Below are 110,842 nucleotides of genomic sequence, written 5' to 3' on the forward strand. Positions count from 1 at the left end.
ACTGAGCCGGCCCGGGGCCCGCGCCGCACCATCCCCGGCGGCCGGGCCCCGGTGCCCCTTCCCACGCCGGCCCCCACCGGCACGACAGCCCCGACCCCGAACCGCTTCCCCCGAAGCTCCCCCGCCAGCTCCCCGTCCGCCGCCGGGCCCCCACCCGGCAGCGGTGCACCGGACCGCGCCCGCTCCCCGGCCGCGGTACGGCTCCGACCGGCATCTCCCGCCGCCTCCGCGGCACCGCCGGGAGGGGACCCCGAACCCCGCGAACCGCGCACCGAGGCGCTCCCTCCGGTGGCGCGGCAGGTCGTCCAGGAGGATCAGTGACCTCGCCGAACCCGTCCGGTTACCCGCCACCGGCATCCGAGTACCCGACCCAGCAGATGCCATCCGTGGGTGAGACGCAGGCCACAGCCACCCGGGGTCCCGGCTGGTCGATGGAGACCCGCGAGTTCCAGCCCGGCACCGACCCGATCCTGCAGGTGGAGGGGCTGGCGAAGTCCTTCGGGAGCATGCAGATCCTGAAGAACATCAACTTCAACTTCCAGCACAACGCGATCACCACCGTGCTGGGGCCCTCGGGTACCGGCAAGTCCGTGCTGATCAAGCACCTGGTCGGCCTCCTGGCGCCGGACCGCGGCGCGGTGTACGTCGACGGCACCGACATCTGGTCGATGACCGAGAACCAGCGGTACGACATGCGGACCCGGTTCGGCGTCTGCTGGCAGGACGGCGCGCTGTTCGGCTCGATGAACCTCTACGACAACGTCGCCTTCCCGCTGCGCAAGCACACCCGCATGACGGAGAAGGAGGTCGAGCGCACGGTCATGACCGCGCTCGACGAGGTCGGTCTCGCCAAGGCCGCGCACAAGGCCCCCAACGAGGTCTCCGGCGGCATGAAGAAGCGCGCCGGCTTCGCCCGCGCGCTGGTGATGAACCCCGACATCGTGCTCTTCGACGAGCCCGACTCCGGTCTGGACCCGGTCCGCACGAGCCTGCTGTGCGACATCATCATGGACGTCCACAACCAGCACGGCGGGACCTACCTGCTGGTTACGCACGACATCAAGACCGCCCGCAAGGTCAGTGACTACGTCGGCCTGATCTGGAAGGGCGAGGTCGTGCACTACGGCCCGGCGCACGAGGCCTTCGAGCACCAGGACCCCTTCGTCAAGCAGTTCCTCGCCGGCCAGTCCGCGGGTCCCCTGGGGATGGACTGACATGGGCGGAATCGTCGGAAAGCTCGCCGCCGGTCTGGTGGCGCTGCTCGTGGTCGGGGGTGTGTTCGTCGCCGTCGGCGGTACGCAGCCCTACACGGTCAGCGCCGTCCTGCCCGCGGGCAACCCCAACCTGATCCCCGGGGCGCCGGTCTACATCGACGGCTTCCAGGCCGGGAAGATCGAGTCCGTGCGCCCGGAGGAGGGCCACGCCGTCGTCGACTTCTCCATCGACGACGACCTCGCCCCGCTGCACGCCGGCGCCTTCGTCCACGTGCAGTGGAAGGCCGTCGTCGGTGAGCGCCTGCTGTTCGTGCAGGACGGGCACAAGGACTACGCCGAGATCCCCTCCGGCGGCATGGTCCAGGGCGACTTCCCGAAGCCGACCGAGGTCGCCGACGTGCTCGCCGCCCTCGACCAGCCCACCCGGGACCGCCTGACCAGCCTGGTCGGCACCCTGCAGAACACCGTCACCGGCCACGAGCAGGACCTCAACGCCACCGTGCAGACCGCAGGGCCCGCGCTCGCCGCGGTCGGCAACGTGCTGCGCGGCATCGGCACCGACGGCCCGGCCATCTCCACGCTGGTGACCGACCTGAACGGCACCGTCGACACCCTCGCGAAGCGCCAGCAGGACCTCGGCGCCGTGGTCGACGAGCTGGCCACCAGCACCCGGGCCACCGCCGCCCAGCGCGAGCAGCTGCGTGCGGCGCTCGCCAAGCTCCCCCCGACCCTGCGGACCGCCCAGGGCACCCTGGGCAAGGTCCCGGGTGTCACCGACGAGGCGCTGCCGCTGCTGGAGGACCTGCGCCCGGCGACGGAGAAGCTGCCCGGCGTGTCCGAGCAGCTCGCCCCGCTGCTGGCCGACCTGCGGCCGCTGACCGCCGAGCTCAAGCCCACCCTCGAGGCCGCGTCGGCGCTGCTCGACCGGACCCCGGGCCTGCTCGACTCGGCGCACGGGGCGCTGCCGGGACTCGCCGAGACCGCGGGGGGCTACGCCCCGGTGCTCGAGGCGCTGCGGCCGTACACCCCCGAGGCCGCCGGCTTCCTCACCACCTGGGGCTCCGCCGCCCAGAACTTCGACTCGAACGGCCGGTACATGCGGATCTTCGCCCAGGCCGGCCCCGCCACGCCGGTCATCTACCCGCCGGGCGTGACCCCGCCGGGGATCGTGCCCGAGACCGCCCCGGCCCCCGGTGCGGCCGACGACACCGCGGGCAACGGCGACCCCAACCCGGGTGCGCCGGTCCTGCCGCAGCTCGGCGACGCCAGCGGGGAGGGTCCCCGATGAGCCTCGGAGTCTCCCGCTGGCGGATCCTCGCGGTCGGAGTCGTCGCGCTGCTGGCGGGCACCGGTGCCGCCGCCGGCGTCTCGAACGCCGAGTCGGGCCGGATCGTGATCGCCGAGTTCGCCGACGTCAGCCCGATCCTCGCGGGCCAGCAGGTCAAGATCAACGGCGTGACGGTCGGCGAGGTCGGCCAGCTGCAGTTCGACCCGCAGCGCAAGATCGCCGAGGTCCCGCTGCGGGTCGACGCCCGCGCGCTGCCGATCCACAGCGACGCGAAGGCCACCGTGGCCCCGGTCTCGCTGCTCGGCGAGCGGTTCATCAACCTGGACACCGGTACCCCGGGCTCGCCCGAGCTGCCGATGAACCGGCCGATCGCCGCCGCGCAGACGGGCCGGCAGGCCGACCTGCAGAACATCCTGGACACCCTCGACGACCCGACCGCCGGTGCGCTGGCGGCGCTGGTCACCACGCTCGGCCAGGGCGCGGACGGCAACGGCGAGAACATCCAGAAGACGCTCGCCGCGCTCGCCCCCGCGATGCGCGACACCGACCAGCTGGTCGGCGTGCTGTCCGACCAGAACGAGCTGCTCGGCCGGGTCGTGGACCAGGTCGAGCCGGTCACCGGCGCCCTCGCCGTCGACCAGGGCAGGCGCCTCGACGGGCTGGTCGCCTCGACCACCTCGCTGCTCGACACCACGGCCGCCCGGGACGCGCAGCTGCGCGGCACCCTCGCCGAGCTGCCGGGCACGCTCGCGGCGGCCCGCGCCACGCTCGGCGAGCTCGCCGGCACGGCGCAGTCCACGGCGGTGACGCTGGGCAACCTGCGACCGACCACGGACAACCTGGTCGACATCAGCCGCGAGCTCCACCGCTTCGCCGACTCGGCGGACCCGGCGCTGGCCTCGGCCGACCCGGTCCTCGACCGGGCCGGCGAGCTGCTCGACCAGGCCCAGCCGGTCGCCGCCCAGCTCCGGGCCGCCGGCCCGGACCTGCAGCGCACCGTCGACGGCGCCGAGCCGATCGTCCGGGACCTGAACGGGAACCTGGGCAACGTCCTCGGCTTCATCCGCAACTGGGCGCTGACCACGAACCAGAAGGACGGGCTGTCCCACTACTTCCGGGCCAGCTACGTCGCCTCGCCGGACGCCGTCAGCGGCTTCGCGCCGGGCGGCCTGCCGGACATGGCGCCCGCGCCGGGTCCGGACGCGAGCCCGAACCCGCAGGTGAACCAGCCCGCCCCGGCCGAGCCGGGACCGGGGACCGCGGCCCAGCCCGGACAGGACTCCAACACCCTGCTGCAGAGCCAGCCCACCCCCGAGAGCAGCGCCACCGGGCTCACGCCCGAGCAGGAGCAGGGCGCGCTCGGAACCCTGCTGGGAGGCCAGTGATGGCGAACGGCAAGCCCAAGCGGGGCGCCCGCTTCCGGTCCGGCGTGATCGGTCTGCTGATCTTCGTCGCCGCCGGCTTCTTCCTCTACGTCGCGCTGAACGCCCAGAAGGGCCTGCCCTTCGCCCAGCACGAGTTCCGCACCGCGGCGGTGACCGACACCGGTGACCTCGCCGTCGGCAACGACGTGCGGGTCGGCCAGGTCCGGGTCGGGCGCGTCGACGACATCACCCTCGCCGACGGCGTCCCGCAGGTCCGGATGCAGCTCGACGACGCCGCGACCAAGGTCTTCAAGGACGGCTCGGCCGCCGTCACGGGCCGGTCCGGCCTGGGCCAGCAGTACCTGGACCTCGACATCGGCCACGAGCAGTCCGGTGTGCTCGGTGAGGACGAGGTGCTGCCCGTGCAGCGCTCCCGCGGTGCGGTGCAGCTGCTCGACCTCGCCGGGGTCTTCGACCCGGCCACCCAGGACGGCACCCGTTCGGCCCTGCAGCAGCTGGGCGACGGCGCGGCCGGGCACGGCCAGGACCTGCACGACGTGGCCGAGGCCGGTCCGCAGATCCTGCCCTCACTCGGCACGACCGCCCGGTCGCTGTCGGTCGACGGCGGTCGCGACCTGACCAGCATGCTCCAGTCGCTGGAGAGCCTGTCGTCCCGTTTCCAGGGGCGTGAGCAGGAGATCTCCTCGCTGGTCGGCCGGCTCGACACCACCTTCGCCGCGATCAACGCGGACAAGGGCGCGGCGCTGGGTGACACCCTCGACATCGCCCCCGAGGCGCTGCCGGACACCCGCACGGCGCTGGAGGACCTCCAGCAGCCGCTGGCGTCGACGACCTCGGCCATGACGCAGCTGCAGACCGGTGCCCGCTCGCTCGGCGACGCGACCCCGGACCTGCGTGGCGTGCTGGTCGAGGCGCCCCGCCCGCTGGACAAGCTGCCCGGGGTCTCCGACTCGGCCCAGCCCGCGCTCGGCTCGCTCACCGACGCCGTCGCCGACGCGCGCCCGGTGGCACCGAAGCTCACCCAGGGCGTCGGCTTCGCGAACACCCCGCTGCAGGTCCTGGCGCCCTACGCGCCGGAGATCGCGCAGTGGTTCACCAACGCGAGCTCGGGTCTGTCCGACGGCGACGCCGCCGGCCACCACCTGCGGTTCACGCTCATGCTGCGGCCGGAGTCGTTCTCCGGGGCGGCCGGCATCGCCGACCCGCTCCGCGGCACCGACGCCTACCCCGCCCCGGGGCAGGCGCCGAACGACGCCACCCTCGGCCTGGTCCCCGCTCCCGGCGAGTCCAACCGGACCCCGCAGGAGCAGCCGGGCCAGGGCGACAGCGCCGCCGGCGGCGGCCCCGGTGCCCTTCTGGGAGGTAACTGATGAACGCCCCCGCACAGGGCGCCACCGCCACGCCACGGGTGCGGCGTCGCCTCCCGCTGTGGATCGCGGCGCTCGCCGTCATCGGCCTGATGCTGCTGGCGCTGGTCCTGGGCCTGTTCAAGCCCCAGGTCACGACGCTGCTGATGAAGCTGACCGGCTCGCAGACACGCACCATCCACTTCGCCGCGAACCAGTTCCTCTTCGAGGACGCGTCGAAGGCGAAGGTGGCAGGCGTCGACTCCGGGGTCGTCAGCTCGGTCGACCCGGCCGACGACGGCGGCGCGATCGTCACCGTCGTCGTGGACCCGGAGGTCGTGGACACCGTCGGCGACCAGCCGTCGGCGCGGCTGCGGCCCACGACCCTGCTGTCGGGCCTGTTCTACATCGACATCGTCCCGGGCGGTGACCGCTCCGCGGAGTGGACCGAGCAGATCCCGGTGGACCGCACCCGGCTGCCCACCGAGCTCGACGACGTCGCCGAGCGCCTGCAGCCCGACGCACTGGAGGGCGCGAAGACCGCGGTCACCCAGTTCGACGAGACCCTCGGCAACGCCGGCGGCAACGACGCGCTGCACGAGCTCCTCGCCGCCGCGCCCGGGACCCTCGGCCCGGGCGCCGGGGTCATCGAGTCGCTGCGCGGCACCGCGCCCGAGCGGGACCTCACCGAGGTCGTGCGCGGGCTGCAGAAGACCACCGGCACGCTCAACCGCGAGCCGGGCCAGCTCGACGGGATCGCGGCGAACCTGCAGGACACCACGCAGGTGTTCGCCGAGACCTCCGGGCCGGTCGCCGACGCGATCAACAGGCTGCCCGGTGTCCTCGACACCACCGACGCCGGCCTGAAGCGGCTGAACGTGTCGCTGGACAAGCTGCGCGACACCGCGGGTCCGGCCCGCCCGTCGGTGCAGGAGCTCGACGCCTTCCTCGGCCGCGCCGAGCCGGTGCTCGCCGACGCCCGGCCGCTGGTCGCCGACCTGCGCGCCGCGCTCGTCGACACCCGGCCGCTGGTCGAGGGCCTGGTCCCGGCCAGCGAGGGCACGACCCGCGTCCTCGACGACCTGCCCGCGCCGCTCGAGCGCCTCAACGGTCCGGTCCTGGACTCGCTGAACACGCCGTTCGTGGGCGAGGGCCCGTACTCGGCCGTCGACGCCAAGGGCGTGCCGCTCAAGGACGAGATCGGCCACATGTTCAGCGGTCTGAACAAGGCGGGCGCCTACGTCGACCCGAACGGTCACGCGGTGGCCTTCCACCCCGGCCCGGGTCTCGGCTCGGTCCCCGGGCTCGGCTCGGTGAGCCTCGAGAACATGTTCCAGCAGATCTTCCACGGGACGGGTGGCTGACATGAGCGCAACTCCCCAGCCGCAGCCGGAGGCCCCCCGGGGCCTGCGGGCCCGGCTGCGGTCCGGCCTGGACCGCATCCGCAACGAACCCGGCCTCGGCCGCAACGTCGTCGCACTGGCGACGGTCATGGTGCTCGGCCTGGTCTGCGGGGGCTACATCCTGTCCCAGCAGCGGTTCGTCACCCCGTGGGCGGACGAGACGATGGTCTACGCGACCTTCTCCGAGACCCCGGCGCTCGCGCCGGGCCGCGGCCAGGAGGTCCGGATGTCCGGCGTCCCGGTCGGCGACATCCGCTCCTCCGAGCTGACCCCCGAGGGCACCGCCCGGGTGCTGCTCGCGATCGACCGCAACGACTACGACGGCCCCGTCTACGACGACGCCACCGTGGTCCTGCGGCCGAAGAGCCCGCTGAACGAGATGTACATCGAGATGGACCCCGGCACCCCCGCCGGCAGGCCGCTCGACCAGTACGGCGTGCTCCCGGTCGCGAACGCGAAGCCTCCGGTGCAGGTCGACGCGGCCCTGGCCCACCTCGACCAGAACGCGCTGGCCGCGGTCCAGTCGCTGCTGGAGGCGTCCGACGTCGCGCTGGCGACGGCGCCGCAGACCCTGCCCGACGGCGTGCGGGCCACCACCGAGGTCGTCAACCGGCTCAAGCCGGTCGTCGACCAGCTCGACCGGCGGCGCGAGAACCTGGCCCGCCTGGTCACCTCGGTCGGCCGGCTGTCCACCGCCGTCGGCGGCGACGAGAAGCGCCTCACCACCCTGGCGAACTCGCTGTCGACCACGCTGAAGACGGTGTCGGCGCAGAGCCAGGCGCTGCGCGACTCGCTCGACCAGCTGCCCGGCGTGGTGGACAACCTGGGTGCCGCGACGGGCAACGTCCAGCAGCTCTCCGACCAGCTCGACCCGACCCTGGACAACGTCCGGGCCGCCTCCGACGAGCTGCCCGACGCGCTGGACCGCCTGACCGACACCGTCGACACCCTCGACACCACGGTCGACAAGGCGCGCCCGGTCGCGGCGAAGCTCAGGCCGGTCGCCGCCGACCTGCGCCCGTTCGTGAACGACCTGAACGCCACGCTGCCGGACCTCAAGGAGATCAGCGGCCGGCTCGACCCGGTCACCGCCGGCCTGCAGCAGTACCTGCCGGACCTGAACGCCTTCGTCTACCAGACGTCGTCGGTCACCAGCCTGCGCGACGCCAACGGCGGCATCCTGCGCGGTCTGCTCCAGTTCGGCCCCACCAGCATCCCGGCGCCCGGCGCCGACGAGCTCACCCGGACGCCCCGGTAAGGAGGTGACACCCGCATGAAGATCCCCCACTCCGCACTGCCCGCGATCCGGACGACGATCCTGCTCGCCTTCACCGCGGCGTCGGCGTTCGTGTTCCTGTTCTTCTGGACCTCCGTCGGTGGCTACGTCCCCGGCTGGACCCAGGAGCAGTACACCGCCCGCTTCAGCGTGGACAAGGTCAACAACCTGGTCCCGCAGTCCGACGTCACCCTCAACGGCGTGAAGGTCGGCAAGGTCCTCACCATCGCCGCCACCCCCGACGGCCGCGCCGACGTGCTCGTCAACCTGACCGACGACAACGCCATCCCGCTGCACGAGGGCGTCACCGGCCGGATCAACTCGAAGACCCTCGTCGAGGAGACCTACGTGTCCTTCGTCGACGGCTCGGGCCCGGAGCTGCCGCGCGACACCACGCTGCCCGACGGTGCCGTGCAGCCCGCGGTGCTGCTCGACGACCTGATCCGGACCCTCCCGGAGGACCGCCGGGTCGCGCTGGCCTCGACCCTGCAGTCGCTGGGCGCGGCCACCAAGGACACCCGGGCCGGCGTCGACGGGGCGCTGGCCGGCCTCGGCGCGCTGGGCCGTGAGGGCGGCACCGCCCTCGACGCGCTCGCCGCGCAGTCGAAGGACCTCGAGCAGCTGTCGCAGAACACCGCGGCCGTGCTCGCCGCGCTGGACACCCAGCGCGGGCGGATCGCCGACCTCGTGACCGACGCCAACCTGGTCACCGAGGTCACCGCGAACAGCCGTACCGACCTGGAGAACACCATCCGGGAGCTGCCGCCGACGCTGAAGGCCGCCGACGAGGCGAGCGACGACCTGTCGCGCCTCGCCGGCGGGCTCGGCCCGGTGGCCGCGAACCTGGACCGGGCGGCGCCGGCGCTGAACGCGGCGCTCACCGAGCTCCCGGCCACCACCCGTGACCTGCGCGGGCTGCTGCCCTCGCTGGACGCGACGCTGGGCAAGGCCCCGACCACGCTGGACCGGGTGCCGCAGTTCTCCGACGACCTGCAGGAGCTGCTGCCGGAGGCCGACCGGGCGCTGCTGCAGCTCAACCCGATGCTGGAGTACCTGAAGCCCTACGGGTCGGACATCGCCCCGTTCTTCACCAACTTCGGCGAGGCGGTGTCGCGCGGCGACGCGAACGGGACGCTGCTCCGCGTGATGCTGGTGTTCCACGCGCAGTCGTTCAAGGGCAACCCGGTGCCCCTCAACGACGTCCCGCCGCTGGACGACAACAACCCCTATCCCCGGCCGGGGACGCAGCAGGGCGCGCAGGACGACGCCCCGCCGCCGCAGATGGCCGACCCGGGTCCGGCGGACCAGGCGCCGCCGCCCGGACCGGCCCCGACCGCGGGCCCGCAGCCGGAGGGCGACGCCGCCCGCACGGACACTCCCGCGCAGGAGCCGTCCGGTGGTGGACTCCTGGGGCTGGGCGGATGACCCGCCTGTCCCGCACCATCTCCGAAGGGCGCAGGGCCGCACGCGCGGCGCTGCGCCCTTCGGGGCGTTCCGCGCTGGGGCTGGTCGTGGTCCTCGCCCTGGTGGCGCTGACCGTGGCCGGTGTGTCCCGGGTGAGGGTCGAGACCGGGGTCGAGTCGTTCCTGCCGTCGTCGGACCCGTCGGTCGAGCGCTACGACGAGCTCGCCCGCTCCTTCGGCGGTGACCCGATCGTCGTGCTGCTGCGCGCCCCGCAGGCCCCCGGGCTGCTGGAGCGGGACGTGCTCCCGTCGGTGCTCGGCCTGGAGGGCTCGCTGTCGCAGCTGGCCGACGTCGCCTCGGTGTACGGGCCCGCGACCACGCTCAACCAGCTGGCGTCGCAGTCGCAGAAGCTGCTCGCCGAGCTCACCGGGCGCCGCGACGGCCTGCAGCGGGCCGCCGCCATCAGCGCGCAGGAGCGCGGCGAGGACCCGGCGGCCGCGGGCGCCGCCGCCGTCGCGGCGTTCGACGCCCGCTACGGCCCGCTGATCGTGCAGGGCCTGCCCGTCGGGCTGCCGACGCTGCGCAACCAGCGCTTCATCGACCACTCGATCATGGGGTCGGGCGGGCAGCCGCGGCCGCAGTGGCGCTACGTGGTGCCCGACGACCGGTCGCTGGCGATCCTCGTCCGGCCCCGCGAGGGCCTCGACCAGGCCGGGACCGAGCAGCTCGTCGCCGCGGTGAACGACACCGTCGCGCAGGCGGGGCTGCCGGCGCAGGCGACCGTGTCCGGCGTCCCGGCGATCACCGCGTCGCTCGGCACGGCGGTGGACCGCGAGGCGCCGCTGCTCGGCGCCGTCGCCGTCGCGGCGATCGGGCTGTGCCTGTTCCTCGTGCCCTGGACGCGGCGCCGGCGGCGGCTGGTCCCGCTCGCGGTGACCCTGACCGCGACCGCGGCGACGCTGGCGGTGCTCGGCTGGGCCGGACGACCGGTGTCGCTGGGCGTGGTCGCGTTCCTGCCGGTCCTGGTCGGGCTCGGCAGCTACTACCCGACGTACTTCGCCCGCGGGGCGCGCCCGCGCACGGTCGTCGTCGTCGCGGCGGGGACGGCGGCCGGGTTCGGCGCGCTGCTGCTGTCGCCGCTGCCGTTCGTGCGCGACCTGGGCGCGACGCTCGCGATCGGCGTCGCGTTCGCGGTCGCGATCGGCTGGTTCGTGTACCGGCCGGGCGGCTGGGCCGGCCCCGACGCCCCCACCGAGCCCCCTGCCGGCACCGGCACGGACGAGGAGCACGAGCCGGTCGCCCGGCCGGGCCGGGCCCGGTTCGTCGCGGTCGCCCTCGCCGGGCTGGTCGCGCTGGGCGGCTGGGCCGCGCTGCCGTTCCTGCCCCTGCAGACCAGCGTGGACTCCCTCTCGGCCGGGCTGCCCGCCGTCGAGGACGCCACCCGGGTGGAGCAGGTGCTCGGGTCCGGCGGCGAGCTGGCCGTGGTCCTGCGCGCGACCGACCCGGGCGCGGACGTCCTCACCCCGCAGGCATGGGAGTGGATGACGACCGCGCAGCGCGAGATCGTGCGGCGGCACGGCGACGAGGCGCGGCCCGCGCTCTCGGCGCCGACGCTGCTGTCGTTCCTCGGGGCCACACCGGACCGGGAACAGATCCGCGCAGGCGTCCGGCTGCTGCCGCCGTACCTGACCGGGGCCGTGCTGCGGCCCGACGGGCAGGTCGCGGTGCTGTCCTTCGGTGTCCGGCTCGACGACCTCGACCGGCTCCGGGACCTGACCGGCGCGATCACCGCCGAGCTGCCCCCGGCCCCGCCCGGCTTCGTCGCCGAGGTGTCCGGGCTGCCCGCGGTCGCGGTGCAGGGCTACGAGCTCGTCTCGGCCGACCGCTACCTCGCCGGCACCGCCGGGCTCGTCGCCGCGGCGCTGGTGCTGGCGGTCGGTCTGCGGCACCGGCGGGACGCGGCCCGCGCGGCGACGGCCGCGGTGCTGGCCACCGGCACGAACCTGTTCCTGCTGTGGGCACTGGGCATCCCGCTCAACCCGCTCACGGTCGCGCTCGGCTCGCTGACGGCCGCCGTCGGCTGCGAGTTCACCGTCATGACCTGCGACGCCGTCCGCACGCGCGACCCGCGCCTGCGCACGGCGGTGACCCTGGCCGCCCTCACCTCGGGCACCGGGTTCGCCGTGCTGGCCCTGTCCGACCTCGCCCTGATGCGCGAGTTCGGCCTGCTGCTGGCGCTGTCCGTCCTGTTGTCCTACCTGGCCGCGCGCCTCGTGGTGCGGGCGTTCCCGCCCGCACCGGCCGCGGCCGGCGACTCCCGGAGTACCCCCGCCCGGGAGCAGCTCGTTGGAGTGATGTGATGCGAGTCAAGGCCACACTGGCGTGGATCGCCGGCGCCGCCCTGCACCGGGTCCGGACCACCTGGTCCGGCCGGATCGTCGCGGGCGTGCTGGTGCTCGCCCTCGTCGCCGGGATCGGTGGCGGCGTCTGGTGGAAGATGCAGCAGGTCCCCGACGGAGCGGCGCTCGCCGTCGGCGACCGGGTCGTGTCGGTGACCGACCTCGACGACCGCGTGCAGACGCTGCGCGCGCTCTACGGCGTCCAGCCACCGGTCGAGGACCCCGCGAAGATGGACGGCTTCCGCCGGGACGCGGCCAAGGCCGTCGCCCTGAGCATGGTGCTGGAGGACCGGGCGACCGGGATGGGCGTCGGCGTCGCCGACGCGAAGGTCCGCCAGACGCTCGACCAGTACATCACCTCCCAGCTCGGCAACGGCCCCGGAGCGCGCGACGACTTCGTCACGGTGCTCGGCAACGTCGGCACCACCGAGGCGAAGGTCCTCGACGAGGTCCGCCAGCAGATGCTGGTCGGTGAGCTGTTCGACCGCGTCACCAAGGACGTCACCGTCACCGACGACGACCTGCGCGCCGAGTTCCCGCGCTACGCCGAGCGGCTCGGCACCCCCGAGAAGCGGGAGCTGTCCAACATCGTCGTGACCAGCAAGGAGGCGGCCGACAAGGTCGCCGCCGAGCTGCGCGGCGGCGCCGACTTCGCCACCGTCGCCCGGGCGAGCAGCATCGACACCGCCACCCGTGCCGCCGGCGGCGCGCTCGGCCAGGTCAGCGCGGCCCAGCTGCAGCCCGACTACGCGAGGGCCGCCTTCGGCGCGCCCGCCGGGCAGGTCTTCGGCCCGGTGCAGAACCAGTTCGGCTGGAACGTCGGCCGGTCCGGCGCGGTCACCCCCGGTGTCCCGGCGATCTTCGACCAGGTCGAGGACAGGCTGCGCGAGATGGTGCTGTTCGACCGGCGGATCGCGGTCTGGGGACAGTGGATGACCGACTCGCTGTCCGGTGGCGACGTGCGCTACGCCGACGACTACCGGCCGGCCGACCCGGACACCGCGCCGACCGGCGCGAGCCCCGGCCTGCCCTCGGGCACCCCGAACACGGTCCCGCCCGCGCCCGGTGGTGGTGGATGAGTCCGGCCTGGACCGTCCTGACCCTCGCCGGTCTCGGCGTCCTGCTCGCCCTTATGGGGTGGGCGGGGCGCCGGCACGCGGCCGGCCTGGGTGCCGTCCCGGGGATGCCCGCGGAGATGCAGCAGCACCGCGTCGCGGTCCTCCGCCGCGGCGCGACGGCCTGCCTGGTGGTCGGCGTCGTGTTCCTCGCGCTCGGTGTGCTGTCCCCGCTGCTCTGACCCCGCTCAGCGGGTGAGCAGCAGGAACAGGCAGTACGAGGTGACCAGGGCCAGCACCACCAGCGCCGGGACGACGAGCCGGGGGTCCAGCTCGACCGAGCGGGAGCCGCGGCGGGGCCCGTCCAGCTCGGCGCGGGTCGCGTCCGGGTCGGGCGGGCCGAGGAAGTCCGAGATCCGGAACCGGCGGTCGAAGTCGTCGGCGTCCTCGACGCCGCACAGCAGCTCCGCGGGCGGCCCGCAGGCCACGATCCGGCCGTGGCACAGGATCGCCACGGTGTCGGCGAGCGCCCGGGCCAGCGCGATGTCGTGCGTGGTGACCAGCACCGTCGCGCCCGAGCGCTCGTGCTGCTCGCGGACGGCCGCGACCAGGGTCCCCGCGTGGGCGGCGTCCAGACCGGTCTCCAGCTCGTCCAGGACGAGCACGGGGGCGTCCACGGCCAGTGCACGGGCGATCGCCAGCCGCTTGCGCCCGTGCGCGGGCAGCTCGGCGGGCAGCGCGGTCGCCCGGTCCTGCAGGCCCATCTCCCGCAGCCGGTGCATCGCGACCCGCTCGATCCGCTCGGGGGACAGGCCGCGCCCGTCGAGGGCGTAGGTGAGGTTGTCGTAGGCCGACAGCGACCCGAACAGCGACGACTCGAACACCGACGGCCCGCCGAACAGCACGCTCATGCCGCGACGCAGCCGGCGCAGCTCGGTCTCGCCCGCGGCGTGCACGTCGACGGCGCCGACGGTGACGGTGCCCCGGCCGGGGGCCGACAGGCCCGCGAGGTGGCGCACCATCGTGGTCTTGCCGGCGCCCGACGGACCCATCAGGACGGTGACGGTGCCGGGTTCCAGGTGCAGCCCGAGCCGGAACAGCACCGGGGTGTCGTCGATCATCGTCGTCACGTCGGTGAAGTCGATCGCGGGACCGCGGGGCGGCTCGTGCGGCACGGGGCCCGTCATCGCACCAGTGGACGCGCGCGGGACGGGCCGGCTCGTCCCCCGGGGGTGGTGACTGCCTCTCCCGTAGTGGGTGTCCCCGCCGCCGGAGGGGTCCTTCCGGCGGGTGCCGGCCCTAGCCTGCGGCCATGAGCGAGCAGGTGCGGACCCGGACCGGGACGTCGTGGGCGCTGGTCGTCTCGGCCGCGGCGTGGATGCTGACCGCGGTGCTGCTGGCCGTCGCCTGGGCGGGGCTCCGGCCCGAGCCGACCGTGGACGACGCGACGGCGACGGCGCTGTCCGGGCAGGGCGCACCGGTCGTCGAGGTCGGCACGACGGCGCCGTACCCGGCCTGGCTGCTGCTCGTCCTCGCCGTGCTGCTCGTCGCGGCGGGCGCCGCGCTGGCCCTGCGGCGGCGGGCGGGTCGTTACCCGGCGGTCGTCCTGAGCGTTGTGTCGGTGGTGGCGCTCGCCGTCGCGGGCCGCTGGGAGACGATCCCGGCGATGGTGCTGCTGGTGGTCGGGACGCTGCCGCTGCTGACCCCCGCCGCGCTGCGTCACCTGCGCTGACGCCGACCGAAGGAGGCTCCGGTGGCCGTACCGGGATTCGACTGGTTCTCCGACCGCGTGGACTGGGTGAGCCTGGTCCGGGGCGCGTCGCTGGCGTTCAGCGTGCTCGTCGTCGGCGGGCTCGCCGCGCCGCTCGGCGCGCGGATCCCGGTGGTCGGGCCGGCGTGGCTGATCCTCACCGCGGTCGTCGCCTTCGTGCTGGCGGGCTACCGGATCGGTGACGCCGCCGACCCGCGCGTGCACGGCGCCGGGGCCGCGGTCGCCGGCTACGTGCTGGTGCTGCCGCTGGTCGTGCTCGGCACCGGGGGGCTCGACCCGCTGCAGGTGGTGCTCACGCTGCTCACCGCCGTCGTCATGGGCGCGCTGGCGGGGCACCTGGCGGGCGGGAACCGCGACCGTCGCGGGGCGGCCCGCTAGAGGGAGGGAACCACCCCGCAGGAGCGATGCCGCCGCTCGGCGGCCTCGACACGATCGGGAGCACCCGCCTCGAAGGAGAGAGCAGCCGTGTTCCCTGGTACCCACGCGCGCAGCCGGCCCGACCACCCGGCGGTGATCCAGCCCGAGACCGGGCGCACCACCACCTACGCCGAGCTCGACGACCGCTCCCGGCGGCTCGCGCACGTCCTGCGCGACGCCGGTCTGCGCCGCGGCGACCACATCGCGTTCGTGTCCGACAACGCTCCCGAGGTCTTCGAGATCTACTGGGCCGCGCTGCGCTCGGGGCTCTACGTCACCGGGATCAACCACCACCTCGCCCCGGACGAGGCCGCCTACATCGTCACCGACTGCGGCGCGCGGGTCGTGTTCGCCTCCGCCGCGACGGGCGAGCTGGCCGCGGCGCTGGTGGGCCGCACCCCGGGCGTCGAGCGGCGGTTCGCCTTCGGCGGCGCGGTCGAGGGCCACGAGGACATGGCCGCGGCCGTCGACGCCGCCCCGGACGGCCCGCTGCCCGAGCAGCCGCGCGGCGCGGACATGCTCTACTCGTCGGGGACCACGGGGCGGCCCAAGGGGATCAAGCCCGCGCTGCCGACGATCCGGGTGGACGAGCCCGGCGACCTCTACACCGCGGTGTTCGGCCCGATGTACGGCTTCGGCACCGACACCGTCTACTACTCGCCTGCCCCGGTCTACCACGCCGCCCCGCTGCGGTTCGGCGGCATCGTGCACGCGCTCGGCGGCACCGTGGTCATGGCGCAGCGCTTCGACGCCGAGGCGGCCCTGGAGCACATCGCGCGCCACGGCGTCACCCACGGCCAGTTCGTGCCCACGATGTTCGTGCGGATGCTGAAGCTGCCCGAGGAGGTCCGGAACTCCCACGACGTCTCGTCGCTGCGGGTCGCGGTGCACGCGGCCGCGCCGTGCCCGGTCGACGTCAAGCAGGCGATGATCGACTGGTGGGGCCCGGTGCTGCACGAGTACTACTCCTCGACCGAGGGCAACGGCGTCACCTTCATCGACTCCGCGACCTGGGCGACCAAGCCCGGCTCGGTGGGGAAGGCCGGCCTGGGCACCATCCGGATCTGCGACGACGACGGCCGCGAGCTGCCCACCGGTGAGGTCGGCACCGTCTACTTCGAACGCGACGTGCCGCCGTTCGAGTACCACAACGACCCGGAGAAGACCCGCGCCGGACGCCACCCGGAGCACGAGAACTGGTCCACCACCGGCGACGTCGGCTACCTCGACGCCGACGGCTTCCTGTTCCTCACCGACCGCAAGGCCTTCATGATCATCTCGGGCGGGGTGAACATCTACCCGCAGGAGATCGAGGACGTCCTCACCCTGCACCCCGACGTCTACGACGTCGCCGTGATCGGCGTCCCGGACCCGGAGATGGGGGAGCAGGTCAAGGCCGTCGTGCAGACCCCCGACGGCGTCGAGGGCGGCCCCGGGCTCGAGGCCGCGCTGCTGGAGTTCGTGCGCGAGCGGATCGCCCGCTACAAGGCCCCGCGCAGCGTCGACTTCGTCGACCAGCTGCCCCGCAGCGCCACCGGGAAGCTCGTCAAGGGCGAGCTGCGCAGGCGCTACACCGACGCCGCCGTCCCCGCGCGCTGATCACCCTCCGTGCATCCGTAGGGAGCACGGAACCACCCCCCGGGAGCGATGTGACCCCCCTCGCCCCGCGGACAGCATTCCTGCACCACCCACTCTCTCGACGAGGAGACGGACCCATGGGCTTTTTCGCCGACAGCAACGAGGTCGACACCTACATCGGCGGTGTGTTCCGTGCCGCGAACGACCACCCCGAGTCGGGCCCGAAGATGCGTGCCGCGGGCATCAACCTGCGCGTGCTCTACACCGACCCGGACACCGAGATGTGGGTCAAGATGCACGAGCCGGCGATGGACGTGCACACCGGCGCCGACGACGACAAGGCCGACATCACCCTGATGATGCGCGCCGACACCGGCGACAAGTTCTGGCGCGGCGACTACAACCTCGCCGTCGGTCTCGCCAAGGGCGAGGTCAAGGCCAAGGGTCCCGTCAACAAGATCCTGAAGCTGGTCCCGCTGACCAAGCCGCTGTTCCCCATGTACCGCGAGCTGGTGGCCGAGAAGGACGCCTCCGCGAACGCCTGACCGCCCCCACCCCAGAGCAGAGGAAGGACGCCGATCCGATGGCGACCATGAAGGCGGTCGTGCTCCGCGAGCCGCACAAGATCGAGGTCATGGAGGTCCCGAAGCCGGAGATCACCGACCCCGGTGACGTCCTGCTGCGGGTCGACCTCACGGCGATCTGCGGGACCGACCTGCACCCCTACGAGGGGCGCATCGTGATCGAGGACGACGTGATCCTCGGCCACGAGTTCCTCGGCACCGTCGAGGCCGTCGGGTCCGGCGTCAACCTCGTCTCCGAGGGCGACCGCGCCGTCGCCTCCTGCGTCGTGAGCTGCGGCAACTGCTACAACTGCCGGCGCAACCGGCCGGGCCAGTGCTTCGGCACGATGATCTTCGGACTCGGGCTGACCTTCGGCAGCCTCTCCGGCGGCCAGGCCGAGTACGTCATCGTCCCGAACGCCGACCGCACGCTGCGCACGCTCTCCGACGAGGGCAGGGGCAACGACGAGGACAAGCTGTTCGTCGGCGACATCATGGCGACCGGCTACGAGGCCGTCCGCAAGTTCGTCCAGCCCGGCGACACCGTCGCCGTGGTCGGCGCCGGCCCGGTCGGGCTGTGCGCCGCGATGGCGGCGAACGTGCTGGGTGCCGCGCAGACGGTCGTCGTGGACAAGGTCCCGGCCCGCCTCAAGGAGGCCGAGGCGATCGGGGCGATCCCGGTGAACGCGGACGAGACCGACCCGGCCGACGCCGTGCAGGACCTCACCGACTGGCGCGGGGCCGACGTCGTCGTCGACGCGGTCGGGCACCCGTCGGCGCTGCTGTCGGCGTGCACCCTGGTCCGCTCCGGCGGCGCCATCTCGATCCCCGGCGTGTACACCGAGGACACGATCGAGCTGCCGTTCGGCGACCTGTACCTCAAGGGCGTCACCATCGCCCAGGGCGTCGCGAACATCACCAACTACATGGACGAGACGCTGGCGCTCATCGCGGCCGGCAAGCTCGACCCGAGCCGGTTCATCTCGCACCGGATGCCGCTGTCCGAGGCGGCCGAGGCGTACCGGATGTTCGAGGAGCGCGAGGCCACCAAGATCGTCCTGGACCCGCGCGCATGACCGCCGGGACGACCGTCCGCCACTTCCCGATGCGGATCGGTGGCCATGACGTGGACACCGGCGAGGTCCTCGAGATCCGCGACCCGCAGAACGACGAGCTGGTCGCCACCGCCGCCTCCGGCGGCGCCTCGGCGATCGACGCCGCCGTCGACGCCGGCCGCGCCGCCTTCGACGACGGCAGCTGGTCGCGGGCCACCCGCGAGCACCGCGCGTCGGTCCTGCGGGCCATCGCCGACAGGCTCGGCGAGCGGCTCGACGAGATGGTCGAGCTGGAGATCATGGCCAACGGCGCCACCGTGCGCCAGGCCACCGGCTTCCACGTCGGCTACTGCGCACCGCACCTGGAGTACTTCGCCGGGCTGGCGGAGCGCTACGAGTTCGAGACGCCCATGCCGCGGGCCACGTTCCCGGTGCTCGGCCAGTCGACGCTCCGCAAGGAGCCGATCGGCGTGGTCGGCGCGATCGCACCGTGGAACTTCCCGCTGCTGCTCTCGCTGTGGAAGTTCGCCCCGGCCCTGGCCGTCGGCAACTCCGTGGTGCTCAAGCCGGACGAGAAGACGCCGCTGTCCGCGCTGGAGTTCGCCCGCATCGCCGAGGAGTGCGGGCTGCCGCCGGGCGTGTTCAACGTCGTCCCGGGTCCCGGCCCGGACGCCGGTGCGCGCCTGGCGAGCCACCCGGGCGTCGGCAAGATCGGCTTCACCGGGTCCACCGACGTCGGCCGCGAGATCATGCGGCTCGCCTCGGGCACGGTGAAGTCGGTGACCCTGGAGCTCGGCGGGAAGTCGCCGGCCCTGGTCCTCGACGACGCCGACCTCGACGTCGCCGTCGACGGGGTGCTGTACGGCTGCATGCTGTACTCCGGCCAGGTCTGCGAGTCGATGACCCGGCTGCTGCTGCCGGACTCGCTGCACGACGAGTTCGTGGAGCGGATGGTCGCCCGCGCGTCCACGATCCGGCTCGGGGACACCCGGGACTGGGAGACCGACATGGGCCCGGTCGTGTCCCGCAAGCAGAAGGACCGGATCCTCGAGCTGATCGCCTCCGGCAAGGACGAGGGCGCCACCGCCGTCCTGGGCGGCGGCGAGGCCCGCGTCGAGGGCCACGAGAACGGGCACTGGATCCAGCCGACCATCTTCACCGGCGTCCGCAACGACATGCGGATCGCGCGCGAGGAGATCTTCGGCCCGGTCCTGTCGGTGATCCGCTACGGCTCCGAGGCCGAGGGCATCGCCCTGGCCAACGACACCCAGTACGGCCTCGCGTCGTCGGTGTGGAGCGCCGACAACTCCCGCGCCCTGGACGTCGCGGAGAAGATCCAGGCCGGCTCGGTGTGGATCAACGACGCGCACCAGATCAACTGCGAGGTGCCCTTCGGCGGGTACAAGCAGTCCGGTGTCGGCCGCGAGCTCGGCCCGCGCGCGCTGGACCCCTACGTCGAGGAGAAGAACGTCCACCTCGACCTGTCCGGCACCCGCGAGGCCCGGCCCTACGACGTCCTGCTGAGCCACGCCGACGACTAGGCCCCGGTCACGTCTCCCCCGGAGGAGGCATGACGACCCCCTCCGGGGGAGATGTGACCCACCGCTCCCTCTCGCACACTGATCCGTGACCGTGCGTCACCAGCACTCGGCCCGCCGATCCCGGGCGACGCCATCAGGAGGACCGATGACCGCCACCTTCGACGCCACCGACTTCGAGTCGGAGATGTTCGACCCGGACGCCGTGGAGATGATCCCGGCCACCGGTGAGGGCAAGCCGGACCACTACCCGGTCGACATCTCGACGAAGGCGTTCTGGGGCCAGACCTCGGAGCAGCGCGAGGAGACCTTCAAGGTCCTGCGCCACGAGCAGCCGGTGTCCTGGCAGCGGCCGGTCGACGACGCCGTCACCCCCGACCCGGACGACCCGGGCTACTGGGCGGTGGTCAGCCACGCCGACATCGTGAAGGTGTCCCGCGACAACGACACCTACATCTCCGGTCAGGGCGTGCTGTTCGACCTGCTGCCGCCGATCTTCCTCGAGCTGACCCAGTCGTTCCTGGCGATGGACAACCCGAAGCACGACCGGCTGCGCAAGCTGGTCGCCTCGGCGTTCACGCCGAAGCAGGTGAAGCTCATCGACGACCGGATCGCGCTGGCGGCGAAGGAGATCGTCGACGACGTCGTCGCCGAGCCGTCGGGTGAGATCGACTTCGTGCAGAAGGTCGCGAAGGTCCTCCCGACCCGCATCTTCTGCGACGTCATGGGCATCCCGGAGCACCTGCGCGAGGCCACCGAGAAGAACGCGGCGGACATCGTCGCCTGGGCCGACGACGAGGTGCTCGCCGGCCGCGCCGCCGACGAGGTGCAGGTCCAGGCCGCGACCAACCTGCACGACATCGCCACCGAGCTGATCGAGCTCAAGACCGCGGAGCCCTCGGACGACCTGATCACCTCGCTGATCAACGCCGAGGTAGACGGCCGCAAGCTCGACGAGTTCGAGATCGGCTCGTTCTTCGTGCTCATGGCCGTCGCCGGGACCGACACCACCCGGCACACCTCGGCGTTCACCGTCCGCGCCTTCACCCACTTCCCCGAGCAGAAGCAGTGGCTCATGGAGGACTACGACGGGCGCATCAACAACGCCATCGAGGAGTTCGTCCGCTACGCGTGCCCGGTCATGACCTTCCGCCGCACCGCGGTGAAGGAGACCGAGCTGGGCGGGCAGAAGATCGTCCCCGGCGACAAGGTCGTCATGTTCTACCCGTCGGGCTGCATGGACGAGAAGGTCTTCGAGGACCCGGAGCGGTTCGACCTCGCCCGGGCCAACGCCAAGGACCACACCGGCTTCGGCGGCGGCGGCGTCCACTTCTGCCTGGGCAACCAGCTCGCCAAGTCCATGCTGCGCGCGCTGTTCCGTGAGCTGCTGTTCCGCATCCCGGAGTTCGAGGCCGGCGAGCCCGAGCTGCTGGGCACCAACTTCATGCGCGGTGTGAAGCGCATGCCGTTCCGATTCTCGCTGGAGAAGTGATGGGTCTGCGTATCGAGCTGGACGAGAGCAAGTGCAGCGGCCTGGGCCTCTGCGAGGCCGAGGCGCCGGAGCTGTTCGAGGTGCGTGACGACGGCTCGCTCGCCGTCCTCGACGCGACCCCCTCGGACGAGCACCGCGAGGCGTGCGAGGCGGCCATCGCCTCCTGTCCCACCGAGGCGCTGCGCCTCGTGGAGAGCTGACCGCACGCACCCTCACCGTGGGGACGCCGGGGGTCACCCCGGCGTCCCCACCTCCTTTTCCGCATCAGGAGCACACCGTGGACCACCTCGTCGTCGTCGGCGCGTCGCTGGCCGGCATCCGGGCCGTGGAGGCGGCCCGCCGGGCCGGGCACGAGGGCGCCGTGACCCTCGTCGGGGCCGAGCGCCACCTGCCCTACGACCGGCCGCCGCTGTCGAAGGCCTTCCTCGACGACACCGGCTGCGAGCCGGCCGACCCGCGCTTCCGGACCGAGGAGCACCTGCATGACGAACTGGGGGTGGCGCTGCGTCTCGGCGTCCCGGCGACGTCGCTGGACACCGGCGCGAAGCTGATCGGCCTGGACGACGGCGCCGAGCTCGGCTACGACGCGCTCGTCGTCGCGACCGGCGGGGCGGCCCGCACGCTCCCCGGTTCCGAGGGGCTCTCGGGCGTGCACGCCCTGCGGACCTGGGACGACGCGCTCGCCGTGCGCGCGGCGCTCGACGCGGGTGCCCGTACCGTCGTCGTCGGGGCGGGGTTCATCGGCTCCGAGGTCGCCAGCGCCGCCCGCAAGCGCGGCCTGTCCGCGACGGTCGTCGAGGCGCTGCCGGTCCCGCTGGTCCGCTCGGTCGGCGAGGACATGGGCCGGGCCTGCGCCGACCTGCACCGCGACCACGGCACCGACCTGCGCTGCGGCGAGACCGTCGACCGGCTGGAGTCCGCCGGGGGTGCCGTGACCGGCGTGCGGCTCGGGTCGGGCGAGGTGCTCCCGGCCGACCTCGTCGTGGTCGGGATCGGGGTCGCGCCGTGCACCGGCTGGCTGGAGGGCTCGGGGGTGACGCTGCACGAGCGGGACCGCGGTGTCGTCGCCGACGCCACGCTGCGCGCCGCCGACGGCGTGTACGCCGCGGGCGACGTCGTGCACTTCCCGAACCACCTGTTCGACGGCGAGGTCATGCGCCTGGAGCACTGGACCACCGCCGCGGAGCAGGGCGCGCTCGCGGCGAAGAACGCGCTGGACCCGGGCGCCGCCCGCGAGCTCGGCACCGTCCCCTACTTCTGGTCGGACTGGTACGACAGCCGCATCCAGTTCGTCGGACGACCCTCCGCGGACGAGATCCGCGTCGTGTCCGCGGAGCAGGGTGACGACCGCTTCCTCGCGCTCTACCGGCGCGGGGACCGGCTGGTCGGCACGATCACGATCGACCGGCCGACCCAGATCATGAAGTACAAGCGGCTGATCGCGCAGCGCGCGAGCTGGGCCGAGGCGCTGGAGTTCGCCGGGGTCGCCGGCGAGGTCAGCCGGGCGTGAGGTCGAGCATCCGCCGGGCGAGCCGCTGCCAGCTCGCCAGGTGGGGCTCGGTCTCCGGGTCCCGCGGGTTGATCGCGTAGGTGAGCGCGACCCCGCGCATGCTGGTGAACAGCAGGTCCCGGCACTCGTCGAACTGCGGGTGGCTGGACAGGGCCGGGCCGAACATCGTCGCGACGACGTGGGTCAGCGCGGTCCCGAGCCGCCTCTCGGCCGGGAACAGCTCGGCCCGGATGTCGGCGTTGGTGCGGGCCGCGGCCCACAGCTCCATCGACGCCCAGAAGTAGGGCTGCCGGAAGGTCTCCCACAGCAGCTCCACGGCACGGTCGCAGCGCTGCGCACCGGTGCTGCGGCCGTACTCGGACTCGGCGACCCACTGCTCCATGTCGGCGATCTGCTCGACGGCCAGGTGCTGCGCGGCCGCGATGAGCAGGGACTCGCGGCTGGGGAAGTGGTGCAGCAGCCGGCCCCGCGAGACCCCGGCGCGACGCTGGACGGTGACGGTCGTGGCGTGGGCGTAGCCGTGCTCGTACAGCTCCTCCAGTGCGGCGGCGAGGATGATCGCGCGGCTGCTGGCGCGGCGTTCGCCCTGGGTGCGGCGGGCTCGGGGCGGGCGCGGTTCGCCCGCTGCGGAGGGCATGCGGGGCACAGTAGCCCCCGCCGGCGTGGCGGACGTCCGTACACGCTGCTCCACCCGACCGTAGGGTGCGTCACCCGAGGGGGTGACGATGATCCACACGACACGGTCCGCTCCCGCGGTGGGGTTCCGCGACGTCCACCTCGCGTTCGACTCGGAGCCGGTGCTGGAGGGCGTCGACCTGGAGCTCGAACCGGGGCGCACGACCGTGCTGCTCGGACCGTCCGGCGCCGGCAAGACCACCCTGGTCCGCACCCTGCTCGGGCTCTACGCACCCGACTCGGGCGAGACCGTCGTCGACGGGCGCGCCGTCGCGTCGCTGCGTGCGGACGAGCTGGCCGCGCTGCGCCGGCGGACGGGCGTCCTGCTCGGCGGGTCCTCGGTCTACGACGCGTCGCTGTTCGGGTCGCTGTCGCTGTTCGACAACGTCGCCTACCCGCTGCGGGCCGCCCGGCACCCCGCCGCCGACGCCGAGACCTGGCGGATCCTGCACGAGTTCGAGCTCGCCGGGCACGCCACGGCGCTGCCGTCGGAGGTCTCGGCGGGGCAGCGGCGCCGCGCGGCGCTGGCCCGGGCCCTGATCACCGCGCCCGACCTGCTGGTGCTCGACGACCCCGGCCCGGCGCTGGACCTGCACAACCGCGACGCGGTCGTCCGGTCGGTGCGCCGGCGCACCACCCGGTCGGGGGCGACGGCGCTGGTCGTCATGCACGACCTGGAGCTGGCCCGCGCGCTGGGCGACCGGGTGGGCGTCCTGCTCGGCGGCCGGATCGTCGCCGACGGGCCGGTCGACGAGGTGCTCGGCGGGATCGTCACCGCCGCCGACCTGGACGCCCGGTTCGGCGTGCGTGCCGCGCTGCCGGTGGCCACGGCGGCCGAGCGCGCCGCGGTCGCGCGGCGGGCCCGGCGCCAGGGGCTGGGCGAGGCGTGGCTGCTCATGGGCGTGCTGTTCGCGATGCCGGCGAAGCTGTCGCTCGCCCTCGGCTCCGGGATGCTCGCGAACCCCGCACTCTGAGCGGCGGGGTCAGCGGACGGGGCCGGGCTCCCGGCGGCGGACCCGCTCGACGACGGCGGCCGGCGCCGGCTCGGTGACCTCGCGGTTGAACGGCAGCCGCGCGAGTGCGGCGCCCATCGCGCAGGTGTCGGTCAGCGCGGAGAAGGTCAACCCGGTGCCGATGCCGCCGGCGAGCAGGCGCAGCCGCGGCGAGACGAACCGCCCGCCGAGGATCCCGGTCAGGACCAGCGACCCGGCGACGAGGCGGACCTGGCGCTCCAGCGCCCACGCCACGCGGCCGAGCACGACCTCGCCGCCGGCGGCGGCCCAGGCGGGGACGCCGCCGTCGAGGACGTGGGCCCGGTCCAGCCCGGCGGCGGCCAGGTGGCGCCGTCCCTGCTCGGCGCGCACCCCCGACTGGCAGACCAGCACCAGCGGCGACTCCGGGTCGTCGAGGTGCTCGGCCAGCTCGGCCGAGTGCTCGGCCAGGGTGCCCAGCGGGACGTGGTAGGAGCCGCGGATGTGCCGGGCCTCGAACTCGGCGGCGCTGCGCACGTCGATCACGAACGGGCGCGACCACCTGCGCACGGTGGAGGCGGTGACGGTGCGGCCGGCCGGCCCCGTGGTCGGGGTCGTGGTCATGGGGGTGCTCCTCGGGGTTCGGGAGGGGAGGGGAGCCTCAGGCGAGGGACAGGAACAGCTTCTCCAGCTGCGCCACGTCGACCTCGCGCTCGCCGTCGGCGTTCTCGGTCATGCAGTGCCGCAGACCCGTCGAGATGATCTTGAACCCGGCGCGGTCGAGGGCCTTCGACGCGGCGGCGAGCTGGGTGACGACGTCGCGGCACTCCCGGCCGTCCTCGATCATGCGGATGATCCCGGCGATCTGGCCCTCGACCCGGCGCAGCCGGGTCAGGACGTCGCTCAGCTCGGTGGGCCGGACCTGCACGGCGCCCCCTTTCCTCGATGATGTCCCCACTATACCCCAGGGGGTATCGGTCGACCATATCCTGGGACGCCGGTAACACGGCGCCGTGTCCGCTTCGATCTGCAGAGTGACGTCGGAACGTGAGGCGGGTGCATGGACGGGAACGGACCGTACGAGCGGTACTACGCGGAGCGCGAGGCCTCCGGGCAGCGCACCGTGCTGTGGCCGTGGGCGCTGCTCGCGCTCGTCGTGCCGTTGCTGCTGGTCCGGTCGTTCGTGGTGGCCGACGAGCCCGCCGAGGCGACGGCGACCCACCAGGCCGCGCCGGCGCCCGCGCGCGAGGCGGAGCAGGGCGTGCACCGGGCCGGGGTCGACGTCGAGCCCGGCACCTGGACCACCGACGGTCCGGGGTCCGGCGCCGAGTGCGGCTACACGCGCACCGCGGCCGACGGCGTCGAGGTCGCCAGCGCCCGGCTGCACGGCCCGGCCGCCGCCCGGTTCCTCGACGGCGAGTCGGTCGTCCTCACCGGGGGCTGCACCTGGACGGCCGGCTGACCCGGCCGGCGCCCGGATTCGACGACCGGCCCGGGGGAGCCCTTCCCGGGTGTCGTGGGATCGGTGAGGATGCCGGTATGGACCAGTTCGAGGCGGACGCCGTGACCGGGAGCGAGATCGGGGGCGGGGCCGCGTTCTCGCTGGCGGGCGCGCCGCTGCCGCTCTCGGTGCCCGCGCGGGTGTACGTCTGCGGGATCACCCCCTACGACGTGACCCACCTGGGGCACGCGTCGACGTTCGTGTGGGCCGACGTGCTGACCCGGGTCGTGCGGATGACCGGCACCGCGACCCGGGTGACCCGCAACGTGACCGACGTCGACGACGTCCTCAGCCGCACCGCCGCCGAGCGCCGGGTCGACTACGACGAGTTCGGCCTGCGCCAGGAGTTCTGGTTCGACCGCACCATGGCCGACCTCCAGGTCGTCGCACCCGACCACGCCCCGCACGCGCGCCACCACGTGAAGCACGTGATCGCGCTGGCCGCGGCACTGCTGGCGACCGGCGCCGCCTACGAGCGCGAGGGCGCGGTGTACTTCCGCGGCGCCGGCGTCCCGGGGGCGGCGGGCCTGGACCGTGACACCGCGCTGGCCCTGTCCGCCGAGTACGGCGACGACCCCGGCGACCCGCACCGGGACGACCCGTTCGACGTGCCGCTGTGGAAGCCCGCCGACGGCGACCACCCGGCGTGGCCGAGCCCCTGGGGTCCGGGACGCCCGGGCTGGCACGCCGAGTGCGCCGCGATGGCCCTGGCGACCCTCGGCGGTGTCGTCGACGTGCTCGCCGGCGGCGCCGACCTGGCGTTCCCGCACCACGCGTACCAGTCGGCGATGGCCGCGGCCGCGACCGGCGCGGGCCTGTTCGCCCGGCGCGGGTTCCGGGCCGGGATCGTGTCCGTCGACGGCGCCAAGATGGCCAAGTCCACCGGCAACCTCGTGCTGGTGCAGGACCTGCTCGCCGGCACCCCGGGGGCCGCGGTCCGGCTGTTCCTGCTGGACCGGCCGTGGGCACAGCCGTGGGAGTACCGGTCCGAGGACCTCGCGCTCGCGACCGGCCGGCTGGAGGAGCTCTACGTCGCGGCCGGGCGCAAGCCCGGCTCGGCCGCCGCGGTGGACGCGGTGCGCGACGCGCTTCTCGACGACCTCGACGTCCCCCGCGCGGTGGCGACGGCGCTGGAGTCGGGCGGCGAGGCGGCGCGCACGGTCATCCGTACCCTGGCCCTGCAGTAGCGGGAGGTGCGGTGGCCGGTCTGGGTGAGCTCGAGAGCCGTGTGATGGCGGCCCTGTGGGACGCCGACGGTCCCCGGACCGTCCGTGCCGTCCACACGGCACTCGCCGCGGAGCGGCCGCTCGCCTACACGACGGTCATGACCGTGCTGGACAACCTGCACGGCAAGGGCTGGGTGCGCCGCGAGCGCGCGGGGCGGGCCTGGGTCTACACCCCGGCGCGGGCGCGCGAGGAGGCCGGCGCGGAGATGCTGCGCGACATGCTCGACTCGCTCGGCGACCCGCGCGGGGTCCTGCTGCACTTCGCCCGCGGGATGGACGAGGGGGAGTCGGAGTTCCTGCGCCGGGCCCTGTCCCGCGAGCAGGACGGCTCGTGACCGTCGCCCTGGGCCTGCTGCTGGCCGCGGTCGCCCTCGGTGTCACCGGGCCCGCCTACCTGCGGCCGACCGCGGACCCGCGGGTGCATCCGGGCCTCGCCCTGTCCGCCTGGGTGGTCACGTTGCTCGCGGCGGCGGGGTCGGCGGTCACCGCCGCCGCGGTGCTCGTGCTGCCCGACCCGTCCGTGCCCGACGGAGTGCTGGGTGTCGCGGTCGTGTGCTGGCGCGCGCTGGCGCGGGGCACCGACATCCCCTGGCTGCTGCTGGTCCGGCTCCTCGTCGGGTTCACGCTGCTGGCCCTGCTGGCCCGGGTCGCCGGCCTGTTCGCGGCGTCGCTGCGTCGGCAGCGACGGCACCGGACCGAACGGTCCGGAGCGTTGCGTGCCGTCGTCGAGGTCCGCGACGGCGTCTGGTGGATCCCGTGCGACGACCCGGTCGCGTTCTCCCTCGGCGGCGGTCGCCGGGGGATCGTCGTGGCCGCCACCGGTCTGCGCCGCCTCGGCCCCCGGGTCGTCGACGCGGTCCTCGCACACGAGCGTGCCCACGTACGGGGCCGTCACCACCTGGCGGTCGCGCTCGCCGTCGCCGCCGCCGACGCGCTGCCCCGGGTCCCGCTGTGCCGCGCGGCGCCGGGGGCGGTCGGGGTGCTGTGCGAGCTCGCCGCCGATGCGGCGGCGGTCCGCCGGCACGGCCCCGCAGCGGTCCGCGCCGCGCTCGCCGGGACGGCGGGGCGGACCGTGACGCCGCGCGGCGCGGTGGGGTTCGACGCGTTCCCCGAGGTGCGTCGCTCCTGGCTCGACTCGCCCCGGTCGGCCCTCCTGCGCAGCGACGGCGCCGCGGCCCGGCTGCTGACCGGTGCGGTGGCCCTGGTGCCCGCGCTGCTGCCCGCGGCCGGTGCGGTCGCCCTGGTGCTCGCGGCCTGCCTCGCCCCCTGAGGGCCTGCGGAGCCCATTGACCGGACATTCACCTCGATCTACTACCGTGTTCGTAGACAGCTACTACTCGGATAGTAGAAAGGGGGCCGGCATGGGACGCACGACCGGCAATCTGGAGCGCCGGGGCCGGCAGCGGGACGTGACGATCGTCGTCGTCCTCGTCGTGTTGGCCCTGGGGCTGATCGGCTACCTCGTTCTCGGGGCCACCGGTGGCGACGACGCCGCCCCGCCCGCGACGCGGGGTCAGTCGGCCGACGCCGGGCAGCCGGCCGTCGGCCCGCTGGGCGATATCGCCCGTCGCGAGGAGGGGGATCCCGCCGCGCTCGGCCGCACCGACGCCCCGGTGGTGATGGTCGCGTTCTCCGACTACCGCTGCCCGTTCTGCGCGAAGTTCAGCCGGGACACCGAGCAGCAGCTCGTGGACGAGTACGTGCAGGACGGCAGGCTGCGCATCGAGTGGCGCAACTTCCCGATCTTCGGACCGGAGTCCACGCTGGCCGCCCAGGCCGGTCGGGCCGCGGCGATGCAGAGCCGGTTCTGGGAGTTCAACAAGGCGGTCTTCGCCGACAGCCCGGAGCGTGCCCACCCGGACCTGCCCGAGGACACGCTCGTCGCCTACGCCGAGAAGGTCGGTGTCCCCGACATCGCGAAGTTCCGGACCGACATGCACGGGCCCGAGGCGGCGCAGGCGGTGCAGCGCGACCTCGACGAGGGGTCGGCGCTCGGGGTGCCCAGCACCCCGGCCTTCGTCGTGAACGGGAACCCGCTCATGGGGGCCCAGCCCGTCGCCGAGTTCCGGGCGCAGATCGACCAGGCGCTGGCGGCCACGCGGTGAGCGGTATCGGTCTACCGGCGGCCTTCCTGGGTGGGCTGCTCTCCCTGGTCAGCCCGTGCGCGGCGCTGCTGCTGCCGTCGTTCTTCGCCTACGCCTTCGACCGCGTCGGCACCCTGATCGGCCGCACGCTGACCTTTCTGGCAGGCCTGCTCGTGGTGCTCGTGCCGCTCGGCGCCGGGGTGGCCCTGGTCGGGGACCTGCTGACCCGCTACCGCGGCCTCGTCACGACCCTCGGGGGACTGCTCCTGATCGTGTTCGGGGTTCTCGCCGTCCTCGGCATCGGGTTCGCCAGCTCCTCCGCGGCCCGGGCCGCAGGGCGGATCCGGATCTCGGGCCCGTTGTCGACCTTCGCGCTGGGCACGGTCTACGGACTGGCCGGGTTCTGCGCCGGGCCACTGCTCGGCAGCGTCCTGACGGTCGCCGCGATCGGGGCCGAGCCGGGTTACAGCGCGGCGCTGCTCGCCGCCTACGCGGTGGGGATGGCCGCCCCGCTGTTCGTGCTGGCCCTGCTCTGGGACCGCTTCGGGCTGGGGCGCAGACCGTGGCTGCGCGGCCGTGAGATCACCCTCGGCCCGCTGCGCACCCACACGACGAGCCTGGTCTCGGGGCTGCTCTTCATCGGCATCGGGATGCTGTTCCTGCTGACCGACGGGACCGCCGGGATCATCGCGCCCACCACCGTCGACCAGCAGGCCGACGCCCAGGTCGCGATCCGAGACCTGGTCGGCGGGGTGCCGGACGTCGTCGTCCTGCTCGCGATCGTCCTGCTCGCGCTGGTCGTCGCGGTGGTCAGGCTGCTGCGCTCCCGTCGCGGCGCCGGCACCGCCGCCGAGCGGGACCACGAGGAGGTCCGGTGAACGCGCTCGACGCACTGCGCGCCTGGACCGTCCGGCACTGGACCGTCGCCACGGTGTCCGCGGTCGCGACGGCCGTGGTCATGGCGGTCCCGACGGCCGTGCTGCCGAACCCGTGGTTCTGGCGTGAGGTCCCGACCCCGGCCTGGGCCTACCCGGTCCTCGCGCTGGTCGCGATCCTGTCCGGGCTGGTCGCGGCCACCTACGTCCGGAGCCCCGACGGGCCCGGCGGCCGCCGCGCCTCGGCAGGCGCGCTGCTCGGTTTCTTCGCCGTCGGCTGCCCGGTCTGCAACAAGCTCGTCCTGCTGGTGCTCGGCTACGCCGGGGCCATGACGTGGTTCGAACCGGTCCAGCCGTTCCTGGCGGTGCTGGCGGTGGCCGGTATGGCCGCGGCCCTGCGGGCCCGGCTGCGCGGGGCGCTGGCCTGCCCGGTGCCCGTGGCGACACCCCGATCCCCGGAGGAGATCCCGTGAACACCCTGCTGCGCCGTGCCCTGACCGTCGTCGTCACCGGCGGCGTCCTCGTCGGAGGCGCCGGTCTCGCGTCCGCGGCCGGCGACGCGTCCGAGGCGCCGGCGCCCCCGGCGAGCACGGCGACGCCGTCCGGTGCCGCTGTCCCCGGCACGCCGTGCACCGCGTCGGCCGATGCCTGCGTCGACCTGGCCTCGCACACGGCGTGGCTGCTCGACGACGGTGAGGTGACCCGGACGGTCCCGTTCCTCGACGGCGACCCGCGCAGTCCCACCCCCGTGGGGACGTTCGCGGTCGACTGGAAGGCGCAGAACTACCACAGCCGCGAGTTCGACGCGGACATGCCGTTCTCGGTGTTCTTCGCCCCGGGCGGCATCGCCTTCCACGAGGGGTCGCTCGAACGGCCGTCCGCCGGGTGCGTGCACCTCGGGAAGCCGGACGCGGTCGCGTTCTTCGACGCGCTCGAGGTCGGTGACCAGGTCCAGGTCCGCCGCCCGTCCTGACCCGTCAGGCCCGGGTCGCGGTCAGCTGGACCATCGCCCCGATCGGACCCCACGACGGCGTGGCCGGGAACCGCTCGACGGTGCCGGACACGAACCCGGCGGCGGTGACCGCGGCCTCGGTGTCACGGTCGAGCCGGCACCCCGCCGCCATGCGTTCCCACAGCGGGGCCAGTCGCCGTCGCCAGGTCGCGGGCCGGCCGTGCCCGACGACGTGCTCGATCGCGACCAGCCGCCCGCCCGGGCGCAGCACCCGGTGCGCCTCGGCCAGCGCCCGCGCCGGGTCCGGGACGGTGCAGAGCACCAGGGTGAAGACGACCGCGTCGACCGAGCCGTCGGCGGCGGGCAGCGCGTCGGCGCCCGCCCCGCTCACGGTCAGCGGGACGGCGCAGGCCGCGGCGCGGTCGTCGAGCCTGCGGCGCATGGCCGGGTCCGGTTCGAGGGCGATCACCTCGTCGGCGGCGCGGTAGTACGGCAGGTTGGCGCCGGTGCCCGCGCCGACGTCGAGGACGCGGCCGGTCAGGTCGCCGACCAGCGCCGCCCGGCGCGGGCCGAGGACCCGGCGCTCGACGGGGTCGAGGACGCGGTCGTACAGCGCGGCGAAGATGCGGTGCTCACCGGTGGACACGGCGGCACGCTACCCGGCGACGACCGGCAGGCCCGCCGCCGCGGCGTTGCCGAACGCGTCGTCGATCGCCACGACCTCGATGCCGCGGGCGTCGAGCAGCCCGGCCACGACGGCGGCGCGGTAGCCACCGGCGCAGTGCACCCAGACCGGTCCGGCCGGGACCTCGTCGATCCGGTCCAGGACCTCGTGGACCGGGATCCCGACCGAGCCCCGCACCCACCCGCCGGCCCGCTCGGGGTTCCGGCGGACGTCGAGGACCGACGGGCGCGCGCCCCGGTCGTACTCGGCCGCGAGGTCGGCGAACGTGGCCTGGCGGAAGCTGTGCAGCGGCGCGTCACCGGCCCACTCCTCGGGCTTGCCGGTCGCGGCCGCGGCCGGCCGGTCGATCCCGATCCGGACGAGCTCGCGCTGCGCCTCGGCGACGTCGGCCGCGGTCTCCCCGAGCAGCGTCACCGGGGTCCTCCACGGCGCGAGCCAGCCGAGATAGGTCACGAACTGGCCGCCGAGCCCGATGTTGACCGTCCCGGCGACGTGCCCGGCCGCGAACGCGGTCCCGGTGCGCAGGTCGACGACCCACTCGCCCGCGTCGATACGCCGCCGCAGCTCGGCCGGGTCGGCCTCGGCCGGGGCGGACAGGTCGATCTCGTCCGGCCCGGCGGCGTTGGCGGGTCCCATGTGGGCGTAGTACGCGGGGAACGCGTCGAGCCCGGCCAGCAGCTCGCGGACCCACTCGTCCTGCTCGCGGGTCAGCGCGGGGTTGGCCACCTTCTCCGCGCCGATGGTGCTCGCGCTCCCGGTGGCCTGGGTGGCGGAGCAGAAGCTGCCGAAGCCGTGGGTCGGGAAGATCTCGGTGGCGTCGGGCAGCTCCGCGGCGAGCCGCCGGGCGGAGTGCCACTGGGCGTGGGCGAGCGTGTCGGTGTGGTCGGGCCCCAGCAGGTCGGGACGGCCGGTGGAGCCGTACAGGAGCGACCCGCCGGTGAAGACGACCGCCGGCTCGGCGCCGGGCAGGGAGCCGTCGGAGACGGCGAACGACAGGTGGGTGTGGGTGTGCCCGGGGGTGTGCAGGACCCGCACGCGCATCGTGCCGACCTCGACGACCTGACCGTCGCGGACGCCGACGCGCTCGAAGGAGACCGGGTCGTCCGCGTTCAGGAGGTACTGCGCTCCGGTCGCGCGGGCCAGCTGGAAACCACCGGTGACGTAGTCGTTGTGGATGTGGGACTCGAACACGTGGGTGATCCGGACGCCCGCCTCGTCGGCGGCGGCGCGGATCCGGTCGTGGTCGCGCTGGGGATCGACGACGAGGGCGACCTCGCCGTCGTGCGCCAGGTAGCTGCGGTCGCCCAGGCCGGGCGTCTCGACGGTCAGAACGGTGATCATGTCCGGTCCTCTCGGCAGTGACCTCGGGGGTACTGGCGTCAACCCGATCAAATGATCGTACATTCCATCGAGTGCCGTGGCGGAGATCACGAATCAGCGACCGCGTCGGTCGGTGATGGGCCCGAATTCGGACCATTGTGTCGGGGATGGCCGGCCGATAACCTCTATGTACGTACATTTGAGGAGGCGACGAACATGCCGGGACACCGGATCGTCATCGTGGGCGGCGGCAGCGCGGGCATCAGCGTCGCGGCCCGGTTGCGCCGGGCGGGGGAGCGCGACGTCGCCGTCGTCGACCCCGCGGTGACGCACTACTACCAGCCGCTGTGGACGCTCGTCGGCGGCGGCCGGGCGCCGGTGGAGCAGAGCGCGCGCCCGCAGGCCTCGGTCATGCCCAAGGGCGTGACGTGGATCCGCAGGGGCGCGGTCTCGGTGGACCCGGACGCCCGCTCGGTCGAGCTCGACGACGGGTCGAGCGTGGAGTACGAGTACCTGGTGATGTGCCCGGGGATCCAGCTGGACTGGGCCAAGGTCACCGGCCTGTCCGACGCCCTGGGGCGCGACGGGGTGTCGAGCAACTACGAGTACCAGCTCGCGCCCGCGACCTGGAAGTTCATCCGGGAGCTGCGGAAGGGCACCGCGGTGTTCACCATGCCCGGTGGCCCGATCAAGTGTGCGGGAGCTCCGCAGAAGATCGCCTACCTCGCCGCCGACCACTGGCGGGAGCAGGGCGTGCTGCGCGACATCGACGTGCACCTGGTGCTGCCGACGCCGGGCATGTTCGGCGTACCGGAGTTCGCGAAGGTGCTCGAGGGCGTCGTCGCCCGCTACGGCATCCAGGTCCACTTCCAGAGCGAGATGACCTCGGTGAACGCCGGCGCGAAGGAGATCACCGTCGTCGACCACGCGGCGGGCGACACGACCTCGACCCTGTCCTACGACGTGCTGCACGCCGTCCCGCCGCAGAGCGCGCCGGACTGGGTGAAGAAGAGCGCGCTGGCCGACCCGAACAATCCGGCGGGCTACGTCGAGATCGACAAGCACACCCTGCAGCACACGCGGTACCCGAACGTGTTCGCCCTCGGCGACGCCGGATCCTCGCCGAAATCGAAGACCGGCGCGGCCATCCGCAAGCAGGCACCGGTGGTCGCCCGGAACCTGCGCGACGTCATGGCGGGGCGCACGCCGTCGGCGAGCTACGACGGCTACGCGTCCTGCCCGCTGACGACCTCGCGGCACCACATGCTGCTCGCCGAGTTCGACTACACGATGACGCCGACGCCGTCGATCCCCGGGATCGACACCATCAAGGAGCGGAGGGACATGTGGCTGCTCAAGCGCTACGGCCTCCCCACGATGTACTGGAACGCGATGCTCCGCGGCCTCGCCTGACCGCTCCCGGGCCGCACTCCGACGACGCCCCGGCCGGGGATCCGGCCGGGGCGTCGTCGGTGCTCGGACCGGTCAGGTCGTCGCCGGTGCCGTGACCGGGCGGGTGCCGTCGGCCCAGGCCCCGAACCCGCCGAGCAGGTCGTCGACCGTGGTGAAACCGTGCGCTCGCAGCGTCGACGCGGCGATCGAGGAGCGGTACCCGCCCGCGCAGTAGACGACGGTGGAGGCCGCCGGGTCGAGCTCGCCGAGCCGCGAGACGAGGGTCGGCAGCGGGATCGGCACGGCTCCCGGGACGAGCCCGGACCCGGCGACCTCGCCCGGCCCGCGGACGTCGACGACCTGCGTCCCGTCCGGCAGGGCGGCGAGCTCGGTGGCCGTCACCCGGCCCGCCGAGCGCAGGCGCTCCGGCGGTGCCGCGGACACCCCGCCGTCGAGCTCACCCCGCACCCGGTCGAAGCCGATGCGGGCGAGCCGGTTGCGCGCCTCGACCGCCGTGCCGGGGTCGCCGACGAGCACGAGGTCGGCGTCGGCCGGCACGACCTGACCGGCCATCTCGGCGAACCGGCCGCCGAGGCCGACGTTGACCGAGCCCGGGAGGTGCGCGGCGGCGAAGTCCTGCGGATCGCGGGTGTCGAGCAGCACGGCGCCGCCGCGGACCAGCTCGTCGACCTGCGGCAGCGGCAGCGCGGGGACACGCGAGGTCTCGTCGAGCACCGGCCGGGACTCACGGTTGCGCTGCGAGGCGTGCGCGAAGTACATCGGCGCCACCGACTGGCCCTCGGTGACGGCGGCGACGAAGGCGTTCTCGTCCATCGGCGCCAGCGCGTAGTTGGTGCGGCGTTGCTCGCCGATGGTGCTGGAGGTCTCGGTCGACAGGTTCTTCCCGCAGGCCGACCCGGCGCCGTGGGCCGGGAAGACCCGGGTCCCGTCCGGCAGGGTGAGCAGTCGGCGGCGGGTGGACCGGTAGAGGGCGCGGCCGAGCTCCTCGGCGGACCAGCCGGCCCCGCCGAGCAGGTCGGGACGGCCGACGTCGCCGATGAACAGCGTGTCGCCGGTCAGTACGCCCCAGGGCGCGGCGCCGGGCTGGTCGCGCACGACCAGGCAGATCGACTCCGGCGTGTGGCCGGGGGTGTGCAGGACCTCCAGGCTCACCGAGCCCAGGGACAGGATCTGCCCGTCGGCGAGCGGTTCCATCGGGAACTCGACCTGCGCGGCGTCGCCGTAGGAGATGGGGGAGCGGGTCGCGGTCGCCAGCTCCAGGTGCCCGGAGAGGAAGTCCGCGTGCACGTGGGTCTCGAGCACCCGCTCGATGCGGAGCCCCTCGGCCTCGGCGTCGGCCAGGTAGAGCGCGACGTCGCGCTGCGGGTCGACGACGACCGCGCGGCCGGTAGTCCGGTCGCCGATCAGATAGGACGCCTGGGACAGGCAGCCCAGGTAGTACTGCCGGAAGACGAGGTCACCGCTGCGCTGCCACGCACCGGCCTCGACGGGGTCCGCTCCCATGATGCCCTCCTGGGGATCTGACGCTGTACAAATGACCGTACATTCATCGCGGTCCGTCGTCGAGGGCGGCGGGCCACATGCGACCGGCCGGGCTGTTGCGCGACGGGGGGCCGCGTGGTCTCGTGGTCCCCGTGTGTCCCGCAGCTCCGTCGGTCGATCGCGGCTTCGTCGTGTGCCTGATCGCCACCGACCAGCTGTCGGTCGACGACCGTCACTGTCGCCCGGGAATCCGAGCGGCCCGGTAGTACCGGAGTCGCTCCCGTCCGTCCCGACCCACCGGATCACCGGAGCGACCGTGCGCACCTCCGTCCGTCCCCACCCGTCCGACTCCCCGGCCGCTTCCGCCGCCGAGCCGGCCGCTGCCCGCCCGTCCGCGGCGGACGCGCCCCCGCCCGCGGACACCCCGGGCGACGGCGGCACCGGCGGCCGGCCGGGGGGTGGCGCCCGATCCGGCCTGCTCGGCCGGATGGCCGTGGCCGTGCGGGCCGCGCACCGGTCCGGCGTGCCGTTCTGACGTTCCTCGGGGCCGGTGCTCCGGCCCGGACGCCGTCCCGCCCCGGCTGCGACCCGTCCCCGCCCGTCCCCCGTCCGGGCCGGTGACCGCCCGGCGCCCGCCTGTGGGCCGGACCATGACTCCGGCGTGGTCCGTGGCACTCCGAGGGGACTTGCTCACCGACGCTAAATGACCGTACATTCAAGGGGTGTCCGACACCGAGACCGACGCCCCCGGCCCCGCCGTGATCCGGCGCGAGCCCGGCCGTCTGCTCTGGGAGCAGCTGCTCGACGACCTGCGGCGCCGCCTCGACCTCGACGCGTTCACCGACGGGTTCCCCGGCGAGCTGGCCCTCGTGGAGGAGTACGGCGTCAGCAGGCACACCGTCCGGCAGGCGGTCAAGGTACTGCGCGACGAGGGCCGTGTCGTCGGGACGCGCGGACGCCCGTCGCGCCAGGCCGAGCCGGTCGAGATCGCCCAGCGGCTCGGTGCGCTCTACAGCCTCAACGCGTCGGTGCGCGCGATGGGCCTGGAACAGCAGAGCGTGGTGCGGGCGCTGGACACCCGCGCCGACGGCGTCGTCGCGGCCCGGCTCGGGCTGGAGGAGTCCACACCGCTCGTCCACCTGGAACGCCTGCGGTTCGCCGGTGGCGACCCGCTCGCCCTGGACCGGGTGTGGCTCCCGCACGACCTCGCCGCCCCGCTGCTGAAGGCCGACTTCACCACCGGCGCGCTCTACGAGCGCTACGCCGAGCTCTGCGGGGTCGTCCTCACCGGCGGCGAGGAGACCATCCAGCCCATCCTGCCCACCCCCGCCGAGCACCGGCTGCTGGGCGGGAGCCCGTCCACCGCCGCGTTCTCGATCCGGCGCCTCGGCTGCGCCAAGGGACGCCCGGTGGAGTGGCGCCAGACCCTCGTCCGCGGCGACCGCTTCGTCCTGCGCGCGGACTTCTCCGCCAAGGACGGCTACCAGCTCGACCTGCTCGGCTCCCCCGATCGGAAGGACCCACGGCGATGACCACTCCCGACCAGATCCCGCAGACCGACCCGGTGGACGCCCGGGAGCTCGCCGCCGGCGGGGCCCTGCTGCTCGACGTCCGCGAGCCCGCCGAGTGGAGCGCCGGGCACATCGAGGGCGCCGTGCACACCCCGCTCGGGGAGCTGGACCCGATGACGTTCGACCAGGACCGGATGGTCGTGGCCGTCTGCCGCTCCGGGAACCGGTCCGGCCGGGCCGCGGCGGCGCTGGCCGACGCCGGGATCGACGTCCGGAACATGGCCGGTGGCATGAAGGCCTGGTCCGAGGCCGGCCTCCCGTTCGTCGACGACGACGGCGGACCCGGGACCGTCGCATGACCGGCGTCCTGGCCGGAGCGCTGGGTCTGGTCGTCGGGCTCGTCATCGGGACCCTCGGTGGGGGCGGTGGCGTGCTCGCCGTGCCCGCGCTGGTCTACGCGCTCGGTCAGGACGCCCGCACGGCCACGACCGGCAGCATCGTCATCGTCGGGATCATCTCCGCCGCCGGTGTGCTGGCCCGGCTGCGCGGGCGCACCATCGACTGGCGGACCGGTGTCGGCTTCGGGGTCGTCGGCGTGCCCACGGCCTGGGCCGGGTCGCTGGTCAACCGCGCCGTGCCGCAGCCGGTGCTGCTGCTGTCCTTCGCCGCACTCACCCTCCTGATCGCCGTGCTGATGCTGGTCAGGGGGTCGTCGTCGGCCCGGCGGACCGACGGCGCCGGCCCCTCGCCGGGGACCCCCGACGGCGGGTCCGGGGTTCCCGCGGCCGGCGGGGGGACGTCCGGCGCGACCGCCGTCCTCGAGGCCCCCACCCGGCGCCGGGCGACCGTCCGCCGGGTCGCGAAGATCGCCGGGGCCGGCTCGGTCGTCGGGTTCCTGACCGGGTTCCTCGGGGTCGGTGGCGGATTCCTCGTCGTCCCGGCCCTGACCATGCTCATGGGCCTGTCGATGCCCGCGGCGATCGGCACCTCGCTGCTGGTGCTGACCTTCAACTCGATCAGCTCGATGGGCGCCCGGATCGGGCACCTCGACCTGGACTGGGCGGTCATCGGGCCGTTCGCCGCCGTCGCGGTGCTCGGCGCGCTCGGCGGCAAGCTCGTCGCCGACCGGATGTCCGGTGCGGCGCTGAACCGGGCGTTCGCCGGGCTGCTCGTCGCCGTCGGGCTGTTCGTCGGGGTGCAGAGCCTGCTCGCCCTCTGACCGCCCCTCCGGCCGCGTCGTCGCGGTTCTCCGGCCCTCCGGGTGCTCCCAGGGGCACCCTCGTTGCCCTCTAAGCCCCGAGGGTTCCCCTGGGAGCAGCCGGGGCGGGCGGCGGGAGGGCGGCGGTGGTCAGGGTGCGGGGGCGAGCAGGTGCCCGCGGACCAGCGCGCCGTGCGCCGTCCGGGCCGCGACGACCGCCCAGGCCACGACGAGCAGCCCGTAGAGCGCCACCGCCACGACGTCCAGGGCCGGGGTCCCGAGGCGGGCCGCGAGCAGGTTCGTCCCGGTCACGCAGGTGCCGACGGGGAACGTGAAGCTCCACCAGGTCAGCGCGAACGGCAGTCGACGCCGCGCCGTCCGGACGGTCACCGCGGCCGCCAGCGCCATCCAGAGCATCGCGAAGCCCCAGGTCGGGACGCCGTAGAGCACGGCGAACACGGCGGCGCCGGCCGCGTAGGGCTCGGGCAGCGTGCCCGGCGCGACGTTCGCGAGGAGCCCGGCGGCCGTGACCGACTGCCCCAGCGGGCCGAGCACGATCCACAGGGTGGGGACGGTCGCGGCCGGTCCGGGCCCGTGCACGACCAGCCGGTTCCAGATCTGCGGGAGCAGCGCGAGCGTCGCGAACAGGCTCATCCCGAACAGCGCGTAGCAGGCGACCAGCAGCGTGACCCGCCCCGGCCCGGGGGCCAGGTGGGCGACGAGCAGGGCGCCGTCGGCGGCCGACACCATCGGCGGCACGACCGGCATCAGCCAGCCGCCGAACGCGGCGTCCGGCCCGATCTCGTGGCGGGTGATCATCAGGTAGGGCACGCCGACGGCGGTGAGCAGCCCGAACGCCGTCCCGGTCAGCCACAGGGTCCAGCTCGCGGCGAGTGCGGCGGTCGCACCGAGGACCGGGATGCCGAACTGGACGGCCCCGGCGCCGACGGTCATCAGGGCCATCGCGACGGCGCCGTAGAACTGGGCGGCGACCGGGTCGGCCGCGTGCCCACGGGCCCGGGCGGGGAAGCGCAGGCGGTGCGCCGCGGCCGCCACGACCAGCACGACGAGCAGCACCGAGGCCAGCCCCCAGACCGCCGTGCCCCAGGCCGTCAGCGCCGGCGAGCGCAGCGGCAGCGTGGCGACCGCGCCGCCGACGATGCCGGTGCCCATCACCGACGCGAACCAGTTCGGCCCCAGCGAGGAGACGGCGTCGCCGGGACGGTCGAGGTCGCGCAGCAGTCCGATCCGGGCGAGCGCGTGCGGCCGTCGCGGCGGGTCCGGGACCTCGGCGGCGGGTCGGTCCAGGTGGGTCGTCATGGCCTCCACGGTGCGCGCGGCAGGAGCCGCGCGGTACCCGTCGCCGGGTTGCGCAGTCATAAGCTGTGCTTGTGGCTCTGTCTGCGCGTGTGTCCGACCTCGTGCCCTACGACCTGCTGGTCTCGGTCGCGACCCTGGGGAGCATGGGCAGGGCTGCCGTGGAGCACGGCATCTCGCAGGCCGCGGTCAGCGCGCGCATCCGGAGCCTGGAGTCCGCGCTCGGGCTGACCCTGCTGGAGCGCTCCCCGCGGGGCACCCGGCTCACCCCGGACGGCGCGCTGGTGGTGGAGCGGGCCCGGGCCGCGCTCGATGCGGCGCACGCACTCGACGAGGGGGTCGCCGCCCTGCGGACCGACCGCGCGGCCCGGCTTCGGGTGGCGGCCAGCGTCACCGTCGCGGAGTACCTCCTGCCGCGCTGGCTGGTCGCGCTGCGGGCCGAGCTGCCCGGTACCGCGGTCACCCTGACCTCGCACAACACCGCCGAGGTGGTCGACGACGTCCGCCGCGGGGACGCCGACATCGGCTTCGTCGAGGGGCCCGGGCTGCCCGCCGACCTCGACGGGCAGGTCGTCGCGCGGGACCGGCTGGTGCTCGTCGTCGCTCCGGACCACCCGTGGGCGGGCCGCCGGGCGGTGGACGCGTCCCGGCTGGCGTCGACCCCGCTGGTGGCCCGGGAGCCGGGGTCGGGCACCCGCGACTTCCTGGAGCGCGCGCTGGGCGCCCTGGCCCCGCCGGTGCTGGAGCTGGGATCGACGACGGCGATCAAGAACGCCGTCGCCGGCGGGGCGGGTCCCGCGGTGATCAGCGGCCTCGCCGTCGCGGCGGAGGTCGCGGCGGGGACGCTGCGGACGGTGCCGGTGCGCGGGGCGGACCTGCAGCGACGGCTGCGGGCGGCCTGGCGCCGTGGCCGGGCACCGTCGGGCCCGGCGCTGGTGCTGGTGCGGATCGCGTCACGACGCTGACCCCGGACATGCGCGACGACGTATACTCGACGATACCCCCGGGGGTATCCAGCCGACCGGGACCGATACGAGGGGACGATCGCGATGTGCCGACGCGCCACCTGCCGCAACTGCGGCAAGGTCACCTGGCAGGGCTGTGGGCAGCACGTGGACCAGGTCATGGCCGGTGTGCGGCCGGCCGAGCGCTGCCGCTGCACGCCGGCCGAGCGCTCCGGCCGCGGCCTGTTCGCGAGGCTGTTCGGCCGCCCCTGAGCGGGACCTGCGGCCCTGGGCCGCAGATACCCCGGGGGGTATCCATGGAGTGTCCGGACCACGATCGGAGACGCGCCATGATCCTCACGCAGTACTACCTGGAGTGCCTGTCCCAGGCCTCCTACCTCGTCGGCGACGAGACGACCGGGCGGGCCGTCGTCGTGGACCCCCGCCGCGACGTCGGGGAGTACGTCGCCGACGCCGCCGCGCACGGCCTGACGATCGTCGGGGTGATCGACACGCACTTCCACGCCGACTTCCTGGCGGGCCACCTGGAGCTCGCCGAGCGGACCGGGGCGTGGATCGGGTTCGGCGACGAGGCGCGTCCGGAGTTCCCGGCCCGCCTGCTCGCCGACGGCGAGCGGATCGCGCTCGGCGACGTCGTGCTCGAGGTGCTGGCGACACCGGGCCACACGCCCGAGTCGATCAGCGTCCTGGTGTGGGAGCACGCCGGCGACACGGTGCCCCACTCCGTCCTCACCGGTGACACGCTGTTCGTGGGCGACGTCGGCCGGCCGGACCTGCTGGCCTCGATCGGCGTGACCGCCGACGAGCTCGGCCGGCGGCTGCACGCCTCGGTGGCCCGCCTCATGGAGCTGCCCGACGCGGTGCGGGTGCTGCCCGGCCACGGCGCGGGCTCGGCCTGCGGGAAGAACCTGTCCACCGAGCGCGCCTCGACCATCGGTGACCAGCGGCGCGACAACCTCGCCTGCCGGCCGATGGACGTCGAGGACTTCCTCGCCATGGTCACCGCCGGTCAGCCGGCCGCGCCCGGCTACTTCGTCCACGACGCGATCGCCAACCGGCGCGAGCACGAGCTGTTCGACCCGGCGCGACCCGCGCGCCCGCTCCTCGCCGCCGAGGTCGACGACCTGCTCGACCGGGGCGCGGTCCTGCTCGACGCCCGCGACGCGGACGCGTTCGCCGCCGGGCACCTCCCCCGCTCCCTGTCGGTGCCGCTCGACGGCCGCTTCGCCGAGACCGCGGGCACCGTCGTCGACCCGGCCCGCGACGTCGTGGTGGTCGCCCCGCAGGACCGCGAGGAGGAGGTGGTGACCCGGCTGGCCCGGATCGGCGCCGACCGCGTCGTCGGCTACCTGCGCGACCCGGAGCCGGTGCTCGCGGCGCCCGGGCGCACACAGCGTTCGGAGCGGGTCGACGCGGCCACCCTGGCCGGGATGCTCGCCGGACCCGGCCGCCCCGAGGTGCTCGACGTGCGCAACCGCGGTGAGCTCGCCGCGGGCGCGGTGCCGGGGGCGCGCCAGATCCCGCTCGCCGAGCTGCCGCACCGCCTCGACGAGGTCGCACGCGACCGCACGGTCGTCGTGCACTGCGCGGGCGGCTACCGCTCGGGGGTCGCGGCCTCGCTGCTGCGCCGCGCCGGGTTCGTCGACGTCCGCGACCTCGCCGGCGGATACGCCGCGTGGGCGGCCCTGCCGGAGCAGCAACGTCGTCGCGCCGACGTCGTCGCGCACCTGCACCACCAGCTCGCGGTGGCCGCGGACTGGCACCCGGACCTGCCCGCACGGGGGTGAGCGGGTCCCGCCGGCGCCCCTCGACGCCGGCGGGACGGACGCGTCAGGCCGCCTTCGGCCGCTGCTCCACGACCTCGGACCGGTAGCTCTCGATGATCTCCATGAACTCGGTGTGCTCCGGCGTCGGCACCCCGCAGAAGTTCAGCGTCGAGGAGATCTCCAGCGCGACGGCGTCGAACTGCTCGTTCGTGATCTTCAGCGTCTCGTGCGCGGTGACCATGTCCATGCCCGGGTAGCACTGCGGGCCGCCCGCGGCCTGCACCGACCACGCCGTGACCAGGAACTTGTAGCCGGGGGCGTTGGCGGGGTCGCCGTGGTGGGCGTGCACCCCCTCGTTCGCGTTGACCGAGGCGTTGGCGAAGAGGCGGTCGACGAGGATGTCGACCGCCCCGGCGATCGCGTAGATCCCGCCGAGGCGGTCGTACAGGGACTGGTCGGTCATGAGAATGCTCCAACTCCGCTGTCGGGCACGGGCTCGGGACGGACCGCGTGATAGCGATCACGTCCCACCGTGTCCGACGGGAGAGGGTCTCGTCAATAGTGCACAACCGGTCCCGGGGTGCCACTGCCCGGTCGGACGGGCCGGGCCCGCTCAGTCGTCGACGGCGTGCTGGCCGCGGCGCCCGCCGTGACCGGCCAGCGACGGCACCTGCGCCCGGAGCCCGCCCGGCAGGTGCCGGGCCAGGTCGTCGCGGCCGTCCGGGCCGAGGGTGCGGGCCAGGGTGTCGAGCACCGCGACCGAGGCGTTCGTCGCCCACTCGAGGTCGTGCAGCTCCAGGTACTGCTGCACGCGGGACAGGAACACCTCCTCGGTGACCGGCCTGCGCTGCGGCGCCGGCACCGCGACGGCCGGGGCCCGGTGGTCGGGCACCGGTGCGTCGACGGCCTCGGGCTGGGCCGGGTTGCCGCCCCACCGCTCGCCCGGGCCGACCTGCTCGCCCTTCATCAGGAACGAGTCGGCGGCGAGCGTCGCGCCGTCGCCGATGACGGTCGAGTGGTGCACGAACGCCCGGACGCCGACGGCCACGCCGTCGCCCACCTCGGCCCGGCCGGACTCGAAGCGGCCGTCCTCCAGCGAGTGGCACTGGATCACCGAGCCGGCGTTGAGCACGACGTCGTCGCCGAGCGCGACGAGGCTCTTCTCCGGCAGCGCCGCGCCGTCGTCGAAGACGCGGCGGCCCGCGCTCAGGCCGGCGAGGCGGTTGCGCCACACCAGCAGCGGCGTCCCGGCGAGCACCGGGCGGACGTAGAGCTTCCAGAGCCGCTCGTGGAACCAGAAGTAGCGGTCGTAGATCGACGCGGTGCGCGGCTGCAGGCTGCGGAACCCGAGCGTGGCGCGCTCCAGCAGCGCCGACCACACCATGAGCAGCAGCGGGCCGAGGAACACCGCGGGGCCGAGCGCCCACAGCCCCCACACCGGCCACAGCGCGACCGACACCCCGACCGGCACGAGCGCGACCGCGGCGCCGAGGGCGCGCAGCAGCACGGTGACCACCAGCGACGAGGCGTTGTAGCGGTTCTTCGACCGCAGCCGCCGGGTCAGCTCCTCGTCGCTGCCCGGGTGGTTCGGGTGCGGGCCCGCGCCGGTGCGCGGGATCCGGATCGGCGGGGAACCGAGCAGCCCGACGCCGGAGTGGACGGGGCCGTCGACCGGGACCATGACCTTGGTCGCGAGCAGGACGTCGTCGCCGATCCGGGCACCGGGCGGCAGGTGCACGTCGTTGCCGACGAAGTTGTCGCGCCCCAGCCGCACCGGGCGGATGCGGAACGAGTCGTGCGACAGCTCGGTGTTCATCATGCGCAGGCCGTCGGACACCATCGTCCCGGTGCCGACGCGGGCGTGGCGCGGCGACTCCTGGCGCAGCTGGGTGCCGAAGTTCGACCCGGTCTGGCGCAGGTCGTCCAGGTCGTAGCCCAGGCCCCGCAGGTAGCCGGTGATGAACGAGCTGTCCCCGAGCAGCAGCACGAGGAAGCGGGCGTTGGACACCCCGGTCACGACCTGCTGGGCGACGTGGCGCACGCCGTACAGCGGGAAGGTGCGGTCCACCGGCACGAGCAGCCCGGCCAGGCGCGGCAGCGTCAGCACCGCCACCACGCCGACGATCAGCGCCAGCACGAACAGCGCCATGACCGCGATCGTGCCGACCAGGAAGAACCACCAGTGCGCGCCCATGTCGGCGCCGGTCAGCCCGATCAGCCCGGCGACCTGCGGGGCGAACCGGTCGAACGCGGCGACGGCGGTGGCCAGCAGCGCGGTCCCGACGGCCCAGGTGAGACCGGCGAACACGGCCGAGTAGGCGAACCGCCGGACCCGCCCCGACCCGGCCGGTGCGGGCCCGCGGTAGTCGGAGTCGCACGGCCCGGCCGGCGACCCGTGCCAGACCTGCCCGGCCGGCACGGTGACGCCGGGCCGCAGCGCCGAGGCGTGGCCGAGCTGGGAGCCGTCCTGCATCCAGGTGCGGACGTCGAGCACCGCGGCCTCGCCGACGACGCAGTCGTCGCCGACGCCGACCGGGCCGAACTCCAGGGCGCCGGGCACCGCCCGGTAGCCCTGCAGCGACGCCTCTGGGTGCACGATCGTGCGCGCCCCGATCCGGACGAGGTCGGTCGCGACCGGGACCGCGCCGAACAGGGCGCTGCCGCGCCCGATGCGGGCGCCGAGCATCCGCAGCCACACGGTGTACAGCGGGGTGCCGGCCGCCAGCACCATCGGGTTCGTGCGGATCAGCGTCGAGACGACCCAGAAGCGCAGGTGGGCGAGCCCCCACAGCGGCACGCTCCGTTCCCGGAACCGGCCGACGAGCGTCCACTTCGCGAGCACCGGCGCCAGCACGACGGCGAGCAGCACCCCCGCCGTCCAGGTGGCGGCCCGGCCGGTCAGCGCCACCGCGTCGGGCGCGGTCGAGATCCACCGGTAGCCGAGGACGAGGACCGCGGCGGCGGCGAACCCGGCGCCCAGCAGGAACAGCAGCTGGGCGGCACCGGTGAGCGCGTGCGCCACCGGCCGGGCGCGGACCGGCTCCACCGGCTCCGCGCCGGCGGCCGGGACGGCGCCGCCCAGCGCGGCGGCCAGCGACCGGACGGTGGGGTGGCGGTAGACGTCGCGCGCGGCGACCGCGGGCAGGTCGTCGCGGCGCCGGACGGCCGCGGCGAACCCGGCCAGCAGCAGCGACGTCGCGCCGAGCTCGTCGAAGAAGTCGGCCTCGACCGAGATCTCGCCGGGCTCCGCGCCGAGCGCGGCCGCGAGCTCCTCGACCAGGCCGCGCTCGACGTCGCCCGCCGGCGCGACGACCGGCCCGGCGGTGGCGACGCGCCCGCCGCTCGGGGCGGGCAGGTTCTTGCGGTCGGCCTTGTCGCTGGTGGTCATCGGGATGCGGTCGAGGTGCTCCAGGTAGGCGGGCACCATGTAGCCGGGCAGCCGGTCCTGCAGGCGGGCGCGCAGGTCGGTCGGCGGCTCGGCGCCGCGGACCAGGCTGTAGTAGCCGACCAGCTCCGTCGTCCCGGCCACGGGCTCGAACGTGTCGACGACGGCCATCGCGACGGCCGGGTGGTCCTGCAGGACGGCCTCGATCTCCGCCAGCTCGATGCGGTACCCGCGGATCTTGACCTGCAGGTCGATGCGGCCCTTGTACTCGATCTCGCGGTCGGCGGTGACCCGGCACAGGTCGCCGGTGCGGTAGATCAGCCCCGAGGGGTTGCCGGGGAGGTCGACGGGCGAGGGGACGAACACCTCGGCCGTCTTCTCGTCACGGTTGAGGTAACCGTCGGCCAGGCCGACCCCGGCGACGGCGAGCTCGCCGGTCTCGCCGAACGGCAGGACACGGGTGGGGTCCTCGGTGTCCAGGACGAGCGCGGCGTAGGTCGGGAGCGGCCGCCCGATCGTCACGGGGCGGTCCGGGTGCACCTGCGCCATCGTCGCGGTGACCGTGGCCTCGGTGGGGCCGTAGACGTTGAGGAACCGGCGCCGCGGGGTCCACCAGCGCCGGATCAGGTCCTGCGGGCACGCCTCCCCGGACACCAGCAGGAAGCGCAGGCCGTCGAGGTCGGGGGCGACGGTCGCGAGCAGCGTCGGCACGCAGCACAGCGCGGTGACACCGCGCTCGGCGAGGAAGTCGTGCAGGTCCTCCCCGACCAGCGACACCCCGGCCGGCTTCGGGACGAGGGTGGCGCCGACCAGCCACGACGTCCAGATCTCCTCGACCGAGAAGTCGAACGCCAGTGTCAGTCCCTGGTACATGCGGTCGTCGGGGCGGACGCCGTACTCGTCGGCGGCGACCCGCACGAAGTTGCAGATGGCCGCGTGCCCGATGACCACGCCCTTCGGGCGGCCGGTGGAGCCGGAGGTGTAGATCAGGTACGCCGGGTGCCCGCGGCCGGGGGAGCGGCGGGTGTCCGGTGCCGGCCGCGCGCCGGGGTGGCGCGCGATCGCCGCGGCGTGCGCGTCGACGTCGAGGACCTCGACGTCGCCCGCCGGCAGGTCGCCGACCTTCGCCAGTGCGCTGCCGGTGACGAGCAGCGTGCCCGCGGCGGAGTCGTCGAGGATGTAGGCGACACGGTCGGCGGGGAAGGCGGCGTCCATCGGGACGAACGTCGCGCCGCACTTGAGCACGGCGAGCATCGCGGTGTAGGCCGCGACCGGGTCGTCGAGCAGCAGGCCGACGACGTCGCCCGGACCGGTGCCCCGTGCGCGCAGGTGGTGGGCGAGCCGGTTGGCACGCCGGTCGAGGTCGCGGTAGGTCAGCCGCTCCGGCCCGGTGTCGACCGCGACGGAGTCCGGGTGGTCGTCGACGGCGGCCTCGAAGACCTCGGCGAGCTGCTCGCCCGGGCGGGCCCGCGACGGTTCGAGGGCCGTACCGGGCACGAGGACGCGCTCGTCGAGGGGCGCTCCGGACCCGGTGCCCGGACCGTCCGTCCGCGGGTGCGGGCTCGGCGCGCGTCGCCGGGTCGGGGACGGCCGGTAGGGCAGGTCGCGGCGGATCACCTGCGGGCGCCCCGGCTCCTCGCGGCCGTCGCCGCCGTCGACCCCGCCGGGGGGAGCCGATCGCTTGGACACGTCGGACATGACACCGGCCTACCCGAAGGCACCGGCGGCAAAAGTGCTGGCAGAGCGTGGCACTCGTCACTCGCAAAGTCGTGAACCCGGCCCGTCGGGCCTGCGTAGTCACGGCCGTCCGGTGTGTCGGCGCCCCGGCCGGTCCGGCCGTGCGCCGCAGGGCCATCGGGGCGCCGACAAGATCGGTTCCCAGGTCGGGCCGTCGATCGGCCCCTGGTCCGGCCGGTGGTCGCGCCCCCGCGACGTCACGGCCACGCGGGGTGCGGACCGGCGGGGAGGGCGGCGCCGTCGCCGGCCGGGGCGGCCCGGACGGCGGGCGCCCGGTCGTCGACGGTGGCGAGGATCACTCCCGACCGGGTGGACCTGCGGGTCGGCCGGATCACGCCGCCGCCCGCGTCGGGGACACACCGCGTGACCTCCGGTTGCGCACGGTGACACGGGTCCGGAGTGGACGGCGCCGGAGCGGGTCCACCGGGTTCAGGAACCCGCCGCCGGGGTGACGAGGTGCGCCGCCAGGTCCGGTACTCCGCCGGGTACGGCCACCTCCACCGGCCGCCACGACGACGGGACCCGGTCGAGCGGCAGCAGGGTGTCCGGTCCGCGCCGCCCGCGGGCGAACAGGGCGGCGCCGGAGTTGATCCGGCTCACCAGCACCCGGTCGCCGTGGGCCGCCAGCAGCGATGCCGTGTCGACCGCGATCACGACGTGCTCCTCGGAGGCGTAGCGGGGCAGGGCGTGCAGCCGGGCCAGCCGGTCCGGGTCGGCCCACAGGAACGCGCAGCCGTTGATCCGGCGCAGGTACTCGGCCACCGTGCAGCCCTCGAGCATCCGCTCCAGCGCCGCCGGGTTCAGCGGGCGCTGGTCGCGCAGCCAGGCCGTGCCGTGCTCGGGGTGCTGCAGCCGGACCGCCCGCGGGCGGCGCTCGGTCAGCAGCCGCTCCCGTTCGGCGCCGGTGACGCCGTAGCGGTCGAGCAGGCCGGACACCGGCAGCAGCCCGTGCGCGGCGATCCCCGGCCACGAGGCGGCGGGCGTGGTGTGGAACAGCCGCGGGGCGCGGCGGACGAGCTCGTCGGGCCCCACCGGCGGGTCAGGCCGCCAGCGCGGTGTCGAGGTCGGGGTACCAGGCGATCAGCCGGTCCAGCCCGGTCATGCGCACCGGCCGGATCACCGCGCGGTTGCCGGGGCCGGTCACGCCGTCCAGCCGGACGCCGGCCTCGCCGGCGGCCCGCGAGGAGCGGACGACCGCGGTCAGGCCGTGCGAGCCGAGGAACCCGACGCCGGACAGGTCGAGCACCGCCCGCTCGGGGCGGGTCTGGTGCAGCATCTGCGACATCCGGACGCGGATCGCGTCGGCCTCGGCCAGGTCGACGTCGCCGATGACCTCGAGGACGGTGACCCCCGGCCGCGGTGTGTGCTCCCGCAGGCTCACCCGCGACGTCGGCTCCGGCCAGCTCCCGGCGTGCCCGAGACGGCGGCGGGCCGGTTCGGCGGCGGTCACGACGACCGTCCGGCCCCGGGCAGCACCGGACCGCGGCCCCGCGGGCCGGATGGGGCGGGACCGTGCGTCCGGAAGCGTGCGGCCGAGGATGCGATGCCCTCACCGTACCGGTCGGGGGACCGATGTCCACCGGGTCGACCTGCGGGATCCGCGGCGCCGGGAGAGCCTTCACCGGGTGAGCACCTCCCCGGAACCACAGCCCCCGGTCGACGGCCCGGTCGACGGCCCGATCGACACCGTGGTGCGCCGCGCCCGGGTGCCCGGCCACGACGGCGCCGTCGACATCGCGCTGGCCGGGGGCCGCATCCGGTCGGTCGGCGTGCCCGTCGCGGCCGGGCCGGCCGAGGTCGACGCCGGGGACCGGCTGGTCGTCGCCGGGCTGGTCGACACCCACCTGCACCTGGACAAGGCACTCACCGCGGACCGCTGCTCCTGGTCGGGCGGCACGGTCGCCGACGCGATGGCCGAGACCGCCCGGATGAAGGCGGAGTTCACCGCCGACGACGTCGCGGACCGCGCCGGGCGGGTGCTCGCCGGCTGCGTCTCGCACGGCACCACCCGGGTGCGCACCCACGTCGAGCTGGACCCGACCGTGGGGCGGCGCGGTCTCGACGGCGTGCTGCGCGCCGCGCGGGAGTGGGCCTGGGCCGTCGACGTCGAGGTGTGCGTGTTCGCCCAGGACGGTCTGACCGGCTCGCCGGAGACCGGACGGCTGCTCGCCGAGGCGCTGGGCGAGGCCCGGGAGCAGGGCCGGCGGGCGGTCGTCGGCGGCGCCCCCTACGCCGACGACGACCCGGCCGGCCAGCTGGACCACGTGTTCGGCCTGGCCGCGGAGCACGACGCCGACGTCGACCTGCACCTCGACCTGTTCGACGGGACCGCCGAGGGAGCCCTGATCGGGACGCTCTGCGACCTGACCGAACGGACGGGGCTCGGCGGCCGCGTGACGGCGGGCCACGGGACCGCGTGGTCGTTCCTGGAGCCGCGGCGGCGGACCGCGGTGCTGGACCGCTGCGCCGGGACGGGGGTCGGGGTCGTCGTCCTGCCGTCGACGGACCTGTTCCTGACCGGGCGGGAGACCGGGGCGGGGATCCCGCGCGGGGTCGTCGTGCTGGACCGGCTGGTGGAGCGCGACGCCGCCGCGGCCGTGGCCACCAACAACGTGCGCAACGCCTTCACCCCCTACGGCGACGGCTCCCTGGTCCGGATGGCGAACCTGTACGCGAACCTGACCCACCAGGCGTCGCCGGAGCAGCTCGCCGCCTGCCTGGACCTGGTCGGCGACCGGGCCGCGCGCGTGCTCGGTGCCACGGCCGGGGTGGTCGCGGGCGCACCGGCCGACCTCGTCTGCCTCGACGCCCCCGACCCGGCGACGGCCGTCGCGGCCGTCGCCGGGGTGCGCTGGGTGCTGCGGGGCGGCCGGCGCACCGTCACCGGCGCGGCGGCAGAGCTGCACCCGCCCGTGTGACCCGGCTCATCGGTGCAGACCGGGCCCCGGCGGGGAACCCCCGGGGCATGAGCACACGCAACGGCCGGGCCGTGCGCTACGACCGGTACGGCGGCGTCGAGGAGCTGTACGTGGCCGAGGTCGGGTTCGACGACCCCGCACCCGGACGCGTGCTGGTCGAGGTGCACGCCGCCGGGATCAACCCGGGGGAGACCGCGCTGCGCGAGGGCGCCTTCGCCGACACCTGGCCCTCGGAGTTCCCGAGCGGGCAGGGCAGCGACTGGGCGGGTGTCGTCGTCGCGGTCGGCGAGGGCGTCACGGGCGTCGAGCCGGGCGAGGACGTGTTCGGCTGGACCGACGACCGCGCCGCCCAGGCCACCCACGTCGACGTCCCCGCCGGGCAGGTCCTGCACCGCCCGGCCGGGCTGGACGCCCCCACGGCCGGGGCGCTCTACATCGCGGGCACCGCCGCCGTCGCGTCGGTGGCGGCGGTCGACCCGCAGCCCGGCGAGACGGTCGTCGTCTCCGGGGCCGCGGGCGGCGTCGGGCAGATCGCGGTGCAGCTGCTGCGCCTGCGCGACGTCGAGGTGCTCGGCATCGCCTCGGAGCGCAACCACGACCGGCTGCGCGAGATGGCCGTGACGCCGGTGGCCTACGGCGCCTCGCCCGCACGGACGCTGGAGAACGTGCGCGCCGCGGCCCCCGAGCGGGTCCACGCCTGGGTCGACCTGTACGGCGGCGGCTACGTCGCGATGGCCCGTGAGCTGGGCGTCGACCCGGGCCGGATCAACACGATCATCGACTTCGCGGGCGCCGAGGAGCACGGCGTGCTCACCCGCGGCACCGCCGACGCCGACGCCCGCGAGGACCTCGCCGCGCTCGGCGACCTCGTCGCCGACAGCGCCCTGGAGGTGACCGTCGCGGCCGGGTACCGGCTCGCCGACGTCCGCGACGCCTACACCGAGCTGGAGAAGCGGCACACCGCGGGCAAGATCGTCCTGCTGCCGCAGGAGTGACCCCACCCACGAGAGGACCACCCGTCGTGCAGATCGGCTTCAAGCTCTTCGCCGAGGCGTACTCCCCGCAGGAGATGGTCCGCCAGGCCGTCCGCGCCGAGGCGGCCGGTTTCGACTTCGTCGAGATCTCCGACCACTACCACCCGTGGCTGGAGAGCCCCGGCCACTCCGGGTTCGCCTGGTCGATCCTGGCCGCGATCGCCGTGCGGACCGAGCGGATCGGGCTGGCCACCGGCGTGACCTGCCCGACGATCCGCTACCACCCGGCGATCATCGCCCAGGCCGCCGCGACGACCGCGCTGCTGTCCGAGGGCCGATTCACCCTGGGCGTCGGGTCCGGCGAGCAGCTGTCCGAGCACGTCACCGGGCACCCGTGGCCGGTCGTCGGGGTGCGGCACGCGATGCTCCGCGAGGCCCTGGAGATCATCCGCCTGCTGTGGTCCGGCGGCTACCGCACCTACCGCGGGACGTACCTGTCGGTCGAGGACGCGCGGGTGTTCGACCTGCCCGACACGCTGCCGGAGATCGCGGTCGCGGCGGGCGGGCCGCGGGCGGCGCGGATCGCGGGCGAGCTGGGTGACGCCCTGTTCGTCACCGAGCCGCGCACCGACCTGGTCGAGGCCTACACCGCCGCCGGCGGCACCGGCGCGCGCTGGGCCGAGGTCCCGCTGGCCTACGCCGGCACCGTCGAGGCGGCGCTGGAGTCCGCGCACCGGCTGTTTCGGTTCGGCCCGACCGGCTGGAAGATCCAGTCCGAGCTGCCGAACGTGCGCAACGTCGAGGCCGCGACCGCGTTCGTCCGGCCGGAGGACATGGCCGACGCCTTCGCGGCCGGACCCGACGCCGACACCCACGTGGAGATGGTCCGGACCTTCGCCGACGCCGGGTACGACCGGCTCGCGCTGATCAGCGCCGGTCCCGACGTCGAGGAGTTCTTCGGCTTCTACGAGCGGGAGCTGTCCCCCCGGCTGCGCGCGCTGCAGGGCGATCCCGTCGGGTCGGACGGGGCGCCGCCCGCGTCCGGCCCGGCAGGGTGGTGACCATGAACAGGGTCGTGCGCTTCACCGAGCTCGGCGGGCCCGAGGTGCTGACGGTCGTCGAGGAGCCGGTGCCGGTACCGGGGCCCGGCCAGGCCGTGGTGGCCGTCGAGGCGATCGGGCTGAACCGGGCCGAGTCGATGTTCCGGCGCGGGGACTACATCGAGCCGACCCGGCTGCCCGCCGGGCTCGGCTACGAGGCCGCCGGGACGGTGACGGCCGTGGGCGAGGGGGTGACCCGCTGGTCCGCGGGGGACCCGGTGAGCGTGGTGCCCGCGTTCTCGATGAACGAGTTCACCGTCTACGGCGACCACGCGCTCGTCCCGGCCCGGGCGCTGGTGCCGCGGCCGGTCGACGCCGTGACCGGGGCGGCGACCTGGATGCCGTTCCTCGTCGCCTACGCCGGGCTGCTCGAGAACCGGGTCCTGCAGCCGGGCGACCACGTGCTGGTCACGGCGGCGTCGTCGAGCGTGGGCCTGGCCGCGATCGCGGTGGCGAACCGGATCGGCGCGGTGCCGATCGCGACCAGCCGCACCCGGGCCAAGGCGCAGGCGCTGCTCGACGCCGGCGCCGCGCACGTCGTCGCGACCGGGGAGGAGGACCTGGTCGGGCGCTGCCGGGAGCTCACCGGCGGCCGCGGACTGGACGCGGTGTTCGACGCCGTCGCCGGGCCGGGCGTGGAGACCATGGCCGGCGCGGTCCGCCCGGACGGCACGATCGTCATCCACGGCCGGCTCTCCGGCGAGCCCACGATCTTCCCGACGGCGACGCTGCCCGACCTCGTCGTCCGCAGCTTCACCCTGTTCGCGATGACCCGCGACGAGGAGCGGCTGCGCCGGGCCGCCGCGTTCGTCGCCGCGGGGATGCGCGGCGGGGACTTCGCGCCACAGGTGGACCGGGTGTTCGACGGCCTGGACCGGGTCGCCGAGGCGCACGCGTACCTGGAGGCGGGCACGCAGGTCGGCAAGATCGTCCTGCGGCCCTGAGCCTCACTCCTCCAGCTTGGCGGGGTCCAGCGGCGCCGCCCGGACCCCGAGCCTGCGGTTGAGCAGCAGCGTGATGCCGTAGAGCACCAGGCCCAGGACCAGCAGCAGCCCGGCGAGCTCGTACTGGATCGCGTCGCGCCCGGAGAACGGCAGCACCAGGTACAGGCTCGCGACCGCGCCCACGACCGGCAGCCCGGGCGGGGCCCGGAAGTGGTGCTCGGCGATGCGGTCGCGGCGCAGCACCAGCACCGCGACGTTGACGATGGAGAACACGGCCAGCAGCAGCAGCGAGGTGGTGCCGCCCAGCGCGGACACGACGTCGGAGTCGGTGTCGAGCGAGACGTAGGTGATCAGCGCGAACGAGATCAGCGTCGTGAACACGATCGACACCCAGGGGGTGCGGCGGAACGGGTGCACCCTGGCCAGCGGCTTGGGCAGCACCGACTGCCTCGCCATGCCGTAGAGCAGCCGCGAGGCCATCAGCATGTTGATCAGGGCCGAGTTGGCGACCGCGAACATCGAGATGAACGGCAGCACGACGTCGGCCGGGATGCCCGGCGCGCCCGCCCGGACCACCTCCACCAGCGGCGTCTCGCTCGCGGCCAGCGGGCCGACCGGGACCAGCGCCACGGCGCAGACGGCGACGAGCACGTAGATGACCCCGGTGATCGTCAGACCGGTGATCATGATCTTCGGGAAGATCCGGCGCGGCTCGTGGCACTCCTCGGCCATGTTCACCGAGTCCTCGAAGCCGACCATCGCGAAGAAGGCCAGCGACGTCGCCGAGGTGACGGCCAGGAACACGCCCTTGTCCTCGGGCGTGTCGAACGCGACGACACGGGACCAGTCGGCGTCGCCGCCGGCGATCGCGTAGAGGCCGACCAGGAGCACCAGCAGCAGGCCGGACAGCTCGACGAGCGTGAGCACCACGTTGACCTTGACGCTCTCGCCGACGCCGCGGAAGTTGACCGCCGCGACGAGCAGCATGAAGCCCAGCGCGATCAGCACGATCCCGCCGTTGCCGAGGTCCAGCCCGAAGCCCTCGTTCAGGTTCGCCGCGAACGCCCGCGACGCCGTCGACGCCGAGGTGATGCCCGAGCTCATCACCACGAAGGTGACCATGAACGTGAGGAAGTGGACGCCGAACGCCTTGTGCGTGTAGAGCGCCGCGCCCGCTGCCTGGGGGTACTTGGTGACGAGCTCCAGGTAGGAGAACGCGGTGATCATCGCGACGGCGAACGCGACCAGGAACGGCACCCAGGCCGCCCCGCCGACCTCCTCGGCGACCTGGCCGACCAGTGCGTAGATCCCGGTGCCCAGGATGTCGCCGACGATGAACAGCAGCAGCAGCCGCGGACCCATCACCCGCTTCAGCGCGGGCTGGTCCTCCCCGGTCGTCGACGTGGTGGCCTCGGCCATCTCCGGCGGTCCCCCTCCTGCGGCGTGGCCCTGCGCGCGCCGCGACGCGGACAGCCTGGTCGGCCCCCGTCGCGGTGTCGAGTCGGAACCGTCGCCCCCGGTGACGCCCCGGGTTTCATCTCGATTGACCATGTGTGACCCAGGTCATACGGCGTTCACTGTCCGGCATCCGTCACCCGCCGTCCCCGGAGGTCGAGATGCGTTCCGCCTACCGTGTCCTCGCCTGGCTGATCGCGCTCGAGGTCGTGGTCCAGGCCGGGGCGATCGCGTACGCCGTGTTCGGGCTGTCCACCTGGATCCAGGGCGGTGGCGTGCTCGACAAGGCCGCGATGGAGAGCGAGACGACGGAGTTCACCGGCCTCGGCGGGTTCCCGCTGCACGGCATCAACGGGCAGATGGTCATCCCCGCCCTCGGGCTGATCCTGCTGGTCGTGGCGTTCTTCGCGCGCATCGCCGGTGGGGTGCGGTGGGCCGCGACCGTGCTCGGGCTGATCGTGCTGCAGGTGCTGCTCGGGCTGTTCGCCCACGACGTCACCGCCCTCGGTGCGCTGCACGGCGCCACCGCGCTGGCCCTGCTGGCGTGCGCGGTGCTCGCCGCACGGCGGGCCGGCGCCCCGGCGACGACCGCCGCACCGGCCGGCGAGCGGGTCGCCTGAACCCCGTCGCGGCCCGGTGGCGCCCGGCCGTCGCGCTGCTGGCGACGCTCGCCCTGCTCGGCCCGGTCGGCTGGCTGTGGTGGTCGAGCCTGCTGCCGACGCCCTACGCGGTGACCGACATGGGCCATGTCGACGACGGCGGGGTCCCGCTGCCCGGCCCGGCCGGGCACCACGCCGGCGCGGCGGCCCACGGGGGGCACGGCGGGCAGGCCGTCGGCGGGCGGACCGTCGGCGTGGACACGCTGCGCGAGACCTCCACCGCGCCACCGGCGGTGTCGCTCACCCTGACCGCCCGGCGGGACCGGATCGCGCTGCCGACCGGGCGTGTCCTGGATGGCTACACCCTGAACGGGACGTCCCCGGGCCCGCTGATCCGGGTGCGCCAGGGCGACGTGCTGCAGGTCCGGCTGGTCAACGCCGACGTCGCCGAGGGCGTCACGCTGCACTGGCACGGCGTCGACGTCCCGAACGGCGACGACGGCACCGCCGGGGTCACCCAGGACGCCGTACCGCCCGGCGGCGAGTTCGTGTACCGCTTCCTCGCCCGCGACGCCGGCACGTACTGGTACCACTCCCACCAGGTCGCGGACAGCCAGGTGCAGCGCGGGCTCTACGGCGCGCTCGTCGTCGAGCCGCGGGACGGGCCGCCGGTGCGCGACGTGGTCGCCACCGCCCACCTCTACGACGGCGCCCGCCTGCTCGACGGCCGCTCGCCGACCCTCGCCGTGCCCGCCGCCCCCGGGGAGCGGGTCCGGGTGCGGGTGGTCAACACCGACAACGGGCCGACGTCGGCCTGGGTGACCGGCGCGCCCTTCCGGCTGGTCGCGATCGACGGGACCGACGTGCACGGGCCGTCGCCGGTCGAGGGCCGGTCGGTGCCGGTCACCGCGGGGGGCCGGGCCGACCTGGAGGTCACGGTGCCGCCCGGCGGGGCCCGGGTGGAGATCGGCGGCAACGCCGCGGTCGTGCTCGGTGCCGGGCCCGGCCCGCCGCCGTCGCCGCGCCCGGAGCAGGCCCTGGACCCGCTCGGCTACGGCACGCCCGCGCCGCTCGGATTCGACCCGGCGGCCGCGGCCCGGACCTTCGGCTACGCGATCGGGCGCCGTCCGGGGTTCCTCGACGGCGTGCCCGGCCTGTGGTGGACGGTGAACGGCCGGATGTGGCCGGACGTGCCGATGTTCATGGTCGCCGAGGGCGAGGTCGTCCGGATGCGGATCTCCAACGACAGCGGCGAGGTCCACCCCATGCACCTGCACGGCCACCACGCCGTGGTGCTGTCGCGCGACGGGGTGCCGTCGACCGGCAGCCCGTGGTGGGTGGACTCGCTCGACGTCGCGGACGGGGAGTCCTACGAGGTCGCGCTGCTCGCCGACAACCCGGGCGTGTGGATGGACCACTGCCACAACCTGACCCACCCGTCGGAGGGGCTGGTCGCGCACCTGATGTACGCGGGGGTGAGCACGCCGTACCGGGTGGGCGGGCCGGTGGGCAACGACCCGGAGTGAGCCTCAGCTGCGGTGCCGGGACCGCCGCGGGGTGTCGGGGTAGGGCTCGTAGGCGTCCTCGGCGACGCCGACCGGGCCGCGCGGCGCGGGCTGCGCGGCGTGCCCGGGCGGCGGGCCGAACGGACCGGGCCCGGGCAGCGGGCCGGCCGGCGGGCGCCCCGGCAGCGGGGGAGCGGGCGGCATCGGCGCCGGGGGCGCCGCGGCCCGCTCGCGCTCCCGCTCGGCCTGCTCCAGCAGCAGGTCGCGGATCTGGCCCAGCAGCTCGCTGTCGGTCTCGGGCACGTCGGTGTCCTCGCCCTGCCTGCGCCGCTCCTGCAGCCACTTCATCGGGAACACGACGAGGAAGTAGATGACCGCCGCGGTGATCAGGAAGGTGATGACGGCGTTGAGGAAGCTCGCGTAGTCGAGCTGCACCTCGTCGGTCAGCGGGATCGTGCCGGGGGGCACGGCGTCCTCGCCGCCGGAGAACAGCCGCAGCAGCGGCTCCAGGAAGGCGCGGGTGAACGCGGTGACCACGGCGGTGAAGGCCGCACCGATGACGACGGCGACCGCCAGGTCGATCACGTTGCCGCGCAGCAGGAATTCCTTGAAGCCCTTCAGCACGCCGGAGCACTCCTCGAGGACGGGTCGGAGGTGGGGGTGGGTCCGGCGAGGGAGGCTAACCCGGACGTGCGCGGCCCGCCGGGCGTCGCCGGGCCGGGCGGCGGGCCGCTCGGTGGGCGGGGCGCCGACGTCGGCGGGCGGGGCGCCTCAGGCGTCGCGGCCGGCGATGAGGCGGTCGAGGAAGTCGCCGGCCTCGCGGGCGGCCCGCTCGACGTCGCCGGCGGCGATGGCCTCGACGATCCCGGCGTGCGAGACGTCGTCGTCGGTGCCGACGGTGCCGGGCATCGTGGTCACGACGCTGTGCGCGACCGCCTCGACCACGCCCCGGTAGAGCTCGGCGAGCAGCGCGTTGCCCGCGCAGCGCACGACGGCGAGGTGGAAGTCGGTGTCGGCGCGGGCCGCGAGCTCCAGCGTCGCCGCGTCGGGCTCCTCGCCGCGGCGGGCGGGGGCGGCGACGGCCTCGACGGCGGTGTCGCGCCCGGCCAGCGCGGTGCGCAGCGCGGCCACGTCGGCGTCGGTGCGGCGGGCGGCGGCGAGCCGGGCGGCCTCGACCTCCAGGGTGCGCCGGACCTCCAGGACCTCGCGCAGCTCCGGGCCGCACAGCGTGCGCAGCGCGCCGGACAGCTCGGTCGTCGCCCGCACGTAGGTGCCGTCGCCCTGGCGGACCTCCAGCAGGCCGCCGTGGGCGAGCGCCCGCACCGCCTCGCGGACGGTGTTGCGCCCCACCTCCAGCGACGCGGCCAGCTCCGACTCCGGCGGTATCCGCCCGCCGACCGGCCACTCACCACCGGTGATGGCGGAACGGAGCTGGCTGATGACCTGGTCGACCAGGCCGCCGCGGCGCGCTGTGACGAGTGGCACCGGATCATCCTCCCATCCGAACATCCTACGTCTGTAACAATACTGTTTCGTGAGCATTGCTGAGCAGGAGACGCGCGCGGAGGAGACCATCGCCACCGGACGGGCCGAGGAGGTGGGGCCGTCGCGCCGCGGTGCCCTCGTCGGGACGCCCCTGCTCGTCGTCGGCGTGGCGCTGGCCGCGTCGAACCTGCGCCCGGCCGTCACCTCGATGGCGTCGGTGCTCGGCGAGGTCCGCGACGACCTCGGCGCCTCCGCGGCCTGGACGAGCGTGCTCACCGCCGTCCCGACGATCTGCTTCGGCCTCGCCGCCGTCGCCGCCCCCCTGCTCGGGCGCCGGCTGGGCATGGCGCGGGCCGTCGCCGTCGCGCTGGCGGTGCTGACCGCCGGCCTGGTGCTGCGCATCGTGGACGGTCCCTGGGTGGTGCTCGGCGGGACGTTCGTCGCCGCGGCGGGCATCGCGATCGGCAACGTGCTCATCCCGGTCGTGGTCAAGGAGTCCTTCCCGCACGCCGTCGGCCGGGTCACCGGCGTCTACACCGCGGCGCTCGCCGCCGGCGGCGGGATCGGCGCCGCGTTCACCCCGCCGCTGGAGCCCCTGGTGGGCGGCTGGCGCGGCGCGGTCGGGGCGTGGGCGCTGCTGTCGGCCGCGGCGCTGGTCGTCTGGCTGGCCGGGGCCCGCCACGGCGAGCCGCGCCCGTCCGGCCGGGCCGCCGGCGCCGGTGCGGAGCGGCGGCCGATGCTGCGCCGCCCGCTGGCCTGGGTGGTCACCGCGTTCTTCGGGCTGCAGGCCTGCGTCGCCTACGTCGCGATGGGCTGGCTCTCCGAGATGTTCGTCTCGGTCGGGGTCACCCGCACCGACGCCGGGCTGATGCTCGCCGCCATCAACCTGATCGGCATCCCGCTGAGCTTCCTCATCCCGCCGGTCGCGCTGAACCGGCCGTCGCAGTCGGGCTGGATCGTCGGGCTCGCCTGCTGCTCGCTCGTCGCCGTCGCGGGTCTGGCGGTCGCCCCGGCCGCCGCGCCGTGGCTGTGGACGATCCTGCTCGGCACCGGCATGGCCGTCTTCCCGCTGGGGCTCGGGGTGATCGCGCTGCGCACCCGCGACGCCGCGGAGACCACCGACCTGTCGGCGATGGCCCAGGGCATCGGGTACCTGGTCGGGGCGGCCGGACCGTTCCTGTTCGGGATGCTGCACGGCGTCACCGGGTCGTGGACGCCGTCGCTGGTCCTGCTCGGCGTGGTGATCGTCGTGGAGATGGTGCTGGGCTGGGTCGCGGGGCGTCCGCGCTACGTCTGAGGCCGCCCCCGGCGGCGGGAAGGGCGCAGGTGGGCGCGGTGTACCGTCGGTCGCACCCGACCGGTGGGCGCCCGGGCAGCGTCGCCCCGCGCCTCCGCCATGTGGTTCCGCAGATCCGTCAGGGAGTACTCGTGACCGACACCGCCCTTCCCCCGGCCGGGGACACGGCGCGGCTGGTCGACCAGACCGGCCCGTACTTCGGCCGCTTCGGCGGCCGCTACGTCCCGGAGGCGCTCGTCGCGGCGCTGGACGAACTGGAGCAGGCCTACCACGCGGCGATGACCGACGAGGCGTTCCAGTCCGAGCTCGCCGAGCTGCACCGCACCTACTCCGGCCGCCCGAGCCTGGTCACCGAGGCGCCGCGGTTCGCCGCGCACGCCGGCGGTGCGCGGATCCTGCTCAAGCGCGAGGACCTGAACCACACCGGCTCACACAAGATCAACAACGTGCTGGGCCAGGCGCTGCTCACCACGCGCATGGGCAAGACGCGGGTCATCGCCGAGACCGGCGCGGGCCAGCACGGTGTCGCCTCGGCCACCGCCGCCGCCCTGATGGGCCTGGAGTGCGTCGTCTACATGGGCGAGGTCGACACCGAGCGCCAGGCGCTCAACGTCGCCCGGATGCGGATGCTCGGCGCCGAGGTCCGCCCGGTCACCTCGGGCACGCGGACCCTCAAGGACGCGATGAACGAGGCGATGCGCGACTGGGTCACCAACGTGGCCGACACGCACTACCTGATCGGCTCGGTCGCCGGGCCGCACCCGTTCCCGGCGATGGTGCGCGACTTCCAGCGGATCATCGGCGTGGAGGCGCGGCAGCAGGTCCAGGACCTCACCGGCGCGCTGCCCGACCTGGTGTGCGCCTGCGTCGGCGGCGGGTCCAACGCGATGGGCATCTTCCACGCCTTCCTCGACGACGCCTCGGTCGAGCTGGTCGGCTTCGAGGCCGGCGGCGACGGGGTGGACACCCCGCGGCACGCGTCGTCGATCGGCGGCGGCGACGTCGGCGTCCTGCACGGCTCGCGCAGCTTCATCCTCCAGGACGAGGACGGCCAGACCCGCGACTCGCACTCCATCTCCGCCGGCCTGGACTACCCGGGCGTCGGCCCGGAGCACTCGTGGCTGCACGACATGCGCCGTGCCCGCTACGAGTCGGTCACCGACCGCGAGGCCATGGAGGCGTTCCGGCTGCTCTGCCGCACCGAGGGCATCATCCCGGCGATCGAGAGCGCGCACGCGCTGGCCGGCGCGTTGCGCGAGGCGACGCGCCTCGGCGAGGGCAAGGTCGTGCTGGTCAACCTGTCCGGCCGCGGCGACAAGGACGTCGACACCGCCGCGAAGTACTTCAACCTGATCGACGACGAGGGCAACGCCGTGATGGACGGGACGGTCTGATGGGCAGCGTGGCGCAGCGGATCCAGGAGGTCCGCGCCGAGGGCCGGGCCGCCCTCGTCGGGTACCTGCCGGTCGGGTTCCCGACCGTCGAGGGCTCGGTCGAGGCGATGCGGGCGATGGTCGCCGGCGGCGTGGACGTCGTCGAGATCGGCCTGCCCTACTCCGACCCGCTGATGGATGGGCCGGTCATCCAGCGTGCGACCCAGCAGGCGCTCGACAACGGCGCGCGCAGCCGCGACGCCTTCACCGCGGTCCGCGGTGTCGTCGAGGCCGGGGCGCCCGCGCTGGTCATGACCTACTGGAACCTCATCGACCGCTACGGCGTCGAGCGGTTCGCCGCCGACCTCGCGGCGGCGGGCGGCTCCGGGCTCATCACGCCCGACCTGCTGCCCGACGACTGCGACGACTGGCTGACCGCGTCGGAGAAGCACGACCTCGACCGCGTCTTCCTGGTCGCCCAGACCACGACGCCCGAGCGGATGCGGATGACCGTCGGGTCCAGCCGCGGCTTCCTCTACGCCGCGTCGCTGATGGGCGTCACCGGCGTGCGCTCGGTCGGCGTCGAGGCCCGCGACCTGGTCACCCGGGCGCGCGAGTACGCGAGCCTGCCGGTCTGCGTCGGCCTGGGCGTGCGCACCGCCGAGCAGGCCGCCGACGTCGCCTCCTACGCCGACGGCGTCATCGTCGGCACGGCGTTCGTGCAGGCACTGGAGTCCGGCGGCCCGTCCGCCGTCGAGTCGCTCGCCCGCGAGCTCGCCGACGGCGTCCGCTCCGCGACGGCCGTCTCGGCCTGACCCCACCCGGCCGCGTCCGCCACCGGCGGGCGCGGCCGGAGTGCGTCCGGGGCCGGTCGGCGGCCGGTCGGTGACCGGCGGTGGGCCCCCCGCGACGGCGCGCCACCGGGGCCCGGCGGCAGGTCGGGCACCGCGGGATGACGGCCCGCTGCGACCGGCGGCGGCCCTCCGCGGCGAGCGCGATCTCCCTGAGAGCCGCGGGGCCGGACGGACGGGAACGCTGCGCCGCCCGGACCGATCGGGGTCCGCCCGGCGGTCGCCGCCGACCGGACGGCGGGCCGTGCTCTCAGGAAGGCAACCCCGGACCTGTGGGTTTCCTATGTTCGTGTCGCCGGACCGCGGCCCGCTCCCCCTCGGACGCCGCGACGGTGGCCGGGACCCCCGCCCGGCCCGTTCGCCCGAACCGGGAGAGACCCCGATGACACGCCCCGTCCTGCCCGGACGCGCCCCCGGCGTCCGCACGACCGTAGCGCGCACCGCGCACCCGGGACCCACCCGGAGCCGCGTCGCGCCGCCCCGACCACCCGCCCCGCGCACCGGGCACCCCCGCCCGCTGCGGGTCGCGACCACCGCCGGGCCCGTGCCCGGCGCCCGGTGAGCCGCCCGGCCCCGCATCCGGTCACCGCACCCGTGCGGCGGGACACCCCGCCGCCGGCCGACGCCTGGCTGGCGCACCGTCGCGCCCGTCTCGTCTGGGGATCCGTGCTGGTAATGGTCCTCGTCGGGCCGTCGCTGATCTGGATGCTCCGATCCGGCCCGCAGCCGCTGCTGCACCAGATGTCGGTGCTCACCGGGCTGCTCGCGCTGTCGGCGATGGTGATCGTCGCGGTGCTGCCGTCGCGGGTGCGCGGCCTGTCCGGCGCGCTCGGCCTGGAGACCCTGCTGGGCCTGCACCGCAGGCTCGGCGTGCTGGCCGGGGTGCTCGTCGCGCTGCACCTGGCGTGCGTGGTGGCCGACCACCCGGAGCGCACCGTGCTGCTCGTCCCGCTGGTGGCGCCCGGCCGCGGCCAGGCCGCGACGCTCGCGACCGTCACCATCGCGGTGCTGCTCGTGCTCGCCCTGCGCGGGGTCCGGCCCGGCGCCAGCCACGAGGTGTGGCGCTGGGTGCACCTGTCGCTGGCCGCGCTCGTCGTCGGGGCCTCGTCGCTGCACGTGCTGTGGCTGAACAACCTGGTCACCGACTCCGTCATGGGGCCGGTCCTCGGGACGCTGGGGCTGCTGCTCGTCGCGGTGCTCGTGCTGCGCTGGGGTGCCCGTGCGGCGTCCGGCGAGTTCCGGGTGCACGTCGTCCGGCCGGAGAGCGCGACCGTGTCGACGCTCGTCCTGGCCCGGCGCGGGCGGCACGCCGGCCCGTGGTTCCGGCCCGGCCAGTTCGCCTGGCTGCGCCTGGAACGCATGTCGGTCGAGGAGCACCCGTTCACCATCGCCTCCTCGGCGTCCGACGGCGGGCGGATCGAGTTCACCGTCCGCCACACCGGCGACTTCGCGTCCCGGCTGCGCGACCTGCGCCGCGGCGACCCGGTCTGGGTGGACGGCCCGTACGGCTCGTTCACCCCGGACGCGGTGCCCTCCACCGGGCTCGTCCTGATCGCAGGCGGCGTCGGGATCACCCCGATGATGAGCATGCTGCGCACCGCGGCCGACCGCGGCGACCGGCGCCCGTACCGGCTGGTCGTGCACGCCCGCGACCGCGCCGACCTGCTGTTCCGGGCCGAGCTCGCGCACCTGCGCACCCAGCTCGACCTGCAGGTCACCGAGGTGCTGCGACGCCCGTCGGCGGACTGGGCCGGCGCGACCGGCCCGATCGACACCGCGCTGCTCGCCGCGGTGCTGACCGACCTCGACGACCCGCGGCGCCGGCTCGACTACTTCGTCTGCGGCCGTCCGCAGCTCGTCGGCGACGTCCTCGCCACCCTCACCGCGCTCGGCGTCCCCGACGACCGGGTGCACACCGAACAGTTCGTCCAGGTCTGAGACGGAGACCCCACATGTCCCGCAGCATCCCCGGCCCGTTGCGCTGGGCCGTGCTCGTCGCGCTCGCCGCCGTCGGCGTCGTGGCACTGACCCAGTACTGGGTCGCCGCACCCGCCGCACCGGCGACCTCCGCCGTGCCCGACCAGCAGGGGTGGACGCAGACGCAGTGGGGCCCGCTCGGCCCCGCCGACCGCGAGCTGCTCCAGAAGGTCCGCCTCGCCGGGCTCTGGGAGGCACCCACCGGGCAGCAGGGCGAGCAGCAGGCGAGTTCGCCCGCGGTCCGCGACGTCGCCCGCAAGCTCGGGCTGGAGCACCACGACCTCGACGGCCGCGTCCGCGCGACGGCCGAGCAGCTCGGCGTGCTGCTCCCCAGCCGCCCGACCGACCAGCAGATCGGCTGGATGAACGACCTCACCGCCCGCACCGGCACCGACTACGACCGGCAGTTCGTGCAGATCCTGCGCGCCGCCCACGGCACCGTCCTGCCGCTGATCACCCAGGTCCGGGTCGGCACCCGCAACGACCTGATGCGGGCCTTCGCCACCGAGGCCGACGCCTACGTCACCCGCCACATCGGCTACCTGGAGTCGACCGGGCTGGTGGACTACTCCGCCCTGCCCGCCCCGCCCGACCCGGCGCCGGCGGCCGGACCCGGCATGTCCGACGTCGTCGTGCCCGCCCTGGTCGTGGTGGTGGCACTGGGCGCCGCCGGCGGGCTGCTGATGACGCTGCGCCGGCGCGGCCGTCCCGGCGGCGGCGCCCCGGCGCTGCTCCCGGCCGCCGGGTTCGTGCCCCGCCCGCGCCGCCCGCACGACGACCCGGCCCCGGCCCGTCCGGCGCTGCCGATCGGACCGCCCGACCCGTGGGAGGAGCTGGCCCGCGTCCCCCCGGCGGGGCCCCGCCCCGGCCCGCCCGCGCACGACGCACCGCTCACCGACGACGACACCCCCGACGTCCCCCCGGCCCGGCACGCCCCGCGCGACCGGACCACCCCGAGGAGCCGACACCGATGAACCCCACCACCCTGCGCCGCCGCCGTACGGCCGTGGTCACCGCCGTCGCGGCGGGACTGCTGCTGGCCGGCCCGGCCGCCTACGCCGCCGGGGCCGCCTCGGCGGACCGCGACGACCGCTCCCGCTCGACCTCCGCGTCCGCCGCAGGCGAGGAGGACCCCGACGGGACCTCCGACGGCACGTCCGGCGGTACGTCCGGCGCGTCGGAGGACCCGGGCACCGGGTCCGCCGCCCACTCCGCTGCCGGGCACGACCACTCGTCGGGGGCCGGTGCCCCCGCGACGGCCCTCCCCACCGGCGGCGGGCAGCAGGACGACGCCCCGCCCTCGGGACCCGAGGACGCCGGCAAGGACGGTCAGCCCGACCAGCCGGCCGCCGGGAACGTCCTCGACGTCCTCGCGACCGACTGCTCCGGCAGCAGGCTCACCGCCCACGACGGGTTCCAGAAGGCGCCCCGCTGCGTGTCGACCGCGTTCGGCGAGGTCGCCGACGCCGACCGCAGCCCGTCGCTGCTGATCACGAAGGCCCCCGACCGGGTCGGGCGGGGCGAGGCGTTCTCGCTGACCGTCAGCACCCGCAACCTGGTGCGCGACCGGTTCCTGCCCGCCGCGCAGGGCGGCTACTACAAGGAGACCTCGCTGCTGAACGCCGAGGGCCTGCAGCGCGGGCACTTCCACACCGCCTGCCGGATGCTCCCGGACCCCGGCGAGGCGCCCGACGCGTCGCCGAAGCCGCTGTTCTTCCAGGCCACCGAGGACGGTGGCGGCGGCTCGACCCCGGACAGCGTCACGATCGACGTGCCCGGCATCGGGGAGACCGGGCGGCTGCAGTGCAGCTCCTGGGCCGGTGACGGCTCGCACCGCACGCCGATGATGCAGCGCGCCGACCAGACCCCGGCGTTCGACTCCGTCCGGATCGAGGTGGGCTGACGTGCGTCTCTCCGGACCCGTACTGACCCTGGCCGCCGTCGGCGCGCTCGCCGCCGGCGCCGGTGCCGCCAACGTGGTGCTCACCGCGGCACCGGCCGCACCGGCCGCCGTCGAGCAGGCCACCGGCGCCCTGTCCCTCGGCTCGCCGCTCCCGGCGGCGGCCGCCCCCGCCGCCGCGGCGCCCGCCACGCCCGCGCCCTCCGGGAAGGCCGAGTACGCGGGCCGCTCCTCGAACGGCGCGGTCACCGTCGACCTGTGGGTGACCGACGGCGCGGTCAAGGCCTACGTCTGCGACAACGCGGGCGTCGAGTCCTGGACGCGGGGCACCGTCGCCGACGACGGCGGCCCGACCCGGCTCACCAACACCGCGGGCGACTCGGTCGAGTACACCGTCGCCGACGGCGTCGCCACCGGCACCGCGCGGGTCGGCGACCGCAGCTGGGACTTCACCGCCCGGCGCACCGGCTCCGCCCCGGCCCCCGCGCCCGTCGCGACCCCCGCGCCCGCGCCGGCGGTGGCCCCGCCCGCCGGTGACACCGGCGGCGACGGCTACGGCGGGGGCTACTGATGTCCCCCCGTGCCCGGCACGCCGACCACGACACCACCGACCCGGTCGGGTTCGCCCCGGTCACCGCAGGCGTCCCGGCGCCGCGCGGCGCCGCGCACAGCGGTGGCTGGGCACGACACCCCGACCCCGCGGCCGACCCCGCCTGGGGACCGCCCGCCGACCTGTTCACCGCCGGCCCCTCCTCCGAGGGCCCTGCCGACCCGTACGCCGACCCGTCCACCGGCCCGTTCGCGCTCCCGCGCCCGGACCGTGACCTGCACGGCGACGACCGCGACCTCTACGGGGCCGAGCGCCGGCGCCGGCCCGGGCCGGACACCGGTCCCGCGCCGGCGCGCGCCGACGCGGGCTCCCCGCGGGCCGCGGTCGCCCCGCCGCCGCCCGGGCCGTCGCTGCGCGCGGTCGCCCTCCCGGTCGTGGCGGGCTCGCTGGTCGCCGTCGCGCTCGGCGTGTGGGCGCGCCAGCACGTGGGCACCGGCGTCGCGGTGAACCTCGCCGGGTTCTCCAGCGGCGCCGCGGCGAAGGCCTGGCTGGGGTCGGCGGCGCTGGTGCTCGCCGCCGTCCAGGGCGTCACCGGGCGGATGCTGCACCGTGGCTCGGCGGACCCCGTGGTCGCCGTCGCGCACCGCTGGTCGGGACGGGTCGCGGTGCTGGTCACCGTGCCCGTCGCCGTCCAGTGCCTGTACGCCTTCGGCTGGTCCGGCGCGACGACGTCGGCGCTGCTGCACTCCGCGCTCGGCTGCCTGTTCTACGGCGCGTTCGTCACCAAGATGCTGCTGCTGCGCCGGCCCGGGGTGCCCGGGTGGGCGCTCGCCGCCGCCGGCGGGGTGCTGCTCGCCGTGCTGGCGGGTGTGTGGCTGACCTCGGCGCTGTGGTTCTTCGCCGGGCACGGCCTCACGTTCTGACCGACCGACCCCGACCGGAGGTCCCCGTGTCCCCGCTCACCCGCCGCCGGCTGCTCGCCGGGGCCGGCGCCGCCGCGGCCTGCTGCGCCGCGGGCTGCGCCACCTACGGCACCCCGCGCGAGCAGCCAGCCCCCGCCCCGGCAGCCCCGACCGGCGCGGCACCGGCGTCGGCACCCACCGCGGCGCCGCCGTCCACCGCCACCCCGCCCGCGGGCCTCGCCGCCACCGGCGACATCCCGGTCGGCAGCGGACGCGTCTTCGCCGCCGAGAAGGTCGTCGTGACCCAGCCGACGGCCGGCACGTTCGTCGCGTTCGACGCGGTCTGCACCCACGCGGGCTGCCTGGTCGACCAGGTCTCCGACGCCGGGATCGCCTGCCCCTGCCACGGCAGCGTCTTCGACACCACCGACGGCGCCCCGCTCGACGGCCCCGCGACCGCGCCGCTCGCGCAGCGGGCGGTGCGGGTGGAGGGCGACCGCGTCGTGCTCGGCTGAGACGCCGCCGCGCGCCCGCCCCGGCCCGCTGCGCCGGAGCGGGGAACGCATTCCCGCCCGTCGCGCACCCGCGCCCGCCCGCCGGACGGCCGTCTCAGTACCCCCGCCGCGCCCGCGGCGCGGGGCAGCCTTTCCGGTGACCGCCGTGCCCGGGACCGGGCCCCCGACCCCCGGGCACGGCGGCACCGGCCACGACGGGAGGACCCATGACCACACCGAGGACCCCGCGCGACCGCACGGACGCGCCGGTGCCGGCCCCGCGCCGCCCCGAGCGGGGCGAACGCTGGACCGACCGGCTCGGCTGGGAGGAGGGCCCGGCGCCGTCGGAGCACCTCAGCCGAGGGTGAACGGGTCCCGGGTGCCGCCGGTCAGCTCGACCCACACCGACTTGTTCTCCAGGTACTCCTCGACCGCCTGGGTGCCGTTCTCGCGGCCGAGCCCGGAGTGGCCGAACCCGCCGAACGGCACGCTCGGCGCCACCACGCGGTAGGCGTTGATCCACACCGTGCCGGCGCGGATCTTCCCGGCGACCCGGTGCGCCCGGTGGACGTCCTTGGTCCACACCGCACCGGCCAGGCCGTACGGGGTGTCGTTGGCGAGCTTCACCGCCTCGTCCTCGTCGGTGAAGGTCAGTGCGGCGAGCACCGGGCCGAAGACCTCCTCGCGGAACAGCGTCGAGTCCTGCGTGACCCCGGTGACCACGGTCGGCTGCACGAAGTAGCCGCCGAGGCCGGACTCGGCCGCGCCGCCGTACGCGACGGTGTTGCCCTCCTCCCTGGCCTTGTCCAGGAAGCCGAGGACCTTCTCGTACTGCGGGCCGTTCGCGACCGGCCCCATCTCGGTCTCCTCGGCGTTCGGGTCGCCGAGCTTGATCGTCGCGGCGCGCTCGGCGATCAGCCGGACCAGCTCGTCGTGGACGTCGGCGTGCACGATCAGCCGCGACCCCGCCATGCAGGTCTGCCCGGTCGCGGCGAACACGCCCGCGATGACCCCGTTCGCGGCGGCCTCGAGGTCGGCGTCGGGGAACACGACCTGCGGCGACTTGCCGCCCAGCTCCAGGGTGACCTTGTTGATGTTCTCCGCGGCGGCCCTGGCGACCGCCCGGCCGGTCGCGGTGGACCCGGTGAACGCGACCTTGTCGACGCCCGGGTGCCCGGCCAGGTGCGCGGCGGTGTCGCGGTCGTTCGTGGTGACGACGTTGACCACGCCCGCCGGGATCCCGGCCCTCTCGACGAGCTCGGCCCACTTCAGCGTGGAGGCCGGCGAGTGCTCCGAGGGCTTGACGACGATCGTGCAGCCCGCCGCGAGCGCGGGCGCGACCTTCCAGGTCATCAGCAGCAGCGGCGAGTTCCACGGCGTGATCGCCGCGACGACGCCGACCGGCTCCTTGCGCGTGTAGACCAGGTAGTTCGGGTTCGGTGCGGGGATCTGGCGGCCCTCGATGGTCGGGGCGATCCCCGCGAAGTAGTGGTACCAGCCGCCCAGCCCGTTGAGCTGGCCGATCATCTCGCGGAACAGCTTGCCGGAGTCGTTGACCTCGGTGCGGGCCAGCGCCTCGGCGTTCTCGGTGATCAGGTCGCCGAGCCGGCGCAGGCACGACGCGCGGGCGAACGGCGTCATCCGGCCCCACTCGCCGTCGAGCGCGGTACGGGCGGCGGCGACGGCGGTGTCGACGTCGTCGGTGCCGCAGTCCGGGACCGTCGCCCACGGCTCGCCGGTGAACGGGTTCTGCGTCTCGAAGGTGCGGCCGGACGCGGCGTCGGCCGGCTTCCCGCCGATCAGCATCCGGAAGGTCTCGAGCTCGGCCATGGCGGTCCTCTCCTACGGCATCGATGGCGCACGTCCGAATCCAGACCTTACGAATCCCGGCGGGCCCGCGCAGCGGTCGTCCGGGGGTACCCGGGGCAGGATGTGCCCATGGCACCGCAGCTGCACCACGTCGCCGACGGCCCCTCCGACGCCCCCGTCGTCCTGTTCGGACCCTCGCTGGGGACCGACCTGCACCTGTTCGACGCCCAGGTGGCGGCCCTGTCCGACCGGTTCCGCTGCGTGCGGTTCGACCTGCCGGGCCACGGGGAGTCCGCCCCGGTGACCGGCGACCTGACGATCGCCGACCTCGGTGCGGGAGCCCTCGCCGCCGCCGACGCGGCGGGCGCCGGCGCGTTCCACTACGTGGGAGTCTCGATCGGCGGCGCGATCGGCCAGTGGCTCGCCGTGCACGGCGGCGACCGCGTCCGCAGCGTCGCGGTCCTGGCGACGGCGGCCCGCTTCCCGAACCCCGACTCGTGGCCGCAGCGGGCCGCGACCGTGCGGGCCGAGGGCACCGCCGCGATGGTCGGGTCGCGGCCGGGCACCTGGTACGTCGCGGACTGGGCGCGGCGCGACCCGGAGGGCGAGCGGCGCCTGCTCGACATGCTGCGCGCCGCCGACGACGAGAGCTACGCCGCCTGCTGCGCCGCGATCGGCGCCTTCGACATCCGCGCGGAGCTGGGGTCGGTGTCGGTGCCGGCGCTGGTCGTCGCGGGGGCCGACGACCCGGCGACGCCGCCGGCGAGCCTGCACGAGATCGCCGACGCGATCCCGGGCGCCCGCTACGCCGAGGTCGCCGACTCCGCGCACCTGCTGAACTACGAGCGTCCCGGCGAGGTCACCGCGCTGCTGGAGGAGCACCTGGCCACGGCCGGGGCCTGACCGCACGCCCGGGCGCCGGGGCGGTCAGGTGCGGGCGCGCCGGGCCCGGTAGGCCGCGACGTGGGCGCGGTTGGCGCAGTTGCCGGTGTCGCAGAACCGCTTGGAGCGGTTGCGGGACAGGTCGACGAGCACCGCGTCGCAGTCCTCGGCGGCGCAGCGCCGCAGCCGCGACAGGTCGTCGCCGCGGACGAGGTCCGCGATCGACATCGCGATCTCGGCGCCCATCCGGTCCGCCAGCGGCGCGTCCTGCGGCGTCACGTGCAGGTGCCAGTCCCAGCCGTCGTGGCGGGCGAGGTGCGGGCGCGCGTCGGTCTCGGCGAGGATCGCGTTGACCACGGCGACGGTGCGGTCCCGGCCGGGGCCGTCGCCGTCGCCGGGCCACAGCTCGGTCAGCCGCGCGCGCAGCGCCCGGACGGCGCGCCGCTCCCCGTCCGACCCCGCCCGCTGCCCCGAGTACGGCTGGCCGGCCAGCCACGCGGTGAAGCCCGCGACGTCGTCGAGCGGGTCCGGCTCGTCGCGCCCGGTGTTGACCAGCGACGCCGCCGCGGCCAGCAGCACCTGTGTGTCATGGGCGAATTCCATGTTGACCCCTGACATCGTCGGTTCCTACTGTCAGGAGTCTATGGGTACTTCGGTCGTGACACGGGATCACGTGGCCCGCGGGCTGGTGTGGGCGCTGGTCTCGGCGGCCGCGTACGGCTTCTCCGGACCGCTCGGCGCGGCGTTCCTGGCGGCTGGCTGGTCGCCGGGGCTCACGACCCTGATGCGCATCGCCGGGACGGCGGTGCTGCTGCTCCCGGTGACCGTCGTGCTGCTGCGCCGCCACCCGCTCACCGGGCCGGCCGCGCGGAAGGTCCTGCTCTACGGCCTCGCCGCCGTCGCCGGTGTGCAGCTGTGCTTCTTCCAGGCGCTGCAGCACCTGTCGGTCGGCGTCGCGCTGCTGCTGGAGTTCCTCGCCCCCGTCCTGCTCGTCGGCTGGACCTGGGCGCGCACCCGGACGACGCCGGCCGCCACCACGCTGCTCGGCTGCGCGATCTCGCTCGCGGGGCTCGTGCTGGTCGTCGACCCGTTCGGCCCGCAGCGCGTGGACCTCGCCGGGATCCTGTGGGGCCTGGCCTCGGCGGTGTGCGTCTGCGTCTACTTCCTGCTGCCCGGCGGCGACGACGGCGACGGCGTCCCGCCGCTGCTGATGATCTCCGGAGCGATGGTCGTCGGTGCGGTGGCGCTGACCGTCACCGGCCTGCTCGGCCTCACGCCGTGGGTGGTGGGGGAGGCCGGCGGGCGGCTCGCGGGCGTCGACGTGCCCTGGCCGGTCCTGCTGGGGATGCTCGTCGTGCTGGCGACGGCGCTGCCCTACGTCACGGGCGTCATCGGGATCCGGCTGCTGGACACGCGCGTCGCGTCGTTCGTGGGGCTGTCCGAGGTGATGTTCGGTGTGCTCGCGGCGTGGCTGCTCGTCGCCCAGGTGCCGCGCCCGGTCCAGATGGCGGGCGGTCTGCTGATCCTCGGCGGGGTCGTGCTGATCCGGCGCGCGGAGAGCCGGGCCGCGGCGACGCCGGCGGAGGTCGCGACGCAGGCCTGAGGCCGCCGGCCCGGTGCCGGTGTGCGGGCGGGGATCCGCCCGATCGTGGCGCCGGGGCCCGCTGCGTCGGTGATCGGCCACCCGCTAATCTCGGCCACCACCACGGCCCGTGTCGGTGCACACACGGGACGATCGCCGGACGAATCGAGGATCGTCGTGTCGCAGCCGGGCCGCTTCCGGACCAGCTCCTTCTGCCTCGACGGCGGCTGTGTCGCCGTGGCCGCCCTCGCCGACGGCGGCGTCGCCGTGGCCTCGACGCTCGACACCGGCGCGACGCCGATCGCCTTCACCCGCGCCGAGTGGGACGCCTTCGTGGCCGGGGTCAAGGCGGGGGAGTTCGACTCCGCGGCGCTCGGCGCCTGAGCACTCACTCCGCGAGGACCGCGCGCAGGAAGTCCCTGCTCGCGTCGGTCGACAGCGCCCCGCCGAGCACGTCCGTCCAGATCGACCGGTAGCTCGCGACCTCGGCCGGGGTGTCGAAGTAGGCGTCGTGGCCCGTGCTCTCGACGTTCACGACGGTCCAGTCCGAGGTCGCCTCGCGCGGCTCGAAGATCGCGAACGTGCTGGTGGCGCGGGTGTAGCCCGCCGCGAACGGCAGGACCTGCAGGTCGATGTTGGGCTGCTCGGAGCGCTCCAGCAGGTAGCGGACCTGTTCGCGCAGGACGTCGCGGTCGCGTCCCCGCCGGATCGCGCTCTCGTCGATGACCGCGTGCAGCCGCAGCGGCGGCGCGTCCCCGCGGTCCGGCGCGACGACGGCCTGCCGCCCGATCCGGATCGCGACGAGCTTGTCCAGCTCCGCCGCCGAGGCCGAGGGGAAGGCGTCGGAGAGGATCGCCCGGGCGTAGGCCTCGGTCTGCAGCAGTCCGGTGACCGGGGTGCTGAACATCAGCTCCGACGCCGACTCGGACTCGAGCGAGATGAACATGTCCAGGTCGGCGACGGCGACCGTGGAGTTGAAGGGCTGCCACCATCCGGGTGACTTGGCGTCCATCGCCCAGGCGAGGAGCTGCTCGCGCGACTCCACGGGCGCCTCGTAGATCTCCAGCAGGTCGCGGACGTCGCGGTACTTCGGTTCGACCTGCCCGGTCTCGATCCGGGACAGCTTCGACGGCGACATCTCCAGCAGCCTCGCGATGTCGGCCAGCTGCTTCTGGTGCCGGACGCGCAGCTGCTTCAGCGCCCATCCCAGCCGCCGCCGGATGACGACGGGACCGTGCGTCACCGTCATGCGTCCCGACCTCCCCGGCCACTTCGGTGATCGACAGACTAGCGCCGTACCACCCTAGCCGTCGCGCAATTGCAGACGGAGTGTTGCTTTCCGACTGGTGCATCCCGTCGTTCGCACCGCATACTCTCGTCCCGAGTCCTGAACAGCGGTCACCACCGCTGAAGGGGAGGTGCGCCATGCACGACCATGACGGCACCACACGGCACTGCGAGGTCCGCGTCCCGCCGCGCACGAGCGGGGGTGACCGGCCGTGACCGCCCTGGTCCTCGTCGCCGGCGTCCTGGCCCTCGTCTGGTTCTCGGTGCTCATCGGCATGTCGATGGACACCGCGGCCCAGCGGCGCGAGTGGCGGCGGGTCGCCCGCGAACGCCGGGACCGCTGGGCCGAGCGGCAGCTCCTGCTCCGCGGCTGCCCGCGGCTGGACTGCCCGCTCAGACGTCCCAGCTGAACAGCGGGTCGCCCGGCCGGACCTCGCCGGCCGCGTGGTCGCGGGTGCCGTCCGGCTCGGACTCCATGAGCACGACCGGGCACACGGCAGGCAGGCCCTGCGCGCGCACCAGGTCGACGTCCATGGTCACGACCGGGGTGCCGGCCGCGACGGCGTCCTGCTCGGCGACGTGCAGCGTGAACGCGCTGCCGCCGAGCTCGACGGTGTCGATGCCCAGGTGCACGAGCACGCCCGCGCCGTCGCCGGTCGTCACGACGAAGGCGTGCGGGTGCAGCTTCGCCACCGTCCCGGCGACCGGGGCGAGGACCTCGACGGTCCCGGCGACCGGCTCCACCGCGACCCCGGACCCGAGCATCTGCTCGGCGAACACCGAGTCCGGCACGGACGACAGCGGGACCACCCGCCCGGCCAGCGGGCTGACGACGTGCACGCTCACAGCAGGTCCGCGATGTCGTCGGCGAGCATGTCCGCCTCCGGGCCGACGACGACCTGCACCACCGCCCCCGACACGACGACCCCGTGCGCGAGCCTCCTCAGCGCACCCTGGTCGACCAGCGCCGGGTCGTGCACCTCGGTGCGCAGCCGGGTGATGCACCCCTCCACCTCGGCGACGTTCGCCGCCCCGCCGAGTCCGGCGAGGATCGCCGCGGCCTTGTCCTGCGTCATCGCGTACCTCCGAACAGCTCAGTCGTTGACACCGTCCGGTGCACGGCGACAGGGTTCCGTGACTCCCGGCACCCGAACGCGAGGTTAACGATGACCGCACCCTCCGCCGAGAACCGGCGCGGGCTGGCGGGCCTGCAACGGCTCGGCCGCAGCCTCATGCTCCCCATCGCCGCACTGCCCGCGGCGGGTCTGCTGCTGCGGCTCGGACAGGACGATCTGCTGGGCCGGTTCGACGCGCTCTCCGGCGTCGCGACCGTCATCGGCGCGGCCGGGTCGGCCCTGTTCGACAACCTCGGGCTGATCTTCGCCGTCGGCATCGCGATCGGCTGGGCCAGGCGCTCCGACGGCTCCACCGCGCTCGCGGCCGTCGTCGGGTACCTGGTCCTGCAGGGCGTGTTCGAGGCGATGAGCCCGCTGGTCCTGCCCGGCAGGCTCGACTCCGACGGCGCCCAGGCGATGATCGACTACGGGGTGCTGGGCGGCATCGTCGTCGGCCTGATCTCGGCGGTGCTGTGGCAGCGCTACCACCGCATCTCGCTCCCGACCTACCTCGCCTTCTTCGGCGGCAGGCGCTTCGTCCCGATCGTGACGGCCGTGGTCGTCATGGTCGTCGCGGCCGGGATGGGGCTGCTCTACCCCCTGTTCGACGCCGGGCTGAGCGCGCTGGGGCAGGCCGTCACGGCCAACGCGGTGATCGGCGGCGGCATCTACGGCTTCGCCAACCGGATGCTGATCCCGCTGGGCCTGCACCACATCCTCAACTCGGTGGTGTGGTTCGTCGTCGGCGACTTCCAGGGCACCCACGGCGACCTGAGCCGGTTCTTCGCGGGCGACCCCGACGCGGGCATCTTCATGACCGGCTTCTTCCCGATCATGATGTTCGCGCTGCCCGCGGCCGCGCTGGCGATCTGGCACGAGGCGCGGCCGGAGAACCGCAGGGTCACCGGCGGGATCATGCTGTCGGTGGCGCTGACGGCGTTCGTCACCGGCATCACCGAGCCGCTGGAGTTCGCGTTCGTCTTCGTCGCGTGGCCGCTCTACGTGATCCACGCGGTGCTGACCGGCACGTCGCACGCGCTGGTCAACGCGCTCGGCATCCACGACGGGTTCACGTTCTCCGCCGGGGCGATCGACTACGTCCTCAACTTCGGCCTGGCGACGAAGCCGCTGCTGTTGATCCCGATCGGGCTGGGCTACGCCGTCGTCTACTACGTGCTGTTCCGCTTCGTGATCCGGCGGTGGAACCTGCGCACGCCCGGGCGCGAAGAGCCGGAGGAGGTGACCGCCGCGTGAGCGCCGCGGAGCGGACCGCCGTCGTCGCGTCGCCGGTGGGCCTGCACGCCCGGCCGGCCGCGCTGTTCGCCCGGGCCGCGAAGGCCACCGGGCTGCCCGTCACCATCGCACTCGACGGCGGCGACCCGGTCGACGCGGCGAGCGTGCTGTCCGTGCTGACCCTGGGGGCCGGGCACGGGCAGCGGGTGACGCTGCGGGCCGAGGGGGACGGCGCGGAGGCCGCACTCGCCGGGCTGGTCGCACTGCTGGAGACGACCGGGTAGGCGGGTGCGGCCCCGCGGCGTCAGCCCGCCGCGACCGCCTGCTGGATCGCTTGCGGGGCGGCGTCGACCTGCTGGCCGTCGACCTTCACCGTCGGGGTGCCGGAGACGCCGTCGCGCAGCGCGGTCTGGGTCATCTGGGCGACCCACGGCGCGTAGCGCTGGTCCTCGACGCACTGCGCGAAGTCGCCGCCCGCGCCCGCCTGCTGCCCGAGCTCGACGAGCTTCTCGTCGGGCAGGCCCGCGCCGCCCTCGGCGGGCTGGTTGTCGTAGAGCAGCTTCTCGTACTGCGGGAACACCCCGGCCGCGGCCGCGCAGCCCGCGGCCGACCCGGCCCGCGTGGAGTACCGCGTCGAGGACGCCCGGTCCAGGATCGCGATCGGGTGGTAGACGATCTTCGCCTGGCCCGAGGAGACGATCTGGTCGAGCGTCCGGCCCGCCTGCGCCTCGAACTGGCGGCAGATCGGGCACTGGAAGTCCAGGTAGACGTCGATCGTCTTCGGGGCGGCCTCGTTGCCGACCGTCACGCCCTGGGCGGTCGCGTTCGCCGGGACCGTGACCCCGCCGCCGGAGTTCTTCCAGTAGACGCCGACACCGACGACCGCGGCGAAGGCCACGACGACGATCACGGCGATCACCGTGAACTGCGACGGACCCTTGCTCGCGGCGAGCGGGTTCTTCGCCGCCGCCTTCCGCTTCCCGGTGGCCATCAGGGCTCCTCCTCCGACTGTCCTGCGATCCGGTGCTCGCCGACCAGTGTGGCGCGACGGTGTCCCGCCGGGCGCACCGGGGGAGGTGCCCACCGCAGGTCAGGGCCCCCGGTGGCGGAACTTCGATCGCGTGTAGAACCATGGATGTCGTGAGCACCGACAGCGCCGTGGACCGGACCGCCCCGGAGGCGGACGTGCGCACGGTTGAGCTCCGGATCGAGGGCATGACCTGCGCCGCGTGCGTCGGCCGGGTCGAGCGCAAGCTCCGCAAGCTCGACGGCGTCGACGCGACGGTCAACCTCGCGACCGAGCGCGCCACCGTCCGGCACCCGGCGGGCGTCCCGGTCACGACGCTCGTCGAGACCGTGCAGAAGGCCGGCTACGGCGCCACCGAGATCCGCCCCGCCGGGGCCGGCGACACCGGCGACGAGGCCACCTCCGACGACACCGCGCTGCGCCGCCTGCGCACCCGGATGGCCGTCGCGCTGATCCTGTTCATCCCGCTGGCCGACCTGTCGCTGGCGATGTCGCTGGTCCCCTCGCTGCGGTTCCCGTACTGGCAGTGGGTGGTCGTCGCACTCGCGCTGCCGGTCGTCGGGTGGGCGGCGTGGCCGTTCCACCGCACCGCCGTCACCAACCTGCGCCACGGCACGACCTCGATGGACACCCTCGTGTCGCTCGGCGTGCTGTCGGCGTCGGCGTGGTCGCTGGGCGGGATGGCGTTCGTCGACGGACGCAGCACCCTCACCGGCTGGGACGCGGTGCTGCACCCGTCGGGTCCGCTGTACCTCGAGGTCGCCGCCGGCGTGACGACGTTCGTGCTGGCCGGGCGGTACTTCGAGGCCCGGGCCCGCCGGACGGCCGGACGGGTCATGCGCTCGCTCGCCGCCCTCGGGTCCGACGAGGTCACCCTCCTGCGCGACGGCGGCGAGGACCGCGTCCCGGTCGGCCGGCTGCGGGTCGGCGACCGCTTCCTCGTGCGCCCCGGCGAGCGGATCGCCGCCGACGGCGTCGTCGAGACCGGGCGGGCCGCCGTCGACACCAGCGCGATGACCGGCGAGTCCGTCCCGGCCGAGGTCGGCCCGGGCGACCCCGTCACCGGCGGGACCATCCCGTCCGGCGGGCGGCTGGTGGTCCTCGCCGAGCAGGTCGGCGCGGACACCCGCCTGGCCCGCATGATCGCGGCCGTCGAGCGGGCGCAGACCGAGAAGTCCGCGACGCAGCGGCTGGTCGACCGGGTGTCGTCGGTGTTCGTGCCGGTGGTGCTCGGGCTGGCCCTGCTGACCGTGGCCGGCTGGCTGCTGGGCGGCGCCGGCTGGGTCGGCGCGGTCGGCCCGGCGATCGCCGTCGTGATCATCGCCTGCCCGTGCGCGCTGGGCCTGGCGACGCCGACCGCGCTGATGGTGGCGACCGGACGCGGCGCCGAGCTGGGCATCTTCGTGAAGGGGCACCGGGCGCTGGAGGCGACCCGGGCCGCCGACACCGTCGTCCTCGACAAGACCGGCACGCTGACGACCGGGCGGATGACCGTCGTCGACGTCGCGGCCACGGGCGGCGACACCGCCGCGCTGCTCGCCCGCGCGGCCGCCGTCGAGAGCGGGTCCGAGCACGCGATCGCCGCCGCGATCCGTGCGCACGCCGGCCCGGACGTGGCCGCCGTGGAGGACTTCGCCGCCCTGCCCGGCCTCGGCGCCCGCGGTGTCGTCGGGGGCCGCACCGTGGTCGTGGGCCGCCCGCCGGACGACACCGGGCCGCTCGCGGACCGGGTCGCGGAGTGGGAGGCGGCCGGGCACACCGTCGTCGCCGTGCACGTCGACGACGCCCTCGCCGGCGTGATCGCGCTGGCCGACCCGGTGAAGGAGTCGGCACCGGTGGCGGTGGCCGAGCTCGTCGCGATGGGCCTGCGCCCGGTGCTGCTGACCGGTGACCGTCCGGCCGCGGCGCACGCCGTCGCGCGCGCCTGCGGGATCGACGACGTCGTCGCGGGCGCGCTGCCCGACGACAAGGTCGCCCACGTCCGCGCGCTGCAGGGGACGGGCCGCACGGTCGCGATGGTCGGCGACGGCGTGAACGACGCCGCCGCGCTCGCCGCGGCCGACCTGGGCATCGCGGTCGGCTCGGGCACCGACGTCGCGCTGGAGGCCGCCGACGTCGTCCTCGTCCGCGACGACCTGCGGGTGCTCCCGGCGACCGTGGAGCTGGCCCGCGCCACGATGAGCACCATCCGCGGCAACCTGTGGTGGGCCTTCGGCTACAACACCGCGGCGATCCCGGTCGCGATGGCCGGGCTGCTCAACCCGCTGCTGGCGGGCGCGGCGATGGCGCTGTCGTCGTTCCTCGTGGTCACCAACAGCCTGCGGCTGCGCAGGGCCGCGAGCTGGGCCGACGAGGCGCTGGGCGGGACCCGCACCCCGGCCGGCGAGGAGCCGACCGACTACGTCGAGGCGCGTCCCTGATCCCGGCCGGCCCCGCGACCGGGCCGCGCCCGGCTCCGCGGAGCGCGGCGCTCACCCCCCGCGCCGCATCTGCTCCAGCATCGCGTTGTACGCCCTGAGCTCCGCGTCGTCGTCGCGGTCGGCCTGCCGGTCCTTGCGCGCCGCCTCCCGGGAGTCGTCGCGCGACCACTGCACCACCAGCGTCACCATCACCAGCAGCATCGGGATCTCGCCGGTGGCCCAGGCGATGCCGCCGCCGGTGCGCTGGTCGTCGAGCAGGTCGACCCAGGGCAGCCCCACCTGCCGGTAGAAGTTCTCGCCCAGCACGGTCGCCGAGCTCATCACCGCGACGCCGAAGAACGCGTGGAACGGCATCGTCGCGAGCATGACGGCGAGCCGGCCCAGGTGCGGCAGCCGGTGCGGGGCGGAGTCGACGCCGATCAGCGGCCAGAAGAACAGGTAGCCGACCAGCACGAAGTGCAGGTTCATCAGCTGGTGGGTCCAGTGGAACCGCAGGGCGCCGTCGAACAGCGGGGTGAAGTACAGGACGTAGAACGAGCCGACGAACAGCACCGCCGCGCAGCCCGGGTGGGTCAGCACGCGGGCGACCCGCGAGTGCACGGCCGCGAGCAGCCACTCCCGGGGGCCGGGCGGGTTCCCGCGCCCGGCCGGGCGCAGCACCCGCAGCGCCAGGGTGACCGCGCCGCCGAGGCTCAGCAGGATCGGCGTCAGCATGTTCAGCGTCATGTGGCTGATCATGTGGACGCTGAACATCGCCGGTGAGTAGAAGCCCAGGCCCGACGACGTCGCCAGCAGCAGGGTCGTGCAGCCCAGCAGCCAGGCGATCGTCCGCCCGACCGGCCAGCGGACCCCGCGGGCGGCGAGCCGGCGCACCGCGACCAGGTAGAGCGCGGCGAGCGCCAGCGCGCCGGTGCCGAACAGCAGGTTCCACCGCCACTCGGTGAGCACCGTGAGCGCGCCGAACGGGCGATCGACGTCCCAGCCGATCAGCGTCTGCATCGCGGAGTCGTCGGCGACGAGGAAGCGCGGCGGCACCAGCCGGATGCTCGCGACGCCCAGCGTCGCGACCGCGGCCCCCACGACGGCGAGCACGGGCAGCAGCCGCCCGGTCGCCGCGCCGCCGGGGTCGCCGGCGAGCCCGCGGGCCAGCAGCGCGGTGAGCGGCACCAGCAGCGCCAGCAGCACGGCGGCGACCACGGCGGCCCGCACATAGGCCGACCCGGACAGCGTCCCGGCGTCGGTCACCACCAGCTGGAACACCACCTCACCGGCCAGGTAGACCACGCCGGTCGTCGCGAGCAGCCCGCGGACCCGGCCCGCGGTGCGCCCGGTCAGCGACCCGCCGTGCACGCGGTGCGCCACGAGCGCCGCGACCAGACCGAGCCAGGCCGTCCCGGCGACGGCGCGCAGCACGTTCGCGTCGCCGGACCAGTCGTGCCCGGCGCCGGTCGCGGCGGGGTGCACGGCGGCGGGCAGCGCCGTCGCGACGGCGGCGGCCAGCCCGAGCGCGGCGACGGCCTTCCAGCTCAGCGAGAACGCCGCCCCCACCGCGACGAGCAGCAGGAGCGCGCCGGCCAGCGTCCAGCCCAGCGGCTCCTCGATCGTCGCGGCCGCCGGGAGCCAGCCGAACGGTCCGGCCGAGGCCAGGTCGGCGGGGGAGTTGCCGGTCATGTCGGCCACCGACAGCCAGCCCGCGACGATCGCCGCCACCCCGGCGGCGGCCGCGGCCGCGGTGCCCCGGCGCAGCGCCCGGTAGCCGTGGACGTCGACGGTGCCGGACGCCTGCGGCGCGGCGACGAGCCCGGCGACCAGCAGCGAGCCGGCGGCCAGCGCGGTGGCGCCGACCGCGAGCACCTTCGCCACGACGGTGGCCGCCTTCAGCCCCGGTGCGGGGACCGGCAGCCCGCTCTGGCGCCAGAAGCCGTCGTCGCCGGCGGTGAGGGCGACCGCGGCGCCGGCGCACACCGCGAGCAGGACGAGGGTGAGCCCGGTCAGCAGGGCCCTGCGGTCGCGCCGCCGGGCCGGCGCCGGCGCCGCGGGCCGCGTCGGGTCGGCCGGTCCGGTCGTCGCCGGGGCCGCCGGCTCCGTGCTCGCGCTCACCGAGAACCCCTCCGCAGGTGCCCACCGGGCGCGGACGCGCCCGTCTCCTCCCACGATGGTCCCCGATCGCCTCCGGCGCGCGCCGCCCCGGGTCGGGCGGGTCACGCCGTCAGTTGCCGGTCAGGCCCTCCCACCAGTTCTGGATCGTCTGCCAGAACCCCTGCGCGTCCTGCCCGATCTGCCCGGGGTCGGGCAGGTTCGACGGCAGCGAGGGCAGCTCGGTCGGGATCGACGGCAGGTTCGACGGCAGCGACGGCAGCTCCGTCGGGATCCCCGGGATGTTGCTGGGGATCGTGATGCCGCCACCGTTCTCGCCGGTGGGGGCCTCGGTCGTCTCCGTGGTGGCGGGCGCGCTGGTCTCGGTGGTCGCGGGGGCCCGGGTGCCGGAGTCGTCGCCGCCGAACAGCAGGAAGCCGAGCAGCAGCACGAGCAGCGCGACGACGAGCGCGCCGATCGCGATCCACTTCCCGGCCCCCGACGAGCCCAGGTCCCGCTGCTCGGGCTCGGGCTCCACCGGCGGCGGTGCGACGGCGGTCGGCTCGGCCAGCATCTCCGCGACCCGGCGGGCGTCCGGGCGGCGCCCGGGGTCGGTGGCGGTGGCCTGCGTGATCGTCGTCCGCAGCGGCTCGGGGACGTCGGCGGGCACCACGGGCGAGCGGTGCACCCGCTCGGCCGCGCCCTGCAGCCCCTGGCCCTGGTACTCCTGCCGCCCGGTCCAGGCCTCCAGCAGCACCAGCCCGAGTGCGTAGACGTCGGTGGGCGGGCCGACCTCGCGGCCCTGCACCTGCTCCGGCGACAGGTACGCGGGCGTCCCGATGATCTCCCCGGCGGCGGTGTGGCCGTCGGCGCCGAGCAGCGCGGCGATGCCGAAGTCGGCGAGCCGCGCCCGCCCGTCGGCGTCGATCAGGATGTTCGACGGCTTGACGTCGCGGTGCGTGACGCCCTGGGAGTGCACGTAGGCCAGCGTCTGCGCGACCTCGGTGCCGATCCGGCGGATGTCCTCGGGCGGCAGGTCCTCACGGGCGACGACGTCCTTGAGCGTCGGCCCGTCGACGAGCTCCATCACCAGGTACGCGCGGTCGGACTCGACGGCGAAGTCGTGCACCGCCACCAGCCCGGGGTGGCGCAGGTTCGCCATGACCTGCGCCTCCTGCTCGAAGCGCTGGTCGGCGCTCGGGTCGTCGGCCGCACCGAAGATCTTCACCGCGACCGGGCGGTTGAGCCGGGTGTCGGTGGCCCGGTGCACGTCGGACATGCCGCCCTGGCCGAGCAGACCCTCCAGCCGGTAGCGCCCGCCGAGCAGCTCCGGCTCGGTGATCGGGGCGGGCATCATCCGCGTCGCGTCCGGCCGCGGCGGGCGGCCCGCGCCGTACGCGGCGGTGGGCGGCGCGCCGAGGTGCTGGGTCGGGCCCGCGTCGAACCGGCGGGTCGGGCCGCCCTGCGGGCGCGGCCCGGGCGGCGGGCCGACGCGGCGGGTGGCGTCCGGCGGGGGCGGTCCGTTGCGGCGGGTCACCGGGTCGTCGTCGGCGCGGCGCGGGGCGGGGCGGTCACCGCCGACGCGGCGGGTCGCGTCCGGCCCCGGGGCGCCCTGCGGCCGCTGCCGCCGGTTCCCGGTCTGCCACGGGTCCGAGCCCGCGCTGCGGGTGCGGTCCGGATCGTCGCCGCGGGTCACGGGCCCTCCCGGTCGTCCTGGGGTCGCGGCCGGGCCGCGGGCGCGGTGCACCGGCCGTCCGCCGTCGTGGCGGAACGGTCGGGGGCGACCGTACCGCCCGGTACCGGACGTGGTGGGCGGCGGCGCGCGGCCACCACCCGGTGTTCCCCCGGTGGGGTCAGCGTGCCCGGACGGGTGTGCGCAGGTCCGCGGCGGGGAACGGCGGACGGTCGTCGAGGCGCACCGACAGCCGTCCGGCCGCGCGCCAGGCGCGGGCGGTGAGGTCGCGGTCGGCGTCGGTCACCAGGTTGCCCATCACCCGCAGCGCGACGGTCATCAGCGCCCGCGAGCGCATCCCGACCGGCCCGGCGACGGGCAGCAGGCGCGGGATCGTCACCAGCCCGGCGAGGCGGCGGGCGATGGAGAACGCCAGGCCGTAGTGCGAGCGCAGGGTGGCAGGCCACGCCCGGTCCAGGTCGGAGCCCGCGGCGAGCAGCTCCGCGACCAGCCGGCCGGTCTCCAGGCCGTAGTCGATCCCCTCGCCGTTCAGCGGGTTCACGCAGCCCGCGGCGTCCCCGACGAGCGCCCAGTTCCGCCCGGCGACGCCGGACACCGCGCCGCCCATCGGCAGCAGCGCGGACCGCACCGCCTCCACCCGCGGACCGAGACCCCACTCGGCGCGGCGGCCGTTCGCGTAGTGCTCGATGAGACCGCGCAGCCGGACCGCGGCCGGGCGGCGGTCGGTGGCCAGCGTGCCGACGCCGATGTTCATGCGGCCGTCGTGCAGCGGGAACAGCCAGCCGTAGCCGGCGAGCACCTCGTCGGCCTCGCCGCGCAGCTCCAGGTGCGAGCTGATCCACGGGTCGTCGTGCCGGTCGGAGGTGACGTAGCCGCGGGCGGCGACGCCGTAGGCGGTGTCCTGGTGCCACTCCCGGCCGAGGACCCGGCCCAGCGTGGACCGCGCCCCGTCGGCGACGACGAGCCGGCGGCACCGCACCGACCGGCCGTCGGCGAAGGTGACGGTGTCGACCCGGTCCCCGGCGAACGCGACGTCGACGGCCTTGGCGTCCTGCATCGGGGTCGCCCCCGCGTCCAGCGCGACCTGCCGGATCCGCGCGTCGAGCTCGGTGCGCGGGATCGCCGACCCGTGCGCCGGCAGCGACCCGCCGGGCCACGGCAGCTCCAGCACCTGGCCGAACCCGTGCGCGCGCAGCCCGCGGTTGGTGCCGTGGCCGTCGACCCACCCGCCGAGCCCGAGCCGGGCCAGCTCGGCGATCGCGCGCGGGGTGAGGCCGTCGCCGCAGGCCTTGTCCCGGGGGAACGTCGCGGCGTCGGCGAGCACGACGTCGAGACCGTGCCGGGCCGCCCACGCCGCCGCGGCGGCCCCGGCCGGTCCGGCACCGACGACGAGCACGTCGGTGGACTCGGGCGCGGCGGGCGAGCCGGACGGGACGGCGGTGGCCGGGACGGTGCTCATGCCCCCAGTGTCGCAACCCACCGGTGCCGCCCGCCCGCGAGCGTGCCCCCGGTCACGACCCGAGCAGCTGCCGGAGGATCACGTCGTGGGCGTGCCGGGCCCGGGCGGCGTCGCGCAGCGCGACCTCGTGCACCCGCTCCCCGACGGTGATCGCGATCCGGCCCGGCCGTGCGGCGCGGCCGGGCAGGGCACGGTCGGTGACCGCGGAGACCGTGCCGATCCGGTGGTAGGGGATCGAGGTGAGCGCGGTCCGCCGCTCGAGCAGCGCGTCGTCGCGCAGCAGCACCCGCAGGTCGGTGAGCCCGAGCAGGCCGGCGTCGCGGTCGTCGTACACGGCGACGATGCGCTCGCCGTCGAGCAGGGCCGCGGCGACGGTGTCGAGCTGGTCGCGCTCGTCGAAGACGGGTCCGGTCATGCCCGCGATGATGCCCGGCGGGCCCGCAGCGTCCGCAGCACCCAGACCAGCGCCGACGCCGCGCACAGCGCGACGCTCAGCGCGACCCAGCGCAGCCGGTACGGCTCCTGGTCCAGCCCGGTCGCGGCCGTCGTCGTCGCCCCGCCCTGGCGGAGGATGCCGGGCAGGAACACCAGCAGGGCGAGCCCGGACCCCAGCAGCGGCACCCGCACGTGGTTCACCAGCGGCACCCGGGTGCGCGGCAGCGCGGTCAGCAGCAGCCGGTCGCCCGCGGCGTAGAGCGGGAACAGCACCAGGTCGTGCAGCACGACGGCGCCGAGGAACCACCACGCCATCCGGACCAGGTCGGGGGAGCCGCCGGCGATCGACCACACCGCCCACCCCGCGAGCGCGAAGCAGCCCAGCACGGCCACGGCCCTAGCGGGGAGCACCGGAGAAGCCGATCGTCGCGACCCACTTGGTGTTGTGCACCCCGGGCAGCGCCGGGACGACCAGCCGCGCCGGGAACCCGTGGTCGCGCGACAGGTCGGCCCCGTTGACCCGCAGCGCGAGCATCGAGTCCGGGGCGAGTGTCTGGGCCCGGTTCAGCAGCGAGCGGGTGAACGGCCCGGCGGCCTCGGCCGAGCGGACCTCGGCCGACGCGGGCGCGGGCACCCCCGCGGCGCGGGCCAGGTCGGTCAGCCGCACCCCCGTCCACTCCTGCGAGGTCGACCAGCCCTCGACGCAGGCGATCGGCAGCCGGGCGGTGTGCTGGGGCAGCGCGGCCAGCGCCGCCCGGTCCAGGACGACCGGGGCCGCGCCGCCGGTGAGCGTGAGCCGCCAGCCGTCCCCGACGACGGCCGGGTCGATCCCGGACGCGGCGAACGTGCGGTTGACCGGGAAGTCGTTCGGCCCGCCGCGCTCGGTGGAGCCCGGCGCGGTGGTGCGCCCGCGCGGCAGCAGCAGCGCGGTCGCGCGGAAGCGGTCGGTGAACTGCCCGACGGTGAGCGCCGCGACGAACACCATCCCGCCCCCGACCAGGGCGATCGCCCCGCGCCGCGACATCGTCGGCGGGTCCGGGTCGGGTGCGACGAGCGGGTGCGGCGGCTCCGGGCGGGTCGCGGCGAGCGGGGTCGCCAGCTCGGTGCGCAGCCGGCGGGACCGCAGCGAGCGGACCATCGTCGGCAGCTTCGTGACCACGTGCAGGGTGAACGCGGCGAGGAACACCCAGGCCGCGGCGTAGTGGCCGTCGTAGAAGGAGAAGCCGAACACGTAGTCGTACTGGACGTTGAGCAGGCCGGTGACGACCAGGAACAGGATCGACCCGACGAGCAGCACCAGCGACAGGCGCTCCAGCAGCGCCACCGGGTTCCGCTCGGGCCCGGTGAACAGCTTCGGGATCACCGACCACAGCTTGGCCAGCACGAGCGGCACCAGCACGGTCCCGAGCCCGACGTGCAGCCCCTCGGTCAGCCGGAACAGCCACGCGGGGTCCGCGGGCCAGTCCCACCACGGCAGCTGCAGCCCGCCGACGGCGTCGGCCGCCGGGATGGCCTGCTCCCGGCCGTAGGCGAGCCGGTCGAGCAGCCCGGTCAGGGCGACGACCGGCAGCCCGGCGAGCAGCGGCAGCGCGAACATCGAGGTGAGCCAGGGCCCGCGGATCGGGCTGCGCCAGCGGAGCGGACGGCTCACGGCCCGGTCAGCTCCAGGAACACCCGGGTGCCGAGGTGCACGTCGGTCACCCGCAGCCCGGCCCGCCCGGCCGTCACCGCCAGCGGGACGGCGCCCTGCACCGCCCACGGGAGCGGCTCGCCCGCGCGGGCGCCGCACACCACGCGGGCGGTGCCCCGCCACGCGTGCTCGGGGCGGGGGTCGGCCTCGACGAGCACCGTGCCGCCGGCCACGAGCAGCCGCGCGGCCCGCGCCAGCAGCGCGGCCGGGTCGCCGCCGATGCCGATGTTGCCGTCGGCGAGCAGCACGTGCGACCAGCTGTGCTCGCCGGGCAGCGGCCCGTACAGGTCGGCGTGGATCATCGAGACGCCGCGGCGGCGGCAGTGCGTGCGCGACACCGCCGAGCCGTCGACGCCGAGCGCGGCGACCCCGCGCGCGGCCAGCGCGACGAGCAGCCGTCCCGGCCCGCAGCCCAGGTCCAGGGTCGGGCCGGTGCAGTGGCGCAGCAGCCAGTCGTCGCAGCCGCCCGCCGGGTCCGACCAGCGGTCGACGTCCAGCGCGACCTCCGTGCCGTCGTCGCAGAGCAGACGCGACGGGGTGCCGGACAGCGGCCCGTCGAACGCCTCGGCGACCGCGGTCACGCCGGCACCTCCGGACATCGGGCCGGCAGCGCCGCGACGGCGCGGGCGAAGCGGCTGCCCGGCACCTCCCCCGCGACGGCGACGGCCTCCTCCGCGGTGTCCACGTCGGTCAGCGGCTCGGCCGTGACCACCCGCAGCCCGGCCGCGCGCAGCGCGTCGAGGGTGCGGGCACCGGTCTCGTCCGAGGACATCGGCACCCCGGCGAGCGCGGCCGCGGCGTGCGGGTCGTTGAGTCCCAGCACCCACCAGCCGCCGTCGTTGGCCGGGCCCAGCACGGCGTCCACGCCGGGCTCGGCGAGCCGGTCGGCGCACCGGCGCAGCAGCGCGGCCGAGGCCTGCGGGGTGTCCATGCCGACCTGCAGGGTCGGGCGGCCCGGGTGCAGCGCGGCGGCGTCGGCGTGCGCGGCGGCGATCCGCGCGGCGAGGCCGTCGCCCCGCTGCCCGACGACGTCGAGCCCGGCCAGCGCGGCGGCCAGCTCCGCGGCGCCGGTGGCCGCCGCCCGGTCCCCGGTCAGGGCGACGACGGTCGCGCCCGGCACCCCGGCCGCGGCGTCGAGGGTGTCGAGCAGCGCGGCCGAGGCGATCGCGGCGGCCAGCGCGGGCGTGGCGGGCGGGCACAGCCGGGTCTTCACCCGGCCCGGGACCGGGGCCTTGGCCAGCACCACGGTGGTGACGTCCCCGGTCATCGCAGCAGCCGGACCATGTCGCGCCCGGCACGGACGGTGCCCTTCACCGAGCCGGAGACCTTGGAGCGGCCGCCGGCCCGGCGCGCGTAGCGGACCGGGACCTCGTCGAACCGCCAGCCGGCGCGGCCCGCCCTGATCAGCAGCTCCAGCGGGTAGCCGAACGCCCGGTCCTCGATCCCCAGGTCGAGCAGGGCGCGGCGGCGCGCGATGCGGATCGGCGCGATGTCGTGCACCGGGATCCCGCGGCCGCGCAGCATGGTCGCGATGACGGCGTTCGCGGCGCGGGCGTGCCACGGCCAGACACCCGCCGAGTCCGGCACCCGCCGCCCGACGGCGATGTCCGCGCGCCCCGAGGCGACGGTCTCGGCCATCGCGGGCAGCACGTCCGGGTCGAGCGAGCCGTCACCGTCGAGGAACGCGACGAGCTCGCCGGTGGCGGCCTCCAGCCCGGCGTGCACGGCCGCGCCGTAGCCGCGCCGCGGTTCGACGACGACGCGGGCACCGTGCCCGCGCGCGACCTCGGCGGTGTCGTCGGTCGACCCGTTGTCGACGACGATCACCGGCCAGTCCTCCGGCATGCGCTTCAGTACGTAGGGCAGCGCCTCGGCCTCGTCGAGGCACGGCAGCACGATCTCCGGGTGCACGTCGTGATCGTCGTCCCTCCGCGGTCCGGCCGCCCGCCGAATGCGGGACGGTCCCGCAGAGTGTTCGGGGTGGACCGCTCAGCGGTTCGCAGTGATCGGCGAGCGGAGCGGGTCGGTCGCGAACGCCGTCACCCCGTCGGTGAAGGAGGTGCTCGCGCGGAACCCGAGCCGGGCGGCCGCGAACGACGGGTCGGCGACGACGTGGCGCACGTCGCCGGGACGCGCCCCGCCGACGATCTGCGGCGCGGGGCCGTCCATGGCGCGGGCCAGCTCCGCGGCGAGGTCCCCGATCGTGTGCGGCTCGCCGGAGCAGACGTTCGCGGCGCCGAACCCGGTCGGCTCCGGGTCGGCGACGAGCGCGGCGGCGTTGGCGGCGGCGACGTCGCTGACGTGCACGAAGTCGCGGCGCTGCCGGCCGTCCTCCATGACCCGCGGTGCCTCGCCGCGCTCCAACGCGGACCGGAAGATCGACGCGACGCCCGCGTAGGGGGTGTCGCGCGGCATCCGCGGGCCGTAGACGTTGTGGTAGCGCAGCGACCACACGGTGCCGCCGGTCTGGCGGGCCCAGCTGCTCGCGAGGTGCTCCTGGGCGAGCTTGGTGGCGGCGTAGGTGGAGCGCGGGTCGACCGGCGCGGACTCCGGGACGAGACCGGGCTCGAGCTCGGTGCCGCACTCCGGGCAGCGGGGCTCGTAGCGGCCGGCCTCGATGTCGTCGAACGCGCGCGGCCCGGGACGGACGACGCCGTGCTCGCGGCAGTCGTAGCGGCCCTCGCCGTAGACGACCATCGACCCGGCGAGCACCAGCCGGTCCACCCCGCGGGCGTGCATCCCGGCGAGCAGCACGGCGGTGCCGAGGTCGTTGTGCGCGGCGTAGTCGGGGGCGTCGGCGGGGGAGACGCCGTGCCCGACCATCGCGGCCTGGTGACAGACGGCGTCCACACCGGACAGGAGCCTCGCGACGGTCCCGGCGTCGCGGACGTCGCCGCGGACCAGCTCGTGGTCGAGCTCGGGTGCCTCGCCGCCGTGCGCCTGCGGGAGCAGTGCGTCGAGCACGACGACCTCGTGGCCGTCGGCGACGAAGCGGTCGGCGACGTGGGACCCGATGAAGCCGGCACCGCCGGTGACGAGGACGCGCATGGGCCCGGACGCTATTGCGTGGCGCCGTCGCCCGCGCGGCGCCCCGCCCAGTCCTCCGCCGCGGCCAGCGCGAGCCCGAACAGCCCGGCACGGGCCTCGCGGGCGCTCGTCCAGCCGCGGTGCTCCCACTCCGGCCCGGCGAGCGAGTCCGCGGCCAGGAACACCTGGCCGTAGCCGACGCCGATCCGGCGGGCCGCCGCGACCAGCGCCGCGGCCTCCATGTCGACGACCGCGCAGCCCTCCTCGCGGCGGCGCGCGACCCGGTCCGGGGTCTCGCGGAACACCGCGTCGGTGGTCCAACTGCGCCCCACCACGTGCGGCACCCCGGCGGAGTCGAGGGTCCGGACCAGCGCGTCGACGCCGTCCGGGTCGGCGTCGAGGGTCCGCGACGGCGGCTGGTAGTGGAACGAGGTGCCCTCGTCGCGCAGCACGCTGCCGAGGACGACGGCGTGCCCCAGTGTCAGCTCGTGGCGCAGCGCGCCCGCGCCGCCGACACCGACGACGGTGCGCACCCCCATCGCGGCCAGGTGCTCCAGGAACATCGCCGCCAGCGGCGCGCCGACCCCCGGGTGCAGCACGACGACCGGTGACCCGCCCGGGCCGGTCGCGCGCCAGACCGGGGTGCGGCCGAGCTCGGTGCGCAGCACGGTCACTGCGGGCGCACCACCGGCGCCGACGGCGTCGACGACCTCGGGGAACCAGCACAGCACCGCGGCCGCGGGCACGCCGGGGCGGCGCCGGGTGATCGCGTCGGCGCGGATGACGCCCTCGGCGTGCAGGTCGTCCTCGAACAGCGGCAGGTCCATCGGCTGCGATCATGCCCCGCCCCGCCGCCCGCCGGGGGCCGGCGCAGTATCGTCGCCGGGAGGGCCCCCGACCGCGGCCCGATCGGAGACGGACAGGCATGGCCGGAGACTTCCGCGGCCCGCCCCCACCGGGCGGCCGCCCGCCGCAGGGTGCACCGCCGCCGCGCGGCGGGCGCCCGGCGCGTCCGGGGAGTCCCGGCTGGACGAACCAGCCCCGCAACCCGCTGCCGGGCCACGGGGGCCGCCCGCTGCCGCCGCCGTCACCGCCGCAGCAGCAGCCCGGCGGGCGCGGTCCGCTGCGCAAGCCGCCGCCCGGGCGCGGGGCGGGCGCGCCGCCGCCGACGCGCGCCGCGGCGCCGTCGCGCGGCCCCGCCGTGCCCCGCCCGGCCGCCGGTGCGGCCGGGCCGTCGGTGCACCCGGCGTCGCAGGCGCCCCGCGACGGCCGCATCACCCGCGGCCCGACGATGCCGGACTGGCGCCGCGCCCGCGGCGCGCTGGGCGGCGGCCGCTGGAAGGCCGTGCTGGTCCTGCTGCTGGTCGCGGTCGTCGGGTTCGGCGTGTACCTCGACCAGAACATGACCCGGGTGCAGGCGCTGCCCGCGGACTCGCAGGCGTCGTCGTCGGGGACGAACTATCTGATCGTCGGCTCCGACAGCCGCGAGGGGCTGTCCGCCGAGGACGAGGAGCGGCTCGCCACCGGCGACGCGGCCGGCCAGCGCACCGACACGATCATGCTGCTGCACACCGGCAGCTCGGGCAGCGTGCTGGTCTCGATCCCGCGCGACTCCTACCTGCCCATCCCCGGCAAGGGCAGCAACAAGGTCAACGCGGCGTTCGCGTTCGGCGGGCCGGAGCTGCTCGTGGAGACCGTCGAGAACGCCACCGGCCTGCGCATCGACCACTACGTCGAGGTCGGCTTCGGCGGCTTCGTCGGTGCCGTCGACGCGGTCGGCGGGGTCGACATGTGCGTCCCCGACTCGATCGACGACCCGAAGGCCGGGCTGGACATCCAGGCCGGCTGCCAGGAGCTCGACGGCTCGACGGCGCTGGGCTACGTCCGGACCCGGGCCACCCCCGGCTCGGACTTCGACCGGGTGAAGCGCCAGCGCGAGTTCCTCTCGGCGCTGCTCGGCAAGGCGACCAGCCCGCTCACGCTGATCAACCCGTTCCGGATGGTGCCGCTGGCCTCCGCGGTCACCGGCACCATCACCGTCGACGACTCCGACCACATCTGGAACCTGGCCGGGCTCGCGTGGGGGATGAAGGGCGTCTCCGGCGGCGACGGCGTGCAGACGACCGTGCCGATCGGGGGCAGCGCGGGCGGGTCCAACCTGCGGTGGGACCGCAGCCGCGCCCAGCAGATGTTCGGCGCGCTGCAGAACGACGAGGCGCCACCCCGGTCGAGCTTCGGGCCCTGAGCTCAGGCCGTCCTGCGCGTGGACCGGCGGCGGGTGGTCGCGGGCTTCGCGTCGTCCTTCCCGGCCTCGGCGGTCTCCGCCGGCTTCGTGCGCGCCGTGGTGGACCGCGACCGCGTCCGGCCGCCCGAGGTGCCCGTGGCCTTCTCGGCCGGTGCCTCCTCGGCGTCGGTGTCCGCGGCCGCCGAGCGGGACCGCGAGCGGGTCGACCCCGATCCCGACCGCGACCGGGAACCCGAGCCCGACGAGCCCGCGTCCGCCTTCGTCGATCGGGCCGCGTCGACGCTGGCCTGCAGCGCCGAGAGCAGGTCGCTCATCGAGTCGGAGTCGTCGGTGCCGGTCTCCGCGGCGGGTGCCGGGCGGGCGTCGCCGTCGGACTTCTTCGCCTCGATCAGGTCGACCATGGCGTCGCGGTACTCGTCGTGGAACTCCGCCGGGTCGAAGTCGGCGCCCATGCTCTCGACCAGCGAGGACGCCATCTTCAGCTCCTGCGGCTTGAGGTCGACCTCGCCCGCGAGGATGTCGAACTCGGGCTCGCGGATCTCGTCCTGCCAGATCAGGGTCTGCAGCACGATCGCCTTGCCCCGCACCCGCAGCAGGGCGAGGGTCTCGCGCTGGCGGAGGGCCACCTTGACCACGGCGGTGCGGTCGGTCTCCGCCAGCGCCTCGCGCAGCAGCGCGTACGGCTTGGCGGCCTTCGTCTCGGGCTCGAGGTAGTAGCTCTTGTCGAACAGCATCGGGTCGATCTGGTCGTTCGGCACGAACTCGATCACGTCGATCTCGTGCCCGGTCCGCACCGGCAGCGACGCGAGGTCGCCGTCGTCGAGGGTGATCAGCTCGCCGTCGGGGGTCTCGAAGCCCTTCACGATGTCGGCGTAGGTGACCTCCTCGCCGCACACCTCGCAGGTCCGCTTGTAGCGGATGCGGCCGCCGTCCTCGCCGTGCACCTGATGGAACCGGACGTCGTGGTTGGACGTCGCCGAGTACACCTTGATCGGCACGCTGACCAGCCCGAACGAGACGGCACCGCTCCAGATCGCCCGCATGTGGTCCCCCCTCGCCGGACGTTCGGTGCCAGCATGACGGTGTGCTGCCCATGCTCGCCACCCCCGGCCCCCTCCCGACCGGTCCCGGCTGGTCGTTCGAGGTCAAGTGGGACGGCATGCGCGTGCTGGCCGACGTCGCCGACGCCCCGGACGGGCCGTCGCTGCGGCTGCGTACCCGGTCCGGGCGCGATGTCACCGCGAACTTCCCCGAACTCGCCGGACTGGTGGACCTCGCGCCCGACGTGCTGCTCGACGGCGAGGTCGTGCTGCTCGACGGCGGCGTGCCCAGCTTCGCGGCGCTCGCGCACCGGATCCACGGCCCGGCCGGCGGGAAGGCGGTGACCTTCATGGTGTTCGACGTCCTGCGCCTCTACGGGGTGTCGCTGCTCGACCGGCCGCTGTCGGAGCGCCGGGCGACCCTGGGCCGCCTCGACCTGTCCGCCGCGCCGCACGTCGAGGCGTCGCCGCTGTACCCCGACGGCGCCGCGCTGCTCGAGGTCACCGCCGCCCGCGGGCTGGAGGGCGTCGTCGCAAAGCGGGAGGGCTCGCCGTACCGGCCGGGACGGCGCAGCCCGGACTGGGTGAAGATCGCCCACCGGCACACCGAGTCCTGTGTGGTCGGGGGCTGGCGCCCGGAGAGGGGCGGCGGCCGCCGGATCGGGGCGCTGCTGCTCGGGGTCCCCGGCCCGGACGGGCTGGAGTTCGTCGGGCGGGCCGGGTCCGGGCTCGCCGGTGCGGCGGCCCAGGAGACGCTCCGGCCGCTGCTGACCGACGCCGGCGCCTCCCCGTTCGCCTCCCCGGTGCCCCGGGCCGACGCCGCCGGGGCGCGCTGGTGCGCGCCGACGGTCGTCGTGGAGATCGCGCACCTGGGACGGACGACGGGCGGGCGGCTGCGGCAGCCGGTGTTCCGCGGGGTCCGCGCCGACCTCGACCCCGCCGACGTGCGGCCCGAGCCGCGCTGACGGCGCGTCGGCGGGCCGGCCGGGGGAGGTGGCGACGCCGAGATCATCACCCGTTCGCGTGGCCGCCGTGACGGTGTGGTTCGGTGTGCCGACGCCCGACGACCCCGGAGGTGACCTGCATGGCGGTCATGCTGACCTGGCGATCCGAGCCGGAGGCCGACGGTGCCACGGGCATGGAGTCGGCCCGGATCACGACCAACGGCGGGGGCTTCCGCGCCACCGGCCGGATCATCCGCAGCGGGCCGGGCGGGGTCCTCACCGCGTCCTACCGGCTCGTCGTCGCCGGTGACGGCACGCTCTCGCGGCTGGCCGTCGACGTCGCCACCGCCGACGGGGAGCACCAGCTGACGCTCTCGCGCAGCACCGACGGCGTCTGGCTCGTCGACGACGGCGCCGGCGGCGTCCGCGGCGACTTCGGCGGTGCCCGCGACGTCGACCTCGCGTTCAGCCCGGTCTTCAACGCGCTGCCGGTCCGGCGGCTCGCCCTGCACCGCGAGCCCGCCGAGCACGTCCTGCCGATGGTGTTCGTCGACCTGCCGTCGCTGGCCGTCGAGGCCACCGAGCAGACCTACCGCACCGTGACCGCGGGGGCCGGCGGCCGCGCCGCCGTCGTCGGGTTCGCCGCGGGGGAGTTCACCGCCGAGATCACCGTCGACGACGACGGGTTCGTCCTCGACTACCCGGGCATCGCGTCCCGGGCCGTTGTCTAGGGCTTCAGCGGCTCGACGACGTCACCGCGCCGCCCCAGCTCGCGCAGCTCGGCGAACGCGTCGGGGGCGTCGAGGTCCACCGGCACCGCCAGCGGCTCCCGGGTCGAGGCCCAGCGCATGCGCGCCTCGTGCCCGGACCGGACGGTCGCGGCGAGCCCGCCGGTCGAGGCCAGCGCCCCGCGCATCGCGCCGAGGCGGCCCAGCGCGTCGTCGACGGCGGCGAGCAGCGCGCCCCGGTTGCCCTCGCACATCGCGAGCACGAGCTCCGGCCGGGTGCCCGCGACCCGGGTGCCGTCGGCGAACGAGCTCGCCGACAGGGCCAGGGCCAGGTCGTCGCCCTGCTCACCGGCGCCCACCGAGGCGAGCACCGCGGCGAACAGGTGCGGCAGGTGCGAGATCCGCGCGACCGCGACGTCGTGCTCGTCCACCGCGGCCGGGACGACCCGCGACCCGCAGGCCCAGGCCAGCTCGGCGACGTCGCGCCACACCGCGCGGTCGAGCCCGTCGTCGGCGGCGACGACCCAGGCGGCGCCGTCGAACAGGTCGGCGTCCCCGGCCGGCCAGCCCGACTCCGCGGTGCCGGCCATCGGGTGGCCACCGACGTAGCGGGCCCGCGGGGCGAACTGGGCGACGGCGTCGGCGACCGGGATCTTCACGCTCACGGCGTCGGTGAGCCGGCAGGTGGGCGCCACCGCGTCGACCCGGCGCAGGACCGGCTCCAGCGCGGTCAGCGGGACGCAGACGACGACCAGCGCGTCGGCCTGCGCGGCCCGGTCCAGCGCGGCGTCGGTGTCGGTGGTGACGTCGAACCCGTCGGCGACGGCGGCTGCCGCCGTCGCCTCCGACGCGGCAGTGCCCCACACCTCGCGCCCGGCGCGGGCCGCGGCCCGCAGCAGCGACCCGCCGATCAGTCCGGTCCCCAGCACGCACACCGCTCGCATGCGTCCCGAGGGTAGAGACCCCGCTCACGCCCGTTCCGCCCGCCCGGCCGGTGCCCCGGACGGCTACCGCAACGCGCCCTCCAGCGCCCGCGCCAGGCCCAGCAGCACGTCCTCCCCGACGGTGATCCCCACCAGCTGCACCCCCGCGGGCAGCCCCGGGACCGGCACCGGCAGCGCGACGACGGGCCGGTCGAGCAGGTTGAACGGCGAGGTCGTCTCCAGCATCGAGGGCCGCACCGGCACCCCGTCCACCTCGGCCGCGCCGATCGGGGTGGCGCGCAGCCGCGTCGTCGGGCACAGCAGCACGTCGCAGGACGCGCCGAGCCGGTCCAGCAGCGCGGTCCCGAGCCGGCGGCGGTCGCGCCGGGCCTGCACGTAGACGTGGGAGGGGACCTCGGCGTGCGGGGCGAGCCGCTCCGCGGTGGCGGGCTGGTACTCCCCGCGCCGCTCGGTGAACCAGCGCCGGTGCGTCGCGAAGGCCTCGGCGCCGGTGATCACGGGGTAGGTCGCGGCGAGCTCCGCGACACCCGGGGTGTCCTGCGCTGCGACGGGCGCGCCGAGCGCGGTGAGCGCGTCCGCGGCGGCCCGGACCGCGTCGGCGATGACCGGGTCGTGCGGGCGCCACCAGTCGTCGTCGGCGACGCCGATGCGGGGCAGCACCGCCGCGGCCGAGGCGCCGGGCTCGCCGAGCGCGGTCCGCGCCACCGCGAGCGACGCCGCGTCGGCCGCCAGCAGCCCGACGGTGTCGAACGACTCGGCGAGCGGGAACACCCGCTCCCCGGGGATCGCCCCCCGGCGCGGCTTGAGCCCGGCGACCCCGCACAGCGCGGCCGGTGTGCGCACGCTGGCACCGGTGTCGGTGCCGACGGTCAGGGCGAGGTGCCCGGCGGCGACGGCCGCGGCGGACCCCGACGACGAGCCGCCGGTGATCCGGTCCGGGTCGTGCGGGTTGCGGGCGGGACCGGTGGCCGAGACGTCGCCGGTGGGGCCGTAGGCGAACTCGTGGGTGTGCAGCTTCGCGACGACCACGGCGCCGGCCGCCCGCAGCATCGTCACGACCGGGGCGTCGCCGGTCGCGGGCGGCGCGTCGGCCAGCAGCCGCGACCCGCACCGGGTCGGGAGACCGGCGACGTCCACGAGGTCCTTCACCCCCACGGCGACGCCGTGCAGCGGGCCCAGCCGCCGCCCCGCCGCGGACATCGCCGTCAGCTCCGCGGCACGCTCGCGGGCCCGCTCGGCGTCCAGCGCCACGACGCAGCGGGTGGTGTCGGCCGACAGCCGGGCGAGGACGTCGTCGACGTGCTCGGACGGCGAGAGCTCACCGGAGTCGAGGGCCCGCAGAAGATCGGGGAGCGGCAGCACGCGCTCAGCGTGCCGTCGCTCCCCGATCGGGACAAGCGCTGCTCAGCGCGCGGCCCGGGCCAGCTCCCGCGCCTCCTCCGGCGACGACGCCGACGGCTGCGAGTCGCGCAGCGGCCGGCGCGCGGTCTCGGGCAGGAACAGCAGTGTCACGACGCCGACGACACCCGCCGCCATCAGGTAGTAGCCCGGCCACAGCAGGTCCCCGGTGGCGAGCACGACCGCGGACATCACCAGCGACACGGTGCCGGCGAACGCCGACACGAAGATGTTGAACGCGATGGACAGGCCGCCGTAGCGGATCTCGGTCGGGAACACCGCGGGCAGCGTCGACGGGCCGGTCGAGGAGAAGCAGATCAGCAGCGCACCCATGATCAGCAGGCCCAGGAACACCGTCGGCACCGAGCCGTCCTGCATCAGCAGGATCATCGGGATGCCGAGGACGATGAGCCCGACCGCGCCGGTCCACATGATCGGCTTGCGGCCGACCCGGTCGGACAGCCGCCCCAGCAGCGGGATCACGAACACCGCCGCCCAGAGCACGATGATCTGCAGCCAGGACGAGGTGGTGGAGTCGATCGCGGTGCCGCCGTGCTGGTCGACCGTGGTCTCCAGGTAGGTCGGCATGTAGCTGGTCAGCATGTAGTTGGTGACGTTCCAGGCGACGACGACGCCACCGACCATCACGAACGTCGGCAGGTACTTGGTGAAGATCAGCCGCAGTCCGTCCCGGACCTCGGTGCCCTCCCGGGTCTCCGAGGCCGACAGCATCGTCTGGAACGCCGGGGTCTCCTCCAGGCGCGTCCGCAGGTACACCCCGACGATGCCCAGGGGCAGCGCGACGAAGAACGGGATCCGCCAGCCCCACGACGACATCGCGTCCTCGCTCAGGACCAGCGGCAGCACCGACGCGATGGTCGCGCCCAGCGCGTAGCCGACGAAGGTGCCCAGCTCCAGGAAGCTGCCGAAGTAGCCGCGACGGCGGTCGGGGGCGTACTCGGCGATGAAGGTCATCGCGCCCGCGTACTCGCCGCCGGTCGAGAAGCCCTGCAGGACACGGGCGGCCACGAGCAGGATCGGCGCGGCCAGCCCGATCGAGGCGTAGGACGGGATGAGCCCGATCAGGAACGTGCCCAGCGCCATCAGGATGACGGTGATCGACAGGACCTTCGTCCGGCCGATCCGGTCACCCAGCGGGCCGAAGAACAGCCCGCCCAGCGGGCGGAAGAAGAAGGCGATCGCGAACGTCGCGAAGACGGCCACCTGGGACAGCGGCCCGGGCGGGAAGAATTCCGCCTCGATGGTCGTCGCGAGATAGCCGTACACCCCGAAGTCGAACCATTCGGTGATGTTGCCGACCGCGGCCGCCGCGACGGCGCGCCGCATGGTGGCGGGATCGGTCACGGTGACCCCGTCGACCGTCCCATCTGCTGTGTCGTCCACGAGTATCCCCCTGACGACACCCCGCGCAGTACGACACTTTCGTCTGCTAACTGTCGTTCCGTGGCGAGGTGTCCGATTTCGTCCCAGCTACTCCGGGAACGTTATCCAGTGCGTGCCGGAACCGCCGGGCGAGGACCTCGTGGATCTGTGAGTGGAAGCATCCTCAATGCTTTTCCCGCAGGCAGGACAGCGCTTTTCCGGCGTGGCACCGTGGAGGGCGGACGCACCGAAGCGTCCGGACGTTCGCAAGCGCCGCCGTCCGGCCCGGGTCACCCGGACCCGGTCGCCGGACCCGGCGCGTGCCCGTGTGAGGAGGAGCCGTCATGGCAGCGTCGACAGCCGTGTTCATGTCGATCATCGCGAGTACGGGGGTGGGCCTGACGGTCACCTCCGCGCTGGCCGCGTACGCCCAGCGCACCTGGAAGGGCCACGGCCGCCCGGCCGTCGCGCAGGAGAACGCCTGACCGCACGCCCGGCCCGCGTCGCCGGCGCCGTGCCCCGCGGGGTGCGGCGCCGACGTGCGCGCGGGGAACGCTCAGCCGAGCGCGGCCAGCGCCAGCCCGGCGTGGAGCGCGACGCCGGCGGGGAACGCCGCCTCGTCGAACACCACCCGGTTCGAGTGGTTGGGCGGCGCCGTCGCCGGGTCCACCGACGGCGGCCGGGCGCCCAGGAACGCCAGCGCGCCCGGCACCCGCTCCAGGACGTAGGAGAAGTCCTCCGACCCGAGCATCGGGTGCGCCATCGGCACGCACGCGGCGCGCCCCAGCACCCGTTCCGCGACCCGGACGAGCGCGGCGCTCGCGCGGTCGTCGTTGCGGGTGACGGGGTAGCCCGGCTCCACGGTCACCTCCGCGGTGCAGCCGTGGGCCGCCGCGACGTGCCGGCAGTGCTCGGTGACCGCGGTGCCCAGCAGGGCCCGGACCTCGGGGGACAGGGTGCGCAGGGTCCCGGTCAGCTCCGCGGTCTCGGGGATGACGTTGTCGGTGGTGCCCGCCTCGATCCGGGTCACGGTGAGGACGGCCTGCTCGTGCGGGGCGACGCGGCGGGTGAGGACGGTCTGCAGCCCGCCGACCATCGCCGCGGCCGCCGGGACCGGGTCGCAGGCGTCCTGCGGGGCCGAGGCGTGCCCGCCGCGTCCGGTGACCCGGACCCGCAGCACGTCCGCCGCCGCCATGATCGGGCCCGGCCGGTGGTGGATCCGCCCGGTCGCCACGGTGGAGGAGACGTGCAGGGCCCACGCGGACTCCGGCTCCTCGTCCAGCACGCCCTCGTCGATCATGTGGCGGGCGCCGTGGAAGCCCTCCTCGCCCGGCTGGAACATGAACACCACGCGCCCGGCGAGCCGCTCGCGCCGCCCGGCGAGCAGCCGGGCGGCGGAGACGAGCATCGCGGTGTGGGCGTCGTGCCCGCAGGCGTGCATCGCGCCGTCGACGGCCGAGGCGAACGCCAGCCCGGTGTCCTCCCGCAGCGGCAGCGCGTCCATGTCGCCGCGCAGCAGCACGGCAGGGCCGGGCCGGCCGCCGTCCAGGACGGCGGTGACCGAGCTGCAGGAGCGGCCGGTCCGGATGCGCAGCCCCAGCCCGTCCAGGGCGCGCAGCACGGCGTCGCGGGTGGCCGGCAGGTGCAGCCCGAGCTCCGGCGCCCGGTGCAGCTCACGGCGCAGCGCGACGGTCCGCGGCTGCAGCGAGCGGGCGGCCTCCAGCAGGCCGCCGGGCAGGCCGGCGACCGACGCGGGGGTGACGGGCATGGACCGATCGTCGCTGACGGGGGCCCGCCCGGCGCGGCCCGGCCGGGTGTGACCACGCATACCTGGTCGTGGCGTGGCTCACAAGCCCGAGCCGACGTACCGTTGACGACGTGCCCACACAGAGCGTCGAGGCGGCCCCGGACACCCGGGGCTCCGCCCTGCCCGGATTCGCGGTCGCCGCGATCCGGGAGGAGGGCCGCTGGCGCTGCGTCCGGCTCGGCTCGGAGTCCCTCGTCGACCTCGACGCCGCGATCACCGCACTGCGGGCGCAGCGGTCGACCGGCGCCGTGCTGGGCCTGCTCGACGTGGACGACGAGTTCTTCGTCCTGCTCCGCCCGTCCGCAGGCGGGGTGCGCCTGCTGATCTCCGACGCCGTCGCCGCGCTGGACTACGACGTGGCGGCCGACGTGCTCGACCTGCTGCGCGTGGAGCTCCCGCCGGACGACGACGCGCTCGACGACGCCTGGCCCGAGGGCGACATGGGCATCCTCGCCGACCTCGGCCTGCCCGCCGACGAGCTGGAGATCCTCGTCTCCGACCTGGAGCTGTACCCCGACGAGCAGCTCGACACGATCGCGCGCCGCTGCGGCTTCGCCGCCCAGCTGGACGAGCTCGTCGGCTCCTGAGGTGCACCGCCCGTCCGACGGGCTCGCGCTCGGGCGCGCCCTGGACGTCGCCCGCGGCGCGGCGGCCACCGGCGACATCCCGATCGGCGCGGTCGTCTGGGCCGCCGACGGCACCGAGCTCGCCGCCGCCTGCAACGCCCGCGAGGCCACCGGGGACCCGACGGCGCACGCCGAGGTCCTCGCGCTGCGCGCGGCCGCCCGCGTCGTGGGGGAGTGGCGGCTGACCGGGACGACGCTCGCCGTCACCGTCGAGCCCTGCACGATGTGCGCCGGCGCGATCGCCCTCGCCCGCGTCGAGCGGGTCGTGTTCGGGGCCTGGGAGCCCAAGACCGGGGCGGCCGGGTCGCTGTGGGACGTGCTGCGCGACCGTCGTCTCGCCCACCGCCCGGAGGTCGTCGGCGGGGTCCGCGCAGGTGAGGCGGCCGCGCTCCTGCGGGAGTTCTTCGGGCGGACCCCGTCCGCGGACGGCGACTGACCCTTCTGTAACCTTGTCGGCGGTAGCGTGTCCGAGCGGCCGAAGGAGCGCGCCTCGAAAGCGCGTGAGGTTCACGCCTCCGTGGGTTCAAATCCCACCGCTACCGCTGGTCGAAGGGCCGGATCCCGATGGGGTCCGGCCCTTCGTCGTCTCCGGGACCACCGATGACATCGGTCTGGCTCGGGTAGGGCCCTCCGACCGTGGTCCGACGACGGGGATCCGCCCCCGCTCCGATGTGGCCGGCCCTCGCTCCCGGCGAGAGTGGGGACACCTCACCGACGAAGGAGCTGGAGATGACCACCATGACCACCCCGCACCACGACGCCGCCCGGCCGAGCCGGCCCGGTGACCCGGACGCCTACCCCGTGCTCACCGTCCTCATGCTGATGCTCGGCGGCTTCGTGCTGCCCGTCGTCGGCTGGCTGGCCGGGGTCGTGATGCTCTGGACCGGGCGCGCGTGGACGGTCGGGGAGAAGTGGCTGGGCACGCTGGTCTGGCCGGCGGTCGTCGCCGTGCCGGGCGCGATCCTGTTCGCCGGACTCCTCGTGGGCGACGGGCAGCCGGGTGTCGCGCACTGGGCGGTGCTCGCCGCGGCCGTGTCCGGGCTGGTCCTGGCGCTGGTCGCGCTGCCGTGGACCTTCGTGCGACTGCTGCGCGCCGGTCGCACCTCCCGGGGAACCGACTGACGGGGTTGCCCGACCACATCGGATGACACCCTCTCATCGGTTCGGTGCTCACTGCCGCCGATCACCCGGACGGGTGGTCTGCGGCGGCACGAGGCAACGTCGCCCTGCGGAGACCGCGGCGGCGAGTCGTCCGCATGTGCGGATTAGGTGTCCGGGGCGGCAGGTCGTTGACCTGCCAAGAATCCGATCTCCGATCATCGTGCAGCGGTTTTCCGTCGACACGATCCGCACGTACCGACGCGTAACCGTCGAATCAGATCGGTCGTTCACAGCCAGAACGCCCAACGGCCGTCCCCCGCTCCCCGCATCGGACGTCGCATCGGGTCGTGCACCGCAGCACATTCGGAGAGGACAACGATGCCCGCTCACAGCGCACCCGCCCCCGAGCGCCCGGCGCCGGAAGAGGGCCGGAAGAACGTCAGCCGGCGCCGCTTCCTCGGCTACCTCGTCGCCGCACCGACGCTCGTCGTCGCGGCCGAGATGGGCCGCCAGACCTTCTTCAACGGCGTCCCGCAGGCCAACGCGGCCGCGATCCCGTCGCCGCCCCTGCCTGCCGAGCTCTACGACCTGCTCGACGTCATCCGCGACTCCGCGCGCCCGACGGCGAACCTCATCCGCATCGAGGTCAACCGCGACGGCACCGTGTCCTTCGCGCTCCCGCGCTCGGACAACGGCCAGGGCATCATCACCTCGACGCAGATGATCATCGCCGAGGAGATGAACCTCGACCCGGACCAGGTGATCGTGACGCTGGCCGACGCGCGTCCGGAGCTGGTGTTCAACCAGCTGACCGGCGGCTCGACGACCACGTTCTCCACCTACACCCCGATCCGCGTGGCGGCGGCGCTGGCGCAGAAGCGGCTGCTCGCCGCGGCCGCGAACGAGCTCCGCCAGGACGTCAACGTCCTGCGCAGCCGCCAGGGCCTCATCACCGGCAACAACGGCGAGTCGCTGCCGTTCGGCGAGCTGACCGAGCTGGCGTCCAGCTCGGTGGACGAGGCCGTCGACGTCGTGCTGAAGGACCGCGAGCAGTTCACCGTCATCGGGACGCCGCGGACCAAGTCCGACGCGCTCGCGATGGTCACCGGCAAGAAGAAGTTCCTGGCCGACCTGCGGATCCCCGACGCGCTGCCCACCGTCATCTGCCGCGGCCCGAACCTGAACTCGGCGCCGCAGGGCGTGAACAACATCGACGAGGTCCGGAACATGCCCGGCGTCACCGACGTCGAGCAGGTCCCGACCGGCGTCGCCGTGCGGGCGAAGACCTTCGGCCAGGCCGTCGACGCCGTCAACGCGCTCGACGTGGACTGGGACGGCGGCACCGCCGAGGGCGAGAACGACGAGTCGGTGCTCGCGGCCCTGCGCCGCGGCGAGCTGCCGCTGGCCGTGCCCCAGGTGCCCGGTGAGACGGTCGAGGGCGACTTCACCTTCTACTTCCGCAGCAACTCCGCGCTCGAGACCAACTGCGCGATCGCGGACGTCCGCGACGGGTCGGCCGAGATCTGGGGGCCGTCGAAGTCCCCGATCGCCGCGCAGGCCGAGATCGCGAAGAAGCTCGGCATCCCGCAGAACGCGGTGACCGTGCACGTCACCGAGGGTGGCGGGTCGTTCGGCCGCCGGCTGTTCTTCGACGGCCTCGAGGAGGCCGCGGAGTGCTCGAAGGCGTTCGGCAAGCCCGTCAAGCTGATCTGGACCCGTGCCGACGACTCCCGCCAGGGCCGCACGCACCCGATGGCCACCACCCGGGTCCGCGCGCAGGTCTCCGGCGACGCGGTGTCCAGCTTCGAGATCCGCCACACCAGCGTCGCCACCGAGATCAACCCCGGCCTGTCCGAGGCGATCACCGCCGCGGCGACCAAGGCGCCGGGCGGCAACTACACCGTCTCGCAGAGCATCTACGTCACGACGCAGGTCAACCCGTACAACGTCGGCGCCGCCACCTCGCTGCTCAACGAGGTCGACATGCGCTTCAACACCTGCTCGATGCGCAACATCTACTCGCCCGACACGGCCACGGCGCGCGAGCTGATGATCGACCAGGTCGCGGCGAAGATGGGCAAGGACCCGTACGAGTTCCGCTCGGAGTTCACCAAGCTCAACCGCTGGAAGAACGTCGTCGACCGGGCCGCCGAGGAGGCGGACTGGGGCAAGTCGATGCCGGAGGGCACCGCCCAGGGCATCGCGATGCACGTCGAGTACAAGGGCGTCGCCTGCGCGGTCGTCGAGCTCGACTGCCGCCCGGAGACCGTCAACCGCAAGATCCGCTCGGCCCGCACCGGGCCGCGCGTCACCAAGGTGACCTACGTCGTCGACGGCGGCCTGATCATCAACCCGCGCGGGTTCGAGGCCCAGATGATGGGCGGGATCAACGACGGCATCGCGATGACGCTGACCGCCGGTCTGCACCTGGTCGACGGCCATTTCCTCGAGGCCAGCTGGGACAACTACTTCTACACCCGGCAGTGGAACACCCCGCCGGAGATGAACATCGTCCTCATCGAGGACTCCGAGGCCCCCGAGCCCGGCGGCGCCGGCGAGTTCGGCGTGGCGGCCACCTGTGGCGCGATCGCCTGCGCCTACGCCCGCGCGACCGGGAAGGTGCCGACCTCGTTCCCGATCCTGCACAACGAGCCGCTGCCGTTCGAGCCGTACCCGACCGTCCCGCCCGTCCCGCCGTCGCCGACCAACGGCCTCGACTTCGTCCGCTGAGGAGACTGACATGCCTTCCCACACCTTCACGGTCAACGGCGAGAAGGTCACCGTCGACGTCGAGGACGACGTCCGGGTCCTGTGGGTCCTGCGCGACCTGCTCGGGGTGACCGGCCCGAAGTACGGCTGCGGGATCAACGTCTGCAAGGCGTGCACGAGCCACATCAACGGCAAGGCGTTCAACCCGTGCTCGGTCCCCGTCGGGGCGATCTCGGAGTCCGACGAGATCACCACGATCGAGGGGATCTCCGACGGCGAGAAGCTGCACCCGATGCAGCAGGCCTGGATCGACAACGACGTCGCGCAGTGCGGCTACTGCCAGCCCGGCCAGATCATGGCGGCGATCGACCTGGTCAAGCGCTGCTCGGCCGAGGGCCGCTCGATCGACGACGACGCCCTGGACGAGATCCGCAACATCTGCCGGTGCGGCACCTACAACCGCATCCGGAAGGCCATCAAGGCCGGCGCCGACAACATGTGACGCCGGTGCGGCGTGCTCCGTACGCCGTACCGAACTGGGCCGTTAGTGTGAACGGCCTGCTCCCCAACCGAAGGACGGATTCGATGAAGAACCGGATGCGCCGCTCGCTGATCGCCGTCGGCGCCCTCGGCGCCGTGGCGTTCCCGCTGGCCGGCATGGCCGCGGCCGACGAGGACCGCGACCACGGCTACCCGAGCACCCAGAGCCCGACGCAGGGCCTCGACGCCGTGCTCGAGACCTCCGACACGTTCGGCTACAGCTTCCTCGACGCGGCCGACACCTTCTCGCCGAGCAACCGGCCGGACGGCGTCAACGGCACCGACACCGAGTTCCCGCAGGCGGACCCCCGCTTCGTCGAGGGCCCGGTCGGTGGGCTGCTGGTGAACGGCCCGTTCGAGTAGGGGACCGACCACGACGACGGCGGGGCCGGCATCCTCCAGGGGTGCCGGCCCCGCCGTCGTGTGTACGGGGTCAGCCGTGCAGGACCTTGAGGCCGGCGACCCCGCCGACGATCGCGAGCAGGCACAGCAGCCGCGCGGTCGTCGCCGGTTCGCCGAGCACGGCCATGCCGTAGAGCGCCGTGCCGACCGCGCCGATGCCGACCCACACCGCGTACGCGGTCCCGACGGGCAGCTCGCGCAGGGCCAGCGCCAGGCCGCCCATGCTCAGCGCGAGCGCACCGACGAACAGGAGCGACGGTCCGAGCCGGGAGAAGCCGCGGCTCTGCGACAGCGCCGCGGCCCAGACGGTCTCCAGGACACCGGACACCACGAGGTAGATCCACGCCATGACGGAGCTCCCTTCCGAGGGCTGCGTCGTCTTGGCGTTCCGGGTACGGCGCGTCTCGTCCGGGGAGCCGCCGGGGGGCGGTCCGCACCCAGGATGCCCGCTCCGGCCGCACCGGGCGAGCGATGGTGACCGGCCTGACCGCCACCGGTCCACACGGGATCCACAGGTCCTCCGGAGCCCCCGCACAGTCCGCCTCGGCAATGTCGGCGTCCGCACCGCTCCGGTGCGCTCCCCCGAGAGAGGACACAGAGATGCGCATGCTCCAGAAGGCGGCCGTGGTCGGCGCGACGGCGATCGGCCTGGTCGGCGCGGGTGTGGGCTCGGCCTGGGCCGGGACCCCGGCGCCGCAGCCGGCCCCGGTGGCCGCGGCCCCGGCGGCGGCGCAGCCCGCCGCGGCCCGCCAGGCCGCGCCGGTCACGGTGGCCGGCACCGTCGTGCGCAACGACGGGCGCACGCTGCAGGTCCGCGACCGGACCGGGAGGGTCACCACGGTGCAGGCCGGGCCGCGCACCGCCGTCACGAAGAACGGGCGGCAGGCCCGGTTCGCCGACGTCACCGCCCGCGACCGCGTGACCGTCACCGCCCAGCGGCAGGGCACCGCGCTCGTCGCGACGCGGGTCGTCGACACCGGGCGCTGAGCGGCCGGGCGCCCCGGCGCGGGGCCGCGGAACGACGGACGCCGGGCCACCCCGTGGGGTGTGCCCGGCGTCCGGCTGGCGGAGGATACGGGATTTGAACCCGTGAGGGATTGCTCCCAACACGCTTTCCAAGCGTGCGCCCTAGGCCACTAGGCGAATCCTCCGCGGAGAAGGCTACGCGACGCCCGGCGTGATCCGTCACCGCCCCCTCGGCGTCGGACGGCGCCGTCCGTGGCACACTGTCCGTGGACCCCGTGCGGCGTCCATCCTGTGAACTCCCCCAGGGCCGGAAGGCAGCAAGGGTCAACAGGCTCTGGCGGGTGCGCGGGGTCCCCTTCTGTCTCCAGCGGGTCCCGAGGGTGTCGGACCCCCTGGGTAGCCTCCTCCCCGTGGCTCTGGCTCTGTACCGCAAGTACCGCCCGGCCAAGCTGGCCGACGTCGTGGGGCAGGAGCACGTCACCGAGCCCCTGGCCACCGCCCTGACCGCGGGGCGGATCAACCACGCGTACCTGTTCTCGGGTCCGCGCGGCTGCGGGAAGACGTCCTCGGCGCGCATCCTCGCGCGGTCGCTGAACTGCGTGGAGGGACCGACGCCGGACCCGTGCGGGGTCTGCCACTCCTGCGTCGCGCTGGCGCCGGAGGGGCCGGGCAACATCGACGTCGTCGAGCTCGACGCGGCGTCGCACGGCGGCGTCGAGGACGCGCGCGAGCTGCGCGACCGGGCGTTCTACGCGCCGGCCGAGTCGCGCTACCGCGTGTTCGTCGTCGACGAGGCGCACATGGTCACCACCCAGGGCTTCAACGCGCTGCTCAAGATCGTGGAGGAGCCGCCGGAGCACCTGGTCTTCGTCTTCGCGACGACCGAGCCGGAGAAGGTCCTGCCGACGATCCGGTCGCGGACCCACCACTACCCGTTCCGCCTGATCCCGCCGGGCACCATGCGCGCGCTGCTGGAGAAGATCTGCGGCGAGGAGCAGGTCACGGTCGCGCCGCCGGTGTTCCCGCTGGTCATCCGCGCGGGCGGCGGCTCGGCCCGGGACACGCTGTCGGTGCTGGACCAGCTGCTGGCCGGGGCGGGACCGCAGGGCGTCACCTACGAGCGGGCGGTCGCGCTGCTCGGGGTGACCGACTCGGCGCTGATCGACGACACCGTCGACGCGCTCGCCGCGGCCGACGGCGCCGCCGTCTACGGGGCGGTGGACCGGCTGGTCGAGGCCGGGCACGACCCGCGGCGCTTCGCCTCGGACCTGCTGCAGCGCTTCCGTGACGTGATGCTCCTGCAGGCGGTGCCCGACGCCGCCGAGCAGGGCCTCGTCGACGGCGCCGACGACGAGCTGTCCCGGATGGCCGACCAGGCCGCCCGGCTGGGCCCGGCGACCCTGACCCGCTACGGCGAGATCCTGCACCAGGGCCTCGTCGAGATGCGCGGCGCGACGGCGCCGCGGCTGCTGCTGGAGCTGCTCGTCGCGCGGATGCTGCTGCCCGCGGCCACCACCTCCGACGGCGGGCTGCTGGAGCGGCTGGAGCGCATCGAGCGGCGCAACGCGATCGCGGCCGACCCCGCCGACGGCGACGGCGCCCCCGCCAAGCGCTTCGTGCGGCCCAGCGAGCGCACGGGTGCGGAACCGGGCGACGGCGCCGCCGCGCCGACGCCCGACCGCGCCCCTGCGGCGCCGGCCGAGCCCGCCGACCGCGCCCCCGCGGCGCCGGCCGAGCCCGCCGACCGCGCCCCCGCGGCGCCGGCCGAGCCCGCCGACCGCGCCCCCGCGGCGCCGGCCGAGCCCGCCGACCCCGCCCCCACGGCGCCGCGGGCCGAGCCCGCGCGGGCGTCCGCCCCGGAGCCGGCGCAGGCCCCGGTCCGGCCGGTGCACCCCACCGACGAGCCCGCGCCGGACCGGGGAGCGCCGTCGGACGGGGACACCCCGGCCCGCGGCGAGGGGCAGCCGCGTCCCGCGGAACGCGCTCCCGCGGCGGACACCTCCGCCGACCGTCCCCACCAGCCGGCCCCGCCACGCGACGGCGCCCCGCCCGACGCGGCACCCCCGGAGTCGGCCCGACCTGCCCCGGCCGCGGCCTCGCTGGACGCCACCGCGGTCCGGCGGGTCTGGCCGGAGATCCTCGCCGCCGTCCGGCAGCGGAGCCGCAGCACCGAGGCGCTGCTGGTCAACGCCACCGTCCGGGCCGTCGACGGCGACACCCTCGTCCTCGCGATCGGCGCACCCCCGCTGGCCCGGCGGCTGTCCGAGCAGCGCAACACCGACGTCATCAGCGAGGCCCTGCGCGCGGTGCTCGGCGTCCAGTGGCGCGTCACCTGCGACACCGGCGAGGCGGGGGGAGCCCGCCGGGCGGCCCCGGAGAAGCCGCAGCGCACGGTGCCGCAGCGGCCCTCGCAGCGCGACGCCCCGCAGCGCGAGCAGGCCGGGCGGCCGCAGCGCCGTCCCGCGGGCCCCGACTCCGACGTCCCGCTGCCGCCCGAGCCGCCGCCGGACGACGCGCCGCCGGACCCTCGTGACGCCGGACCGCACGGGGGCGACGGTCACGGCGCACGACCCGCCCCGCGCAACGAGGCCGACGAGGAGGAGGCGATGCTCGCCGAGGCCGCCGCCGAGTCGGCGTCGCCCGGCGCGCGCCGCGACCCCGAGGCCGCCGCGCTGGAGATCCTCACGACCCATCTCGGGGCCCGCACGATCGACCCGCGCTGAGCCCGGGTGGCGCCGACCGGGCCCGGTCAGCGCCCCAGCCGGGCCAGGACCGCGGCCGCGACCGCCGCCGCGATCCGGTCCCGCCCGGCCGCGTCGCGCAGGACGGCGGCGTCACCGGCGTTGCGCATGTTCCCGGCCTCCACCAGCGCCGTCGGGACGGTCGAGGAGTTCAGGCCGGCGAGGTCGTCGCGGCCGTCCAGCCCGTCGCGGCCGATGTAGCCGGCCGTGGCGAACCCGGCGGCCCGCAGCGCGTCGCGCAGCCCGGTGGCCAGCCGCAGCGACTCCGGCCCGGTCCCGTGCACGGCCGGCTCGGCGTAGGCGACGTGGAACCCGTGGGCCGCGGCGGCCGCGCCGTCGGCGTGCAGCGACACGGCCAGCGCGGCGCCGGCCCGGCCGCCCGCCGCCCCGCGCACGTCGACGCAGGGGCCGACGCCGTCGTCGTCGGGGCGGGTGAGCACCACCCGCACACCGGCGGCCTCCAGCCGGGCCCGGACGCGCCCGGCCAGGTCCCAGGTGAACGCGTGCTCGGCGTAGCCGTCGTCGGTGGAGGTGCCGGTGGTGTTGCACGGTTTGGTGCCGCCGCGGCCGTCGGGGACCTGCCGGTTCACCGCGGCCGGGTGGGTCGCGTTCCCGCCGTTGTGGCCCGGGTCGAGCAGCACGACGGGCGCCGGTCCCGCGGCCACCGGGCGGGTCGTCGCGGCCGGCTCCGGCGTCGCCGCGACGGCGGAGCGCGCCGTCGCCGGCGGCGCGGCGCAGCCCGCGCAGAGCAGCGCCGCGACCACCAGGACGGGCACGACGGGCGGCGCGGCGAGGGCAGCGGAACGGATCAGGGCGCGCACGGTCGGTCAGCCTGACACGTCTACGCTGAGGACGGACACGTCCGCGCCGGCCGCGCCGGGGAAGCCCCCCGATCGCGCGAGCCGGACCCGACAGCGAGGGGTACGCGTGCAACCCGGTCAGCCCGACATGCAGATGATCCTGCAGCAGGCCCAGAAGATGCAGCAGCAGCTCCAGCAGGCGCAGGCCGAGCTCGCGACGGCCGAGGTCACCGGCCAGGCCGGGAACGGGCTGGTCGAGGTCACGGTGACCGCGGGCCTGGAGCCGCGCTCGGTGCGGATCGACCCGAAGGTCGTCGACCCGGACGACGTCGAGACCCTGCAGGACCTCGTCGCGGGCGCGCTCGCCGACGCCGTCCGGCGCGCGCAGCAGCTGCAGCAGGAGAAGATGGGCCCGCTCGCGGGCGGTCTCGACATGGGCGGCCTGGGCCTCCCGGGCGCCTGAGGTGTTCGAGGGACCGGTCCAGGACCTGATCGACGAGCTGGGGCGGCTGCCCGGGGTCGGTCCGAAGAGCGCCCAGCGCATCGCGTTCCACCTGCTCGCCGCGGACCCGGCCGACATCAACCGGCTCCAGGAGGTCCTGCAGACGGTCAAACAGGGCGTCGCGTTCTGCGAGGTGTGCGGCAACGTCTC

At 75.1% G+C, this 110,842-nt stretch carries 111 protein-coding genes, 2 tRNA genes, 1 other RNA gene, 1 pseudogene and 1 riboswitch (2 of these 116 cut by a window edge); of the genes and pseudogenes, 75 read left to right on the plus strand and 40 right to left on the minus strand.

What is annotated here, in order from left to right; all coding sequences use genetic code 11:
• The 11 genes from WJX68_RS07695 to WJX68_RS07745 all read left to right on the plus strand — a co-directional run.
• Positions 1-5: the 3' end of an ABC transporter permease gene (locus tag WJX68_RS07695; RefSeq protein ID WP_340287456.1), read on the plus strand. Its footprint begins 871 nt before the window's first position; 5 of the gene's 876 nt are visible here — the last part of the coding sequence; the start codon falls outside the window, past its left edge; the stop codon is at positions 3-5.
• A 372-nt stretch (positions 6-377) separates the two neighbouring features.
• Positions 378-1,214 carry an ABC transporter ATP-binding protein gene (locus tag WJX68_RS07700; RefSeq protein ID WP_422785669.1) on the plus strand — a complete coding sequence of 279 codons (837 nt, stop codon included), beginning with the start codon at positions 378-380 and terminating at the stop codon, positions 1,212-1,214.
• Position 1,215: 1 nt separating this feature from the next.
• Positions 1,216-2,502, plus strand: coding sequence for an MlaD family protein (locus WJX68_RS07705; protein ID WP_340287458.1), 1,287 nt, complete (start codon positions 1,216-1,218; stop codon positions 2,500-2,502).
• Positions 2,499-3,887 (plus strand): MlaD family protein, encoded by a 1,389-nt coding sequence (locus WJX68_RS07710; protein ID WP_340287460.1) that lies wholly within the window; start codon positions 2,499-2,501, stop codon positions 3,885-3,887. Before WJX68_RS07705 ends, WJX68_RS07710 begins: the two co-directional genes overlap by 4 nt.
• On the plus strand, positions 3,887-5,257 hold the full coding sequence (locus tag WJX68_RS07715; protein WP_340287462.1) for an MlaD family protein: 1,371 nt from the start codon (positions 3,887-3,889) through the stop codon (positions 5,255-5,257). The genes WJX68_RS07710 and WJX68_RS07715 overlap by 1 nt, the downstream gene beginning before the upstream one ends.
• The gene (locus WJX68_RS07720) at positions 5,257-6,597 is read left to right on the plus strand and encodes an MlaD family protein (RefSeq protein WP_340287464.1); all 1,341 of its coding nucleotides are present in this window, start codon (positions 5,257-5,259) and stop codon (positions 6,595-6,597) included. The genes WJX68_RS07715 and WJX68_RS07720 overlap by 1 nt, the downstream gene beginning before the upstream one ends.
• A 1-nt stretch (position 6,598) precedes the next feature.
• Positions 6,599-7,894: an MlaD family protein gene (locus WJX68_RS07725; RefSeq protein ID WP_340287466.1), complete on the plus strand. Its 1,296-nt coding sequence runs from the start codon at positions 6,599-6,601 to the stop codon at positions 7,892-7,894.
• Positions 7,895-7,909: 15 nt separating this feature from the next.
• Complete coding sequence (locus WJX68_RS07730) at positions 7,910-9,337, plus strand: MlaD family protein (RefSeq protein WP_340287468.1); 1,428 nt, start codon at positions 7,910-7,912, stop codon at positions 9,335-9,337.
• Complete coding sequence (locus tag WJX68_RS07735) at positions 9,334-11,676, plus strand: RND transporter family protein (protein WP_340287470.1); 2,343 nt, start codon at positions 9,334-9,336, stop codon at positions 11,674-11,676. The genes WJX68_RS07730 and WJX68_RS07735 overlap by 4 nt, the downstream gene beginning before the upstream one ends.
• The gene (locus WJX68_RS07740) at positions 11,676-12,794 is read left to right on the plus strand and encodes a foldase protein PrsA (protein ID WP_340287472.1); all 1,119 of its coding nucleotides are present in this window, start codon (positions 11,676-11,678) and stop codon (positions 12,792-12,794) included. The genes WJX68_RS07735 and WJX68_RS07740 overlap by 1 nt, the downstream gene beginning before the upstream one ends.
• Entirely contained in the window at positions 12,791-13,012 is a 222-nt protein-coding gene (locus WJX68_RS07745) for a hypothetical protein (protein ID WP_340287474.1), read from the plus strand. The genes WJX68_RS07740 and WJX68_RS07745 overlap by 4 nt, the downstream gene beginning before the upstream one ends.
• 6 nt (positions 13,013-13,018) lie before the next feature.
• Here WJX68_RS07745 and WJX68_RS07750 read toward each other — a convergent pair whose 3' ends face one another.
• Positions 13,019-13,957: an ABC transporter ATP-binding protein gene (locus WJX68_RS07750; RefSeq protein WP_340287476.1), complete on the minus strand. Its 939-nt coding sequence runs from the start codon at positions 13,955-13,957 to the stop codon at positions 13,019-13,021.
• A 125-nt stretch (positions 13,958-14,082) separates the two neighbouring features.
• Between WJX68_RS07750 and WJX68_RS07755 the strand changes: the two genes are divergently transcribed.
• The 9 genes from WJX68_RS07755 (at position 14,083) to WJX68_RS07795 (ending at position 22,694) form a co-directional block, all read left to right on the plus strand.
• Positions 14,083-14,502, plus strand: a complete 420-nt coding sequence (locus WJX68_RS07755) for a hypothetical protein (RefSeq protein WP_340287477.1) — start codon at positions 14,083-14,085, stop codon at positions 14,500-14,502.
• A gap of 21 nt (positions 14,503-14,523) precedes the next feature.
• The gene (locus WJX68_RS07760; protein WP_340287479.1) at positions 14,524-14,919 is read left to right on the plus strand and encodes a hypothetical protein; all 396 of its coding nucleotides are present in this window, start codon (positions 14,524-14,526) and stop codon (positions 14,917-14,919) included.
• An 87-nt stretch (positions 14,920-15,006) separates the two neighbouring features.
• A complete protein-coding gene (locus WJX68_RS07765) occupies positions 15,007-16,557 on the plus strand; it encodes an acyl-CoA synthetase (RefSeq protein WP_340287481.1) in 1,551 nt (516 codons plus the stop codon).
• A gap of 116 nt (positions 16,558-16,673) precedes the next feature.
• The gene (locus WJX68_RS07770) at positions 16,674-17,081 is read left to right on the plus strand and encodes an SCP2 sterol-binding domain-containing protein (RefSeq protein WP_340287483.1); all 408 of its coding nucleotides are present in this window, start codon (positions 16,674-16,676) and stop codon (positions 17,079-17,081) included.
• Positions 17,082-17,119: 38 nt separating this feature from the next.
• Positions 17,120-18,175, plus strand: a complete 1,056-nt coding sequence (locus WJX68_RS07775) for an alcohol dehydrogenase catalytic domain-containing protein (RefSeq protein WP_340287485.1) — start codon at positions 17,120-17,122, stop codon at positions 18,173-18,175.
• Entirely contained in the window at positions 18,172-19,695 is a 1,524-nt protein-coding gene (locus tag WJX68_RS07780) for an aldehyde dehydrogenase family protein (RefSeq protein WP_340287487.1), read from the plus strand. Before WJX68_RS07775 ends, WJX68_RS07780 begins: the two co-directional genes overlap by 4 nt.
• A 145-nt stretch (positions 19,696-19,840) precedes the next feature.
• Positions 19,841-21,184 carry a cytochrome P450 gene (locus tag WJX68_RS07785; protein WP_340287489.1) on the plus strand — a complete coding sequence of 448 codons (1,344 nt, stop codon included), beginning with the start codon at positions 19,841-19,843 and terminating at the stop codon, positions 21,182-21,184.
• Positions 21,184-21,384: a ferredoxin gene (locus WJX68_RS07790; protein ID WP_422785670.1), complete on the plus strand. Its 201-nt coding sequence runs from the start codon at positions 21,184-21,186 to the stop codon at positions 21,382-21,384. Before WJX68_RS07785 ends, WJX68_RS07790 begins: the two co-directional genes overlap by 1 nt.
• Positions 21,385-21,461: 77 nt before the next feature.
• A complete protein-coding gene (locus tag WJX68_RS07795; protein ID WP_340287491.1) occupies positions 21,462-22,694 on the plus strand; it encodes an NAD(P)/FAD-dependent oxidoreductase in 1,233 nt (410 codons plus the stop codon).
• Here the strand turns inward: WJX68_RS07795 and WJX68_RS07800 are convergent.
• A complete protein-coding gene (locus WJX68_RS07800) occupies positions 22,681-23,331 on the minus strand; it encodes a TetR/AcrR family transcriptional regulator (protein WP_340287492.1) in 651 nt (216 codons plus the stop codon). The genes WJX68_RS07795 and WJX68_RS07800 overlap by 14 nt on opposite strands.
• An 88-nt stretch (positions 23,332-23,419) precedes the next feature.
• Between WJX68_RS07800 and WJX68_RS07805 the strand changes: the two genes are divergently transcribed.
• Positions 23,420-24,343 carry an ATP-binding cassette domain-containing protein gene (locus WJX68_RS07805; RefSeq protein ID WP_340287494.1) on the plus strand — a complete coding sequence of 308 codons (924 nt, stop codon included), beginning with the start codon at positions 23,420-23,422 and terminating at the stop codon, positions 24,341-24,343.
• Positions 24,344-24,352: 9 nt separating this feature from the next.
• Here the strand turns inward: WJX68_RS07805 and WJX68_RS07810 are convergent, their stop codons facing one another.
• Positions 24,353-24,964 carry a rhodanese-like domain-containing protein gene (locus WJX68_RS07810; protein ID WP_340287496.1) on the minus strand — a complete coding sequence of 204 codons (612 nt, stop codon included), beginning with the start codon at positions 24,962-24,964 and terminating at the stop codon, positions 24,353-24,355.
• Between the two features lie 37 nt (positions 24,965-25,001).
• Positions 25,002-25,268: a metal-sensitive transcriptional regulator gene (locus tag WJX68_RS07815; protein ID WP_340287497.1), complete on the minus strand. Its 267-nt coding sequence runs from the start codon at positions 25,266-25,268 to the stop codon at positions 25,002-25,004.
• A gap of 132 nt (positions 25,269-25,400) precedes the next feature.
• Here WJX68_RS07815 and WJX68_RS07820 point away from each other — a divergent pair, with 132 nt between their 5' ends.
• The 8 genes from WJX68_RS07820 to WJX68_RS07855 all read left to right on the plus strand — a co-directional run bounded on the left by WJX68_RS07820 (position 25,401) and on the right by WJX68_RS07855 (position 30,999).
• Positions 25,401-25,802: an Rv1352/Rv1906c domain-containing protein gene (locus WJX68_RS07820; protein WP_340287499.1), complete on the plus strand. Its 402-nt coding sequence runs from the start codon at positions 25,401-25,403 to the stop codon at positions 25,800-25,802.
• A gap of 77 nt (positions 25,803-25,879) precedes the next feature.
• Positions 25,880-27,028: a cysteine--tRNA ligase gene (locus WJX68_RS07825; RefSeq protein WP_340287501.1), complete on the plus strand. Its 1,149-nt coding sequence runs from the start codon at positions 25,880-25,882 to the stop codon at positions 27,026-27,028.
• A gap of 11 nt (positions 27,029-27,039) precedes the next feature.
• Positions 27,040-27,402 (plus strand): BlaI/MecI/CopY family transcriptional regulator, encoded by a 363-nt coding sequence (locus WJX68_RS07830; RefSeq protein ID WP_340287503.1) that lies wholly within the window; start codon positions 27,040-27,042, stop codon positions 27,400-27,402.
• Positions 27,399-28,337 (plus strand): M56 family metallopeptidase, encoded by a 939-nt coding sequence (locus WJX68_RS07835; RefSeq protein ID WP_340287505.1) that lies wholly within the window; start codon positions 27,399-27,401, stop codon positions 28,335-28,337. The genes WJX68_RS07830 and WJX68_RS07835 overlap by 4 nt, the downstream gene beginning before the upstream one ends.
• A gap of 91 nt (positions 28,338-28,428) precedes the next feature.
• Complete coding sequence (locus tag WJX68_RS07840) at positions 28,429-29,172, plus strand: DsbA family protein (RefSeq protein WP_340287507.1); 744 nt, start codon at positions 28,429-28,431, stop codon at positions 29,170-29,172.
• A complete protein-coding gene (locus WJX68_RS07845) occupies positions 29,169-30,029 on the plus strand; it encodes a cytochrome c biogenesis CcdA family protein (protein ID WP_340287508.1) in 861 nt (286 codons plus the stop codon). Before WJX68_RS07840 ends, WJX68_RS07845 begins: the two co-directional genes overlap by 4 nt.
• Positions 30,026-30,499 carry a hypothetical protein gene (locus WJX68_RS07850; protein ID WP_340287511.1) on the plus strand — a complete coding sequence of 158 codons (474 nt, stop codon included), beginning with the start codon at positions 30,026-30,028 and terminating at the stop codon, positions 30,497-30,499. Before WJX68_RS07845 ends, WJX68_RS07850 begins: the two co-directional genes overlap by 4 nt.
• Positions 30,496-30,999, plus strand: coding sequence for a L,D-transpeptidase (locus WJX68_RS07855; RefSeq protein WP_340287513.1), 504 nt, complete (start codon positions 30,496-30,498; stop codon positions 30,997-30,999). Before WJX68_RS07850 ends, WJX68_RS07855 begins: the two co-directional genes overlap by 4 nt.
• Positions 31,000-31,003: 4 nt before the next feature.
• Here the strand turns inward: WJX68_RS07855 and WJX68_RS07860 are convergent, their stop codons facing one another.
• Both WJX68_RS07860 and WJX68_RS07865 read right to left on the minus strand, forming a co-directional pair.
• Positions 31,004-31,624, minus strand: a complete 621-nt coding sequence (locus WJX68_RS07860; RefSeq protein WP_340287515.1) for a class I SAM-dependent methyltransferase — start codon at positions 31,622-31,624, stop codon at positions 31,004-31,006.
• 9 nt (positions 31,625-31,633) lie between these two features.
• Complete coding sequence (locus WJX68_RS07865) at positions 31,634-33,004, minus strand: MBL fold metallo-hydrolase (RefSeq protein ID WP_340287517.1); 1,371 nt, start codon at positions 33,002-33,004, stop codon at positions 31,634-31,636.
• Between the two features lie 195 nt (positions 33,005-33,199).
• Between WJX68_RS07865 and WJX68_RS07870 the strand changes: the two genes are divergently transcribed.
• A complete protein-coding gene (locus tag WJX68_RS07870; RefSeq protein ID WP_340287518.1) occupies positions 33,200-34,396 on the plus strand; it encodes an NAD(P)/FAD-dependent oxidoreductase in 1,197 nt (398 codons plus the stop codon).
• A 72-nt stretch (positions 34,397-34,468) separates the two neighbouring features.
• On the opposite strand, the gene WJX68_RS07875 is transcribed toward WJX68_RS07870, so the two are convergent.
• Positions 34,469-35,899, minus strand: coding sequence for an MBL fold metallo-hydrolase (locus WJX68_RS07875; protein ID WP_340287520.1), 1,431 nt, complete (start codon positions 35,897-35,899; stop codon positions 34,469-34,471).
• Positions 35,900-36,600: 701 nt separating this feature from the next.
• On the opposite strand from WJX68_RS07875, the gene WJX68_RS07880 reads away from it, so the two are divergent.
• From WJX68_RS07880 to WJX68_RS07890, 3 genes are read left to right on the plus strand one after another with little or no spacing between them, the layout of a single operon-like run.
• Entirely contained in the window at positions 36,601-37,410 is an 810-nt protein-coding gene (locus tag WJX68_RS07880) for a GntR family transcriptional regulator (RefSeq protein ID WP_340287522.1), read from the plus strand.
• Positions 37,407-37,748, plus strand: coding sequence for a rhodanese-like domain-containing protein (locus tag WJX68_RS07885; RefSeq protein ID WP_340287524.1), 342 nt, complete (start codon positions 37,407-37,409; stop codon positions 37,746-37,748). Before WJX68_RS07880 ends, WJX68_RS07885 begins: the two co-directional genes overlap by 4 nt.
• Positions 37,745-38,608: a sulfite exporter TauE/SafE family protein gene (locus WJX68_RS07890; RefSeq protein WP_340287526.1), complete on the plus strand. Its 864-nt coding sequence runs from the start codon at positions 37,745-37,747 to the stop codon at positions 38,606-38,608. Before WJX68_RS07885 ends, WJX68_RS07890 begins: the two co-directional genes overlap by 4 nt.
• A 129-nt stretch (positions 38,609-38,737) precedes the next feature.
• On the opposite strand, the gene WJX68_RS07895 is transcribed toward WJX68_RS07890, so the two are convergent.
• Entirely contained in the window at positions 38,738-39,907 is a 1,170-nt protein-coding gene (locus tag WJX68_RS07895; protein WP_340287527.1) for a TDT family transporter, read from the minus strand.
• Between the two features lie 71 nt (positions 39,908-39,978).
• Between WJX68_RS07895 and WJX68_RS07900 the strand changes: the two genes are divergently transcribed.
• The 3 genes from WJX68_RS07900 to WJX68_RS07910 all read left to right on the plus strand — a co-directional run bounded on the left by WJX68_RS07900 (position 39,979) and on the right by WJX68_RS07910 (position 42,656).
• Positions 39,979-40,869, plus strand: coding sequence for a LysR family transcriptional regulator (locus WJX68_RS07900; protein WP_340287529.1), 891 nt, complete (start codon positions 39,979-39,981; stop codon positions 40,867-40,869).
• Positions 40,870-40,953: 84 nt separating this feature from the next.
• Entirely contained in the window at positions 40,954-41,121 is a 168-nt protein-coding gene (locus tag WJX68_RS07905; RefSeq protein ID WP_340287531.1) for a hypothetical protein, read from the plus strand.
• A gap of 77 nt (positions 41,122-41,198) precedes the next feature.
• The gene (locus WJX68_RS07910) at positions 41,199-42,656 is read left to right on the plus strand and encodes an MBL fold metallo-hydrolase (RefSeq protein WP_340287533.1); all 1,458 of its coding nucleotides are present in this window, start codon (positions 41,199-41,201) and stop codon (positions 42,654-42,656) included.
• Between the two features lie 43 nt (positions 42,657-42,699).
• Here WJX68_RS07910 and WJX68_RS07915 read toward each other — a convergent pair whose 3' ends face one another.
• The 4 genes from WJX68_RS07915 to WJX68_RS07930 all read right to left on the minus strand — a co-directional run bounded on the left by WJX68_RS07915 (position 42,700) and on the right by WJX68_RS07930 (position 49,207).
• Positions 42,700-43,098, minus strand: coding sequence for a group I truncated hemoglobin (locus WJX68_RS07915; protein WP_340287535.1), 399 nt, complete (start codon positions 43,096-43,098; stop codon positions 42,700-42,702).
• 150 nt (positions 43,099-43,248) lie between these two features.
• Positions 43,249-47,718, minus strand: a complete 4,470-nt coding sequence (locus WJX68_RS07920) for a Pls/PosA family non-ribosomal peptide synthetase (protein WP_340287537.1) — start codon at positions 47,716-47,718, stop codon at positions 43,249-43,251.
• Between the two features lie 468 nt (positions 47,719-48,186).
• On the minus strand, positions 48,187-48,789 hold the full coding sequence (locus WJX68_RS07925; RefSeq protein ID WP_340287539.1) for a DUF7002 family protein: 603 nt from the start codon (positions 48,787-48,789) through the stop codon (positions 48,187-48,189).
• Between the two features lie 7 nt (positions 48,790-48,796).
• Positions 48,797-49,207: an STAS domain-containing protein gene (locus WJX68_RS07930; RefSeq protein ID WP_340287541.1), complete on the minus strand. Its 411-nt coding sequence runs from the start codon at positions 49,205-49,207 to the stop codon at positions 48,797-48,799.
• A gap of 175 nt (positions 49,208-49,382) precedes the next feature.
• Between WJX68_RS07930 and WJX68_RS07935 the strand changes: the two genes are divergently transcribed.
• From WJX68_RS07935 to WJX68_RS07950, 4 genes are read left to right on the plus strand one after another with little or no spacing between them, the layout of a single operon-like run.
• Positions 49,383-50,675, plus strand: coding sequence for an amidohydrolase family protein (locus WJX68_RS07935; RefSeq protein ID WP_340287543.1), 1,293 nt, complete (start codon positions 49,383-49,385; stop codon positions 50,673-50,675).
• 47 nt (positions 50,676-50,722) lie between these two features.
• Positions 50,723-51,670: an NADP-dependent oxidoreductase gene (locus tag WJX68_RS07940; RefSeq protein ID WP_340287545.1), complete on the plus strand. Its 948-nt coding sequence runs from the start codon at positions 50,723-50,725 to the stop codon at positions 51,668-51,670.
• Positions 51,671-51,696: 26 nt separating this feature from the next.
• Positions 51,697-52,710, plus strand: coding sequence for a TIGR03557 family F420-dependent LLM class oxidoreductase (locus tag WJX68_RS07945; RefSeq protein WP_340287547.1), 1,014 nt, complete (start codon positions 51,697-51,699; stop codon positions 52,708-52,710).
• A 2-nt stretch (positions 52,711-52,712) separates the two neighbouring features.
• A complete protein-coding gene (locus tag WJX68_RS07950; RefSeq protein WP_340287549.1) occupies positions 52,713-53,693 on the plus strand; it encodes a zinc-dependent alcohol dehydrogenase family protein in 981 nt (326 codons plus the stop codon).
• Positions 53,694-53,696: 3 nt separating this feature from the next.
• On the opposite strand, the gene WJX68_RS07955 is transcribed toward WJX68_RS07950, so the two are convergent.
• Complete coding sequence (locus WJX68_RS07955) at positions 53,697-55,112, minus strand: APC family permease (RefSeq protein WP_340287551.1); 1,416 nt, start codon at positions 55,110-55,112, stop codon at positions 53,697-53,699.
• A 197-nt stretch (positions 55,113-55,309) separates the two neighbouring features.
• Between WJX68_RS07955 and WJX68_RS07960 the strand changes: the two genes are divergently transcribed.
• Positions 55,310-55,768: a hypothetical protein gene (locus WJX68_RS07960; protein ID WP_340287553.1), complete on the plus strand. Its 459-nt coding sequence runs from the start codon at positions 55,310-55,312 to the stop codon at positions 55,766-55,768.
• Positions 55,693-57,273, plus strand: coding sequence for a multicopper oxidase family protein (locus WJX68_RS07965; RefSeq protein WP_340287555.1), 1,581 nt, complete (start codon positions 55,693-55,695; stop codon positions 57,271-57,273). Before WJX68_RS07960 ends, WJX68_RS07965 begins: the two co-directional genes overlap by 76 nt.
• 234 nt (positions 57,274-57,507) lie before the next feature.
• Here WJX68_RS07965 and mscL read toward each other — a convergent pair.
• Both mscL and WJX68_RS07975 read right to left on the minus strand, forming a co-directional pair.
• Positions 57,508-57,876: pseudogene (gene mscL / locus WJX68_RS25210) on the minus strand (large conductance mechanosensitive channel protein MscL); the annotation flags it as partial.
• A gap of 147 nt (positions 57,877-58,023) precedes the next feature.
• The gene (locus WJX68_RS07975; protein ID WP_340287559.1) at positions 58,024-58,737 is read right to left on the minus strand and encodes a FadR/GntR family transcriptional regulator; all 714 of its coding nucleotides are present in this window, start codon (positions 58,735-58,737) and stop codon (positions 58,024-58,026) included.
• Between the two features lie 49 nt (positions 58,738-58,786).
• Here WJX68_RS07975 and WJX68_RS07980 point away from each other — a divergent pair, with 49 nt between their 5' ends.
• The 10 genes from WJX68_RS07980 to WJX68_RS08025 all read left to right on the plus strand — a co-directional run bounded on the left by WJX68_RS07980 (position 58,787) and on the right by WJX68_RS08025 (position 68,449).
• Complete coding sequence (locus WJX68_RS07980) at positions 58,787-60,034, plus strand: MFS transporter (protein WP_422785671.1); 1,248 nt, start codon at positions 58,787-58,789, stop codon at positions 60,032-60,034.
• A 131-nt stretch (positions 60,035-60,165) separates the two neighbouring features.
• Positions 60,166-61,428 (plus strand): tryptophan synthase subunit beta, encoded by a 1,263-nt coding sequence (gene trpB, locus WJX68_RS07985; protein ID WP_340287561.1) that lies wholly within the window; start codon positions 60,166-60,168, stop codon positions 61,426-61,428.
• Positions 61,428-62,222: a tryptophan synthase subunit alpha gene (trpA, locus tag WJX68_RS07990; RefSeq protein ID WP_340287563.1), complete on the plus strand. Its 795-nt coding sequence runs from the start codon at positions 61,428-61,430 to the stop codon at positions 62,220-62,222. Before trpB ends, trpA begins: the two co-directional genes overlap by 1 nt.
• 711 nt (positions 62,223-62,933) lie before the next feature.
• A complete protein-coding gene (locus WJX68_RS07995; RefSeq protein WP_340287797.1) occupies positions 62,934-64,196 on the plus strand; it encodes a ferredoxin reductase family protein in 1,263 nt (420 codons plus the stop codon).
• 14 nt (positions 64,197-64,210) lie between these two features.
• Positions 64,211-65,209: a DUF4142 domain-containing protein gene (locus WJX68_RS08000; protein ID WP_340287565.1), complete on the plus strand. Its 999-nt coding sequence runs from the start codon at positions 64,211-64,213 to the stop codon at positions 65,207-65,209.
• On the plus strand, positions 65,206-66,138 hold the full coding sequence (locus tag WJX68_RS08005) for a hypothetical protein (RefSeq protein ID WP_340287567.1): 933 nt from the start codon (positions 65,206-65,208) through the stop codon (positions 66,136-66,138). Before WJX68_RS08000 ends, WJX68_RS08005 begins: the two co-directional genes overlap by 4 nt.
• A gap of 1 nt (position 66,139) precedes the next feature.
• Entirely contained in the window at positions 66,140-66,706 is a 567-nt protein-coding gene (locus WJX68_RS08010; RefSeq protein ID WP_340287569.1) for a hypothetical protein, read from the plus strand.
• The gene (locus WJX68_RS08015; protein WP_340287571.1) at positions 66,706-67,608 is read left to right on the plus strand and encodes a DUF6529 family protein; all 903 of its coding nucleotides are present in this window, start codon (positions 66,706-66,708) and stop codon (positions 67,606-67,608) included. Before WJX68_RS08010 ends, WJX68_RS08015 begins: the two co-directional genes overlap by 1 nt.
• A 26-nt stretch (positions 67,609-67,634) precedes the next feature.
• Complete coding sequence (locus WJX68_RS08020; RefSeq protein ID WP_340287573.1) at positions 67,635-68,102, plus strand: Rieske (2Fe-2S) protein; 468 nt, start codon at positions 67,635-67,637, stop codon at positions 68,100-68,102.
• A 206-nt stretch (positions 68,103-68,308) separates the two neighbouring features.
• Positions 68,309-68,449, plus strand: coding sequence for a hypothetical protein (locus WJX68_RS08025; protein ID WP_340287574.1), 141 nt, complete (start codon positions 68,309-68,311; stop codon positions 68,447-68,449).
• Here the strand turns inward: WJX68_RS08025 and WJX68_RS08030 are convergent.
• Entirely contained in the window at positions 68,436-69,911 is a 1,476-nt protein-coding gene (locus tag WJX68_RS08030) for an aldehyde dehydrogenase (protein WP_340287577.1), read from the minus strand. The genes WJX68_RS08025 and WJX68_RS08030 overlap by 14 nt on opposite strands.
• Positions 69,912-70,019: 108 nt before the next feature.
• On the opposite strand from WJX68_RS08030, the gene pcaD reads away from it, so the two are divergent.
• Complete coding sequence (pcaD, locus tag WJX68_RS08035) at positions 70,020-70,793, plus strand: 3-oxoadipate enol-lactonase (protein ID WP_340287579.1); 774 nt, start codon at positions 70,020-70,022, stop codon at positions 70,791-70,793.
• Between the two features lie 24 nt (positions 70,794-70,817).
• On the opposite strand, the gene WJX68_RS08040 is transcribed toward pcaD, so the two are convergent.
• On the minus strand, positions 70,818-71,375 hold the full coding sequence (locus tag WJX68_RS08040; RefSeq protein ID WP_340287581.1) for a CGNR zinc finger domain-containing protein: 558 nt from the start codon (positions 71,373-71,375) through the stop codon (positions 70,818-70,820).
• Positions 71,376-71,430: 55 nt separating this feature from the next.
• On the opposite strand from WJX68_RS08040, the gene WJX68_RS08045 reads away from it, so the two are divergent.
• Both WJX68_RS08045 and WJX68_RS08050 read left to right on the plus strand, forming a co-directional pair.
• Positions 71,431-72,375: an EamA family transporter gene (locus WJX68_RS08045; RefSeq protein WP_340287582.1), complete on the plus strand. Its 945-nt coding sequence runs from the start codon at positions 71,431-71,433 to the stop codon at positions 72,373-72,375.
• A gap of 156 nt (positions 72,376-72,531) precedes the next feature.
• Positions 72,532-72,738: a DUF397 domain-containing protein gene (locus WJX68_RS08050; RefSeq protein WP_340287584.1), complete on the plus strand. Its 207-nt coding sequence runs from the start codon at positions 72,532-72,534 to the stop codon at positions 72,736-72,738.
• 4 nt (positions 72,739-72,742) lie between these two features.
• Here the strand turns inward: WJX68_RS08050 and WJX68_RS08055 are convergent, their stop codons facing one another.
• Positions 72,743-73,603, minus strand: coding sequence for a helix-turn-helix domain-containing protein (locus tag WJX68_RS08055; protein ID WP_340287585.1), 861 nt, complete (start codon positions 73,601-73,603; stop codon positions 72,743-72,745).
• 250 nt (positions 73,604-73,853) lie between these two features.
• Between WJX68_RS08055 and WJX68_RS08060 the strand changes: the two genes are divergently transcribed.
• The gene (locus WJX68_RS08060) at positions 73,854-74,051 is read left to right on the plus strand and encodes a hypothetical protein (RefSeq protein WP_340287586.1); all 198 of its coding nucleotides are present in this window, start codon (positions 73,854-73,856) and stop codon (positions 74,049-74,051) included.
• Here the strand turns inward: WJX68_RS08060 and WJX68_RS08065 are convergent.
• Both WJX68_RS08065 and WJX68_RS08070 read right to left on the minus strand, forming a co-directional pair.
• Complete coding sequence (locus tag WJX68_RS08065) at positions 74,035-74,487, minus strand: PTS sugar transporter subunit IIA (protein ID WP_340287588.1); 453 nt, start codon at positions 74,485-74,487, stop codon at positions 74,035-74,037. The genes WJX68_RS08060 and WJX68_RS08065 overlap by 17 nt on opposite strands.
• Positions 74,484-74,717, minus strand: a complete 234-nt coding sequence (locus WJX68_RS08070) for a PTS sugar transporter subunit IIB (protein WP_340287590.1) — start codon at positions 74,715-74,717, stop codon at positions 74,484-74,486. Before WJX68_RS08070 ends, WJX68_RS08065 begins: the two co-directional genes overlap by 4 nt.
• A gap of 90 nt (positions 74,718-74,807) precedes the next feature.
• Here WJX68_RS08070 and WJX68_RS08075 point away from each other — a divergent pair, with 90 nt between their 5' ends.
• Both WJX68_RS08075 and WJX68_RS08080 read left to right on the plus strand, forming a co-directional pair.
• The gene (locus tag WJX68_RS08075; RefSeq protein WP_340287592.1) at positions 74,808-76,010 is read left to right on the plus strand and encodes a PTS transporter subunit EIIC; all 1,203 of its coding nucleotides are present in this window, start codon (positions 74,808-74,810) and stop codon (positions 76,008-76,010) included.
• Entirely contained in the window at positions 76,007-76,273 is a 267-nt protein-coding gene (locus tag WJX68_RS08080; RefSeq protein WP_340287594.1) for an HPr family phosphocarrier protein, read from the plus strand. The genes WJX68_RS08075 and WJX68_RS08080 overlap by 4 nt, the downstream gene beginning before the upstream one ends.
• A gap of 20 nt (positions 76,274-76,293) precedes the next feature.
• On the opposite strand, the gene WJX68_RS08085 is transcribed toward WJX68_RS08080, so the two are convergent.
• Complete coding sequence (locus WJX68_RS08085; protein WP_340287596.1) at positions 76,294-76,980, minus strand: thioredoxin domain-containing protein; 687 nt, start codon at positions 76,978-76,980, stop codon at positions 76,294-76,296.
• 140 nt (positions 76,981-77,120) lie between these two features.
• Between WJX68_RS08085 and WJX68_RS08090 the strand changes: the two genes are divergently transcribed.
• Complete coding sequence (locus WJX68_RS08090; protein ID WP_422785672.1) at positions 77,121-79,436, plus strand: heavy metal translocating P-type ATPase; 2,316 nt, start codon at positions 77,121-77,123, stop codon at positions 79,434-79,436.
• Between the two features lie 51 nt (positions 79,437-79,487).
• Here WJX68_RS08090 and WJX68_RS08095 read toward each other — a convergent pair whose 3' ends face one another.
• The 11 genes from WJX68_RS08095 to WJX68_RS08145 form a co-directional block, all read right to left on the minus strand.
• Positions 79,488-81,536: a cytochrome c oxidase assembly protein gene (locus tag WJX68_RS08095; protein ID WP_340287600.1), complete on the minus strand. Its 2,049-nt coding sequence runs from the start codon at positions 81,534-81,536 to the stop codon at positions 79,488-79,490.
• Positions 81,537-81,645: 109 nt separating this feature from the next.
• A complete protein-coding gene (locus WJX68_RS08100; protein ID WP_340287602.1) occupies positions 81,646-83,208 on the minus strand; it encodes a serine/threonine-protein kinase in 1,563 nt (520 codons plus the stop codon).
• Positions 83,209-83,365: 157 nt separating this feature from the next.
• Positions 83,366-84,664, minus strand: a complete 1,299-nt coding sequence (locus tag WJX68_RS08105; RefSeq protein ID WP_340287604.1) for a geranylgeranyl reductase family protein — start codon at positions 84,662-84,664, stop codon at positions 83,366-83,368.
• A 52-nt stretch (positions 84,665-84,716) separates the two neighbouring features.
• Entirely contained in the window at positions 84,717-85,079 is a 363-nt protein-coding gene (locus WJX68_RS08110; RefSeq protein WP_340287606.1) for a hypothetical protein, read from the minus strand.
• Positions 85,076-85,510: a hypothetical protein gene (locus WJX68_RS08115; protein WP_340287608.1), complete on the minus strand. Its 435-nt coding sequence runs from the start codon at positions 85,508-85,510 to the stop codon at positions 85,076-85,078. The genes WJX68_RS08110 and WJX68_RS08115 overlap by 4 nt, the downstream gene beginning before the upstream one ends.
• The gene (locus WJX68_RS08120; RefSeq protein WP_340287610.1) at positions 85,497-86,750 is read right to left on the minus strand and encodes a molybdopterin-dependent oxidoreductase; all 1,254 of its coding nucleotides are present in this window, start codon (positions 86,748-86,750) and stop codon (positions 85,497-85,499) included. Before WJX68_RS08120 ends, WJX68_RS08115 begins: the two co-directional genes overlap by 14 nt.
• The gene (locus WJX68_RS08125; protein WP_340287612.1) at positions 86,747-87,370 is read right to left on the minus strand and encodes a class I SAM-dependent methyltransferase; all 624 of its coding nucleotides are present in this window, start codon (positions 87,368-87,370) and stop codon (positions 86,747-86,749) included. Before WJX68_RS08125 ends, WJX68_RS08120 begins: the two co-directional genes overlap by 4 nt.
• Positions 87,367-88,056, minus strand: a complete 690-nt coding sequence (locus WJX68_RS08130; RefSeq protein ID WP_340287614.1) for a TIGR04282 family arsenosugar biosynthesis glycosyltransferase — start codon at positions 88,054-88,056, stop codon at positions 87,367-87,369. Before WJX68_RS08130 ends, WJX68_RS08125 begins: the two co-directional genes overlap by 4 nt.
• Entirely contained in the window at positions 88,053-88,700 is a 648-nt protein-coding gene (locus WJX68_RS08135) for a glycosyltransferase family 2 protein (RefSeq protein ID WP_340287616.1), read from the minus strand. The genes WJX68_RS08130 and WJX68_RS08135 overlap by 4 nt, the downstream gene beginning before the upstream one ends.
• A gap of 78 nt (positions 88,701-88,778) precedes the next feature.
• Positions 88,779-89,837, minus strand: coding sequence for an NAD-dependent epimerase/dehydratase family protein (locus WJX68_RS08140; RefSeq protein ID WP_340287618.1), 1,059 nt, complete (start codon positions 89,835-89,837; stop codon positions 88,779-88,781).
• A gap of 11 nt (positions 89,838-89,848) precedes the next feature.
• Positions 89,849-90,643: a nucleoside phosphorylase gene (locus WJX68_RS08145; RefSeq protein ID WP_340287620.1), complete on the minus strand. Its 795-nt coding sequence runs from the start codon at positions 90,641-90,643 to the stop codon at positions 89,849-89,851.
• Positions 90,644-90,741: 98 nt separating this feature from the next.
• Between WJX68_RS08145 and WJX68_RS08150 the strand changes: the two genes are divergently transcribed.
• Positions 90,742-92,061, plus strand: a complete 1,320-nt coding sequence (locus tag WJX68_RS08150) for an LCP family protein (RefSeq protein WP_340287622.1) — start codon at positions 90,742-90,744, stop codon at positions 92,059-92,061.
• A 2-nt stretch (positions 92,062-92,063) separates the two neighbouring features.
• On the opposite strand, the gene ku is transcribed toward WJX68_RS08150, so the two are convergent.
• Positions 92,064-93,104, minus strand: coding sequence for a non-homologous end joining protein Ku (ku, locus tag WJX68_RS08155; RefSeq protein WP_340287624.1), 1,041 nt, complete (start codon positions 93,102-93,104; stop codon positions 92,064-92,066).
• Positions 93,105-93,154: 50 nt separating this feature from the next.
• On the opposite strand from ku, the gene ligD reads away from it, so the two are divergent.
• Together ligD and WJX68_RS08165 are read left to right on the plus strand one after the other, a co-directional pair.
• Positions 93,155-94,066 (plus strand): non-homologous end-joining DNA ligase, encoded by a 912-nt coding sequence (gene ligD, locus WJX68_RS08160; RefSeq protein WP_340287799.1) that lies wholly within the window; start codon positions 93,155-93,157, stop codon positions 94,064-94,066.
• A gap of 119 nt (positions 94,067-94,185) precedes the next feature.
• On the plus strand, positions 94,186-94,776 hold the full coding sequence (locus tag WJX68_RS08165) for a putative glycolipid-binding domain-containing protein (RefSeq protein ID WP_340287625.1): 591 nt from the start codon (positions 94,186-94,188) through the stop codon (positions 94,774-94,776).
• Here WJX68_RS08165 and WJX68_RS08170 read toward each other — a convergent pair.
• From WJX68_RS08170 to WJX68_RS08180, 3 genes are all read right to left on the minus strand, one after another.
• Complete coding sequence (locus WJX68_RS08170) at positions 94,773-95,717, minus strand: prephenate dehydrogenase (protein WP_340287627.1); 945 nt, start codon at positions 95,715-95,717, stop codon at positions 94,773-94,775. The genes WJX68_RS08165 and WJX68_RS08170 overlap by 4 nt on opposite strands.
• A gap of 63 nt (positions 95,718-95,780) precedes the next feature.
• Positions 95,781-97,079, minus strand: a complete 1,299-nt coding sequence (locus WJX68_RS08175) for an amidase (RefSeq protein WP_340287629.1) — start codon at positions 97,077-97,079, stop codon at positions 95,781-95,783.
• A gap of 42 nt (positions 97,080-97,121) precedes the next feature.
• A complete protein-coding gene (locus WJX68_RS08180; protein WP_340287631.1) occupies positions 97,122-98,480 on the minus strand; it encodes an MFS transporter in 1,359 nt (452 codons plus the stop codon).
• A gap of 362 nt (positions 98,481-98,842) precedes the next feature.
• On the opposite strand from WJX68_RS08180, the gene WJX68_RS08185 reads away from it, so the two are divergent.
• Positions 98,843-98,983 (plus strand): hypothetical protein, encoded by a 141-nt coding sequence (locus tag WJX68_RS08185; protein ID WP_340287633.1) that lies wholly within the window; start codon positions 98,843-98,845, stop codon positions 98,981-98,983.
• A gap of 71 nt (positions 98,984-99,054) precedes the next feature.
• Here the strand turns inward: WJX68_RS08185 and WJX68_RS08190 are convergent, their stop codons facing one another.
• A complete protein-coding gene (locus WJX68_RS08190) occupies positions 99,055-100,266 on the minus strand; it encodes a M20 metallopeptidase family protein (protein ID WP_340287635.1) in 1,212 nt (403 codons plus the stop codon).
• A gap of 110 nt (positions 100,267-100,376) precedes the next feature.
• Between WJX68_RS08190 and WJX68_RS08195 the strand changes: the two genes are divergently transcribed.
• From WJX68_RS08195 to WJX68_RS08225, 7 genes are all read left to right on the plus strand, one after another.
• Positions 100,377-100,892, plus strand: coding sequence for a tRNA adenosine deaminase-associated protein (locus tag WJX68_RS08195; RefSeq protein ID WP_340287637.1), 516 nt, complete (start codon positions 100,377-100,379; stop codon positions 100,890-100,892).
• 1 nt (position 100,893) lies between these two features.
• Complete coding sequence (locus WJX68_RS08200; RefSeq protein WP_340287639.1) at positions 100,894-101,367, plus strand: nucleoside deaminase; 474 nt, start codon at positions 100,894-100,896, stop codon at positions 101,365-101,367.
• Between the two features lie 21 nt (positions 101,368-101,388).
• Positions 101,389-101,473 (plus strand) — tRNA-Ser (locus WJX68_RS08205).
• A 187-nt stretch (positions 101,474-101,660) separates the two neighbouring features.
• Positions 101,661-102,053 carry a hypothetical protein gene (locus WJX68_RS08210; protein WP_340287641.1) on the plus strand — a complete coding sequence of 131 codons (393 nt, stop codon included), beginning with the start codon at positions 101,661-101,663 and terminating at the stop codon, positions 102,051-102,053.
• Positions 102,054-102,410: 357 nt separating this feature from the next.
• Entirely contained in the window at positions 102,411-104,762 is a 2,352-nt protein-coding gene (locus tag WJX68_RS08215) for a xanthine dehydrogenase family protein molybdopterin-binding subunit (protein ID WP_340287643.1), read from the plus strand.
• 10 nt (positions 104,763-104,772) lie between these two features.
• Positions 104,773-105,243 carry a (2Fe-2S)-binding protein gene (locus WJX68_RS08220; protein WP_340287645.1) on the plus strand — a complete coding sequence of 157 codons (471 nt, stop codon included), beginning with the start codon at positions 104,773-104,775 and terminating at the stop codon, positions 105,241-105,243.
• Between the two features lie 83 nt (positions 105,244-105,326).
• Positions 105,327-105,644: a hypothetical protein gene (locus WJX68_RS08225; protein ID WP_340287647.1), complete on the plus strand. Its 318-nt coding sequence runs from the start codon at positions 105,327-105,329 to the stop codon at positions 105,642-105,644.
• 70 nt (positions 105,645-105,714) lie between these two features.
• Here the strand turns inward: WJX68_RS08225 and WJX68_RS08230 are convergent, their stop codons facing one another.
• Positions 105,715-106,032 (minus strand): DMT family transporter, encoded by a 318-nt coding sequence (locus WJX68_RS08230; protein WP_340287649.1) that lies wholly within the window; start codon positions 106,030-106,032, stop codon positions 105,715-105,717.
• A gap of 20 nt (positions 106,033-106,052) precedes the next feature.
• Positions 106,053-106,118: riboswitch (guanidine-III (ykkC-III) riboswitch) on the minus strand.
• Between the two features lie 165 nt (positions 106,119-106,283).
• On the opposite strand from WJX68_RS08230, the gene WJX68_RS08235 reads away from it, so the two are divergent.
• Positions 106,284-106,670 (plus strand): hypothetical protein, encoded by a 387-nt coding sequence (locus WJX68_RS08235; RefSeq protein ID WP_340287651.1) that lies wholly within the window; start codon positions 106,284-106,286, stop codon positions 106,668-106,670.
• A 76-nt stretch (positions 106,671-106,746) separates the two neighbouring features.
• On the opposite strand, the gene WJX68_RS08240 is transcribed toward WJX68_RS08235, so the two are convergent.
• Positions 106,747-106,834 (minus strand) — tRNA-Ser (locus tag WJX68_RS08240).
• A gap of 80 nt (positions 106,835-106,914) precedes the next feature.
• Between WJX68_RS08240 and ffs the strand changes: the two genes are divergently transcribed.
• Both ffs and WJX68_RS08250 read left to right on the plus strand, forming a co-directional pair.
• An RNA gene (gene ffs / locus WJX68_RS08245) (signal recognition particle sRNA small type) lies at positions 106,915-107,009 on the plus strand.
• A 50-nt stretch (positions 107,010-107,059) separates the two neighbouring features.
• On the plus strand, positions 107,060-109,372 hold the full coding sequence (locus WJX68_RS08250; protein WP_340287653.1) for a DNA polymerase III subunit gamma and tau: 2,313 nt from the start codon (positions 107,060-107,062) through the stop codon (positions 109,370-109,372).
• A gap of 26 nt (positions 109,373-109,398) precedes the next feature.
• On the opposite strand, the gene WJX68_RS08255 is transcribed toward WJX68_RS08250, so the two are convergent.
• Positions 109,399-110,211 carry an N-acetylmuramoyl-L-alanine amidase gene (locus WJX68_RS08255; protein WP_340287655.1) on the minus strand — a complete coding sequence of 271 codons (813 nt, stop codon included), beginning with the start codon at positions 110,209-110,211 and terminating at the stop codon, positions 109,399-109,401.
• A 127-nt stretch (positions 110,212-110,338) separates the two neighbouring features.
• On the opposite strand from WJX68_RS08255, the gene WJX68_RS08260 reads away from it, so the two are divergent.
• Together WJX68_RS08260 and recR are read left to right on the plus strand one after the other, a co-directional pair.
• Positions 110,339-110,653: a YbaB/EbfC family nucleoid-associated protein gene (locus tag WJX68_RS08260; RefSeq protein WP_340287801.1), complete on the plus strand. Its 315-nt coding sequence runs from the start codon at positions 110,339-110,341 to the stop codon at positions 110,651-110,653.
• Between the two features lies 1 nt (position 110,654).
• On the plus strand, positions 110,655-110,842 hold the start of the coding sequence (gene recR, locus WJX68_RS08265; protein ID WP_340287657.1) for a recombination mediator RecR. Its footprint extends 430 nt past the window's final position; 188 of the gene's 618 nt are visible here — the first part of the coding sequence; the start codon lies at positions 110,655-110,657; its stop codon lies off the right edge, out of view.

It is taken from the genome of Pseudonocardia spirodelae, assembly GCF_037727765.1.
In the GTDB taxonomy this organism is placed as follows: Bacteria; Actinomycetota; Actinomycetes; order Mycobacteriales; family Pseudonocardiaceae; genus Pseudonocardia; species Pseudonocardia spirodelae.

What these genes read in the sequence shown, in the direction of transcription:
- WJX68_RS07700 (WP_422785669.1), top strand. Translation starts at nt 378, where the DNA reads ATGCCATCCGTGGGTGAGACGCAGGCCACAGCCACCCGGGGTCCCGGC.
- WJX68_RS07705 (WP_340287458.1), top strand. Translation starts at nt 1,216, where the DNA reads ATGGGCGGAATCGTCGGAAAGCTCGCCGCCGGTCTGGTGGCGCTGCTC.
- WJX68_RS07710 (WP_340287460.1), top strand. Translation starts at nt 2,499, where the DNA reads ATGAGCCTCGGAGTCTCCCGCTGGCGGATCCTCGCGGTCGGAGTCGTC.
- WJX68_RS07715 (WP_340287462.1), top strand. Translation starts at nt 3,887, where the DNA reads ATGGCGAACGGCAAGCCCAAGCGGGGCGCCCGCTTCCGGTCCGGCGTG.
- WJX68_RS07720 (WP_340287464.1), top strand. Translation starts at nt 5,257, where the DNA reads ATGAACGCCCCCGCACAGGGCGCCACCGCCACGCCACGGGTGCGGCGT.
- WJX68_RS07725 (WP_340287466.1), top strand. Translation starts at nt 6,599, where the DNA reads ATGAGCGCAACTCCCCAGCCGCAGCCGGAGGCCCCCCGGGGCCTGCGG.
- WJX68_RS07730 (WP_340287468.1), top strand. Translation starts at nt 7,910, where the DNA reads ATGAAGATCCCCCACTCCGCACTGCCCGCGATCCGGACGACGATCCTG.
- WJX68_RS07735 (WP_340287470.1), top strand. Translation starts at nt 9,334, where the DNA reads ATGACCCGCCTGTCCCGCACCATCTCCGAAGGGCGCAGGGCCGCACGC.
- WJX68_RS07740 (WP_340287472.1), top strand. Translation starts at nt 11,676, where the DNA reads ATGCGAGTCAAGGCCACACTGGCGTGGATCGCCGGCGCCGCCCTGCAC.
- WJX68_RS07745 (WP_340287474.1), top strand. Translation starts at nt 12,791, where the DNA reads ATGAGTCCGGCCTGGACCGTCCTGACCCTCGCCGGTCTCGGCGTCCTG.
- WJX68_RS07750 (WP_340287476.1), bottom strand. Translation starts at nt 13,957, where the DNA reads ATGACGGGCCCCGTGCCGCACGAGCCGCCCCGCGGTCCCGCGATCGAC.
- WJX68_RS07755 (WP_340287477.1), top strand. Translation starts at nt 14,083, where the DNA reads ATGAGCGAGCAGGTGCGGACCCGGACCGGGACGTCGTGGGCGCTGGTC.
- WJX68_RS07770 (WP_340287483.1), top strand. Translation starts at nt 16,674, where the DNA reads ATGGGCTTTTTCGCCGACAGCAACGAGGTCGACACCTACATCGGCGGT.
- WJX68_RS07775 (WP_340287485.1), top strand. Translation starts at nt 17,120, where the DNA reads ATGGCGACCATGAAGGCGGTCGTGCTCCGCGAGCCGCACAAGATCGAG.
- WJX68_RS07780 (WP_340287487.1), top strand. Translation starts at nt 18,172, where the DNA reads ATGACCGCCGGGACGACCGTCCGCCACTTCCCGATGCGGATCGGTGGC.
- WJX68_RS07785 (WP_340287489.1), top strand. Translation starts at nt 19,841, where the DNA reads ATGACCGCCACCTTCGACGCCACCGACTTCGAGTCGGAGATGTTCGAC.
- WJX68_RS07790 (WP_422785670.1), top strand. Translation starts at nt 21,184, where the DNA reads ATGGGTCTGCGTATCGAGCTGGACGAGAGCAAGTGCAGCGGCCTGGGC.
- WJX68_RS07800 (WP_340287492.1), bottom strand. Translation starts at nt 23,331, where the DNA reads ATGCCCTCCGCAGCGGGCGAACCGCGCCCGCCCCGAGCCCGCCGCACC.
- WJX68_RS07805 (WP_340287494.1), top strand. Translation starts at nt 23,420, where the DNA reads ATGATCCACACGACACGGTCCGCTCCCGCGGTGGGGTTCCGCGACGTC.
- WJX68_RS07810 (WP_340287496.1), bottom strand. Translation starts at nt 24,964, where the DNA reads ATGACCACGACCCCGACCACGGGGCCGGCCGGCCGCACCGTCACCGCC.
- WJX68_RS07820 (WP_340287499.1), top strand. Translation starts at nt 25,401, where the DNA reads ATGGACGGGAACGGACCGTACGAGCGGTACTACGCGGAGCGCGAGGCC.
- WJX68_RS07825 (WP_340287501.1), top strand. Translation starts at nt 25,880, where the DNA reads ATGGACCAGTTCGAGGCGGACGCCGTGACCGGGAGCGAGATCGGGGGC.
- WJX68_RS07840 (WP_340287507.1), top strand. Translation starts at nt 28,429, where the DNA reads ATGGGACGCACGACCGGCAATCTGGAGCGCCGGGGCCGGCAGCGGGAC.
- WJX68_RS07865 (WP_340287517.1), bottom strand. Translation starts at nt 33,004, where the DNA reads ATGATCACCGTTCTGACCGTCGAGACGCCCGGCCTGGGCGACCGCAGC.
- WJX68_RS07870 (WP_340287518.1), top strand. Translation starts at nt 33,200, where the DNA reads ATGCCGGGACACCGGATCGTCATCGTGGGCGGCGGCAGCGCGGGCATC.
- WJX68_RS07875 (WP_340287520.1), bottom strand. Translation starts at nt 35,899, where the DNA reads ATGGGAGCGGACCCCGTCGAGGCCGGTGCGTGGCAGCGCAGCGGTGAC.
- WJX68_RS07885 (WP_340287524.1), top strand. Translation starts at nt 37,407, where the DNA reads ATGACCACTCCCGACCAGATCCCGCAGACCGACCCGGTGGACGCCCGG.
- WJX68_RS07890 (WP_340287526.1), top strand. Translation starts at nt 37,745, where the DNA reads ATGACCGGCGTCCTGGCCGGAGCGCTGGGTCTGGTCGTCGGGCTCGTC.
- WJX68_RS07895 (WP_340287527.1), bottom strand. Translation starts at nt 39,907, where the DNA reads ATGACGACCCACCTGGACCGACCCGCCGCCGAGGTCCCGGACCCGCCG.
- WJX68_RS07905 (WP_340287531.1), top strand. Translation starts at nt 40,954, where the DNA reads ATGTGCCGACGCGCCACCTGCCGCAACTGCGGCAAGGTCACCTGGCAG.
- WJX68_RS07910 (WP_340287533.1), top strand. Translation starts at nt 41,199, where the DNA reads ATGATCCTCACGCAGTACTACCTGGAGTGCCTGTCCCAGGCCTCCTAC.
- WJX68_RS07915 (WP_340287535.1), bottom strand. Translation starts at nt 43,098, where the DNA reads ATGACCGACCAGTCCCTGTACGACCGCCTCGGCGGGATCTACGCGATC.
- WJX68_RS07920 (WP_340287537.1), bottom strand. Translation starts at nt 47,718, where the DNA reads ATGTCCGACGTGTCCAAGCGATCGGCTCCCCCCGGCGGGGTCGACGGC.
- WJX68_RS07940 (WP_340287545.1), top strand. Translation starts at nt 50,723, where the DNA reads ATGAGCACACGCAACGGCCGGGCCGTGCGCTACGACCGGTACGGCGGC.
- WJX68_RS07950 (WP_340287549.1), top strand. Translation starts at nt 52,713, where the DNA reads ATGAACAGGGTCGTGCGCTTCACCGAGCTCGGCGGGCCCGAGGTGCTG.
- WJX68_RS07955 (WP_340287551.1), bottom strand. Translation starts at nt 55,112, where the DNA reads ATGGCCGAGGCCACCACGTCGACGACCGGGGAGGACCAGCCCGCGCTG.
- WJX68_RS07960 (WP_340287553.1), top strand. Translation starts at nt 55,310, where the DNA reads ATGCGTTCCGCCTACCGTGTCCTCGCCTGGCTGATCGCGCTCGAGGTC.
- trpA (WP_340287563.1), top strand. Translation starts at nt 61,428, where the DNA reads ATGGGCAGCGTGGCGCAGCGGATCCAGGAGGTCCGCGCCGAGGGCCGG.
- WJX68_RS07995 (WP_340287797.1), top strand. Translation starts at nt 62,934, where the DNA reads ATGGTCCTCGTCGGGCCGTCGCTGATCTGGATGCTCCGATCCGGCCCG.
- WJX68_RS08000 (WP_340287565.1), top strand. Translation starts at nt 64,211, where the DNA reads ATGTCCCGCAGCATCCCCGGCCCGTTGCGCTGGGCCGTGCTCGTCGCG.
- WJX68_RS08005 (WP_340287567.1), top strand. Translation starts at nt 65,206, where the DNA reads ATGAACCCCACCACCCTGCGCCGCCGCCGTACGGCCGTGGTCACCGCC.
- WJX68_RS08015 (WP_340287571.1), top strand. Translation starts at nt 66,706, where the DNA reads ATGTCCCCCCGTGCCCGGCACGCCGACCACGACACCACCGACCCGGTC.
- WJX68_RS08025 (WP_340287574.1), top strand. Translation starts at nt 68,309, where the DNA reads ATGACCACACCGAGGACCCCGCGCGACCGCACGGACGCGCCGGTGCCG.
- WJX68_RS08030 (WP_340287577.1), bottom strand. Translation starts at nt 69,911, where the DNA reads ATGGCCGAGCTCGAGACCTTCCGGATGCTGATCGGCGGGAAGCCGGCC.
- pcaD (WP_340287579.1), top strand. Translation starts at nt 70,020, where the DNA reads ATGGCACCGCAGCTGCACCACGTCGCCGACGGCCCCTCCGACGCCCCC.
- WJX68_RS08040 (WP_340287581.1), bottom strand. Translation starts at nt 71,375, where the DNA reads ATGGAATTCGCCCATGACACACAGGTGCTGCTGGCCGCGGCGGCGTCG.
- WJX68_RS08055 (WP_340287585.1), bottom strand. Translation starts at nt 73,603, where the DNA reads ATGACGGTGACGCACGGTCCCGTCGTCATCCGGCGGCGGCTGGGATGG.
- WJX68_RS08070 (WP_340287590.1), bottom strand. Translation starts at nt 74,717, where the DNA reads ATGACGCAGGACAAGGCCGCGGCGATCCTCGCCGGACTCGGCGGGGCG.
- WJX68_RS08075 (WP_340287592.1), top strand. Translation starts at nt 74,808, where the DNA reads ATGACCGCACCCTCCGCCGAGAACCGGCGCGGGCTGGCGGGCCTGCAA.
- WJX68_RS08085 (WP_340287596.1), bottom strand. Translation starts at nt 76,980, where the DNA reads ATGGCCACCGGGAAGCGGAAGGCGGCGGCGAAGAACCCGCTCGCCGCG.
- WJX68_RS08090 (WP_422785672.1), top strand. Translation starts at nt 77,121, where the DNA reads ATGGATGTCGTGAGCACCGACAGCGCCGTGGACCGGACCGCCCCGGAG.
- WJX68_RS08105 (WP_340287604.1), bottom strand. Translation starts at nt 84,664, where the DNA reads ATGAGCACCGTCCCGGCCACCGCCGTCCCGTCCGGCTCGCCCGCCGCG.
- WJX68_RS08110 (WP_340287606.1), bottom strand. Translation starts at nt 85,079, where the DNA reads ATGACCGGACCCGTCTTCGACGAGCGCGACCAGCTCGACACCGTCGCC.
- WJX68_RS08130 (WP_340287614.1), bottom strand. Translation starts at nt 88,056, where the DNA reads ATGACCGGGGACGTCACCACCGTGGTGCTGGCCAAGGCCCCGGTCCCG.
- WJX68_RS08140 (WP_340287618.1), bottom strand. Translation starts at nt 89,837, where the DNA reads ATGCGCGTCCTCGTCACCGGCGGTGCCGGCTTCATCGGGTCCCACGTC.
- WJX68_RS08145 (WP_340287620.1), bottom strand. Translation starts at nt 90,643, where the DNA reads ATGGACCTGCCGCTGTTCGAGGACGACCTGCACGCCGAGGGCGTCATC.
- WJX68_RS08150 (WP_340287622.1), top strand. Translation starts at nt 90,742, where the DNA reads ATGGCCGGAGACTTCCGCGGCCCGCCCCCACCGGGCGGCCGCCCGCCG.
- ku (WP_340287624.1), bottom strand. Translation starts at nt 93,104, where the DNA reads ATGCGGGCGATCTGGAGCGGTGCCGTCTCGTTCGGGCTGGTCAGCGTG.
- ligD (WP_340287799.1), top strand. Translation starts at nt 93,155, where the DNA reads ATGCTCGCCACCCCCGGCCCCCTCCCGACCGGTCCCGGCTGGTCGTTC.
- WJX68_RS08165 (WP_340287625.1), top strand. Translation starts at nt 94,186, where the DNA reads ATGGCGGTCATGCTGACCTGGCGATCCGAGCCGGAGGCCGACGGTGCC.
- WJX68_RS08170 (WP_340287627.1), bottom strand. Translation starts at nt 95,717, where the DNA reads ATGCGAGCGGTGTGCGTGCTGGGGACCGGACTGATCGGCGGGTCGCTG.
- WJX68_RS08185 (WP_340287633.1), top strand. Translation starts at nt 98,843, where the DNA reads ATGGCAGCGTCGACAGCCGTGTTCATGTCGATCATCGCGAGTACGGGG.
- WJX68_RS08190 (WP_340287635.1), bottom strand. Translation starts at nt 100,266, where the DNA reads ATGCCCGTCACCCCCGCGTCGGTCGCCGGCCTGCCCGGCGGCCTGCTG.
- WJX68_RS08210 (WP_340287641.1), top strand. Translation starts at nt 101,661, where the DNA reads ATGACCACCATGACCACCCCGCACCACGACGCCGCCCGGCCGAGCCGG.
- WJX68_RS08215 (WP_340287643.1), top strand. Translation starts at nt 102,411, where the DNA reads ATGCCCGCTCACAGCGCACCCGCCCCCGAGCGCCCGGCGCCGGAAGAG.
- WJX68_RS08220 (WP_340287645.1), top strand. Translation starts at nt 104,773, where the DNA reads ATGCCTTCCCACACCTTCACGGTCAACGGCGAGAAGGTCACCGTCGAC.
- WJX68_RS08225 (WP_340287647.1), top strand. Translation starts at nt 105,327, where the DNA reads ATGAAGAACCGGATGCGCCGCTCGCTGATCGCCGTCGGCGCCCTCGGC.
- WJX68_RS08230 (WP_340287649.1), bottom strand. Translation starts at nt 106,032, where the DNA reads ATGGCGTGGATCTACCTCGTGGTGTCCGGTGTCCTGGAGACCGTCTGG.
- WJX68_RS08235 (WP_340287651.1), top strand. Translation starts at nt 106,284, where the DNA reads ATGCGCATGCTCCAGAAGGCGGCCGTGGTCGGCGCGACGGCGATCGGC.
- WJX68_RS08260 (WP_340287801.1), top strand. Translation starts at nt 110,339, where the DNA reads ATGCAGATGATCCTGCAGCAGGCCCAGAAGATGCAGCAGCAGCTCCAG.